We start from the raw sequence: 115343 nt of genomic DNA, 5'->3' as shown, positions 1-115343 counted from the left end.
GTTACTGACAAAGCCGATGCCTCACCGCTGACGGCAGCTGATCTGGCAGCGCACACGCTGATTGTTAATGCCCTGACGGCGCTGACGCCGGATATTCCCATTTTATCGGAAGAAGCCGCCAATATCAGTTGGGATATCCGGCAGCACTGGCAACGTTACTGGCTGGTCGACCCGTTGGATGGCACTAAGGAATTTATCAAACGCAATGGTGAATTTACCGTCAATATCGCGCTGATCGAGCAAGGTGAGCCGGTTCTGGGTGTGGTGCATGCGCCAGTGCTGGCAAAAACCTATTATGCGGCCAGAGGTCAGGGCGCTTGGCTAAAAACCGCAGCCGGTAGCCAGTCAATTCAGGTTAGTCAAACTTCCGATCGGGTTCGGGTGGTTGGTAGTCGTAGCCACCCCAGCCCGGATTTAGCGGGCTATCTAGCACAATTCCCGCAGCATCAGATGGTTGCAGTAGGCAGTTCTTTGAAGTTCTGTCTCGTCGCCGAAGGGGTGGCCGATGTTTATCCACGCTTTGGCCCGACGATGCAGTGGGACACGGCTGCCGGTCATATCGTGGCATTAGAGGCCGGCGCGACCGTGCAATTTGACGGTATCAGCGGCCCGGCTTACCAGCGCGAACAGCTACTGAATCCGAATTTTATAGTCTCGGCGCTAAGAGCGGGCTAAACTACATTCATCAATCAGGGTGAATTATGCGTTTAGATAAGTTTATTTGTGACTGTACCGGCCTGACCCGCACTCAGGCCGGTAAGAGTATCCGCCAGGGCCTAGTCAGTATTAATGGCGAGCTGGTTAAGCAAGCTGCCCGTCAGGTCAGTGTAACGGATCAGGTGGAGCTCGACGGCGAGCCGCTGCAGCTGATCGGCCCACGCTATATTATGCTGCATAAGCCTGCCGGCTATGTCTGTGCCAATGATGATCCTGAACATCCGATAGTGTTTACGCTATTGGACGAGCCTCTAGTAGAGCGGTTACATACTGTTGGCCGGCTGGATCTGGATACCACAGGTTTACTGTTATTGACTGACGATGGCCAGTGGTCACATCGCCTGACCTCGCCGAAACATCATGTTGCTAAAACTTATCGGGTTTGGACTGCGGATCCAATCCCAGCTGACGCCATTGCGCAATTTGCCGCTGGCGTGATGCTTCGCGGCGAAAAAGAGCCGACCAAGCCGGCACAATTAGAGCTGGTGGCAACGCACGAAGCCCTGCTGACGATTCACGAAGGCCGCTACCATCAAGTAAAGCGGATGTTTGCCGCTATCGGCAATAAAGTTGAGCGACTCCATCGCGAGCGGATTGGTGCTTTGCAGCTGCCGGTTGATTTGGCAGAGGGGGAGTATCGTAGTTTAAATGAGGAAGAAATACGGCTTTTGAGTTAATCACTAATTTTACCTTAAGTTACAAATTTGCTATTGCATTCAGATTTCACTTTCAGTAGTTTCTTCGCGCGGGAACACGCAAAATATCAAAAATATGGAGATTCACATGAAACTAGCGTTATTAGCTGCATCCGTTTTAACCCTGTCTTTAGCGACGACTCCTGCTGCACAGGCGCAACAAAAAGTTAACCCTTGGAAGCAATGTGGTATTGGTGCGATGATTTTCGATGACAACGGCACTGCTGCTGCGTTATCAAATATTATCTGGGACTTGGGTACTACTGCCGTGACTTCAAACGTCAGCTCACAAAATACTTGTGAAGGCATCAAAGTTGCTGCTGCTGAATTTATCAACAGCACTATCACCAATATCGAAGAAGAAACGGTTGCTGGTGAAGGTGAACACTTAACGGCTATGCTGAACCTGATGGGCTGTGACGCTACGGCGCACCAGGCCATTATTCAGGATGTTCGTGCAGACTTTAATGTTAACGTTGAAGGCCAGGCTGCCAAAGCAGAAGCTTATTATAATCAACTGGATAACACCATCAACACCAAGTTTGCTGCCCAGTGTCAGGTCATCTGATTTATTGCACTCCATTGAAACCCGCCGTGTTGCGGGTTTTTTCATTTTGAGTCGTAGATGAAGTTTTTACTCTTCGCGGTTTGCTATCTGCTGGCATTTCCTGCTTGGCCAAATGTGGTTGAGCGGCTACAACAACAGGCTGCCTTACAGGATCTGGCCACTGCACCCTATTGGCTGGCGCTGTTGCACCAAGAAGGTGTCAACACCCGCAGCGCGATAGTGGATCCGGATTTTTTCCTGGCGTCAGCGGCTGACGCTGGCGCCGAACTGAATGCCACTCTTGCCGCGCTGTTACTGCCGGTAAGTGGCGATGTTAATGCGCATGCGCAATGTCGTTTTATTGCACGGTCGCATTGGTTACAGCAACAACTGCCAGAGCTAAAGCATCAGCTGGCGACTGTTTCTTGCCCGTTGTTTGATGATTGGAGCGACCAGCAGCAAATCGGCTCGGTTAGTGCTATTTTTGCCAGCGGCTACCTGGGGAACCCGGCCTCGTTTTATGGCCATATTCTGTTAAAGTTTAATAGTGCCTCAGATAAAAGAGCTCTGTTGCAACAGCAAAATATTAACTTTGGTGCTGAAGTACCTACTGCAGAAAACCCATTACTTTATATTGCTAAGGGGCTCGCTGGCGGTTACAACGCGGTTTTTTCCTATGGTGATTTTTACCGCAATATTCATACCTATGGTGAGACCGAACTGCGCGACCAATGGGAGTATCAACTGGCACTCACCGACGCAGAGGTTAAACAGCTGCTCTATCATGCCTGGGAGTTGATTGGCCGGGATTATGTCTATTATTTTCTGAAAGAAAATTGTGCCTTTCGGATGGCGGAGCTATTGGAGCTGGTAGTCGGTCAGCCCTTGATTAGCCGCCGTAAGCCTTATGCGATGCCAATCAGTGTTTTTCATCGCTTGGCAGAGGTTGAACATCATGGTCAGCCGCTGGTCAGCAAGATTACGCAACATCCATCGCGACAAAAGCGATTGCATGCAGGGTATCAACAAAGCTCACCAGACGTACAGAATGCGGTAGCCTGGCTCGTAGCCAATAATTATCAGCTGGCGGGTGCGGCATTTCAGCAACTGACAGTTGCAGAGCGCATTCAGGTGTTAGAGATACTCTTTGATTATATCGAATTTCTTAAAGTTGAAGCTGATACCCCAGAGCTGACGAAAATCAAAAATCTGTTACTGCAGGCCAGATTGCAATTGCCGGCAGCCAAACCAACATCCTTAACGCTTAATGATAATGCACCGCACCGCAACACCTACCCATCTTTAATACAAGTTGCTATTACCGATACTGAAAATAGCGTTGCTTACGATCTGCGGTTTCGGGCGACTTACTATGATTTACTCACCGCCAACCGCGATCCGGGGGTATTTTCGGCACTGGCGATGTTCGATGTGCAAGTGCGACTGCAACAAGGGCGCTTGGCACTGCAGCGTTTTGAGTTATTAAATATTGAAAATATGAACTTGTCACATACGGGATTAGTCGGCGACGGTGGTTTGGCGTGGAAAATCAATCTTGGATATCTGCCCGAAGATCTGGTTTGCGCCGATTGCCAGCAACTTCAGCTGACCGCCGGTGCAGGTAAAGCGGTACCTCTGAGCAGTGGCATTCTCTATCTGATGCAAGACGCCCGGCTGCATCAAGACAAATTCCAAACGGGTTGGCTTTCAGCTGATAGCAGGCTTGGCACTGTGTTTGATGTGCAGCCATACTGGCGGCTGCATGCAGAAATTGGCTATCGTAGTTATCTTAATACAGAGCGCGATAACTTTTTTTGGTATCGACTTCAGCAGCGTTTTGGTACCAGCCAGCGCTGGGATCTGCGCTTAGGCATTGTCCGGCAGCGCGCCACAGAAGTGAGCCTTGCTTTTAGTTACTATTTTTGAGCTCGGCATCGGAGTTGTATGTCAGCAGAGCTGTGTCTTTTTAAATTTTAGGTTAACCAGTCTTGTCTTTTTTCGCCGCTGATTCATAATCGAACCGAGTTTAATAAACCGCATGGATAGCTGGTCGCGCAGTGTTCGTCCTGCCATTCTGCGTAATTGAGGGAATAATGAAGAAATTAGTTCTGCCTTTGGCGTTGGTATCGTTAGCGGCATGCACGTCCGCAACCCGCGAAGTAGTGAACAAACCCGTCACCAGCCAGCCTGCCGTCAGCGCCACTTTGACCCAGCCGCAAGAAAAGAGCCTAAAACGCGTAGTCGCAATAGCTCGTTTCTCTGATGAAACTAAAAGAGGTAATGCGTTCTTAGTCGATAACAACGCTGATCGGCTAGGTAAACAAGCGTCAGATATTTTGGCTGCCCGTCTTACCGAAACCCAGAAATTTATAATGCTGGAGCGTGCTGATCTGGACAAAGTGCTGCGGGAGCAAAGCTTTAGCGGTGCTGAGGTTAAGAGTATCGGTTCAGACTATTTAATCGTAGGTTCGGTATCAGAATTCGGCCGCTCTACCAATAGCGAAGTCGGGGTATTTAGCCGCAACAAAATTCAAACTGCGACAGCGACCGTTAATGTGCGGCTGATCAACACCCGTACCGGACAGGTTGTATACTCTGAAGAGGCGACCGGTGAAGCCAGAGTTGAGGCGAATACCGTGTTAGGCGTCGGTGAGCGCGCTGCTTATGATACGGCGATCAACGATCGTGCCCTGTCCGCTGCCATCTCTAAGTTGGTCAGTAATATTACCGAAAATTTATTGGATGCGCCCTGGCAAGCCTATCTGGTCAGTAAGCAAGGCAATAATTTCCTGATGACCGGCGGTAAGTCGCAGGGGATCCAGCTAAACGATACCTTTGCGGTTGCAACGCAAGGAGAGCAAGTGCGTAACCCGCAAACCGGCTTATTTATTACCTTACCTGGCAACGATGTCGCAGTATTACGGGTAGTCGGTTTTGTGGGTGAGGGCGATAACGAATTATCTGTTTGTCAGTTGGTGTCCGGTTCGCTGGATGGTACAGATTTGCAGCAATTAGTCGTAAAAGAACAAGGGAAGGTTTGAGATGAAATATTTAGTCACAGCGTTATTTGCGCTGCTGCTGAGCGCCTGTAGCAGTCAGTTCCAAACGGTAACCCAAGTCGATGATATCGCCCATCTACAACTTGCAGGCAATTTCAGCGGTGCGACTTTAACTATCAACGAGCAGGCGCCAATTAATCTGGATACTGTTGCAACTTTTACTTTTAAGGATGAAAAGGTTGCTAAATTCCAACTCGCAACCGGCAGTCACAATGTGAAAGTTGAGCGTGCCGGCAAACTGCTGGTAAACCGCAAGATTTATGTTTCAAACGGCAATACTTTTGAGTTGAGAGTGCCATGAAAGCAATAAAAATAATAATGATCAGCGTTTTTGCTCTGATACTGACGGCCTGCGCAGCTAACAATAACAGCATCTATTATTGGGGCAGTTACTCGGCAACGGCCTATAAACTGAAATCTGAGCCCACAGCAGAAACCCGCGCCAAGCATAAAGCGGAATTACAAAATATTATTGCGCAGGCTGACGCGAAGAATAAGCGGATTCCACCTGGCATTTACGCCGAGCTGGCGATGCTGGAAGCTGAAGACAATAATGTCAGCGCCGCGTTGCAATATTTTGAACAAGAAAAGCAGTTATTTCCGGAGTCCAGCAAGATTATTGAGCTGATGCAAAGCTCGCTACGCAAGGAAGTGAAACAATGAAACAGCTGCTAAAACTCTTGTTGGCAAGCCAGATAGTATTGCTGGTGGGTTGCGTGTCACCCATGGTAACTAAGCAAGAAGCTTTCCCGAAGATGTACTCAGAGCCGCCACTGTCGATTCTGGTCGTCCCGGCGATCAACCATTCTACTGCTGCCGATGCGCCTGATTTGTACTCGACAACCATTGCACATCCGATTGCAGAAGCCGGTTACTATGTGATGCCATTGCCGTTAACTAACTTCCTGTTAAACCAGGAAGGGATCACCGATGGTGCCCAGTTGCGTGAAGTGGATGCGACAAAATTTAAGCAGTTGTTTGATGCCGATGCGGTATTGTTTGTCACCATTAATCAATGGGACACCAACTATTACGTCACTGGTGGCAATGTCACTGTAGGGGCAGAGTTTGACCTGGTGTCTACTAAAACGTCTGAAGTGCTTTGGAACTACCATAGTGTGATAGTACACAACACGTCCGGTAATAGCGGCAATCTGATTGCCGATATTATCTCAACGGCCATTACTACCGCATTAACCGACTATGTACCGATTGCCCGCATCGTGAATGCCACTGTGGTGGGAACTATGCCGGTGGGTAAATACCATAAGGCGCATGGTAAAGATGGAGCTATGCAAAGTGTGAATAAACACCAAAGTAGCCAAACAAAGGGTTAAAGCAGAAGCCCAAGTTGCTCGCCAGTAATAGAGGGTAGCGTTTTCTGATTTTTGCGCTACCCTGATAGTGACAATGATAACAAAGGTAATGCTATGAACTTTATCCTGTTTTTAATTATCGGTGCGGTCGCTGGCTGGTTGGCCGGTAATATTATGAAAGGCCGTGGCTTTGGCGTGCTGGGTAATATCGTAGTCGGGATCGTCGGCTCCTTCCTCGGTGGTATGCTATTTGGTGCCCTGGGTTTAAAAGCCTTTGGTTTGATTGGCTCGCTGATTACCGCAACAGTGGGTGCTGTGGTGTTGTTGTATCTGATTAGTCTGGTGAAAAAAGCCTAGAACAAATCCAGTGAACCGGGTTGCGGCTCAGGTTGTGACCCGGCATTAGCCTTCTGCTGTAAGCGCGCCCGGCGCTGCGCCAGCAGTTTTAAAATGCGCGCCCGCTCTGCTGCCGGCTTCAGATGCCAGTTAAAGCGCTCTTCGCGCGAGCGCAGGCAGCCCTTGCAATAACCGCGTTGATTGCTCTCACATACCCCAATGCAGGGGTTCGGTAGCTCAAATAACTCAAGTTGGTCCACGGCCGTGGCGACCTGCTGTTTTACACCTATACAGATACTCTAGCGGCTCACTGCCGGCGACACAAATTTTAATTATTTTCAGAAAAAGTCATTTTTTCCGCAAAAAGCGGTTGACTCCGGACAGATAGACGTCTATTAATATAGCCAATCTGCTTTTTGATTAAAGCAACAACAATTAACCGTAAGAGTTAGTGAGTATTAAATGCGTTTAGCAGCCGTTCTGAACATCATTGTCCTCGTAATCGTGGTGATTATTAATCTCCGCGGGGGCGGTGTATTGGAACGATAGCGCACACTAAGTCGACTTCCAGCAAAACCCCCGCTCCGCAAGGACCGGGGGTTTTGTCGTTTCAGGGCTGGTGAAAATTGATTCGGGCAACAAGTAAAAAGGGCAACAGCAAATGAAAGGCGCAGAATTGGTATTAAAGGTATTACAGCAGCAGGGGGTAGACACCATCTTTGGTTACCCGGGCGGCGCTATTATGCCAATTTACGATGCGATTTATCACAGCACCGTTAAACACTATCTGTGCCGGCATGAGCAAGGTGGCGCCTTTTCGGCCATCGGCTACGCCCGCGCCTCTGGCAAAGTTGGCGTCTGTTTAGCGACATCTGGCCCGGGCGCCACCAACCTGATTACCTCACTGGCTGATGCCCTGCTGGACTCGGTACCGCTGGTCGCCATTACCGGTCAGGTATCACAAGCGGTGATGGGCACCGATGCCTTTCAGGAAGTCGATGTTTTAGGCTTATCGTTGGGCGTAACCAAGCACAGCTTTATGGTCCGCGATGTCAATGAGCTGGCGCATACGTTACAGGAAGCTTTCCGACTGGCAGAAAGTGGTCGCCCCGGCCCGGTATTAGTTGATATTCCGAAGGATATTCAACTGGCTGAGGTCAGTGAACCCGAGTGGCCAACGCTGCCAACTGCCCGCTTAGCGACCTCACTGGCTAACGCGGCCAAAGCGCGGCAGCTGATCGCGCAGGCGAAAAAGCCGATTGCCTATATCGGCGGCGGTGTGCAGATGGCGGATGCGCTGCCGCAGTTACAGGCTTTTCTGGCCGAAAGTGAGATGCCATCAGTCACGACGTTAAAAGGCATGGGCTCGGTGGCCCGCGCTAACCCGCACTATCTGGGCATGCTGGGGATGCACGGCACCCAGGCCGCTAATTTGGCGGTGCAGCAAGCTGACTTACTGATCTGTTTGGGGGCCCGCTTTGATGACCGGGTAACCGGTAAGCTGGATAAGTTTGCACCGCACGCCAAAGTGATTCATGTGGATATCGATCCGGCAGAAATTAATAAGGTGCGCTTTGCAGACTGTGCCTTGCTGGGCGATATGAAGCAAATTCTGCCGGCGATCAGTACCGCCACCCAATGCGCTGACTGGCTGGCGCATTGTCAGCAATTAAAGCAGCAATATGGCTGGCGCTATGATCACCCGGGTGAACGGATTTTTGCTCCTCTTATGCTGAAACAACTGAGTGAACGGATGCCGGATAACAGCGTGGTGTGCTGCGATGTGGGGCAGCATCAGATGTGGGTGGCGCAGCATATGCGTTTTAATAGCCCGCGCAATCATTTATCCAGCGGCGGCTTAGGCACCATGGGCTTTGGTTTACCGGCGGCGATTGGTGCCAAGCTGGCACGGCCACAGGACACGGTGATCGCCGTCAGTGGCGATGGCTCCTTTATGATGAACGTGCAGGAGCTGGGCACCATCAAGCGCTTCCGGCTGCCGGTGAAGATCGTCATTATCGATAACCAACGGCTGGGCATGGTGAAGCAGTGGCAGCAACTGTTCTTTAATGAACGCTATAGCGAAACCGATTTATCGGATAACCCGGATTTTGTGGCGCTGGCAGCGGCCTTCGCCATTCCCGGCCATACCATTACCCGCAAAGATGAAGTGGCAAGCGCGCTGGAAGCGATGTTTAGCTGGCCGGGGCCCTATTTATTACACGTACGGATCGATGAAAAAGACAACGTCTGGCCTTTAGTACCGCCAGGTGCCGCGAACGAAGATATGCTGACGGAGACGAACTGATGCAACATACCCTGAATATCACCACCCGCAATGAAGCCAGCGTGGTAGAGCGTTTACTGCAGGTAACCCGCTATCGTGGTTATCAATTGGCGGGTCTGGCGATGACCCCGCTAACTGACCGGGCCGGTTTACAAATTACCCTGACAGTGCAAAGTGAGAAACCCATTACGCTACTGACCAGTCAGCTGGTGAAGTTATATGACGTACAGCAGCTGGAATTGGCTTCGGCTGATGTTGCTGTGCTGCGTGCCTAATCGTGCTTAATTGACTTACGTTTTTTACAGGATAACAAGATGCCAAAACTCAGATCCGCTACCGTCACCGAAGGCCGTAATATGGCGGGCGCCCGTGCCTTATGGCGGGCCACCGGTGTAAAAGATACCGACTTCGGCAAGCCGATAGTGGCGGTGGTTAACTCCTTTGTCGAATTTGTACCCGGCCATGTGCATTTGCGCGATCTCGGTAAGCTGGTAGCCGCCAGCATTGTCGAAGCCGGCGGTATCGCTAAAGAATTTAATACCATCGCGGTTGATGATGGCATTGCCATGGGGCATGGCGGTATGCTGTACAGCCTGCCGTCACGGGAGCTGATCGCGGACTCGGTAGAATATATGGTGAATGCCCACTGTGCCGATGCCATGGTCTGTATCTCGAACTGTGACAAGATCACCCCGGGTATGCTGATGGCCGCGCTGCGGTTAAATATTCCGGTGATCTTTGTTTCCGGTGGGCCAATGGAAGCCGGTAAAACCAAACTCTCGGATCAAATTATCAAGCTGGATCTGGTTGATGCCATGGTATCGGCGGCCGATCCCAAGGTCAGCGATGCCCAAAGCGAGCAAATTGAAAAAAGTGCCTGCCCAACCTGCGGCAGCTGCTCGGGGATGTTTACCGCCAACTCGATGAACTGTCTGGTGGAAGCATTGGGCCTGGCGCAGCCGGGCAATGGCTCTTTACTGGCAACCCATGCCGATCGCAAAGAATTATTTGTGCAAGCCGGTTTCCGGGTTATGGAGCTGTGTAAGCGTTGGTATCAGGACGATGATGCCAGCGCCTTACCGCGTAGCATTGCCAATAAGGTTGCCTTTGAAAACGCCATGATGCTGGATATCGCGATGGGCGGTTCAACCAATACGGTGTTGCATTTACTGGCTGCCGCTATTGAAGCCGAAGTGGACTTTACTATGGCTGATATCGACCGTTTATCGCGTGTCGTGCCGCACCTGAGTAAGGTGGCGCCCTCTACGCAGAAATATCATATGGAAGATGTGCATCGTGCCGGTGGCGTGATTGCGATCCTGGCGGAGCTGAACCGCGCCGGTTTGCTAAACCCCAATACGCCGCATGTTGCCGGTAGCTCACTGGCTGAGGTGTTGGCGAAGTGGGATATTAAAACCACTACTGATCAGCAGGTAAAACAGTTTTATATGGCCGGTCCGGCCGGGATCCGCACCACTCAGGCGTTTTCGCAGAATTGCCGTTACCCGTCATTAGATGATGATCGGGCCGGAGGTTGTATCCGCGATAAAGCGCATGCCTATTCGCAGGATGGGGGTTTAGCGGTGCTGTTTGGTAACCTGGCGCCAAAGGGGTGTATCGTTAAAACTGCCGGTGTCGAGCCGGAAAACCTGGTATTTAGTGGCCGGGCGCGGGTATTTGAAAGTCAGGATGACGCTGTTGCCGCCATTTTGGGCGGCAAGGTCGTGGCCGGTGATGCCGTTATTATCCGCTACGAGGGGCCCAAGGGTGGCCCGGGGATGCAGGAAATGTTGTATCCAACCAGTTATTTAAAATCGATGGGGCTGGGCAAAGCCTGTGCGCTGATCACTGATGGTCGTTTCTCTGGCGGTACCTCAGGCTTATCAATTGGTCATGTGTCACCGGAAGCCGCCAGCGGCGGTGCTATCGCGCTGGTCGAAGAGGGTGATCGGATAGAGATTGATATTCCCAACCGCAAAATTGCCATTGCCGTCAGTGACGAGGTGCTGGCCAGTCGCCGCGCTGCGATGCAAGCCAAAGGCAGTAAAGCCTGGAAACCGGAAAACCGCCAGCGTGTGGTCAGCGCCGCGTTAAAGGCTTATGCGTTATTAGCCAGCAGTGCCGACCAGGGTGCGGTACGCGATCTGTCAAAACTGGAGCAGTAATGGATAATCTGGCACGGGCAGCAACCGACAGCAGCGATGCCGAGGTGATGCAGCACTATCTGCGGGAAATTCTGTTGTCGCCGGTGTATCAGGCGGCGGTAGAAACGCCGCTGGATGAAATGCATAAGTTAAGCGCCCGCCTTGGGCAGCAGGTGTTGTTAAAGCGTGAGGATAAGCAGCCGGTTTATTCCTTTAAACTGCGCGGCGCCTTTCATAAACTGCATAAAGTGCAGCAACAGCAGCCTGATGCCAAAGTGATTTGCGCGTCGGCCGGTAACCATGCCCAGGGTGTGGCGCTGTCCGCCGCGAAATTAGGTCTGGACGCAACCATAGTGATGCCGATCACTACGCCGGAAATTAAAGTAGCCGCAGTGCGGGCCTTAGGTGGCAAGGTGGTGCTGCATGGTACCGCCTTTGATGAAGCCAACAGCTTTGCGATGCAAAAAGCGCAAACCGAAGGCGCCATCTATATTCCGCCCTTTGACGATGCTGATGTGATTGCTGGCCAGGGCACCGTGGCCAAGGAGCTGCTAAGCCAGCATAACCGCCTGGATGCCGTCTTTATTCCGGTGGGTGGTGGTGGCCTGATGGCGGGGATGGCGGTCTATATCAAAGCCATTCAGCCCCATGTCAAAGTCATTGGTGTAGAGCCGGAAGATGCTGCCTGCTTAAAGGCTGCGCTGGCAGCCGGTGAGCCGGTGACCTTGCCACGGGTGGGATTATTTGCCGATGGGGTGGCAGTAAAGCGGATTGGCAGCGAAAACTTTAATCTGGCCAAACGGTTTTGCGATGAGGTGGTCACAGTAAGCAGCGATGAAATCTGTGCTGCGATCAAAGATATCTTTGATGATTTACGGGCCGTGGCCGAGCCGGCCGGTGCTTTGGCCCTTGCTGGGCTCAAGAAATATAGTCAGCTGTTAAGAAACAGCACCTTACCGCGGCCGCAGCATTATGCCGCTGTGCTTAGTGGCGCCAATCTTAACTTTGATACCCTGCGCTATGTGTCAGAGCGCTGTGAGCTGGGCGAGAAAAAAGAAGCGGTGTTTGCGGTAACCATCCCGGAGGAAAAAGGCAGTTTCCGACGTTTTTGCCAAACTCTGGGTGGCCGTGCCATTACCGAATTTAACTACCGTTATGCCAGCGAGCATAAAGCGCAGATCTTTGTCGGCATTAAATTGCGTCATGGTGAGACTGAACTGAATACGGTAAAAAAGGCGCTGACCGAGGCCGGTTATCAGTATCTGGATCTGTCGGACGACGAGCTGGCCAAACTGCATGTACGGCATATGGTTGGTGGTATGCCACCGCGTAAGCTACAAGAGCAGGTGTATCAGTTTAACTTCCCGGAATACCCGGGAGCACTGATGAATTTTCTGAATACGCTGGGAGAACACTGGAATATTACGTTGTTTCACTATCGTAACCATGGTGCCGCCACCGGCGACGTGCTGGCGGGTTTTGAAGTGGCAGAGCACAGTGCTATCGCCGGCTATCTGGATAATCTCGGTTATGAATACCGGCTGGTAACAGATAATAGTAGCTATCAGGCGTTTTTAACCGCTGCTCAGCCCTAGATCCCTTTAGTACAGCAGAGCGCTGTATATAAATTGAACTAATCACTATTGTGTTAACCTAAGCGTGCAGTTAGACTGCGCGCGTTTTTATACAGGAGAGCAATAATGAGTAAGCAAGCGGCAACCGAGCATGGCCGCGGGGAAATTCGCGACAATGCACTAAAAGCCTTAGTGACCAGTAAGCTGTTTCAACCCCGGGTGGTAAAAGCGAAAAAGGGCAAAGGCTCCTACAACAGAAAAGGGCGTAACTCGAAAGATTACGCCCTTGTTGTTTTTGCGGCCTTTACTTGCAACACAGTATCTAACCAACTCTGCAGAGGTTGAGCTTTTAACCCCAGGTATAACGAAAACTTTGCTGTTCTTTATAGGATTGCGCTGACATAACTGCCCCTGAAAACGCCATATGTTAAGATGCGTTCAAAATTTACCATAAAGGTTAAATGATGACTTGGCAAATATTAGTCGCTTCAGCCAATCCGGCCAAAATCCGGGCGGTTGAGCAGTGTTTTCAGGTGAATTTCCCCGAGCAAGCTATTACGGTGCGCGGTATTAGCGTGCCGTCCGGTGTTGCTGAGCAGCCGCTCAGCAGCGAGGAAACTTATGCCGGAGCGAAAAACCGCTTAATGGCGTTAAAGCAGCAGGGCGCAGCCGATTTTTATGTGGCCATAGAGGCCGGTTTGGATGGTGAGATGACCTTTGCCTGGATGCTAATTGAACATCAGGGCAAGCTCGGCAAGGCGCGTTCGGCCAGTTTAATGTTACCCAAGGCGGCGCTGCAGGCGCTGGAACAGGGCCAGGAGCTGGGCGATGTGATGGATGAGCTATTTGGTACCCGGAATATTAAACAGGCTGGTGGCGCTATCGGCTTATTAACCCAGAACCGGTTAAGTCGCAGTGGTGTTTATCAGCAGGCGTTGACGCTGGCATTAATCCCGTTTTTAAACCCGGACTGGTTTTAAACGAGGAGCGATTAAACCGGATACCGTCAACAGAGGTTGGCGGCATCCGGCTCAGGCATAATCAGACGCTGGTATGCAACCTTACTTCGATATTGCCGCGAGTGGCGTTAGAGTAGGGGCAAACCTGATGTGCGGCCGCGACCAGTTGCTCAGCTGCTTGCTGTGCTAGACCAGGCAAGCTAATAAACAGGTCGACATCCAACCCAAAGCCACCCTCAATTTTGCCAATCCCGACTTCTGCACGGATAGACACATCGGCAGGCAGGCTTTGCTTGTTTTGACCGGCGACAAATTTCAAAGCGCCAATAAAGCAAGCCGAGTAGCCGGCGGCAAACAGTTGTTCCGGATTAGTGGCATCGCCCTTACCGCCCAGTTCTTTTGGGGCCGCCAGTTTTGTTTGCAGTAAGCCATCGTTTGACTGCGCCTGACCATCACGACCACCGGTAGCGGTGACGACGGCTTTATACAGAATATCCATTTTGTTACCTCATTCAGTTAAAGGTTGATTGCCAGAGCATACTAACGGCAATTAATCTTGTGCGCAATATAATTGCGTGAAATATTTTTGCGCGATAGCGCCGGGCTTCAGTTATAATCAGTGCACTCATTACTTTACTCGCCCGAGGCTTGGTTGATGACGGCTAAAACACTCCCGCTACCACAGCAAGTATGCTTTGCACTCTATAGCGCCAATAACGCGATGATGCGGCTGTACCGGCCTTTGCTGCAGCCCTTTGATCTGACCTATCCGCAATATGTGGTGCTGCTGGCATTGTGGCAGCAGGATAAGATCAGCCTGGGTCAGCTTGGTGCGGCGACGTTGTTTGACTCGGGTACCCTAACGCCTTTGGTAAAGAAGCTGGAACAAAAAGGCTGGCTGCAGCGGGTGAGTGATGCCAGTGACGAGCGGGTGAAAAAGGTGCTGTTAACCGCGGCAGGTCGGGCTTTAGAAACTGAGGTCGCAACTGTGATGCCGGCTTTACGTTGCCAGGTGGCACTACCGGAAAGCCAGCTGCTGGCGTTACGTGAGCAGGCGCAGCAGTTGCTGCAACAGCTGCAGCAACTGGAGGCTTGTCGTTAGGGCTTTAGCTGTTCACATTAACCAGTAAGCGGCCCTGAATGTCTCCGGCCAGCAACGCCTGGGCTTGAGGTATGGCTTCTGCCAGGCTGATTTCCCGACTGAGTAAGGTAAAGTCGTCTGCGGTTAATAACTCGGCCAGTTGTGCCCAGGCCGCCAGTCGCGGTGCCATCGGTTGCATCACGCTGTCGATACCACAAAGTGTAATGCCGCGCAGAATAAAGGGTGCTACCGAGGCCGGGAAATCCATCCCCTGTGCCAGACCACAGGCAGCCACCACACCACCATAACGGCTCTGAGCACAGGCATTGGCCAGCGTGTGGCTGCCGACTGAGTCTACGACACCAGCCCATTGTTCTTTAGCCAGAGGTTTGCCCGGAGCGGACAGGCTATCACGACTGATAATCTCAGCAGCACCAAGTTGGCGCAGATAGTCTGCGGCACTGGCTTTGCCCGTCGCGGCCGTAACCTGAAAGCCCAGCCGCGCTAACAGTAATACTGCAAAGCTACCGACGCCGCCGGTCGCTCCGGTGACCAGTACCGGGCCGGCAGCCGGGGTTAACTGATGTTTTAACAAAGCCTGTACGCACAGCATTGCAGTATAGCCGGCAGTTCCGATAATCATCGCTTGCCTGGCAGTCAGCGGTGCAGGTATTGGCTGTAACCAGGCGGCAGGCACAGCAGCACGCTGCGCCAGGCCACCCCAGTGCTTCTCGCCCACGCCCCAGCCGTTTAGCAGCACCTGATCACCGGCTTTAAACGCCGGATTCTGGCTACTCACCACAGTACCGGCCAGATCGATGCCTGGCACCATCGGAAAGTCCCGTACTACCGGCGCTTTGCCGGTAATCGCCAGCGCATCTTTATAATTTAACGTGGAATAGGCGACGTCTACCACGACCTCGGCTGCCGGTAACTGACTGGCGTCGAGTTGCTGTAAACTGGCGCGATAATCAGGCGTTTTATCGATCACTAAAGCATTAAACATCAGACACCTCCGTAAAGTTAGGTGATTAAGACTAGTCCAGACAATGGCTTAGCGCTATGCGGCTTTGGTCGCATGCGCTGTCACCGTTATATTTTGTTACATCTGTAAGGTTTTCATTAATAGCACCAGCTGCTTTAATCATCAGGTATTTAAATATATTCAGGAGCTTATTTTGAAATATTCCGCCCTCTCGCTCGCCCTGTTAGTGGCGCTCGGGGTTGCTGGTTGCAGCAGCCAACAAGCAACAACCTTACCTGCAGGGGTAAAGTTAGTTGCAGTAAACCCGCAACAGGATGACCGCATTAGTCTGCCGTATAAAAAATATCAGCTGGAAAATGGCTTAACGGTCATTATCCATGAAGATGATTCTGATCCACTGGTGCATGTCGATGTTACCTATCATGTTGGCTCAGCACGCGAAGAGTTGGGCAAATCTGGTTTTGCGCATTTCTTTGAACATATGATGTTTCAGGGCTCGGACAACGTGGGCGCTGAGATGCACTTTAAGTATGTTACCGAAGCGGGTGGTACCCTGAATGGTACTACTAACAGTGATCGCACTAACTATTTCCAGACCGTGCCGGTCAATCAGCTGGAAAAAATGTTGTGGTTAGAATCGGATCGTATGGGTTACTTCCTCGATTCCGTCACCCAGGAAAAGTTTGATATCCAGCTCTCGACGGTGAAAAACGAGCGCGGGCAGCGCGTTGATAATCAGCCTTATGGCCGTTACTTTGAACAACTGCAAGGTGCGCTCTACCCCTATGGGCATCCGTATTCCTGGCCGGTGATTGGTCATATGGATGATTTAAACCGCGCCACTATGCCAGATTTAAAACAGTTCTTCCTGCGTTGGTATGGCCCGAATAATGCGACGCTGACTATCGGCGGCGCGGTTAAGGCCGAAGAAATCCTGCCGATGGTGCAGAAATATTTTGGCACTATTCCGGCCGGCCCGGCGGTAGAAAAAATGGCCAAAGCGCCGGCGAAACTGGATGCGGATCGCTATGTATCGATGGAAGATAATGTCCACCTACCGCTGATTAGTATGACTTTTCCAACGGTCTATGCCGGTCACCCGGACGAAGCACCACTGAATATTCTGGCGGATATTTTGGGCAACGGTAATAACTCATTGTTGTATCAGAGCCTGGTGCGTCCGCAAATTGCGGTTAATGCGTCAGCCGGTCACCGTTGTATGGAATTAGCCTGTACCTTTAGTTTGAGCGCCTTGCCTCATCCGGCTTCAGGTAAAAATCTGGCTGATATTGAACAATTATTAAGGCAAAACTTACAGCAAGTGGCTGAGCGTGGTGTTAAGCCCGAGGATTTGGCTCGGGCTAAAACACGGGTTGAAGCACGCAGTATCTTTGGCTTACAGAGCGTTGCCGGTAAAGTCAGTCAATTGGCCTATAACGAAATTTTCTTTGGTGAACCCGATCGGATAGCTTCGTTACTGGCCAGTTACGAAGCAGTTACAGCAGAAGATGTGATGCGGGTTTATCGGCAGTATGTGCAAAACAGCCCAGCGGTAATCAGTAGTGTGGTACCGCGTGGTAAAACTGAGCTGATTGCCGCCGCCGATAATTTTACTGCCCAGAAGTTTGATCCGGCTAATGCGACTACCGCTGAACCGCTACCAATGCGTTATGCCGCCCACACTTTTGATCGCAAAGTGGTGCCACAGGCCGGCGCTAACCCCGCCATTTTATTACCTGACACCTGGACTACGGTGTTGGACAATGGCATTCAGGTGCTGGGTTCGGTGAGTGATGAAACGCCAACGACGTCGATTCTGTTACGGATCCCGGCGGGTAGCTTCCACAACACAGTGGAGCAAGCCGGGTTGGCATCAATGATGGCGGCACTGTTAAACGAAAGCACCGAGAATTACAGCACGGAACAAATGAGTATGGCGTTGGAATTGCTCGGCAGTTCAGTGTCTTTCAGTGCCTCGGATAATGAGCTGAATGTGTTCATCAGCAGCTTAAGCCGCAACTTGCCACAAACCTTGCAACTGGTGCAGGAAAAACTGCTGCGCCCGGCTTTCAATGCCGAAGATTTTAATCGCATCAAACAACAGCGGTTACAATCTTTAGCTCAGGCGCAGAAGAATGCCAGCTATCTGGCTGAACGTGCAGTCAGCAAGTTGATGTTTGGCGACAGCATTGCCGGACAATCCAGTATGGGGTCTGCTGAAAGTTTGCAAGCGATGACACTGGAGCAGGTAAGCGCGTTTTATCAGACACATGTTAAACCGCAGGGTGCGCAGTTAGTTACGGTATCTGATTTGCCGCAGCCGCAGTTACAATCGCTGTTAGCTGATATGGCCCCGCAGTGGCAGGGGAAAGCACCGGAACTGGCGTTAGCTCTACCGGCACCGGCAATCCAACAGGGGGCGATCTATCTGGTACATAAAGATCAGTCGCCACAGTCAGAAATCCGTATTGTGCGTCGCACTATGCCACGCGATCTGACCGGTGACTTCTATCGCGCCGGCCTGATGAACTTTACGCTGGGTGGTAACTTTAATAGCCGCATCAACCTGAACTTACGCGAAGACAAAGGCTATACCTATGGTGCGCGCAGCGGTTTTGGTGGTGATCAACAAGTTGGTTTGTTTACTGCCAGTGCCGCAGTTCGCGCTGATGTGACGCGTGAGTCAATCGAAGAGTTCTTAAAGGAGCTGAACAACTACCAGCAAAATGGTATGACGGCAGCAGAGTTGAACTTTATGCGCAGTGCGGTCAATCAGTCAGAAGCGCTACGCTATGAAACGCCAAATGCCAAGCTGGGTTTTATGGCGCAGATGCTGGAGTTTAATGTCGGTCCGGAGTTTACCCGCGAGCGCAATCAAATTCTGCAGCAGGCATCACTTGAGCAGCTAAATGCGTTAGCCAGCCAATATTTGTCGCCGTCTGAGATGGTGATCGTGGTAGTGGGTGAAGCGGATAAACTGAAGCCGGAGTTGGAAAAGTTGCAATTGCCAATTATTGAGCTAAAGCTGTAATTGCTTATCAAAGTGCGTAAAAACGCCGGCTTCAGTCCGGCGTTTTTTTATGCCTGCAACTTATAAAAAGCGTTGTACGTAAGAGCAACTGGCATGAATTTGCAGCCCACGGCTTTTTGCCCAGCTTAGGGCATGGCGCACCAGCTTTTCGGCCAGGCCCTTGCCGCGAAACTCCGGTGGCACATAGGTATGGCAAAAATCGATGTGTTCGCCGTTTAACTGGTAGTCGAGTAAGGCGCTGGCATTACCCTCGCTCAGAATAAAACGCTGGCCTGCGCTGTCATGTTGGATGTTTAACTCACTCATTATTCCTCCTCCAACCAGGGCGTCTCCGGTAACAAAGCAAGATGTTCGGCATACCGCTCTAGATTAAAGCTCTCCTGACGCTCAATCACTGCATACATTTCCGGTGCTAAGGCACATGCCATAAGCTCTAAAGCTTCGTCACGGCTGTGACCGGTCATCCGCAGTCGCATTAAGGTCGCTGTCACTTCTTTTGGGTAGTTATCGGCTAACTGGTTTTCCAGTACCTCAAAGAGTGTGTTTTGGTCTATCAAATCGTCATCTTGCATTCTGGGCACCATGCGTATGAAACAGAAAAAATAGCAGCACAGCCCTATCGCAGGCTGCTGCTTTCGCCTGTTGCTTAGGCTAAGCTAGCGCTCACTAAATAACAATCAATAATAAGTACTATGCAGCAATCGGGAATGGGGTGGCGCTACTGGGCGCAAAGTTTAGGGCCGGGCATTCTGATGGCGACGGCAGCGATTGGTGGCTCGCATCTGGTGGCCTCAACCCAGGCCGGTGCGCTCTTTGGTTGGCAGTTACTTTGGTTGATCTTACTGGTAAATATTCTGAAATATCCGTTTTTTCGTTTCGGTGTACAGTACACCCTGCAGCAGAACGAGAGTTTGGTTGAAGGCTACTGGCGTAAGGGGCGGGGATATTTTTATAGTTTTGTGCTGCTAAATGTATTGGCGGCGGTGGTGAACACGGCAGGGGTACTGATTCTGACCGCGGCACTACTGCAATATGCCCTGCCCTGGCAGTTATCACTTACCCTGCTGTGTTGGCTGATTTTGGCCAGTTGTTTGCTGATTTTACTGCTGGGGCATTATCGGGCGCTGGACCGGGTGTCGAAAGTGATTATGCTGTTGCTGACACTCACCACCTTAGTGGCAGCAACAATAGCCTTTAATAATGGGCCTACCGCGCCGGCAGGTTTTCAGGGCCCCTCACCCTGGCAATTGGCGATGTTGGGATTTTTGGTGGCACTGATGGGCTGGATGCCGGCACCGATTGAAATTTCGGCCATCAGTTCCCTCTGGCTAAAAGCCAAGCAGCGTCAGCAGCCGGTGAGTCAGCGGCAGGGACTATTCGACTTTAACCTCGGCTACTGGCTGACCACTTTTTTAGCACTGGTGTTTGTGACCTTGGGTGCGTTGGTGCAATACGGTAGCGATCAGCCAATAGCGCTGGCGGGTGCAGCCTTCGCTCAGCAACTGGTGGAAATGTATGGTCAAACTATCGGTAGTTGGGCCAAGCCATTGGTATCACTGATTGCGTTTTTATGTATGTTCGGTACCACCATTACGGTGTTAGACGGTTATGCCCGCACCTTACATGAGTCAGGACGTTTACTGGGCTGGTATCAGGCTGATAACCGCCGGATAGCGGCGTTATGGTTGTTATTGCAAGCGCTGGCAGGTATGGCGTTGATCTTGTTTTTCCGCTCTGCGTTATCGCCGATGCTCACTTTCGCCATGACGCTGGCGTTTTTAACCACTCCGGTCTTTGCCTGGTTAAATTTTAGTTTGTTGCGAGGTCAGCCTAACCAGCCACTGCCATTCTGGCTTAATACCCTAAGCTGGCTGGGTTTGGTCTATCTGTTTGGTTTTGCCCTGTTATATCTGGCCTGGTATCTGGGGTTATTAAATGCCTGATATGGCTGAGCTGCATTGGTGGCAGTTAGTGGGTCTGTTTTTGCTACAGCTGGGGTGTATCCTGTTGGCTGCCCAAGTTTTTGGCCGCCTTGCCCGTTATATTGGTCAGCCCAGAGTCGTGGGTGAAATGATAGCCGGAATCGCGCTGGGGCCGTCTTTATTGGGTTGGTACTTGCCGGAGTTACAACAGGCGATCTTTATTCCAGAAACCCGCAGCTGGCTGTATTTCGGCGCCCAACTTGGCGTTGGGCTCTATATGTTTTTGGTTGGTCTGGAATTTAATACCCGACTGTTCCGGCAGCAGGCGCAGAGTGCGTTAACCGTATCGCTGGCGGGCATGTTAGTGCCCTTTGCCGTCGCGGCTTTGTTAGCGCTGTGGTTATTACCTATGCCTGGTTTGTTTGCGCCCGGCATCAGCTATGCCAATGCGGCACTGTTTCTTGGTGCGGCCATCGCCATTACGGCCTTTCCGATGCTGGCACGGATTATTTATGAGCGGGGCCTCGCCGGTACTAAACTGGGTACTCTGGCGCTGGCGGCCGGCGCTATCGACGATGCGGCAGCCTGGCTGGTGCTGGCGCTGGTATTGGCCAGCTTCGGTGGCGGTAGTGGGCTGCTGATTAAAGCACTGTTGGGCGGTAGCCTCTATGCCTGGTTAATGCTGACCAAAATGCGGCTCTGGTTACAACCGCTGGCGGATCGGGTGGCGCTAACGGAACAGTTGGCGGCCTGGCAGTTTGTGCTGATCCTGCTGTTGTTCGCATTGTCGGCCTGGAGTATGGATTTTGTTGGCTTACATGCCGTCTTTGGTGGCTTTTTGCTGGGCATAGCGATGCCACGCGGTACCCTGGTTAGCTTGCTGCAACGACGGTTGGAGAAACCGGTGTTACTGCTGCTGTTACCGATGTTTTTTACCTATTCCGGCCTGAATACCCGGCTGGATGTGCTGGGCGCCAGTGGTCTTTGGTTGGTGACATTGGCCGTGCTGGCGTGTTCCATTCTGGCCAAATTTGTTGCCTGCTGGGCGGCAGCCCGGCTAAAAGGCGCTGATAATCCAACGGCGCTGGCGATCGGCGCACTGATGAATGCCCGGGGCCTGATGGAGCTGATTATTATCAATATTGCACTAAGCTATGGCGTGATAGAGCAAGGCTTGTTTTCGATGTTAGTGGTTATGGCGATTGTCACAACGCTGATGGCGGCGCCGCTATTTCAGTTGGTCTATGGACGCTTTCAGCAAAAAGTCACGGCGACCTGAGTCGCCGTTAGCAGCTGTATCGAACACGGATGAGGCCTAAAGCGCCAGTGTCTTTTCGCCGCGGGAGATGCCAGAGACGCCGCTGCGCACTACTTCCAGGATCTGAGTACCGCTTAAGGCCTGAATAAAGGCATCCAGTTTGTCACTGGTGCCTACCAGTTGCACAGTGTAGGTGGTGGCAGAGACATCGACGATCTGGCCGCGGAAGATATCAGCACTACGTTTTACTTCATCCCGCTGCTCGCCGACCGCTTTCACCTTAACCAGCATCAGCTCGCGCTCGATATGGGCAGCCTCGCTCAAATCCGTCAGTTTTACCACTTCAATCAGTTTATGCAGTTGCTTGGTAATTTGCTCGATCACCTGATCATTGCCATGGGTCACCAGCGTTAAACGCGACAGCGTCGGATCTTCAGTGGGGGCCACGGTCAGTGAGTCGATATTATAGCCACGCTGGGCAAACAGGCCGACCAAACGTGCCAGGGCGCCGGATTCGTTTTCCAGTAATACAGAAATAATATGCCGCATGCTTAAGTCCTCTCTGTCTTACTTAAAAACATCTCATTGACCGCACCGCCCGGAATTTGCATCGGGTAAACATGCTCTTTCGGATCGATATGGATATCCAGAAACACCAGCTGATCTTTGAGCTCGACAAAGGCGCGCTGCAGCGCCGGTTGCAGCTCTTCCGGTTTGGTGACCCGGATGCCGACGTGGCCATAGGCCTCAGCCAGTTTGATAAAGTCAGGTAACGAGTCCATATAGGAGCTGGCGTAGCGCGACTCATAGTTCATATCCTGCCACTGCTTAACCATGCCCAGATAGCCGTTATTCAGGTTGATAATCTTCACCCCCAAACCATATTGCTTGCAGGTCGACAGCTCCTGAATGTTCATCTGAATTGAGCCTTCGCCGGTGACACAGACCACATCCGCCTGCGGGAAATTCAGCTTGACGCCCATCGCTGCCGGCAAGCCAAAACCCATGGTGCCAAGGCCGCCGGAGTTGATCCAGCGGTTTGGTTTATTAAATTTGTAGTACTGGGCGGCAAACATCTGATGCTGGCCGACATCACTGCAGACAAAGGCCTCGCCCTTGGTGATCTTGCTGACCTGCTCTATCACGTGTTGGGGTTTTAGCAGTGCAGAGGTGGTGTCATAGCGGCCACCATGTACAGCACGCCAGTCATTAATCTGCTGCCACCATTGCTCCAGTGCACTGCTATCCAGCTTTTTCTTTTTCTGCTTCACAGTCGCCAGCATTTCTTCCAGCACTGGCTGTACCAGGCCAACAATCGGGATATGGGCATTGATGGTTTTTGAGATACTGGCCGGGTCAATATCGATATGGATAATGGTGGCATCCGGGCAGAATTTCTTGGTGTTGTTAGTGACCCTGTCGTCAAAGCGGGCGCCGACCGCCAGGATCAGATCAGCATGATGCATGGCCTGATTCGCCTCGTAGCTGCCATGCATCCCCAGCATGCCGATAAACTGCTTGTCCTCACCCGGATAGGCACCCAGCCCCATTAGGGTATTGGTCACCGGCAGGTTCAGGTATTGCGCCAGTTCGGTCAGCTCTGCGGCAGCGCCACCCATAATCACACCGCCGCCCGAGTACAGCACCGGCTTCTTTGCTGCCAACAGGGCGCTAACCGCTTTTTTAATCTGGCCGCTATGGCCTTTTAGTTTTGGCTGATAAGAGCGCAGCTTAATTTCGTCCGGATAATGATACGGAAACTTATTGCTCGGAATCGTCATATCTTTCGGGATATCCAGCACCACCGGGCCCGGCCGGCCGCTTTGCGCAATGTAAAACGCCTTCTTAATCAGGTACGGAATATCCTCGGGGCGACGCACCGACATATTGTGTTTCACAATAGGGCGGGAAATGCCCAGCATATCGGTTTCCTGGAACGCATCTTCACCAATCAGATGGCTCATCACCTGGCCGGTCAGCACCACCATCGGGATTGAGTCCATATAAGCAGTAGCGATACCGGTTACTGCATTAGTAGCACCCGGGCCGGAGGTCACCAGTACCACGCCGGCTTTGCCTGTGGCACGGGCATAGGCATCGGCCATATGGGTCGCGGCCTGTTCGTGGCGCACCAGCACGTGTTTTACTTTATTTTGCTGAAATAACGCATCGTAGATATGCAATACAGCGCCACCGGGATAGCCATAGACGTATTCTACCCCTTCATCGGCCAGCGCACGGATCACCATTGCTGCGCCCGATAACATCTCGGCATGTTTGGATTGGCTTGTCATAGTCAGGTCTCATCATTTTACTGAGGTCAAAGCGCCTGTTTTTCGGGTACAGAACGCTGTTGGCAGCCTAAATGCTACCTTGTGCTACGTGGTTGGCTGAACGGTATTGGCGAACCTTACCGGCGCTTTAGTGGTTAGCTCTGAGGCTTTTATAGTGCGCCTGATTAATTTACGGTAATGGCCGCGGAAAGTCGATGCCTTTTTCATGCTTTTAGACTTCTTTACTGCTTTGAAAAGCGGCAAGTCGCCACCATAGTACAGGGAGTTAAAGCTAAGGAAGTGAAGTATGCAAAACCCTATCGTTGATGTCAGCCTGATCAATGCCCGCGAAGTGCTGGACCGTTCGTTACAGCAGCTGGTGATCTTCCAGTTCTGGTCGGCGCGCAGTGCGCTTTGTCAGCAGTTAAGTCCGGTATTGGAAAAAATTGTGCGCCAGTACCCACAGCAATTGTGTCTGGCCAAAGTAAATTGCGATCAGGAGCAGGACTTGGCGATGCAGTTTGGTGTGCAATCATTGCCTACCGTCATGCTGATTAAAGATGGCCGGCCGGTCGATGGTTTTGCCGGCGCGGAGACCGAGCAGCAGATTCTGACCCGGCTGGCGGCTTATCTGCCAAAACCGGAAGATGAGCTGATTGCCAAAGCGCAGCAATATTTGGCACAGCAGCAACTCGCAGAAGCTTATCCGCTGCTGGCCGAAGCGCTGACGCTGGCGCCAGAGCGGGTGGAAGTTAAACTCTGGTTAGCCGATACCGCTATTGGCCTTGGCCAGTTAACCCAGGCTGAAAAGCTGTTGGCTGAAGTGCGGCTGGCCGATCAGGACGCCTTATATAAAACCGTGCTGGCCAAGCTGGAGTTGGCGCAGCAGGCCAGCAATACCCCGGAGATCCAGGCACTGGAAGCCCGGCTGGCAGCAGCACCGGCAGATAACAGTTTAAAAGAGCAATTAGCTGTGCAGTACCAGGCCGTCTTGCGCTCAGAAGAGGCATTAGCGTTGCTGCTGCAGATTCTGCAGCAGGATCTGAACTTTGGACAAAGCAAAAAGCTGTTTTTAGATATTCTGGCGGCCTTGCCCAAGGGCGATCCGCTGGCCAGCCAGTATCGGCGTAAACTCTATGCACTGCTGTACTAAGGCTGATTTTTGAGTGTCTTTGCCTGCAGTGGCGCTGAGCTGGGTAAGCTGTTTACTCAGGTTGCCGCTGTCCTGCACCGCTATCAGCGCTATTGGCAGTTACAGCCGATGGCGCGCTCGGCCTTACCCTTTGACGCTGCACTGAATAGCCTGCTGCAGAGCTTATCGCTTACTGAGCTGGCGGCACTGGAAGATAATCCTGAGCAGCAACAGCAGCTGTTTGGCGGCTTTTTCCCCGAACGCTTTGCGCTACCGGCGATCAGTCAGGCTGAGCCGGCAGAGGCCTTACCCGAGTGGCCATTTTGGCTCACCAATGGTATTGGCGGGCGTAAACTCTCGCAAATTCAGCATTTTTGTCAGCAGCTCGCCCCATCCGAGCTGCCGCTGTTGGAATGGTGTGCCGGCAAAGGCCATCTGGGGCGGCTACTGGCGGCGCAGGGCCGGCAGGTTACCAGTGTTGAATGGCAGGCCGAACTGTGCCGACAGGGCGAGGCACTGGCAGCACAATTTCAGTTGCCACAGCGCTTTGTCTGTGCCGATGTGCTGACGCCGGCGGGACGGGCAGTGCTGTCGCCACAGCAACAGCTGGTCGCTTTACATGCCTGTGGTGATTTACATTTGCAGTTAATCAAACATGCGGTTGCCGTCGGCACGCACGCCTTACAGCTGGCGCCTTGTTGTTACCATCTGATTGCCGCTGCACATTATCAGCCTTTATCGACGCTGGCGCAGCAGCATAATCTGCAGCTGAGCCGACAGGATCTGAAACTGGCGGTACAGGCTCAGGTTACCGGCGGTGAACGGGTCGCACGGCTGCGGCAAACCGAAGTCAGCTGGCGGCTGGCGTATCAGTTATTGCGCACTGAACTGACGGCAGATGCCAGCTATCAGCCGCTGCCATCTTTACCTAAGCACTGGTTTAGCGGAGACTTTAGCGCCTTTTTGGCCTATGCGGCGCAGCTGCAACAACTGCCGTTACCGGCGGTTATCGATAATAACGCTTTGTTGGCGAGGGCTGACGAGGCGTATCTGCAGCTGCAACGTATTGATGCGGTGCGGCATCTGTTTCGCCGGCCGCTGGAGCTATATCTGGTACTGGATCGGGCGTTGTACCTGCAACAAAAGGGTTATCAGGTACAACTGTCGGTGTTTTGTGCTTATCAGATCACGCCGCGAAACTTTTTAATCCGGGCCTGGCGTGATACGTCAGCTTTGGCTGACCGGTGTAGCCTGTAAGCTGCGTTGGCTCTGCTTCAGATAGCACTCAATTTGCTGATCTTTACGCTGCCAGCGCTGATTCAGCCACTGCTGGAAGTTATCGCGAAATGCCGGATCATTAAAATAATCACCAATGACTGCGGCATCGACCGGCAGGATCTCGGCCTGAATCACCACCCGTTTTAACCGTCCCATTAGCATATCCAGCGCAATATGCTGGGTGTTATCCGGGTAAATCAGCGTGACGTCCAGGATGGCATTAAACTGCTCGCCCATACTGGCCAGCGTAAAGGCAATACCGCCGGCTTTAGGTGGCAGCAAATGGGTAAAAGGGCTGTTTTTAGCGCGCTGTTTTTCCGGTGTACAACGGCTGCCTTCCACAAAGTTGATGATGGTGGTTGGCGTATGCACAAACTTAGCGCAGCTGTTACGGGTGGTTTCGATATCCTTGCCTTTAAGTTCAGGATGTTTGGCCAAAGTCGCGGCGCTATAGCGTTTCATATAGGGCATATCCAGCGCCCAGCAGCCGGTGCCAAGGAAAGGTACCCACTTTAACTCATCTTTTAAAAAGAATTTTGGCTCCGGGATCAGGTGATAAGCAAAGGTACTGACCACCGGAATATCAACCCAGCTCTTATGGTTGGCGATCAGCAAATACCAGCTGTTTTTATCCAACTGCTGCTGACCACTGATTTGCCAGTCGACATTATTAAACAGGTTAATTAAAAAGGTGTTCACCGCCGTCCAGCCCCGGTAGCAGCGCCGGCCCAGGGCGGCAATCAGCCGGTGCGCAGCTTTAAAGGGTAACAGTAGTTTCAGGATGCCAAGCGGGGTGACCACTATGCCCCAGAATGCCAGATTCAAAGCAAACAAACTAAAGCTGATCGGTAACAGTAAAAATCCGGGTAAAAAGCTTAGCATCGCTGACACACTCCTTTATTTGCCTGCGCCTGTCTCTAGCCTGGCCAGTTGCTGGTCTTTCTCCAACCATAACTGGTTAAGCCACTGCTGAAAGCGCTCACGATACGCCTGATCGTGGTAGTCACCTATTAACTCTTTCGCAATAGGCAGTACCTTAATATTGACAGTTATAGCATGAACCTTGCCGGAAATATAATCCCAAAAGGTGGGAATGCCGCCGGGATAGTGAATGGTCACATCCAGCAATTTATGTAATTGTTCGCCCATGGCACCCAGCACAAAGGCGGTGCCGCCAGCCTTGGGTTTTAACAGATGCCGGAACGGCGACTGTTGGCGATCATGCTTATCTTGGGTAAAGCGGGTGCCCTCGACAAAATTCATTATTGATACCGGCTTAAAGCGGAATTTAGCACAGGCTTTACGGGTGGTCTCGATATCTTTGCCTTGCAGCTCAGGGCGCTTTTGCAGCAGTTTTTTGCTGTAGCGCTTCATAAAGGGGAAATCCAGCGCCCACCAGCAAAGTCCCATAAAGGGCACGTACAGCAGCTCTTTTTTCAGAAAGAATTTAATAAAGGGGATCTTACGGTTAAAAATATTCTGCAGAATTAAAATATCGGCCCAGGACTGATGGTTGGCGATAATCAGATACCAGTCTTTACGCGACAGTTTGTCCAGCCCTTCGACCTGCCACTTAATCGAAGTGAAAATACGGGTCGTCAGGTTATTAACGCTAATCCAGGCCACTGCTATCGCATCCAGCAAATAGGTCATCCAGGCTTGCCAGCGCTTAACTGGCAGTAACTTCAGAATCGCCAACAACATGAGGGGTACAAACCAAAACAAGGTATTAACGATATACAGCAGAAAGGAAAGTGACCCCTTTATCGGGTGCGGTAACCAATTTAACATAAGGCACTTATCTCATTTTCAGGTGGCGAAACCACCGGCTAAATGGGGAGGTGTAAGTGGTTACACCTCCGATCAGTGCCTATTCTAGCTTAATCTTCGAAGTAGGTGTAACCATAAACGCCGGCTTTCAGTTCATCCAGCAGCTCATCTTTACGTTCGTCCTGCATGTCCAGTTTAGCCAGTTGCTTGGTGTAAGAGGCAATCAGCTTTTTGGCATCAAACTGCACGTAGCGCAGCACATCGGCTACCGTATCACCCTTGATAATATTGGTCAGCTTGTAACTGCCATCTTCGGTCAGTTCGACATGCACTGAATCGGTATCACCAAACAGGTTGTGCAGATCACCCAGAATTTCCTGATAGGCGCCGACCATAAACATACCGAGCAGATATTGCTGATCGTCTTTGTATTCCGGCAGCGGCAGGCTGGATTCGATACCATTGCCATCAGCATAGCTTTTCAGCATACCGTCTGAGTCACAGGTAATGTCCTGAATAATGGCGCGGTGATTCAGTGGCTCCGTCATCCGCTCCAGTGGCATCACCGGGAACAGCTGATCAATACCCCAGGCATCCGGCATGGACTGGAACAGCGAGAAGTTAACGAACAGCTTATCGGCCAGTTTTTCATTTAACTCATCGTGAATCGCGCGGTGTGAGCGGGCATTCAGATCCAGATTCGCCCGAACCTTATTAATGGTGGCGAAGTACAGCTGCTCTAACAGTGACCAGTCCTGTAAAGTCAGCAGGCCATGCACATACTGGGCATGGGCATCGGTAAAGTAGTGGACAGCATCATGGTAGGACTCGACGGCACTGCGTGGCGTAACATTCTTGTAGGCGTCCCACATCCCTAAAATGACCGTCGGGGCCTCTTCGCTTGGCTCCGGCAGATTCACTAAACCAGGCGCCCGTTCGATATCGATGGCATCGGTTACCAGCACCGCATGGTGTGCGGTCATCGCCCGGCCAGACTCGGTAATAATATTCGGATGTGGTAAGTCGTACTCGTCGCAGACTTCTTTTAAACCATTAACCACGTTACGGGCATATTCGTACATGGTGTAGTTCATCGAACAGGCAGAGCGCGATTTCGAACCTTCGTAATCGACACCTAAACCACCGCCGACGTCTACCGTGGTAATAGGCACGCCGAGGGTACGCAGTTCAGCGTAGTGACGGGCACATTCACGGATCGCATTGTGAATATCGCGAATATTGGCAATTTGCGAGCCGATATGAAAGTGCACCAGCTGCAGTAAATCCAGCTTATCAGCAGCGCGCAGGATGTCGATGGCTTGCAGCACCTGGGTGGCGGTGAGGCCAAATTTGCCTTTCTCGCCACCGGTATTTTGCCATTTGCCTTTACCGACCGAGTTTAAGCGGATACGAATACCAATACGTGGTGCGGCACCCAGATTATCGATTTCGCGTAGCAAGGTTTTCAGCTCTGACAGCTTTTCAACAACCACATAGACCGTATGGCCCATCATCTGACCAATGGTTGCCAGCCGCAGGAATTCGCTATCTTTATAGCCGTTACAGACGATTTGCAGTGGCTGCTCGGTTACGCCAAGGATTGCCATCAGCTCCGGCTTACTGCCGGCTTCCAGGCCAACTTTGCCGCTATCATGGCTAATCAGGCGTTTAACTACTGAGAATTGCTGGTTTACCTTGATCGGATAAACCGCGGTATAGTTACCCTGATACTCTTTTTCAGCTTTGGCGCGTTGGAAAGACTTAATTAAGGTGTCGACCCGGTGTTGCAGAATATCGGTAAACCGCACCAATACCGGCAGCGTCAGGCCCTCTTCCTTAAAGCGTTGCGTCAGCTCCGGAAAGCTAATACCTGGCTTACTGTGATCCTGATCCGGATAGGCAATCAGATCACCAGCCTTGTTCACATCAAAATAGCCTTCACTCCACACGGCTACGTTGTAAATAGAACGCGCCTTCTCAAAACCCCAGTCTGCCATTATCTTTCCTCAAAAAAATTAACTGCTATAGTTTAAAGCCATTAGCCGCAAGGTGCAGCAAAAAAGCCGAAAAATTTGTATGTCAGCGTTGTCGCAGGCAAAATACGCGCCTTATACGTTGCAGGGGGTAAAAATGTCAGTATTTGATGACAAAAAGTGGCTAACCGAGGTGTTTGCCGACAGCGGTAGTGTGTTTGGCCTGGCCATTACCAGAAAACTGGATGAAGTTCAGTCACCCTTTCAGAAAATTACCATGTATGAAACCACTCATTTCGGCAATTTAATGGTGATTGATGATGTGATTATGCTTAGCAGCCGGGATAACTTCCTGTATCACGAAATGCTCAGTCATCCTGTGCTGTTTACCCATCCGAACCCGAAGAATGTGGTGATTATCGGCGGCGGTGATTGCGGTACCCTGCGCGAGGTGTTAAAGCATCCTGGCGTAGAGCGCGTAACGCAAATCGATATCGACGAGCAAGTGACCCGGATGGCAGAAAAGTACTTCCCGGAACTGTGCGCATCAAACAATGACTCGCGCGCAACGCTGAAGTTTGAAGATGGTATTAAATTTATGCGCGAAGCTGCGCCGGGTTCTATCGATGTGATTATTGTCGATTCAACGGATCCGATAGGCCCGGGCGAAGGCCTGTTTAACCGCGCCTTTTATGCCAGCTGTGTGGCAGCCTTAGCCAACGACGGTATTCTGGTGCAGCAGAGTGAATCACCGCTGATCCATATGCCGCTGTTAAAAGCGATGCGTCAGGCAATGAGCGATGCCGGCTTTGCCAGCCTGCAAACACTGAATTTCCCGCAAATGGTGTATCCATCAGGTTGGTGGACCTGTACGCTGGCGAAGAAAAGCGGTGAATTTAACGGTTTCCGCGAAGCCGATGCGGCGGCTGCACCCTTTAGTACCGAGTACTACAATGTTGAGGTGCATCAGGCGGCCGGTGCCCTGCCAAATTTTGTAAAAAAAGCCTTTGCTGAATAGGCAGCTGTGAAATAGACAGCTGTAAAACACAACGCCCGGCTTAGCCGGGCGTTGTGTTTTAAGTACAAGAAATTACTCGACGATCGGCTCGATATGCACTTCTACCCGACGGTTTTTCGCGCGGTTGGCTTCTGAATTGTTCGGGAACGCAGGGCGATCCGGGCCATAACCGATGGTTTCAATACGGATCGGTTGCACACCTTGCGCGACCAGATAACTTTGCACGGATTCGGCACGGGCGCGCGACAGGTTCATATTAAACTGATACGGACCGGTATCATCAGTATGACCGGCGACCACCACCATAGTTTTCGGGTAGTCACGTAAGACCTTGGCGATATCGTTTAACGCCGGATACAGGCTGGGGCGAATGTCCGAGCGGTTAATATCAAAAGTCAGTTGCGCCGGGATATCCAGCACTAAACGGTCACCGTCACGTTGTACGCCTACGCCCGAACCTTTTAGCTCTTCGCGCAGCGCCTTTTCCTGGTTATCCATATAGCTGCCAACGGCCGCACCGGCTAAAGCACCGACAGCGGCACCGATCACCATCCTTTTGTTTTTATGGTTGCCGGTTGCTTTACCGGCAATAGCACCGGCCACTGCACCGATGGCCGCACCGCGGGTGGTATTTTGGTTATCGGTAGTGGCACAACCGGCCAGGACCAGGCTGCCGGACATCACGGCTACTAGTGCAACTTTTGTTTTCATCTTGTTTCTCCATTACGCAATTGGCGCTAAGTATATAGCAGTTTAGGTTAAGGGTATGAATGATTGCTGAATTTGCGGATTCGCTGATAGAAATAGCGTTAGACATATAGACTGCCAAAGATTAAGCTTTGGACCAGCAGAATAACCCAAAGCAGATGTTGGTAAGCAGGTAGCGAAGATGGCGGTATGTGGCTGGAAACGAATCGTTTTAAAAGTAGGCAGTGCGCTGATTGCGCCTAATGCAGCCGGCTGCTCTACCCGGTATTTGTTATCTATCGCCCGCTTTATTGCCGAGTGCCGGGCGGCCGGTACTGAGGTGGTGCTGGTGTCGTCAGGCAGTGTCGCCGCAGGTCGCAATGCCATTAGCTATAAGCAGTTGCCGTTGCCAATTAATGTGAAACAGGCAATGGCGGCGGTGGGGCAGAGCCGGATGATGGCGAGCTGGGCACAATTATTTGATTTTGACTGTGCGCAAATCCTGCTCACTCACGATGATTTAAAGGATCGCCGTCGTTATCTGAATATCGACAATACCCTGCGCACCCTGCTGGCGAATCAGGTGTTACCCATTGTTAATGAGAACGATACCGTTGCCACGGCTGAATTAAAGGTCGGTGATAACGATAATCTGGCGGCGATGGTGGCGATTCTGGCCGATGCTGATGCCTTATTAATCTGCTCGGATATCGATGGTCTCTACACCGCCAACCCGCGTACTGTACCTGACGCTGCGCTGGTGCCACAGGTTACGCAAATTACACCGCAGATTTATGCGATGGCCGGTGGCAGCCACCATGCTATTGGTACCGGCGGTATGCAGACGAAAATTCAGGCCGCCGATAAAGCTACCCGTGCCGGTATTGATACGCTGATTATCAATGGCCAGAAAGCGGCAACCTTTGATGAATTACTGGCCAACCGCCAATGTGGCACGCTGTTCCACAAGCAACAGGAGCGAGTCAGTGCTAAGAAACACTGGTTACGCCACAGTTTAAAGCCGCGCGGTCAACTGGTCATTGATGAAGGTGCCGGGCAGGCGTTACTGAGCCGCGGCGCTTCGTTATTACCGTCTGGGATTACCGCTATTAATGGCGATTTTGAAAAGGGTGATGCAGTACTGGTACAGAGCACTACTGGCCAGACGTTGGCTCAAGGTATTAGCCAGTATAGTAGCCCTGAACTGAACAAAATTCGTGGCGTTCATAGTCAGCAAATAGCCAACATCCTGGGATATTGCCCCAGTGAAGTGGCTATTCACCGCGATGATTTAGTACTGTTTCGGGACTAGTCCTATACTGGTCCCGCTGGTGTCGATTTTTTAAACTATATAGCGCTCTAGGGGTCAAGTTGTGCGAGTAGTTGACTCTCGCGACCCAGGATACTGCGCTGCTCATGGATCCGTCGTTGCAGTTGGTCGATACGCTGGCGTAATTCGTTGAGCTGGCGATTATTATCGGCTAGCAACGCTTGGTGTTTGTTGCGAGCGCTTTGTAATTCGCTTTGCTGATCGCTGCCGGCCTGTTGTTGTTGCTGCGAAGCTTCGCTGCGAGCAGCTGTTAGCTGTTCATTTTGCTCAGCTGATAGCGCATCCACTTGTTGGCGATAGGTCGTAGCGATCGCAGCAAGGTCTGCGCGACGTTTATCGGTGACAACTTTTTCAGCCGCGGCAATTTCCTGTACCCTGGTGTTATGGGTCTGGTCGATCTGCTGATATTCAGCCCGCAGCTTTTCGTCAGCTTGAGCTTTAAAGAGGGTATAGTCTGCTCTTTGCATAGTACTTCTGGCGCTCTGAGTTTCAGCCGCATGTGCTTTGCGGGCAGCGTTACGTTGTTCGGTACGAAGATCCTGAGCTTTGGTGCGAGCCGCTTTAAACTCGGCAGACTGCAGGCGATACGCACTTTCAATTTCAGCAGCCTGCTTATCATGTATTTGCCTGAATTCCGCCGCTTTAGCTTGTCGTTGCTGTTGCAACTGATTGCGTAACTCGACGTTCTGACTACTTAGCTGTTGTGCCAGTTGGTCCCTTTGCTGATAGCTTTGTTGCTGCAGGGTATTTAGTTGCTCGCTGGATTGTTGCGCTTTAGTTTGCAGCTCCTGCTGTAGTTTGTTGTACTCAAGCAGCAGTTGCTGAAATTGTTGCTCGTCGGTGGCAATCTGCTGCTCAATTTTTTGTTGCGCTTCTTTGGCTGTTTTCAGCAGCTTTTTATAATCACTGCTGCCAGCTATCACATGTTTGTCGGGAAAGCGACTCAGAGGCATGCCGAAAGAGATGGCTTGCACCAGATTCAGATCCATACCAACCTGCCATTCACCGTTATAAAGCGCAGAATTTGCCAAACCGTTCAGTTTGAACTTCTCATTTTTCTTCTGCGTCACCTCCAGAATATCCACTTCCTGTAAACGACCAATTCGGTGGTGCATTGCTTCTTTTGGGGCAATTTCCGCATTAAAGCGGTATTGCCAAACAGGGCTGACTTTAGTCCCGGTTTCTTCCTCAGCCTCTACGTTAAAGCTGGTGACTTGCCATTGCTCGGGTATTTCTGCTTGCAGTTGTTGTTTGACGGCTGCCAGCTGTGGTGCATCACTGCAGGCAGTAAGCCACAGCATCGGTAGCAAGATTAGGATTAATGAATACTTCATTTGTATGACTCCGGTTAGTAACCGGGCGGCAGCTTAGCCGGTCGCCGGTTGGTTATTGAAATCAACCCGAAGTCGCGTGCACGGCGTTGCGACCCACAACAGAGTTATAGCTGTTATAGTGTAGTTGGTAGCGAGAGAGAGTGGTAAACTTTTAGTGTAAAAAACAGGCAAAAAGCGCTCTGGGAGACAAGATGCAAATTGCGGTTGTAGGGGGTGGCATTAATGGCCTGTGCAGTGCCTGGCAGCTGGCCCTGGCTGGTCATCAGGTTACTTTGTTTGAACGCGACCAGTTAATGCAAGCCACCAGTGCGGCCTCATCTAAATTGTTACACGGTGGCTTACGTTATCTGGAGCAAGGTGAGTTCCGGCTGGTACGCGAGGCGTTACAGGAGCGGCGCTGGTGGTTGAAAAAAGCGCCGCAGCTGACCCGCCGTTTACCCATTCTTTACCCAATATATCTTGATTCACAACGAGCGCGCTGGCAGCTGAAAATCGGACTCTGGCTTTACGATAGCTTTGCCGGTAAAAAACGTATAGGCCGGCATCGCTGGTTAACGGCGGCGCAGACGCTACGCTGCTCACCGCAGCTAAAAGCCGACGGTTTATTGGGTGCCTATCTGTTTTTTGATGGCCAGATGGATGATCAAAAGCTTGGCCTCTGGATGGCAGAGCAGTGCCGCAAGGCCGGCGTCAATATTGTAGAGCACAGCCCGGTATTAAAAATTCAGCCAGATGGTGAACTACAGCTCGCCACTGGCAAATTGAAATTCGCCAGCATTATTAATGTCGCTGGCCCCTGGAGCAGTGCTCTGTTACAGCAATCCGGCCTGTCCGCGCCGCCCCTGGATCTGGTGCGGGGTAGTCATTTGTTGCTGCCAGCGATTAGCCGCTATGGCCATATGCTGGAAGTGCCGGGCGAGCGGCGTATCGTCTTTGCTTTACCTTATCAACAGCAGTGTCTGCTGGGTACGACCGAAGTCAGGCAGCAACTGGATGAACCTGTACAGTGCTCACCAGCTGAACGCGACTATTTACTCGATGTTTACGCACATTACTTTACGCCAGCCGTTGCGCCAGCGCAGCTGTTAGGCAGCTTTGCCGGCGTCAGACCGTTATTGTCGGGAAGTGCGGATGCCAGTCGCGCCAGCCGCGAATATCAGTTTCACTGGCAGGGCAACATTCTGACGGTCAGTGGTGGCAAATGGACCACAGCGCGGGCTTTGGGGCAACAGCTGGCGGCTGAGGTCAACCGCCGCTGATAGCCTGGGCTCCGGACTTACAGATCCAAAGCCAGGATTTTTGAGCGGCGCTGATAGTTATACAGCTGCTTTTTCTGGGCCGGCAGATCATCGACGGTCACCAGTTCAAAACCCTGCTCTAAAAACCAATGAATGCTGCGGGTCGTTAACGCAAACAGCCGGTCATACTTACGCTGCCGGGCTTGCTGGATCACACTTTTTAGCAGGGTGGTACCACGATCGGCATCACGGTAATCCGGATGTACCGCTAAGCAGGCAAACTCACCGACATTTTCTTCCGGAAACGGATAAAGCGCGGCACAACCTATTACCAGACCATCACGCTCAATCAGCGTAAAGTAGTCGATTTCCATTTCCAGTTGTTCCCGTGAGCGGCGCACCAACAGCCCTTGCTGCTCCAGCGGCCGGATCAGATCCAGAATACCACCGATATCGCTGATTACCGCGCGGCGTAGTTTTTCTGCCGATTCAGTAACGATCTGGGTACCGATACCATCGCGTGAGAACAGCTCCTGCAGTAATGAGCCATCTTCGGCATAGCTGACTAAGTGACAGCGTGGCACGCCGGCGCGACAGGCGGTAACAGCGGCACGTAAAAATGCCGCCGTGCCGACGCAGTGATCTTCCTGCTGCTCCAATTCATACAGAATATGTTCTGCCATATTCGGCATCAACTCTGCAGTGATTTCGCCATTTTCGCCGACAATACCGCCAACATCGTTAAAACCAATCATCTTGTCGGCTTTCAGCCGAATCGCGACCTGGGTGGCAATTTCTTCCGCCGTTAAATTAAAGCTCTCCCCAGTGACCGACGCGGCTATCGGCCCCATTAGCACGATACCGTTATTATCAAGCTGCCGGCGGATACCAGCAGTATCGATACGGCGCACCTTACCGCTATGGAAATAATCCACGCCTTCATCGACGCCGAGCGGTTGGGCGATAACAAAATTACCGCTGACCACGTTAATTTGCGCGCCCTGCATCGGTGTATTGCTTAAGCTCATCGATAAGCGGGCGGTAATATCCAGCTGTAACGCCCCGGCAACCTGTTTGATCAGCCGGAACGAATCATCATCAGTGACCCGGATCCGGTTATGGTACTGTGGCTCCAGCCCGGCATTGCGCAGCGCCTGATTGATTTGTGGCCTGGCGCCATACACCAGTACGACTTTGATCCCCAGACTGTTCAGCAGCGCAACATCATTAATAATGCTGCGAATGCCGGGTTGCATAATGGCTTCGCCCCCCAGCATCACCACAAAGGTTTTGCCACGGTGGGCGTTAACATAGGGGGCAGATTGGCGGAAACCGCTGACGAGTTCAGTTGTACGCACGGGCGAATGTTTTCCTTGCACGGTATACAGATAAGATAAGTCTGGCAGTTTTCCGGGAAAACTGCCAGACCAGCGCAAAAAGTTGCGGGATTTTAGCAATAAAGTGGTTTTATATCCAATATTGCTGCATAAATATTCCTGCTTAATCCAGAATAATATGCGGTAAGAAACGCGAACTGTCCTTAGTGATCAGACTGTTATCTTCACGAATGCCGATCCCTGCCGCTAAATCACCGACCACCCAGCTGCCAATCAGCGTATAGCTGTCACCAAAGCGTGGCAACGGCGCAAAGGCCTGCCGGATATAACCGCTATCGGTATAGGGTCCACCTTGTTGCAGCTTTTCACCTTGTGGTGTAATCAGTTCTACATTGGCCCCTTCACGCGAGAACAGAGGTTTACGCACCCAGCCAGGGTTCAACGCTGTTTTGCCGTCATCAAAAAACGCCGGCAACAGATTAGGATGGCCCTGATACTTTTGCCACAATAACGGCAGAATCCCTTTATTGGAGAGCAGTAACTTCCATAACGGCTCTAAAAAGCGAGTGTCGGAGCTTAAAATGGTGCCGGCGAATTCTTCCTGCAGCATAAACTCCCAGGGATAGAGTTTAAACAGGCCCTGGATCGGATAACCTTCCAGATCGACCAATTGACCGTCGATATCACCAATCTGCTCCAGTTGGATATAGCGGCTGTCCAGGCCACTTTGCAGCGCAATATCCATCAGATAATCAACAGTGCCCTTGTCTTCCTGACTTTCGGTGACGCTACTGAAATAGAATGGCCGCGGTAACGGCAGCTCGGCGAAGGCCTGCTCCAGTTTATCCTGCAGCGAGTTAAATTGATCGGCACCTGCAGGCAACAAGCCACGCATTTGCTGATCTTCCAGCCATACCCACTGAAAAAAACCGGTTTCGTATAATGAGGTTGGGGTATCGTAGTTCAGCTCCAGCAATTTTGCCGGGCCCTTGCCATCATAAGCAAAATCCATCCGGCCATAAAGATGTGGCTCGGCGCGCTGCCAGCTGTCTTTTACCGCATCCCAGAACGGCTCCGGGATGCCTAGTTGGCTCAGTTGCTGTTCGCTGCGGATAATATCCGGGATCAGATCCAAGGCCATTTGATGCAGCTGCTCGGTCGGTGCTTCCAAATCGTCTTCAATCTGTGCCAGACTAAATTGGTAATAGGCAGACTCGTCCCAGTATGGCTCGTTATCAATAGTATGGAACTGAAAACCAACGCTTTCAGCAAACGCCTGCCAACCCGGGCGAGGGGCAATCGGAACCTTCTTCATCGCTTAGCCGCCATAAGTCGCCTGCCGTGGTGCTGCGGCCGCACGTTGTTGCGCCTGGGCACCAAAGCCGCCACGGCGGGCCAGGGTTGCTGGTTTTGGCTGTACGGCGGAAGGGCGAACCTGAGTTGGCCCAGGCTGACTGGCCACCGGGGTATTGGTTGCGGTGCGGAAGGTACTCTGATCATCGCGCGCTTTGTACAACGGCTGGTTTGGCACCGTATTGCGGCCAGCCGCTGCGGCTGCAGTTTGCTGCTGTTGTTGTGGTGCCATGCCACCGCGATTGAGCATTTGTCCGGCTAAAAATCCCATCATCATCGGCATAAAAAAGCTGCCCTGTGCATGTTGTTGCGGGGCCGTTTCACATTGGCCAGTACCAAAGTCAGCTTCGCATTCCTGCTTATTGGCGTATTTGGGGGCGACCTGTGGATGTAGCGCCTGTGCCTCGGCAAAAGCCGCCTGGCATTGCGCCGGTGGATTGTAGAAAGCAGCACATTCATCCGGGGTATTAAATACCTGGGCTTCAACCGCTTTTTCAGCACCGCAGCCCTGTAATGCCAGCGTAGCGGCGGGCACCATAAAGATCAGCGCCGCTTTGCGGCTACGCTTAAAGGGTTTTTTTTGCATCTTAAGCTCCTTGGGACATAGCTTAGTAGGTCATACAGGCAGCATTGAGCATACCCACGCTAACTGAGCAACCGGCGGAGAAAATACCGGCGGCGATATCACCCTGGGTAATACGTTGCGATAGATTTTTTAGTGCCAGTTGGCTGATAAAAAAGGTCAGTACTTGCACCAATAACGCCACCAGGCCCCAAATGGCACAATCAAGCAGGGACATGGAATGCGTTATAGCGCTGGAAAGTGGTAGGGCAAAACCAATTAGCGCACCGGCAAAGGCCACTGCTGCGGCCGGGTTATTGTCACGGATTAAGCCAAATTCATCATGCGGCGTAACCCAGCTATACAAACGGACAAAGATCAGCACTGACAGCACAGCTACGGCAAAGTACGCCAGAAAAGACGGTAAGCCGGCCAGTGAGGTTAAAGCAGTATCAAGCATGGTGAACTCCCGATAACGAAACTACGCAGATCCTGCGGAAATTTATGGCTAATTACAAGTAAAACCGCACGCGGTTGCTTGCAGCAAAACCGCAGTCTGACATTTATCGCATCTGACAGGGTTAATATCCTGTTTGCAAAGCAGCAAGCAGGCAGATTTTCTAAACTCGAGCCGATTATAAAAACAACTGAGGTACCAATATATGACCAAGATCTCTGCTCTGGCGCTGGGTGTGGCGCTGGCGCTTGGTGTGGCAGGCTGTAGCAGCCCGTCTGGCACTGAGCAAACCGTCGTCAGCCAAGCCGCAACTAGCCAACAAGCGGGTTTTGACCTGAATAACTTTGATAAAAGCGTTGCACCGCAACAGGACTTCTTCCGTTTTGTAAACGGTAACTGGTTAGGCAGTACCGAAATTCCAGCCGATAAAGCGCGCTGGGGTAGTTTTGACGAACTACGTGAAAACGCTGAGAAGCAAGTGTTGGAAATTATTCAGGAGCTGGCAGCCACTGAGCATCCGAAAAACTCCGATGCGCAGAAGATGGCCGATTTATACAAATCATTTTTAAATGAGCCGCTGATTAATACGCTGGGCCTGAATCCACTGCGTGGCGATATTGCCCGTATTGAGCAGGTGCGCAACCATCAACAGCTGGCAGTGCTATGGGGTGAATTACAACGCTACCGTTTCGGTACCCCGGTAGCGGTGTTTGTCGGTCAGGATCAACGGCAGTCTGATCAATATATTACCGGCGCCAGTCAGGGCGGCTTAGGCTTACCTGATCGCGACTATTACCTGAAAGATGACGAGCGTTCGCTGCAATTGCTTGGTCAATATCGTGATTTTATTGCCAAAATCTGGCAACTGGCCGGCTGGGATAATCCAGAGCAGGCTGCGGAACAGGTGATTGCGCTGGAAACTCAACTGGCCAAGGTGCAGTGGAGTCGGATCCAAAACCGCGATCGTAATGCGACCTATAACAAGCTGAACCGTGCCGAGCTGGCTAAACTGGCCCCCGGCTTTGACTGGCCGGCGTTTTTACAAGCCGCTGAGCTGGGGCAGGTACAAGAACTGGTGATCCGTCAACCGTCATACTTTACCGAGTTTGCCAAGCTGCAGGCCCAGGTGCCGGTTAGCCAGTGGCAGACGTATCTGAAGTTTCACCTGCTGCGCGCTAATGCCGCTAACCTGAGCGAGCCTTTTGCGCAGGCCAGTTTTGATTTCTACGGTAAAACCTTAAGCGGCCTGCAAGAGCAGCGCAGCCGGGAAAAACGCGCGGTAAATCTGGTTGATAGCAATCTGGGCTTTATGGTGGGTAAAGAGTATGTTGCCCGCCATTTCAAACCCGAAGCCAAGGCGCGGATGGATGAGATGATTGAAAATCTGCGTGGCGCCTTTAAAGAAGCCATTAACGAGCTGGAGTGGATGAGCGAGGCGACCAAGGTCGAGGCTCAGGCCAAGCTGGCGAAGTTTAATACCAAAATTGGTTACCCGGATGTTTGGCGTGACTACGATTGTTTAACCATCGATGCTAACGACTTAATCGGCAACCTGCGTCGCAGCAGTGAGTGTGAGTATCAAAGGATGGTTAACCGCTTAGGTCAGCCGGTAAACCGCGACGAATGGGGCATGACGCCACAGACGGTTAACGCTTACTACAGCTCCACCATGAATGAAATCGTGTTCCCGGCTGCGATTCTGCAACCACCGTTCTTTAACGTCGATGCTGATGATGCGGTAAACTACGGCGCGATCGGTGGTGTCATCGGTCATGAATTTACCCATGGTTTTGATGACCAGGGCCGACGTTCTGATGGTAACGGTAACCTGCGCGACTGGTGGACGCCTGAAGATGAGCGGCAGTTCCGTGAGCGTGCGCAGCGCATGATCGATCAATACAATGCCTTTAATCCAATCGACAACCTGCATCTGCAGGGGGCTTTGGGTCTGGGTGAAAATATTGCCGATCTGGGTGGTTTAACGGTGGCGTTCCGTGCCTATCAAAACTCGATTAAAGATCAACCGCGGCAGACTATCGCTGGCTTTACCCCGGAGCAGCGTTTCTTTATCGGCTGGGCTCAGGTCTGGCGCATCAAGTTCCGCGATGAAGCCTTGCGACAGCAGGTCATTACCGGGCCACACTCACCAGGCATGTACCGGGTGTTAGGTGTACTGTCGAATATGCCAGAGTTCTATGAAGCCTTTGAGGTAAAACAGGGCGATGGTATGTATCGCGAAGAAGATGTGCGGGTAAAAATCTGGTAATACGCACGGCTTGCCAACCACAAACCCCGATCAGCCGATCGGGGTTTGTTTTTTCAGCAGCTGATCAGAACTGGTAGTTGACACCCAGTGTCAGATTGTTGGTTTTCAGTTTGAAGTTATATGGGCCATCAGAGAATTTCTCATCGGGCAGCTGCAGGTATTCCAGTGTTGCAGTTAAGCGTGGTGTGACACGGAATCCGGCGCCCACTCCCCAGGCTAAACCGTTAATGGTTTCCGTTTCTGAGAACGAGAAGCCAGTCGACCGCTCCTGATATTTAAACTTAGTTGAACCATAACCGGCGACGCCATACAGCGAGAACATATCGTTGATAGGTACCGTACCCTTTAGCAACAGCAAAGTTTGCAGATCAACACTAAGTTTCTCGGAGTAATCGAGCTCACGAAAGCTTTCCCCTTTTACTCCCGTACCCAGCCGCAATTCAGCAGCAATGTAGGGCGTAAAGTGATAGCCAGCCAGTGCCGACAGCGTAGTAAAATCAAAACTATCAGAATTACCCGCTTCTGATTCTTTTAATTCGGTCGCGCTAATCTGGGCTCCGACATAAAACGGTGAATCAGCAGCCGTAACAGCCGTTGAACAGGCAGCAATAACCAGCACAGAGAGATATTTTTTTAACATGTCGCATTCCTTTTACGATGAGAGACAATCCAATCATCAGCCAGCTAAGCTGAATTCGGCCTTAATAGCTGAAGGCGGCGCGAGTGTGCCAAAAAATACAGTAAGATTAAATGTTAATTTTGTAATAAAAAGTTAGCGTTATACTGGAACTTATCTCAGTTTTTGCCGAAATGGTCGCTTTGCTACAGGCGAGCGGCTTAAAACGTGTTACAAAAATCTGTTACATAACACAACAGGGAACCTGAGAATGAAATTGATCCTCCGTGCCGCGCTGCTCGGAAGCCTGATTTGCTGTAGCCCGCTAACGCTAGCGACTGCAGTTGATATTGGCTATCAACAGCCGGTAAAAGAAATTGTCGATATCGTGGATGCGGCTCCGGCACCTGGTGCCATGTTAAGTCCGGATGGGAAGCTCATGCTGAGTACCGGCTTTGCCGCTTTGCCAGGCATCGCTGATTTAGCCGCACCGGAATACCGGCTGGCCGGGGTGCGCTTTAATCCGGCGAATAATGGCCCGGCACAACCGCGTTATGTGTCATCGTTACAGCTGATTGCATTGGATAGCCAACAAACTCAAACGATCAGTGGCTTGCCGAAAAATCTGAAAGCCGTCAATCTGAACTTCTCACCCGACAGTCGTCATTTAGCCTTTATTCAGTTGGAAGACAATGAAGCCCAGCTGTGGAAAGTGGATCTGGAAAAGCTGCGCGCCAGTCGCTGGAGTAAACTGAGCTTAAATGCGATTTGGGGCGGTTCATTACAGTGGTCAGCGGATAGCAAAGCCATTTTTGCGGCGACCGTGCCGGCAAAACGCGGCGCTGAGCCAGCCGAGAGTAAGGTACCAACCGGCCCGGTCATTACCGAAGCGCGCGGTCGTACAGCACCGGCCCGTACCTATCAGGATTTGCTGAAAAATAAGCATGATGAAGCGCTGTTCAGCTATTACTTTACCAGTCAGCTGGTAAAAATTGGCTTAAATAACAAAGTGACGACTTTGGGTAAACCACAGTTATTACGTGGCGTCGAAGTATCACCGGATAATAATTTTATTCTGGTTAACCGGATTGAACAGCCATTCTCCTATGCGGTACCGGTGTTCCGTTTTGCTTATACCACTGAGGTGTGGGATGCCAGCGGCAAGCTGCAATATCAGGTAGTGCAGCAACCGGTGGCCGATAATTTACCGATAGCCTTTGATGCGGTGGTGACCGGCCGGCGCAGTGTTGGCTGGCGCCCGGATCAGGCTGCAACCCTATATTGGGCGGAAGCTGCGGATGGTGGCGACCCGGCGAATAAAGTCGCGGTACGGGATCAATTATTCCAGCTGGCAGCGCCTTTTAATGCTGAGCCGGAAAAGCTGCTGGATTTAAGTTTCCGCTTCTCTTATCTGCTTGCTGCAGCCGACGGTAGTTTGCTGGTGTGGGAGCGTTGGTGGCAGGATCGCAATGAAAAAGTCTGGTATCTGGACCCGGCCAAACAAGCGCGGCTATTCTGGGAACGCTCGTCTGAAGACCGTTATAATGATCCGGGCAGTCCGTTATTAACCACTGCTGCTAACGGTCAACGCTTATTACGGGTAGAAGATGGCGCGATTTATTTAACCGGCGTTGGCGCCTCACCAGAGGGTAACAGACCTTTCATCGATAAACGCCCACTGGCAAGCGGTGAAACCAGCCGGTTATGGCGTTCCGAAGCGCCATTCTATGAGTTTCCTTATACGGTGTTACCATCAGGTAAGTTGTTAACTCAGCGTGAAGCGCCGGATCTGCCGCCGGATTTTTACCTGCGCGATTTAACTAGCGGTGAATTAACGGCTCTGACGAAAACACCACACCCAATGCCGCACACTCAGGGTATTAGCCGTGAGCTGATTAATTATCAGCGTGCTGATGGTATTCCGATGTCAGCGACACTATTGCTGCCAGCCGGCTATGATAAAGCCCGCGATGGCGCACTGCCGACGGTGATCTGGGCTTATCCGCGTGAGTTCCGCAGCGCTGGCGCCGCTGGTCAGGTCAGTGATTCGCCGTACCGTTTTAACCGCATTAGTTACTGGACACCGCAATTCCTGGCAACTCAGGGCTATGCGGTATTGGATAATGCCACCATGCCAATTGTTGGTGAAGGTGAGCAGGAACCGAACGATACCTTTATTGAGCAACTGATCCTCAATGCAGAGGCAGCGATTGGTGCGGGCGTCGAGCGCGGCGTAACAGACCCGAACCGGGTGGCGATTGGCGGCCATTCTTATGGTGCCTTTATGACGGCAAACCTGCTGGCGCACTCTAACTTATTTAAAGCGGGTATTGCCCGCAGTGGCGCTTATAACCGCAGCTTGACGCCGTTCGGCTTCCAGATGGAACAACGCACCCTGTGGGATGATCCGGAGCTGTATAGCCGGATGTCACCGTTCTTCCATGCCGAAAAAATCAAAACACCATTGTTGTTAATTCACGGTACCGATGATAACAACTCAGGTACCTTCCCGATGCAGAGCGAGCGCTTATATCAGGCGATTAAAGGCAATGGCGGTACCACCCGCTTAGTGATGTTGCCACTGGAGTCACACGGCTACCGCGCCCGTGAGTCTGTGCTGCATATGCTATGGGAAACTACGGCCTGGCTGGATGAGTTTGTGAAAAACGCCAAGGCCGATAACGCCGAGTAAGTTGTGTTGCAATAAAGTTAATCTATAATAAAAAGCGCTGCTAAACCCAGCGCTTTTTCTTTTTCGGAGGTAAGCATGACATGGAGTAAGAAATTTGCTTTAGCTTTGCTGAGTTTGCTGGCGATAGTGGTGGCTTATCAACTTGGTAAGCAAATTGGTGCCTGGATAATCCGTTCTGGAACGATGATTGGCTAGCTCACCACATGTTCATCGAATTTCTGCTTAAAGTGACAGTGACATCGATAGGCGCTGGTTTTGGTCATAAGCTATGCTGTCGTTTAGTCAATGGAACCAAAAAACCTGATGAAAACAGGCAGTCAGTTTATTGCGCTCTGGTTACGGCTCTGTCTTACCTGTTTTTTTCAGTGTTATTCTGCTTCATGAAGCTGGACGTGGCCGGATTTGCCACGCCTTTTTGTTTGTCGGATTAATGCGCTTTACGTCACTTTGCAACCAGTACAGCGCCCCATTTGGCCGGAATCGTGAGTTGTATGGTGTCGCCGTTTTGGCTGATTGCCAGTTGGCTTAGCACATCCTGCCAGTTGGTCTGATCTTGTGGTAGTGTGATCTGCTGTGGCTGCTCGCTATTATTTAACAGCACCCGTACCCGTTGCTGTTGGTGACGGCGTTCAAAGCCGTACAGCTCACGCTGGTCATCAACTAACAGGGTCTGATAATCCCCCAGCCGCAACGCCGGCAGTTGCTGGCGCAGTTGAATCAATAGCCGGTAATGCTGCTGTAACTGACGATTTACCGCAACCTTGTCAGCTGGCCGTAAACTACCATCCGGGTTAGTGACTTCGTCTTCGTAACGAATATCGTCCCAGATCATTGGCTTACGATCATCAGGGTCGTTAGCGCCCCACATCCCGACTTCATCGCCATAGTAGACCATTGGCGCCCCGACATAGGTCATTTGAAAAATAACAAACAACTTTTGTAACCGCAGTTCCTCAGCGTTAGGTTTGCGCACCTGATACGCTGGATTCTGGCTGACTTGTGACAACTGAAAATAGGCGCCCCAGTCGCGGAAGTTACCGATGCCACGGTTCACAATATGTGAGCCAATACGGTTCGAATCGTGACTACCAAATAAATTCTGGGTGACATAAGCCACGCCCTTGGGGTACAGCGCGCGCATCTCGGCCAGTCTGGCGTCAAATTCGCTGGCCTTAATCCGTTGTGGCGCCGGGTTAAACATAAACTCAGCGGCGGTGAAGGCAAAGTTATAGTTCATTTCACCGTCAAACTCATCGCCTTGAAAATAAGGTTTTACCAACTCCGGCGGCATCACCAGTTCGGCAGTGATGTAGGCGTCAGGGTTCAGTGTTTTGACATGCTGCCGCCAGTCTTTCCAAAAGCCATGGGCGACACAGAAAGCGACATCTAATCGCCAGCCATCAATACCGAACTCGCGGCCCTGACCTTTCGGATTCATCCAGCGCTCAGTGGCAGCAAATACATAATCCCGTGGCCCGGCAACCAGACCCTGGGCATCCTCTTTAAACTCGGGTAATGACGCGACACCAAACCAGCCCTCATACCGGAATTCACTACCGGTTTTTTCATCACGAAAGCTGTGTACGGTAAACCAGTCTTTGTAGGGCGATTGCTGCTGATGCTGTTGCAGATGCTGAAAGGCAAAACTGTTAATGCCCATATGGTTAAACACACCATCAAAAATAACCCGGATACCACGTTGCTTCGCTTGTTTGATCAGTTCCAGCGCCAGTTCATCGGCTTTGGTCCAGACCCAGGTGCTGGGGTCTAATGGATTCTCGGTGGCAATCAGTGCCCGGTCACCCGCCGGATCCGGACCGAAATTTGGGTCGATATGGTGAAAGCTGGCCGCATCGTATTTATGCAGTGAGGGAGCAGTAAAAACCGGGTTTAAATAGATCGCATTGAAACCCATATCTTGAATATAGTCGAGCTTGTCAATCACCCCCTGCAGATCGCCACCGTAGCGGCGGCGTAACAGATGCTGCCACAATTCGGGTTCACCGTTGGCCACTTCGTAGGGCTGGCGTTTGTACCAGTCGCTGCCCCATGGATGGATCTGCCAGACTTTAGGTGGCTCAGCCGGATCGGCACCGGCAATATCCCGTACCGTCGGGTTATTGCTGGGATCACCATCGCGAAAGCGCTCTGGAAACACCTGATACCAAACCGCACTTTTTGCCCAGTCTGGCACGAATTCACCTTGTTCGTTTAACGCGATCGGGCCTCTGGGAGTAGCATCGGATGTTTGCGGGCAGTAAGCCTGAGCGGGTTGCGGATAACACAAGATAATGCCAGTGACGGCGCTTGCCAGCATTAGAGCCAGGGATTTTCTTAACATCATGTTCTCTCATTTATTGTTAGAAAAACGCCACCGTTTTGGGTGGCGTGGCGTTCTGCTGGCCGCTGCACGTTAGCATTAAGGCCCGCGTTTAATTTCAACCTGCTGTCAGCGCTTAACTGCGCGCCTGCTTAATTTCTTGCATCAGCTGCAGTACCTTGTTATCGCTTAGAATCGTCTCGATATTCTGCGGTAATTTGCGCTGCCAGTTCGCATATTCAGTACTGGTGCCCGGTATATTGACCGGAGTTTCCAGCAATACCAGGTCTTCCAACTGATAGGCGAATAAACGCGCCGGCGTCGCTGCGGTATACAGATGACAGGCACGAACCAGCGTTGCCGCATCCGGCTGCGCAATGCCGAGCTGCTGTTGCAGGATCTGCTTTTCGCTCTCTCTTAGCTGGTGCAGGCTGTCGGCCACGGCTGGGCTGGGGAATAAATCCAATTGATGACGTAGCGCTAAGTCCAGCTCCTGCCAGAAGCCGACCAGCGTAGGCATATCGTGTGTGGTAACTGTTGCCAGTGCCTGCGGTGGATAGGTCAGATCCCGGTGTTGATAGCTGCCAGCCTTTTGCTCCAGCATAAATACCCGGTAAGACAGTACCTGATAATGCTGCATCAGTTCACTGATTTCCGCTGGTACCGTGCCCAAATCTTCCCCAATCACGACGCAGTGATTACGCTGGCTTTCCAGTGCCAAAATGGCAAACAACTCCTGCGCCGGCATCCGCAAATAACAGCCGGCTGTGGCATCGGCGCCGAGCGGGCAACACCAAAGCCGCAATAATGCCATCACATGGTCCAGCCGTAAGGCGCCGGCATAGCGCATATTAGCGCGGATCAGTTCAATAAAGGGCTGATAGGCTTTTTGCCGCAGCGTCACCGGGTTGTAAGCTAATAGCCCCCAGTTCTGGCCTTTTGGCGCCATAATATCCGGCGGTGCACCGACACTTAAATCCAGCAAGAAGTCATCCGGCGCACCCCAGCTCTCGGCGCTGCTACGGCTGGTGCCTACAGCGACATCACAGTATAAACCAATGGCCATACCTTGTTTGCGGCACTCGGCTTTCACCTCTGCCAGCTGCAGCTGTGCTAACCACTGTAAATACAGCTGCTGTTCGATAGCGCTGGCATGTTGTTTGGCAAAGGCCGCAACGGCGGGGCTATGCGGGTTTTGCAGTTCTGGCGGAAATTGCTGCCAGGCGGCGGTTTGCAGATCTTGCCAGAACAATTGGCCCTGTAGTACCGAGAATACGGCCCACTGATACAGACTCACGCCGGCCTCTGCTACGAAAACCTGAAACGCCTTGGCCCTTTCACTTTGCTGCGCCAGTTCATGTTGCTGAAAATGCTGAAACAGTAAGGTCGCGACCTGCTGCTTTAAGGCGGCAACGGCCGGATAATCAACATTCGCCGTGGCGCGACAGGCAGCTAGCTGCTGCTGAAAATCGGCACTGGCGACTAGCTGTTGTGCTGCGGTACAGGATTGATAATCCGGGGTTTCATCCAGCGCGACATAAAGCGTGTTTAACCATAAACGGCTGCTGGGGCTGTACGGGCTGCAATCCTGTGGCAGCATCGGATAGAGCGCATGCAAGGGGTTTAAACCGATAAAATCGTTACCGGCTGCTGCTAATGGGGCAACCATTGCTTTCAGATCGGCAAAGTCACCCATACCCCAGTTGCGGGCCGAGCGTACGGCATAAAGCTGGACCGCCGGCCCCATGGTCTTATGTAAAATGGCGCTGTCGTGCAGCTGAAAACAGCGCGCTGGAGTAATGATCAGCTGCTGTTTCAGAACCTGCTTGCCATCGCTTAACGTTAGCTGGTGGTAACCAAGCGGCAAATCCAGCTCGAACGACAGATTAAAGGCCAACATAGCTGTGTCGTCTATCTGTCCTTGCTCAATAATATCCTTGGCCTGTAGCAAAAAGTCGCCATTTAAAGTCTGACCGTCTTCCAGCAGAATCTGCCATTGCCAGTGGCTGCTTGCTGTAGCCGCGGCCAGCTGCAATCTGACTGCAAATACTTGCTGTTGCTCTGCCACAGTGACTGCTGCAATATTGTTTTGCCACTGAGCTTGCTGCTGTCGCCGAATCTGGTCGGCGATAGTTTGTTCGGTAGTTAAGTCAAAGCCCATGGCCTGTAAAATGGCAGCCTGCACATCGGGGCTAATATATTCGAGTTGGCCGTTAGCGTGCACGTAACTGTGTTGCAAACCGGCAAGGCTGGCCAGCTGTTTAAGTTGTTCCATATACCACCTGTAATAAGGGTGTGGTGTTTACGACAAGCATAAACAGGGCTGTCTGAATAAGAAATATGCTGCATACGTATGCAGTTGTTCATAGCGCCACACTTTTTCGTCCCCGAACGCTTTTCGCAATATTATCTTGCTCGTCCGCAACGAATCAGCGGTTTAGCAAGTTGTCTGGTGCACAACAATAGTGCAGCTTTCGGTCGCTTGCACTGTGCTTGTGCGTCTTTTGCACTATGAATACGTATTCATATTGAGCTCCCGCCCGAATAAGTTTAATAAATGACCATGGCAAAACTGCTGCTGACGGATTTCAGCATGACTTTCAGTTTCGCAGCTATAAAATAACAACACACCGGGGTAGGTAGGATTATGAATAAGTTCAAACTCAGTATGCTGACACTGGCGCTGGCAGCAGCTGGTAGTAGTGCAGCGGTCTTCGCCCAAGAAGCGGATACACAAACTCAACAAGCGCAGGAAGAGGCAGTAGAAGTTATTGCTGTCAGGGGCTTCCGCCGCAGCTTACAGGAATCGCAGAACATTAAAATGTTCAATAGTTCGATTGTCGAAGCGGTTTCGGCAGAAGATATTGGTAAACTGCCTGACGTCAGTATCGCTGAATCATTAGCCCGTTTACCAGGTTTAACGGCACAGCGTCTGAATGGTCGTAGTCAGGTCATCAGTATCCGCGGTCTGGCGCCGGATTTCTCAACTGCACTGTTAAATGGTCGCGAGCAGGTTAGCTCCGGTGATAACCGTGGCGTAGAGTTTGACCAATATCCGTCTGAACTACTGAGTGGTGTGGTTGTTTATAAAACGCCGGACGCTGGTTTAATTGGCCAGGGCCTGGCCGGTACTGCCGATATGCGTTTGGTTAGCCCGCTGGCACACGGTGAACGCACTGTAGCGGTGAATGCCCGTTACGAGTGGAGCCAAATTAGTGCGTTAAATGCTGGTGCGGATGATAAGGGCAATCGTTTTAGCATTTCGTACATTGACCAATTCGCCGACAACACCATTGGTGTAGCTTTAGGTTACGCCACTATGTCTAACCCAATGCAAATTGAACGTTTTGAAGCCTGGGGTTATGCCGACACAGCTGATGGCAATAAAGTGATTGGCGGTGCTAAAGTCTTTGCGAACTCTAACTTGCTGGAACGTGATGGCTTTATTGGTGTATTTGAATACAAACCAACCGATAGCTTTAGCAGCACAGTAGATTTCTATTACTCAGAGTTTGATGAAACCCAGCGCACCAGCTTTATCGAATTACCGCTGTTCTGGGGTGGGGCTCCGCTGGTAAACCCAACAGTAGAAAATGGTTTAGTGACCTCTGGTGGTTACACTGGTGTTAAGGGTATCGTCCGTAACCATGGTAACTTCCGCGAGGCTGATTTGTTCTCTGTCGGTTGGAAAACCGAATTTAAATTATCAGATAGCTGGGATGCCACTTTGGATCTGAGCCACTCTTCGCTGGATCGTACTGACCTGATTCTGGAATCTGATGCAGGTACCGGCCCTGCTGGTTCGGGTGCTTTAGACAATCTGTCGTTTGCAATGAGCGATCGTGGTCCAATTTTCAACTCCACGCTAAATTATGCTGATCCAAGTTTAATCCTGTTAACCAGCCCGCAAGGTTGGGGTGGCGATATCATTCCTGGTGGTCAGCTGGGTTATTACAACTCGCCGTCGATTACCGATGATTTAAATCAGGTACGTTTAAGTGCCAAAACCATGCTGGAAAACGACAACTTCGATTCACTGGAAGTGGGTTTAAACTACAGCAACCGCGAAAAAGACAAGAAAGCCGATGAATTCTTCCTGGCGCTGCCAAATGGCGCCTTGTCTGCACCTATTCCAAACGTCGCCGGTACCACCAGCCTGGCTGCTTTCGGTATTCCGGGTATGGTTAGCTATGACCCACGTCAGCTAATCGACACCGGCGCCCTGGTGCGGGTACGTAACCCTAACGCTGATGTGCTGATCAAAGACTGGAATGTGGCGGAAGATGTGGTAACCGGTTATGTAAAACTGGGTATTAACAGCCGCGTTGGTGAAATCCCGGTGACGGGTAATATCGGTACGCAGATCGTCCATACTGATCAGTCGTCTTATGCTTTAGCGGCTTCAGGTACCGGTATTAATGTGTCGTCATTCCGGATTGATGGTGGTGATAAGTACTGGGAAGTGTTACCCAGCCTGAACCTGAACTTTGAAGTCGGTACCGGTAAATACGTACGCGTTGGTTTAGCCCGTACTATGGCCCGTGCCCGGATGGATCAGCTGCGAGCCAGTCAGGATTATAGCTTCAACCCGGCACTGAACAACTCGCAGGCAACACCAGAGCAGAACTCGCCATGGAGCGCGTCTGGCGGTAACCCGGCGCTGCGGCCGTGGATTGCGAATGCACTGGATGTCTCTTACGAGCAGTACTTTGAAGACAGCAAAGGCTATGTGGCGATTGCGGCTTTCTATAAAGACCTGGAAAGCTATATCTACGACCAGCAAGTGATTCAGGACTTTACCGGCTTCCCATCTGGTGGTGAAGTACCAGTGATTAACCAGGGTGTCGCAACCACACCACAAAATGGTAAGGGTGGCCGCATCAATGGCGTGGAATTTACCCTGTCTGCCAGTGGCGCGATGATTATGCCTGAACTGGAAAGCTTCGGCGCCATTCTGACCGGCTCCTGGACCGACAGCAGCATTCAGTCTAACCCGAACGATCCTTCTACCCCGTTACCAGGTTTATCTGAGCGGGTAGCTAACCTGACGTTCTATTACGAGAACGATGGTTTCTCTGCCCGGGTCAGCAGCCGTTACCGTTCTGATTTCCTAGGTGAAATTTCAGGCTTTGGTAATGGCCGTGACCTGCGGATGATTGAAGCTGAGACCGTTGTTGATGCACAAATCAGCTACAGCTTCTCGGGTCGTTATGAAGGCTTAACCCTGTTACTGCAAGCAAACAACGTAACGGATGAGCCTTTTGTGCGGGTTGAAGGTGATGACAGCCGCCGCGTGATTGAGTATCAGCGCTATGGCCGTACTTATATGGCAGGTTTATCCTATAAGTTCTAATCACACCTGACGTGAGTAAAGGCCCCTGTTACTATCGAGCATAGACAGGGGCCTTTTTGTTGGAGGCAAGGTGAAGAATACAGATTTAAATCAGGTGCGCCGGGTATTGATAGTCGGCGGAGGTACTGCCGGTTGGATGACCGCAGCGATGCTGGCGCGCATTCTCGGCGAACAAATTGACTTACAGTTAGTCGAGTCCGATACGATAGGCACAGTCGGTGTTGGCGAGGCGACTATTCCGGCGATTCAGCATTTTAATGCTGCCTTGGGGATTAACGAGGCCGAGTTTTTACGCGAAACCAAAGGCAGTATTAAGCTGGGTATTCAGTTTGAAAACTGGGGCCGGCAGGGTGATAGTTATATGCATGCCTTTGGTCCGGTTGGCCGCCAGCTTGGCATGGCATCCTTTCATCATTTCTGGCTGGCCGCGCAGGCCAAAGGTGATAACAGTAGCTTTTGGGATTATTCCCTGAACTATCAGGCGGCGAAAGCCGGTAAATTCAGCCCGCAGTCGCAGCTGCCGAATTCCCCTTTACCTGGCTTACAATATGCCTATCATTTTGACGCCGGGCTCTATGCCGCATTTTTACGTCGTTATAGCGAGCAGCGCCGGGTAAAGCGGATTGAAGGCTTAATTGCCAAAGTTGAGCAAAAACCATCTGGTGACATCGCTGCAGTGGTACTGACCGATGGCCAGGTATTGAGTGCTGATCTCTTTATTGACTGTTCCGGCTTAAGGGCTTTGCTGATTGAACAAACCCTGGCTGCCGGTTATGACAACTGGCAACACTGGCTACCCTGTGACAGTGCGCTGGCGGTACCTTCAGAAGCCCGTTATCCGATAGTGCCATACACCCGCGCTATTGCGCATGGCGGTGGCTGGCAATGGCGGATACCATTGCAACATCGCACCGGTAATGGCCTGGTCTATAGCAGCCGTTTTCTTGACGATGAGCAGGCGAAACAAACCCTGCTCAGCAACCTCGATGCCCCTGCGCTGGCCGAGCCGCGCAAAATCAGTTTTGTTACCGGGCGGCGCAAGCAGCAATGGCGGCGTAACTGTGTGGCCATTGGCTTATCCAGTGGTTTTCTGGAGCCGCTGGAGTCAACCAGTATTCATCTGATTCAAAGTGCGGTGGTGCGGTTGGTGCAATGCTTCCCGGCAACACAGGATATGACAGCGCTCAGCAACGAATTTAATCGTCAGTCGCAGCAGGAATTTGAAGCGATCCGTGATTTTATTATTTTGCACTACCACTTAAATCAGCGTACTGATCATCCGCTTTGGCAATATTGCCGGGAGATGGCTTTGCCTGACGCTCTGGCGCAGCGGCTGGAGTTATTCCGTCACAGCGCGCAAATCTTCCGGCAACAGGATGAGCTGTTTACCGAAGTGGCCTGGCAACAGGTGCTGCTAGGACAAAATCTGTTGCCTGCCAGCTATCATCCGCTGGCGGATAGCCTTACTAAGGCGCAACTCACAGGCTTTTTTGCTGACCTTAAGCAGGTCATTAGCAAAACGGTCGCGGCCTTGCCAAGCCTCCAAAGCTTTTTACAAAGTCAGAGTTAACAGGATGACGGGCGATGTCCGTCATCCTGCTGTTTAACAGTGGCTAATTCTGCCGCTGCTGTGCGCTGTGCCACAGATTTTGATGCTCCGGAACACTGAAAAAGTTCTCCGGCTGCCAGCATTTAGGTACTAAGCGGCTCAGGTATTTCGCTTCGCCATCCTGATACAACATATTGAGCAGTTCTTTCAAGCGTTGCTCTGGCAGCGTTTTTAAGCGATCTCGAGCTGGTTTAAAATACAGGTTGAGTTCGGTACTCAAGCTAATGTTATAACCGGTATTTCGATACTGCTGATTGCGGCTGACTACCCGGCACAGCGGTTGTTCGGGTTTTTCCGGATACAAAGAATTGACGATCGCAAATTCATATTTTAATTGCGGTTTACCATCATCGCCCAGCGGGGTAAAGACCATGCCATAGCCCTGTGGAAACAGACCGACAATGCGGAATAAGCAATCCACCAGCAAGCCATTGTAGTCGCCCCTTGCCGCAGCTTCACGCATCAGCAGGGCAGCTCTGGGTAGGGCATCGTAGTTATACCGGCTGCGCCCCGGTAAGACGATTGACGTATATGCCTGCGGGACTTTAAACAGACTACCCAGCGGTGTATCTGCTTTGGCGGTAATAAAGCGCTGCAATTGCTGCTGTAAGAACTGTTGCTGCTGCACATGGTATTCGCGCTGCTCTTTATTGCCGCGGCTAAATGGCAGCTGCCCTAAACCTTGCTGCAACAGTTGCAAACTGCCTTGTAACGTTAACGCCAAAAAATGTTCGCGCTCCTGTGCGCTAAAGGCTTTTTCCGGTACGTTGTCCGATGCTGCTGTTAACAGGAACTGAGCATCAGGATCAAGCTGTCCAAAATGCTGCAAAAAGGTGGCCATTACCAGGGGCAGTTGTAATTTCTGCCGATACTCACATTCTGCTGGTTGCGTTATATCACGATGCAGGTACCAGGCCTGCCACTGCGGATCTTTCAGTATTTGCTGTTCCAGCAAGTGTTCCAGCAAGCGTAGACTTAAAAGCGCCCGGTACAGGGGTTTGTAAGCATATTCGAGCAGTAGGAGTTTGCGTTTATTGCTGGCAGAGGTGATCAATAACCCGCCTAACAACCGGGCGCTAAGCATCTGACTATCGCTGGCCTGACTACCTTCGCTTAACTGTAACAGCGCTTCTGCCGCCTGCAATAAACTTTGCCAGCGGGCAATGCGTTGCTTTTCATCCACAAACTGCAAATCTGTAAAGGTTTTTCGCGTTTGCTTCAGTACGTCAGCATTAGTACCTTGCTGCGCCTGTTGCCAGCGCTGCTCTGCTAGGTGTAATTCTTGTTGCCGGGCCTGTCGCTGTTGGAAAAAGTCTAGTGCTTCCCGGTAAAAACAGGCGTGATTCGGACTATACAAAAACCCCAGCAATTGCTCCAGATTACGTACAAATACCGATTTTTTGACAAAGGCCAGATTCAATCCTTGGCTCCGTAGTCCACTTAACTGCGCACAACATAGCACTGCTGCAGTCGCCAGCAAAGAATTGCTACAGGTTTTTTTGAATTGAAAAGCTTGCGCTATCAGTGAAGTTAATTTTTTGTGTTAGTAACCGCTTTATGAATACGTATTCATCTTGCGGAAATCGCTAAACCGGTCAATAACTAAACAGGAAAAAGTTAGCAGCATCAGCCCATTTTGCGGTTAAGGCTGACTGATAAAAAACAACAAAGACGGGGAAATAAGGTATGGCAAGGTACAGGCTTAGCCTGCTGTCAGCAGCGATGATGACAGCGGGTGTCAGCTCGTTTGTGCTGGCGCAGGAAACAGCGCCGCAACCAGCGGAGCAGACAACAGAAGAACAGGTTGAAGTAATACAGGTGCGTGGTTTTGCACAAAGTTTATTTCGTTCGCTCGACAGTAAACGCTTTGGTGATGTGGTATCTGAAACCATTTCTGCCGACGATCTCGGGGCCTTACCCGACGTCTCGATCGCTGACGCCTTAACCCGTCTGCCTGGTATTTCTGCAGTGCGAACCGGCGGCCAGGCGGCTGAAATCAACATTCGCGGTATGTCGGGTGGCTTTGTGTTCTCCACGCTGAATGGACGAGAACAGGTCTCTACCAGTGGTAAGCGTAATATTGAATTTGATCAGTACCCGTCTGAATTAATCTCCTCTGCTGCGGTGTATAAATCGCCGAAAGCTTCACTGATTGAAGGGGGTGTTGCTGGTACCGTTGAGCTACAAACGGCGCGAGTACTGGGTAACGATAAAACCCATACTTTTACTGCCAACTTGCGTGGCATGCAAAATGACCGTGCCAACGAGGTTCCGGATGGTGAAGAGTTTGGTCATCGTTTTAGCCTGTCCTATCAGGGCAAGTTTCTGGATGATACCCTGGGCTTGGCACTGGGCTATGCGCGCTTGTATCAACCCAGCGTGGCGACACAGTTCATTGGCTTAGCTTACAACGTGAGCCGGGATTTGAATCAGGATGACACGCCGGAATATATCAGCGAAGGTTTTGAGATCCAGCATCTGGGTGGTGAGGAAACCCGTAACGGCTATCTGGGTTCGTTACAGTGGCAACCCAATGAGGCCTTTAGTCTGACCGGCGATGTGTTTATTTCGCAGTTTGACCGCGAAGCCTTTGCCCGTGGTTTCCGGGTTAAATTTGAAGGCGCGACAGCTAATATCAGCAACCCGATTTATAATGGCTCATCGCTGGTGGGCGGTAATATCAGTCGTACCCGCAATGGCTTTACCCGGGTAGAAGTGGTGAATGATGACAACCGCGACGCTGATGAAGTCCATAGCTATGGCATGAAGGCTGACTGGGATATTAACGACCGGGTTAATCTGGTGTTTGACCTGTCGCACTCCAGAGCCAGCAGCGATTTCCGTAACGGCTTACTCTGGTCGTTAGTGGCACAGGACGCTACCGTGGCCAATCCGGTGCTGGACCCGAATGTCTCTATTAACTATCAACTCAATGGCCTGAATTTACCGGCGATCGGCCTGAGTCAGGCGGATGCTTTTAGTGATATTAACCGTCTGATGGTCAGTAAGTACGGTATTTATCCGTTTGTAAATACTGATGAAGTTAATGCTGCCCGGTTGGATTTGAGTTTTGATCTGGAACTGCCGGTTATCCGCTCTGTGGAATTTGGTGTGCGCTACTCAGCCCGTCGTTACTCAAATGACCGCTCGGTATTTGAATACGGTAGTGATGGTATGTTCTTAACCGGCCAGCCACCATTACGTCTAACCGCTGATATGGTAAAGCAAGTTGATTTTAAAGGTAAATTTGCAAGCTACCCCAGCTATCTGGCTATTGATCTGGATAAAGCCCTGGCGGCCTGGTTCCCGCAGGGTATTCCGCAGCCGGTGCAAACCTGGGGTGCGGGTAACCCAGATGTGATTAACCGCGATCCTAACGCTACAGCTAATACTGCCTGGTCGGTATTAGAGAGTGGCCGGGTGTATGAAGATGTGCTCGCCAGTTATCTGATGGCGAATCTGGATACCGAATTATTTGGCTTACCGTTAACCGGTAATATCGGGGTACGGCGGGTAACCACCGACCAAAGTGCCACTAACCTGTCAGATGTCGGTGGCGACCCTTTGCGTGGTGCACAGAATATCGCCGATGAAGTCGGGTTAATCAATACCCGTTATGCCGCAGGTATCGTAGGTGACAAGTACACCAAGCATCTACCCAGCTTAAACCTGAATCTGGCGCTGACCGATGAGTGGCAATTACGTTTTGCCAGTGCCAAAGTGATCTCCCGCCCACCGATTAACCGTTTGGCGTCGGTCACATCCTTTAATATCAGTGATACCGGTGAAATTACCGGTAACAGTTCCAACAGTCCTTTCCTGCGGCCGTTTGAAGCTAATCAGTATGATCTGTCACTGGAATATTATTTTGGCAGTGGTGCCTTAGCGGCAGCGCTTTTCTACAAGGATATCCAATCTTTTATTCAGGATGATGTATTACCGGAATTTGATTTTAAAGCGGCCGGTTTCCCGGTACCGGATTTTATTATCCCGGATCCGGAATCGGGTGTACCGGTGGCAACCCGAAATGGCTCGCTATTTACCGCAGTAAACAACAGTAATGGCGGTTATATCCGTGGTGCTGAAATTGCGTGGACTCAGGTATTTAAAGCCCTGCCAGGCGCCTTATCTGGCCTGGGAGCGCAACTGAGTTACTCCTACACCGAGAGTGAAGTATCACTGATCAATAGCCTGGGTGGCGAACCGATTGAAACGACTTTTGAGGGGCTGTCGAAAAATGTCGTGAATGCCACGCTGTTTTGGGAATACGAAGGTATCGATACCCGGATTAACGCCCGTTATCGCTCACCCTTTGTCTCATCACAAGTCGGGATTAACGAGCAGATCACCAACTTTGATAGCGAAATGGTGGTGGACTTTCAGTTTGGCTACCAGTTTAACGACAATCTGAAGATGCTGTTCCAGGTGAATAACCTGACGGATGAGCCAACCAAGAGCTATTTTGGCCAGCAAGCGATGACCGGTACCTTGCAATTCTTCGGTCGTCAGTACTTCCTGGGCGCAGTGTACTCATTTTAATGCCGCGGGCATTCGTGCCCGCAGCTGGTAACACAGAATTGGAGTAAGTAAACCATGTTTAATCTGTTCAAAATGCTAAAACTGAGCAGTCTTGCGCTGTGCGCTTTACTGCTATACGGTTGTGGTGGTGGCGGAGACTCCACCAGTCCCGGCAGCGCTTTGCTGACCTGTACCCTGCCACAGATCCCAAACCCAACCAATACTGCCTGTATTGATCCACCGCCGTTCTCCTGTCCCAAAGGTCAGTTCCCGAACGATACCAATGATGGTTGCCGGGTCGGTAAAGATCCTAACGCACCAGCCCCGGTAGTAACAGCCGGGCCTGATCAGGCGGTATTGTTCTACAAACGGCCACAAGATGGCGCCTATGAAGGTTTCCGGTTACATACCTGGAATAACGAGACCTGTGACGCTTACCAGCCGTCTTCCATTGCTCCGTCCTGGGATAATGGCTTGCAGTATAACGGTATTGATCCAAACTATGGCGCCTACTGGATCCTGAATCTGAAGCCAGGCTATGCCGGTACCGAAGGGGCTTGCGGTAACTTTATTATCCATATCGGTACCGATGATGCTGGTAAAGACCCCGGTCCGGATATGCAGATGCCACTGTCACAGGATGATCCGGATTTTGCCCGCATGAACTGGGTATTTTCAGGTAATGCCAACGTTTATGAGTTTCCGATTGTTTCACTGGGTGTCAGTATCCAGGGCGCTGCTGCCCATTGGTTAACAGCCAATACCTTTGTCTGGAATACGCCGGTAGCCGATACCGCGCCAGTGGTGAAGTTGTTCTACTCTACCGATGCCAGTTTAACCGTGAATAATAGCGATGAAATCGAAGGTGGCAGCAGTATTGAACTGACGCCGGTGGCGGCTGATGACAGCCTGACTCAGTTAGTGCCACACCTGGCCAATGCAGCGGTATTTAGTGCAAACTTTACCGCAGAACAGGCAAAAGCCATGGCCAAGAATCAGCTGGCACTGGCGGCTTACAATAGCGATAACGAGCTGATTAGCGCCAGCTATGTGCAGGTTGCCAAAGTGCTGGATGACCTCTATGCCTCTGGTGACAACAGTGCCCTGGATGCGCAACTGGGCGTGCGGTACAACGGCAATGATGTTAGCGTCGCAGTCTGGGCACCTACTGCCCGTAGCGTGAAGTTAAAACTTTATAATGCCAGTAAAGCCGCAACTGCAACGCATAATATGACGGCGGATGCCACGACCGGTGTTTGGCGTTACAACGGCAGTCGTAGTGCCCTGGATCGCCAGTTCTATCGCTTTGAAGTTGAGGTGTATCATCCGTTAACCCGCAAAGTCGAAATGATTGAAGCGACCGACCCCTACTCTGTTAACGTCTCAACCAATGGCCGTTACAGTCAGTTTGTTGACTTAAATGATGCCGAGACCAAGCCAGAGGGCTGGGATAGCCGTGAAGTACCGGTAGTAGCCAACCCGACCGATATCGTGATCTATGAAGGTCATGTGCGTGATTTCAGTATTCGTGATCAGAGCACACCGGCAGCCCACCGCGGTAAATATCTGGCCTTTGCCGAGGCCGATTCTGCGCCGGTACGTCATCTGCGTAAGCTGGCAGAAAATGGCTTAACCCATTTTCACGTGCTGCCGCTGAATGATCAGGCGAATATTAATGAAGATGCCAATCGCCGGATCAATCTGACCGATACCATCGGTCGGTTATGCCAGTTAAACGCACAGGCGCCGGTGTGCGGGGTAGAAAATGCCAATGCCACTATTGAGTCTGTGTTGCAAAGCTATTTGCCATACGAATCGAAAGCCCAGGAGTTAGTGCAGTCTATGCGTGCCATTGACGGCTTTAACTGGGGTTATGATCCGCATCATTTTATCGCCGTCGAAGGCAGCTACGCCTCTAACCCGGAAGGCATCGCGCGGATTAAAGAAGTGCGGGCGATGAACAAGGCACTGAACGACTTAGGGCTGCGGGTGGCGCTGGATGTGGTATACAACCATACCAGCAGCTCAGGCCTGTTTGATAATTCAGTGTTTGATAAAATTGTCCCTGGCTACTATCACCGCTACAACGAGACCACCGGTAATATCGAGCGTTCGACCTGCTGCGAAAATACCGCCACTGAACACAAGATGTTCGATAAGTTTATCAAAGACTCGCTGGTGATCTTATCGCGCGACTTTGGTTTTAACGATTTCCGCTTCGATATTATGGGCCACCATCCAAAAGAAGGTATTTTGGCAGCTCGCGAAGCGGTACGTGCCATTGACCCGGATGTTTACTTCTACGGTGAAGGCTGGAACTTTGGTGAGGTTGCCAATAACCGCTTATTTACCCAAGCCAAGCAGCAGGATATGGCGGGTACTGAAGTAGGCACCTTTAACGACCGGATCCGCGAAGCCGTGCGCAGTGCTGCCTTGTTTAGCGGAGTAAATAACGATGGTAACCTGGCACAACAGGATTTTGTGCGCATTAGCTTAGCCGGTACCTTAAAAGACTTCGTGTTTAAAAACTACCGCGATATCACCGGCCCGGCCAGCAGTGCCAATTGGAATGGTCAGGCGGCAGGTTATGCGGATAGCCCGGCTGATATTATCAACTATGTATCGAAACACGATAACGAAACCTTGTGGGATAATCTGCAGGCTAAGTTACCGGAGTCGATGGCACTGACCGAACGGGTGCGGGCGCAGAATGTGGCAATTGCCATCCCGTTAATGAGTCAGGGTATTCCGTTCCTGCAACTGGGCGGTGATTTCCTGCGCTCCAAATCCATGGACCGCGACAGCTATGATTCCGGCGACTGGTTTAACTTTGTCGACTTCACCTATCAGACTAACAACTGGGCTGTAGGTTTACCGCTGGCAGAGAAAAACGAAGCGAGCTGGGAAAATATTGCCCGCTTATTCCTGAATCGTGAAACCAAAGCAGAAAGCGAAGATATTCAGTTTGCTGCAGCCGTGTTTGCCGAATTCCTGAGTATCCGTAGTGGTAGTCCGTTATTCCGCTTGCGCACTGCGGACGACATTACCGCTCGTTTAGGCTTCCACAATATTGGCCGTAACCAGCAGCAAGGTCTGATCGTGATGAGTCTGGATGATGGACTTGGTGTACCGGATCTGGACCCGATGTACGATGCGATGGTGGTCGTCATTAACGGTACTTCGGGTGAATTATCCCACACTGTACCCACAGCTGCCGGTTTTGAGCTACATCCAATTCAGCAAGCGTCTGTGGATCAGCGGGTGCATAGTGCCAGTTTCACTCAGCAAGCTGATGCGGGTACCTTTACTGTGCCGGCAAATACTATTGCCGTCTTTGTTAAGCCACAGATGGGTGCGCAGGGCGCAGGTTTAGCTGCAGATGCGACACTGGGCGCGCCGGATATTCCACCTTATGCCGCAACCGATGTCTTTGTGCGTGGTGGTTTTAATGGTTGGGGTGAAGCCGATGCCTTTAGCTATGACGGTGCCGGTATCTATACTGCCAGTATCAATATTGACCAGGGTAGCTACGAGTTTAAAGTCGCCTCAAGTGATTGGTCGACTGTAAATCTGGGTGCAGGCGCCGCCGGTAATCAGGTTGTAGTTGGCACGCCGCTGGTGATCCAAACCAGTAACGACAACTTACGGATTGATATCGCTAAGAGCTCAACCTATGTATTTACGTTAAATGCCAATGATGCTGCTGCACCAACCTTAACCGTATCTGAGTATGTGCCTTATGGCCCAACCACCATTTTCCTGCGTGGTGGTATGAACGGTTGGGGAGAGACAAATGCATTTAATTATGTTGGCGCCAATAAGTACAGCGTAGATATTAATATTACTGCCGGTAACTATGAGTTTAAAGTGGCATCCAGTGACTGGGCTACGGTGAACATGGGGGCCGGAGCAGCGGGTAATACCTTGACGTTGGGAACACCGAAGATTATCGAGACCAGTAACGATAACCTGCGGATGGACTTTGCAGAAACCGCGACCTATAACTTCCTGTTGGATGCGACCTTTACTGCAGAGCCGGAGCTAACGGTGACGAAGAAGGAATAAACAATACCAAGTATCAGAGCCTGCGGCTCTGATACGGTACCTTGACCGTCGGGAATGAGCGCCCGAATGAGATAACATCTAAAAGCTGCAGCTGGTCTGCAGCTTTTTTATTGCTAATAGCTGCCAACGAATAAGAGGCATCATGTCAAATAAGTCCGGCAAACGATGCCCGTTGTTGTGGCCTGCAGCTAGCGACATACTCCAGGCTCAACCAGACTATGTCACGGGTAAAGGTTAATCGGTTCAATTTAGCTGCTGCATCAGCTTTTGTGCTAACTCCGGTATCGGGTCGGTAAGCAGTGCCCGCTGCAGATAATGTTTCGCTGCTGCTTTTCGCCCCGCCTGCAGCAGAATTTGTGCCGCCTGCAGGTTGGCCTTGCCATCATGCGGCAGGGCATCGGCAATAATCAGCAGAGTTTTTAACAGCATATCGCCGTTACGTTGCTGATGATAATGTTCGGCCAGGCGGTTTTGCATACTTAACCAATCCAGCTTACCCTGCACATGTAACAGCGCCAGCTGCTGACTAAGATCATTGGGTGTTGGGAAAGTCACCGCTGTGGTAGTGGCTTTAAACGGATAGTCGGACGTTAATTGCAGAATACGTAAGTAACCAGCATATTCTTCGGCCGGGGTGAGCGGGCGCTCTTGCCAGGCGAGCTCTGCCGGTACCGGCCGTGGCCATACGCCAAAAGCACTGCGCTGATAGAGTGCGCGGTAAAAGCTGTCAGCCAATAAAAAATAGCCCTGCACATTCGGATGCAGATGCTCCAGCATCAGGTTGCTACCTATTAAGCCACCCGACGAGTTGGCAACAAAGGCGGCCTCGGTATCCACTAATACCGCACCATAGTCCTGAGCCAATACTTTAATCTGTTCATTAATGGCCAGCGGCGCCCGAAAACGCAGCAAATCGTGCTCGCGCGCCTGAATAAACTGTACTTTAGCCTCGGCAAATTGCTGTTGCTGCCGGTACCATTGCCCAAGTTGATAGTGCAGCAGGGCATGGCCGGTTGTGGCTGCAGTCTGCTGCAGCTCTGCTGCCAGCGCCTGTTGTGCCGCAGGCTCGCGCAGTTGGCTAAGTTGCAGTAACTGTTGCTGTTGTTGTGCAGTTAAAGGCTCGCTTTGAAAAGGTGGCTGATCTGCCAGATTGCTGGCTATTGTACTGAGATAAACCGGGATCCCCGCCGCACGATAGCGCGCCAGTAAGCGGCTCATATTGGCCTGAAATTGCGTTAGCCCGGCTTGGTAAGTCGGCGAATCCAGAGCGATGGCTTTGTCGCGCGCGACCTGTGCCATAAAAGTACGGCTGTTGCCGTTTAGTTGTGCTGGCGGTCGCAGCTGCAGATAGCCCTGTTCCAGCAATTGAAAGCTGCGCAGTTGCCGTAAGCTGAGTAGCCAGCGGCTGAGTCGCGGCGAGCGTGCCGCCAGATAATTAGAGCCAACACCTAACAAGCCCAGGTACTCGTTATGACCGGCGTAAATCAGCACCGCATCGGGCTTAAGTGCAATAATTTCGTCGGCAAAATCCAGTAGGGTGTAGCTGTTTACCGCCGATAAGGCGGTATTGACTACCTCTACCGGCCGCTCCGGAAAGGTGCGCCTTAAACGTTGTTCCAGCATTCCGGCCAGGGCCGCACCCATACCATAAGGATAACCCGCTGCGGTCGAGCCACCCTGTACCACTAAGCGGATACCATTAGCTGGCTTTTGTGCCAACACAAAGCTGGGTTCCAGCTCAACCCTTGGTACAGCAGCGCCAGCTGGAAAGTAGCGTTTGACGATCTGGGTTTCGGTTACCAGATAGGCCGGGTTTGCCGGGTAGGGCTTAAACAAGGGTAAAGGCTGGGCCGGAAACAACAGCCGTACCGCGCCTTCCAGTAACAGAAACAGCAGTAGCGGTAAGCTGAGGGCAATAAGCCAGAACAGGGTACGTTGCATGTTAAGGGCGTCCGGGTGCTTGAGTTGGCGCTAACTGCTGCCGCAATTGGGCTTGTTGGCGCAACGCCAGCGCATGAGTCGGGTCGAGGGTCAGAATGTGTTCTACTTGCTGCAGCGCTGCGGTTAGCTCACCAGCATAATAGTAACTACGCGCCAGCATTAGGCGATAGGATATATTTTCTGGCGCCAGATTGACGGCGCGCTGCTGATAATACATCGCGAGTACCAGATCCTGACTATCAAAATACAACTGACCAGCGACATAGGCTGCCTGATGCTGGTTAGGCAAGGCGTCAAATAATAAGGCGGCCACCTTCGCCGCTTTCGCGGGTTGTTGCTGTTGTTGGTAGTAATCCAACAGCTGCTGGTTGCTTTGTAGCCAGCTGAGTCCCTGTGCCCTTTGCCAGGCGAGCTGCTGCTCCGGGTTTTGTCGTGGGCCAAAACTGATCTGCTGTGGCTCGGTAGTAAAGGGGTAATCGGCAGTCAGCTGGCGGATCTTGTAATCGGCCAGTTGCAAATCCACCGCAGTCAGTGGCATATCCGCCCAGGCCTGGGCCAGGCTAACCGCGACAGCCGGCGGCCCCAAATAGCGCTCCAATAGTGGTAACCAGGTTTCGGCAATCAGAAAATAACCACGGGCATTCGGATGCAGATGCTCCAGCATCAGCTGATAATCGATAATGCCATTGTTGCTGGCCTGGCGTAGCTGCGCTTCAGCATCTGCCAGGGGCAGTTTAAAGTCTGTGGCCAGCTGTTGCAGCTGCTGATTGATCGCCAGCGGTGCCCGAAAACGCAATAGATCATGCTCCCGCGCCAGTTGAAAATGTTGCAGCGCTAAGCGCTGCTCACCGGTGTCGAGCAGCAGCTCGGCCAGCTGAAAATGCCAGCTGGCAACATCGGGGTTCTGTTGTAACGCTTGTTGTAATTGCTGGCGTGCTTGCTGCGGCTCCGGCGCCAGGGTTAATGCCGGCTGGCTGGAGCTAAAGGGGGGCTGGCGTTCATTACTGGCGATACTGCTTAAAATCACTGGTACCCCGGCTTGCTGGTAGCGGTGTAGCAGCGCCTTGAGATTAGCCTGAAATTGCTGTAATCCGGCCTGATACAGTGAGCTATTTAGCGGGATCTGCTGTTCGGCGGCAATCTGCGCCATCATGGTGCGCTCCGCCAACGCTGGCGCGGGTGTTGTTCTAAGCGCACTATATAAGCGTTGTCCGGCCTGAAATAAGGCCAGTTGCCGTAATTGTAAATACAGCAGCTTACTCAGGTGGTGGCCGTCTCCCAGTAGCGCTGAGCCGACACCCATCAGGCCCAGATATTCATTATGGCCGGCATAAATCAGGATCAGATCCGGCTCAATCGCCAGAATTTCGGCGCTCAGATCCCGCAACGTATAGGAATTTACCGCTGACAGGGCGGTGTTAAGCACCAGAATATCCCGCTGCGGATACAGCCGCTTTAACCGCTGCTGTAACATTGCCGCCGGTGAGCCAAAACGGCCATAGGGGAAACCGGCAGCGCTGGAGCCACCTTGCAGCACGATGCGAAACTGGCCGGCTGGTTTCACTGCCGGAAAATACTGGGTATCAATGGCCAGATCCGGCGCCTGCTTGGGATCGGCAAAATAACGTTTTATTAAATCCGGATTGGTTTGCAGATAGCCCGGTAAGGATTCAGAGGCGATAAACAGCGGATAGCGCTGATACCAGGGACTGACACGCAACAGCATTTCCAGTACCAGTAACAGCAATACCGGTAGTAGCAGCGCGATCAAATAAAAGACTTTGCGTGGGGGCTGTGGTGTTGCCAACTTTGCTGCAACCTGATTCAAAAAGCATCAGCTTACGTTACCTTAAGCCCTTGTTAGCAGCAAGTTTTCTGATACCAGCTCTATCGGCTTTTTAAAAATCAGGTTAAGTTAAGGCAATAAGTTTTCAGTTAATGGATTTATGCGTTATATCCTCGGTATTTCCTGCTATTACCATGATAGTGCCGCCTGTGTGCTGCGCGATGGCGTGATAGTGGCGGCGGCACAGCAAGAACGCTTTAGCCGCCTGAAACATGACGCCGGCTTCCCAGCTGACGCCATTCGCTATTGTTTGCGCGAAGCAGGGATAGATCTCAGTGAGCTAAGTGCCGTAGTGTTTTACGACAAGCCGTTACTGAAATTTGAACGCTTGCTGGAAACCTATCTGGCACATGCGCCGCGCGGTTTTCGCTCGTTTTTAATGGCGATGCCGGTTTGGCTGAAAGAAAAACTGTATTTAAAAACCTTATTACGGCGTGAGCTTCGGGCGTTAGCCGGGCTGGATCGCAAGGCGCCACTACCCAAATTGTTGTTTAGCCAACATCATCAGGCGCATGCTGCCTCGGCGTTTTATGCCAGCCCCTATCAGGAAGCGGCAGTGATCTGTCTGGATGGGGTTGGCGAGTGGGCGACATCGACTATCTGGCATGGCCAGGGTAATCAGCTAAGGCCTTTAGCGGAACTGCATTTTCCGCATTCATTAGGTTTACTGTATTCGGCCTTTACCTATTACTGCGGCTTTAAGGTGAATTCCGGCGAATACAAGTTAATGGGGCTGGCGCCTTATGGCGAGCCTAAGTATGTTGAGCTGATTTATCGCGAATTAATTAGCGTGCGCGAGGATGGCAGCTTTGCACTGAATATGCGCTATTTTGCTTATCCGGTTGGCTCACGCATGATTAATCAGCGTTTTGCTGCCTTGTTTGGCGCACCACCGTTAACAGCAGACGCCGAACCCGGCCAGCTCTATCTCGACTTAGCCGCTTCCATTCAGCAAGTGACCGAAGAGATCGTACTGAAAATTGCCCGTCATGCCCAACAACTGACCGGCGCCAGCAAGCTTTGTCTGGCGGGTGGTGTCGCCTTAAATTGTGTCGCCAATGGTCGCTTATTGCGCGAGGGGCCTTTTCAGGAGCTTTGGATCCAACCGGCTGCCGGCGATGCCGGTGGTGCCCTGGGCGCGGCCTTACTAGCCTGGTATCAGTATTTTCAGCAGCCGCGGCACAGCGATGAGCAGCAGGACCAGATGCAGGGGAGCTATCTGGGGCCAGCCTATAGCGACAGCGAAATCCAGGCGCTGTTACAGGCAGAGCAGGCACCCTATCAGTACTTGAGCGAGCCGCAGCTGTATTCGGAGGTGGCACGGTTACTGGCGGCGGGTAAGGTGGTCGGGTGGTTTCAAGGGCGGATGGAATTTGGACCGCGGGCATTGGGGAATCGCTCCATTCTTGGTGATGCGCGCAGCCCGGTGATGCAAAGTATCCTGAACCTGAAAATTAAACAGCGCGAATCTTTTCGCCCTTTTGCACCGGCGGTGCTGGCCGAGGATTTGCAGCAGTATTTTCAACTTAACTGCCCCAGCCCCTATATGTTGTTAGTGGCCAGGTTGGCCGCTGAATTACAACTTGAGGTGGCGCCGGGGTTAAGTGGTTTAGCCCGGCTGGCGCAACAGCGCTCCAGTCTGCCGGCCATTACGCATATTGATTACAGTGCCAGAGTGCAGACGGTCAGTGCCGATACTAACCTACGTTTTTATCAGCTGTTGCAGCACTTTAAAGCTCAGACCGGCACCTCAGTGCTGATTAATACTTCGTTTAATGTCCGGGGCGAGCCGCCGGTCTGCAGCCCGGCTGATGCCTTGCAGGGCTTCTATGCGACCGATATGGATGTACTGGTGCTGGGCAACTGCCTGCTACATAAAGCTGACCAGCCTGCTTTAAAACTACAGGCGGCGCGCCAGCGCGTCTTTGCCGCAGATTAGTGCCGGGGAGCAGATAACAGATGAGTGCGCTGTTACTAAAAAAAACTGACCACAAGGGGCTGCGCCAATTTGGCTTGCAAATGGCGCTGGTGATCCCGATGCTGTTTGGTCTCTTGCTACCCTGGCTTTTTGGCTGGTTTTGGCCTCTCTGGCCTTGGATGGTCGCTGCAGGATTTTTATTGCTGGCGCTGGTTTATGCGCCAGGCTTATATTATCCGTATCGGGCCTGGATGGCTTTTGCAGCAGGGATGGGCTGGCTGAATACCCGGCTGCTGCTCGGCGTGGTGTTTTATCTGTTGATAATGCCACTGGGCTTATTGCTGCGGTTATGCGGTAAATTGCAGTATCAGGCGCACCCGAAAGGGGACAGTTTCTGGCGCCAACCCGATAAAGAGCCGCTTGCTAAAGATTTGGAGGATCCATTCTAATGCAGGAATTTTTAACTGATTTATGGGCCTTTTTGCGGGTGCGCAAAAAAATCTGGTTGCTACCCATTATTTTAGTGCTGGCGTTGTTGGGCGGGCTGGTCGTTGTCAGTCAGCAGTCTGCGCTGGCGGGCTTTATCTATACCCTATTCTGAGCGCCTAATTAGCTAAAGCTGAGCAAATGCTGTATGCTGCGCGCCCTTCCTTTTGAAGGGCACTGCAGCTGCGGGCAGAGATTTTCGCAGCACCACTGCGGGAATACGCATGCAATTTACTGATTTACCTTTAGCGGCTGAGCTGCTCAAAGCGGTAGCTGAAAAAGGCTACACCACACCTTCCCCTATTCAACAACAAGCTATCCCGGCGGTACTGGCGGGGCGTGATCTGATGGCCGCCGCCCAAACCGGTACCGGCAAAACGGCTGGCTTTACCTTACCTTTGCTGCAGCGGTTAAATGACAGTCGCGAGCAAGGCCGTAAAGTACAGTCAAATCAAGTACGGGCACTGATTTTAACCCCAACCCGTGAACTGGCCGCGCAAGTGGCCGAAAGTGTGCAGCTGTATGGTAAGCATTTACCGCTACGCAGTACGCTGGTATTTGGTGGCGTTAAAATTAACCCGCAGATGATGGCGCTGCGTAAAGGTGTCGATATTCTGATTGCTACGCCGGGCCGGTTGCTGGATTTATATCAGCAAAACGCGGTGCGCTTTAATCAGCTGGAAATTCTGGTGCTGGATGAAGCCGACCGGATGCTGGATATGGGCTTTATCCGCGATATTAAGAAAATTCTGGCACTGTTACCACCAAAGCGGCAAAACCTGTTATTTTCGGCCACCTTTTCTGAAGAGATCCGCACCCTGGCCAAAGGCTTACTGCATGAACCGCTGGAAGTCACGGTAACGCCGCCAAATAGCACGGTAGAGCGGATTGAGCAGTGGTTATACCCGGTTGATAAAGGCCAGAAAGCCAATTTATTGATCCAGCAAATTAAAGCGCACAACTGGCAGCAGGTGCTGGTGTTTACCAAAACCAAACATGGCGCCAATAAGCTAACCTTGTTATTAGAAAAAGCCGGCATCAGCGCCATGGCTATCCATGGCAATAAAAGCCAGAATGCCCGCACCAAAGCTCTGGCTGAGTTTAAAGCCGGCGGCATTCGGGTGTTAGTGGCAACGGATATTGCTGCTCGTGGTCTGGATATCCAGCAATTACCGCAGGTCGTCAATTATGAGCTGCCAAATGTTGCTGAAGATTATGTGCACCGTATTGGCCGCACCGGTCGCGCCGGTGCCGCTGGTTTGGCGGTATCGCTGGTCTGTGCTGAAGAGTTAAAAGAACTGAAAGGCATTGAAAAGCTAATCAAGCTGCAGTTGCCGCGCAAAGAAATAGCCGGCTTTTTTCCGCAGCAGCCGTTAGCCGAGACAGTGCTAAGTAGTGCAGCGGTGAAACCCAAGAAGCCGAAAAAGCCCAGAGTGTTCACCCAAGCTAAAACGACTAACCGGGCGCCTGCCTAGTCTCAGAACGACGTGCGCGGCAGCTGAGATAATTGCTGTCGCGCTCTTGTATCCCCGCTATATCGGCATATACTGAACTTCAGGCGTCGTACTTTGGAGTTAGCCGGGATGTATGGGTATATAGCGCGTCAGCCAATCTTTAACAAAGCTAAAGAAACCATCGGTTATGAACTGCTTTTCCGCGATGGTGAAGCAAACGCCTTTCCAAAAATAGATGCAGACGAAGCAACCTCGAAGCTGATTATGCAGCATCACCTGCTGATGGGGGTGGAGAAGGTCACCTCAAATAAACTGGCCTTTATCAACTTTTCTGAAGAAACCCTACTGCATCATTTCCCGACCTCGATTAAACCGGAATCGATGGTGATCGAGGTGTTAGAAACGGTACCACCAACACCTGAGCTGTTAGCTACCCTGAAGTATCTTAAGGAGCTTGGCTACCAGCTGGCACTGGACGATCATGACTTTGACCCAAAATGGGACCCGTTCTTACCTTTTATCAGCTATCTGAAGGTCGATGTGCAGCAATTTAACTTGTTGCAGATTAGCCGTCACCTGCGCCGGGTAGCGGATTATCCTTTTACACTGCTGGCCGAACGGGTGGAAACAGCCGAGCAGTTTGAAAAATTAAAATTGATGGGCTTTCAGTTATTTCAAGGCTACTTTTTTGCTCGCCCGGAAATGCTAAAGCATAAGCAACTGAGCTCCAATAAAGCGAACTTGCTGGCCTTAATGGCAGAAGCCTCCGCCTGTACACTCGACTTCGAGCGGCTAGCTGATATTTGCCAGCGTGACCTGGGGCTGTCTTATAAACTATTACGCTTTATTAATCACAGCGGTCAGAACCAGGCAATAACCTCAGTTAAACATGCGATGGTCTATATGGGCGAGGCCGAGCTGAAAAAATTTATTGCGCTGTTAGCGCTGGCCAATCTGCAGGACGGTTCACCAGATGAGTTACTGCGGCAGTCCTTGGTCAGAGCGCGCTTTTGCGATGCTTTGGCTAACCATGTTAAGTTAACTAAGAATCCACCTAGCAGCTTTTTAACCGGGCTATTCTCCAATGTACACTTGATAGTTGAGCAGCCGCAGGATGAGTTACTTGCTCAGCTGCCATTATTGACGGAAGTTAAGCTGGCGCTACTAAAACGTGAAGGGCAGTTTGGGCACTTTTTGAAACTCACCGAAGCGCTGGAACAAGCCGACTGGCCACTGACTGATGATTTACTGCAGTCGTTGCCTGAAGGCGCAGATCTGGCACCGATGTATCTGGAAGCCGTCGCTTGGGCAGAAAGTCTTTTGCGGCAGGTTTAACTGCAAACGGCGTTACGGCCACTGGCTTTAGCGCGATACATCGCCTGATCAGCTTGTTCCAGCAATTCAGGTATGCTTTGACCGCTATGGTGCTCGGCGACCCCAATACTGAGGGTCAGCGCCCTGGAAATAGGTGCAGGCATTGCTGTTTCTGCCAGCGTAAGACGCAGCCGTTCGGCGATCTCCAGCGCTTGCGCCTGTAATGTGTCGGGTAGAATTACTACAAACTCTTCACCACCGAAACGCCCCAGCCATAAATCGCTGCTTTGCATACGTATGCACCAAAAAAAGGCATAACCCAACGCAGGATCTGCGGTAATTTAATCACCATAACCAGATCAACAGACAAGGTAATCGCTGATGCAAATAAAACACGCCACCCTAAGCGCTCTGGCGCTGTCGATGTTGCTTGCTTGTGGTAAAGCACCTGCGCCGGAACAGGCTACGCCGGCAGCCGCCGCAAATCCTAAAACAGACGCCGCTGCAGAGTCTGCCGGTAAGCCCGTGGTGTATCAGGTATTTACCCGCCTATTTGGTAATACGAATACCACTAACAAGCCTTGGGGCACACTGGAAGAAAATGGTGTCGGTAAGTTTAGTGACTTTAACGATGCTGCGCTCAAAGGTATTAAAGCCTTAGGTACAACCCATATCTGGTATACCGGGGTGCCACACCATGCGGTGATCCGCGACTATACCGCCTATGGCATCAGCAACGATGACCCTGATGTGGTAAAGGGTCGTGCCGGTTCACCCTATGCCGTGAAAGACTATTACAGTGTGAATCCGGATCTGGCCGACGACCCGGCCAAGCGGCTGGAAGAATTCCAGGCGCTGATCGCCCGTACCCATCAACATGGCATGAAAGTGTTGATCGATATCGTCCCTAATCACGTGGCGCGGCGTTATGAGTCACTGGCTAAGCCGGACAGCGTGCGTGATTTTGGTGCGGATGACGATACCAGTGTGGAATATGCCCGTGATAATAATTTTTACTATGTGCCGGGTTCCGCCTTCCAAGTTCCGATCTGGCCGGCGGATTATCAGGTACTAGGTGGTGACGCTCACCCGTTGGCCGATGGCAAATTTGCCGAAGTGCCGGCGAAATGGACCGGTAATGGCGCCCGTTCGGTGCAGCCGGCTTTTGACGACTGGTATGAAACGGTAAAAATCAACTTTGGTGTGCGTCCGGATGGTAGTTACGACTTTGACAAACTACCGGCCGACTACGCTGAGAAAGATTGGCAAGCGCATTATCAGTTCTGGCAAGGCAAAGAAGTGCCCAACACCTGGATTAAATTCCGTGACATCGTGTTGTATTGGACTGCGATGGGCGTTGATGGCTTCCGCTACGATATGGCCGAGATGGTACCGGTGGAATTCTGGAGCTATTTAAACGCCCATATTAAACAACAAAACCCGGACGCCTTTTTATTGGCCGAGGTGTATCAACCACATTTATACCGCGACTATATCAAGCTTGGTTTGATGGATTACCTGTACGATAAAGTCGAGTTTTACGACAGCCTGAAGCTGGTGATGCAGGGTAAAGGCCCGACGTCTGAATTAGTTACTATTCAACAGCGGATGGCCGATATTGAACAGCATATGCTGCACTTTTTGGAAAACCATGACGAGCAGCGTATTGCCGCTCCGGAATTTGCTGGCGATGCCCGCAAAGGGATGCCGGCGATGGTGGTGTCAGCCTTGATCAGTAAATCCCCGACCATGCTTTATTTTGGCCAGGATGTCGGCGAACCGGGTGCAGCTGACGCTGGTTTTGGTAAGGCCAGCCGCACCACCATCTTTGATTACTGGGGGGTACCACATCACCAACGCTGGATGAATGGTGGCAAATTTGATGGCGGTGCGCTAAGCCCGGCAGAGCGTGAGCTGCGGCAATTCTATGAAACCTTAATGCAGTTTAGTGCCAGGGCGCCGGCGTTAAACGGTGCCTACCGCGAACTGCACACCGACAACCTGGCTGCCGGCAGTGCTTATTCAGAGCAGCAATTAGCATTCGCCCGTTATAACCAACAGCAGCAATTGTTAGTTGTTAGCCATTTTAACCCGCAACAGGGCATTGAATTCAGTCTGCAACTACCGGCAGATTTAATCACCACCTGGCAATTAAGTGATGGCAAATATTTACTGCAAGATCAACTGACGGGTAAAACTAATGAATTAGTGGTCACCGCTGGCAAGGGTGAGGTGCAAGTCAAGCTGGCTGCGCTGGGCTCTGTGGTGTATCAACTTAATCGCCAGGGGGAGTAATGAGCAAAGTGTTTAGTTGGGTCCTGACCACTGCGAGTGCCCTAACCTTATCGCTGGCGCCGTTATTTGCGTTGGCAGTTGAGCATTATCAAAGTCACCGCATTACGCCGCAAGGGGTGGTATTAACCACCGATCAGGGCGAAGTGAGCGTTGAGTTCTATAACCCGCACAGTGTCGCAGTTTGGTATCAGCCTGCCGGGGTAACTCAGTTACCCTCGCTGCTGATCGGTAATCCGGCGCAGCCGGTTGAGCTGGCGCTAGCCAGCTCCGAGCAGCAATTAACACTGCAAAGTGATGCCTTGCAACTGGTGATCAACAAAAGCCCGTTAAGTATTGCTTTTTACCGCGATGGCGAGCTGTTAACCCGGGATCAGGCCGGCCTGATTCAGGCGGACGGTCAGCTGGGTTTTGATTTTAGTCTTGCCGAGCAGGAAAAATTAGCTGGTGCCGGGCAACGGGTACTGGGCATGGATCGCCGCGGTCATAAATTACCGCTCTATAACAAGGCGCATTATGGCTACAGTACCGAGTCGAGCCAGATGTACTTTAGCCTGGCCGGTATTTTATCTGATAAAAACTATATGCTGCTGTTTGATAATGGCGCCACTGGTGAGCTGGATCTGGGCCATAGCCAGACAGATCAGTTACGTTTTCGTGCTCAGGGCGGCCGCAGCAGCTATTTGCTGGTCGCTGCCGATACGACCCCTGAGCTGATCCAGCAGTATCTGGCGGTCAGTGGCAAACCGCCATTACCGGCGCGCTGGACCTTAGGCAACTATGCCTCGCGCTTTGGTTATCGCACTGAGGCAGAGGCGCGGGCGGTGGTGCAAAAATTCCGCGATCTTAAGCTGCCATTAGATGCCATTGTGATCGATCTGTACTGGTTCGGGCCGGATATTCAGGGCCATATGGGTAATCTGGACTGGGATCGTGAAGCTTTCCCAAGTCCAGAGCAGATGCTGGCTGATTTTGCCGCCGATGGCGTTAAAACGATCCTGGTGACTGAGCCCTTTATCCTGACCAGCTCCAAGCGCTGGGATGAGTCGGTTACGGCGGGGGCTATCGCACCGGGGCCGGATGGGCAGCCAAAGACCTTTGATTTTTACTTTGGTAATACCGGTCTGGTTGATGTGTTTAATCCCAAAGCCGCCGATTGGTTCTGGCAGCGTTACCATGAGTTACTGACGCAAGGTGTTGGTGGTATTTGGGGCGATCTGGGCGAGCCTGAAGTGCACCCGGCCGATACCTATCATTATCTGCCGGGCATTGGCTTACAGCCTGCCGATGCAGTGCATAATGCCTATGGCCATCGCTGGGCTGAGTTGGTGCATCAGGGCTATCGTCGCGATTTCCCGGCACAGCGGCCCTTTATAATGATGCGCGCCGGTAGCTTAGGTTCGCAGCGCTTTGGTATGGTGCCCTGGACCGGTGATGTCGACCGCAGCTGGGGCGGGCTAAAGCCGCAGGTTGAACTGGCGCTGCAAATGGGCCTGTTTGGCTTTGGTTGGATCCACTCTGACTTAGGTGGTTTTGCCGGTGGTGAGGTTTTTGATCCTGAGCTTTATATCCGCTGGCTGCAATATGGCGTATTTCAGCCGGTGTACCGGCCACATGCCCAGGAGCATATTGCCCCTGAGCCGGTATTCCATAGCCAGGACGTGATTAACACCCTGCGCCCCTGGCTGGAGTTACGTTACCGCTTATTGCCGTACAACTATACGCTGGCCTATCAGCATAGCCAAAGTGGTATACCGCTGATGCGGCCGCTGTTTTTCCTGGATGAGCAAAACCCGGCGCTACGCGATGAAGCCAACAGCTATTTATGGGGTGATGCCTTTTTAGTGGCGCCGGTAACGGAACCAGGCGTAACAAGCTGGCCGGTAAATCTGCCGCAAGGCATCTGGTTTGATTTCTTTAGCGGCGAGCGGCTGGAAGGTGGTCAGGTACTACAGCGCCCGGTAACGATCGATACCATTCCGGTGCTGGTAAAAGCCGGTAGCTTTATTCCGATGACCGACAGCTTGCAACGCACCGCGGATTATCAGGGCAAGGCGTTAACGCTGCACTATTACGCCGATCAGAGTGTCGCTACCAGCCAGTACAGCCTGTTTGAAGATGATGGCGTAACGCCGGATTCGGTTGCCAAGGGCCAGTATGAGCTGCTGCATTTCGCGGCCACGACGGAAGACAACAGGCTAACGCTGAACTTTAGCCGCGAAGGCGGGGAGTATCAGGGCAAGCCGGCCAGCCGCGATTTAACGCTGGTGCTGCATAACCAACGTGGCAAGGCGCGTAAAATCTATCTGGATGGCCGTTATATCCCGATTGTTGCCCAGCCGCAGCGCTTTGCCCGGGGTGACTATATGGCCTGGTACGATAAAGCCAATAAGCAGTTAAAGATTAAGCTGCCACTTACGGCTGACAGTAAAATGCTACAGGTACGCTACTAGCCAAGGGAGCGGATTATGCGAAGCATCAAACAATACGGCCGGCAGGCCTGGTTGATCCTCAGTTTAGCAGCCAGCAGTCCGCTGCTGGCGGCGGATAACAATACGCCGCCTTTACCAGAGGTAAGTGCCGGGCAGTTGCTGCGCTTACCGCAGATCGCGTCGGCCTATGTGCCCAGCCGCCCGATCGATGTCTGGTTACCGGAGGGCTATAGCAGTGCACAGCGCTATGCGGTGCTCTATATGCACGATGGTCAGATGTTATTTGATGCCCGTACCACCTGGAATGGCCAAAGCTGGCAGGTAGCCGAAACGGCGCAGCAGTTACAGCAACAGGGTCAGGTGCGGCCCTTTATTGTGGTGGGCATTCACAATATTGGTGCGGCGCGGCACAGCGAGTATTTTCCGCAGCAGCCCTTTTTAAGTTTACCTGAAGCGGTGCAGCAACAGCTGTATCAACTGGAGCGCGCGCCCGGTGTACCGTTATTTGCCGGTGCCGTTTACAGCGATAACTATTTGCGCTTTTTAGTAACAGAACTAAAACCCTATATCGATCAGCATTTTGCTACTGATCCGGCGCGTGAAGCGACCTTTATTATGGGCTCCAGTATGGGCGGTCTGATTTCCTGGTATGCGCAAAGCCGCTATCCGCAGGTATTTGGCGGTGCCGCTGCCTTATCCACCCACTGGCCCGGCACCTTTAGCGTAGAGAATAACCCGATCCCGCAGGCCTTTCTAAGCTATCTGGAGCAACAGCTCCCCGCTGCCGGCCAGCATAAGTGGTACTTTGATTATGGTGACCAAACGTTGGATGCGCTCTATCCGCCGTTACAGCAGGAGGTCGATCGCTTATTCCGGCGCAAAGGTTTTAGCGCGCCCTTGTGGCACAGCGAGCTGTTTGCCGGTACCGATCACAGTGAACAGGCCTGGGCGGCCCGGTTAGCAACACCACTGCGCTTTTTACTGGCTAAGCCAACGCAGGAGCAAAACTAATGCGTAATTTTTTGCAATTAAAGTTATTTGGCTTATTAGCTATCTATGGCCTGAGTTTTGGTTTGCAGGCGGCTAGTGAATACGCGTCTAGGGTAAAGCGGGTTGAGCCACTGAACTGGTGGGTTGGTATGCAGCATCCGACTGTTGAGCTGATGTTGTACGGGGATAAGTTAGCAGAGCTGACACCTAAGCTCAGCTATCCCGGGGTTAGCATCAGCGCGGTACATCGTACCGATAACCCGAATTATCTGTTTGTTGAGCTGACACTGTCTGCTGATGCGGCAGCGGGCACCTTGCCACTGCAGCTTTGGCGCGGTGCAAAAGCCGTACAGCAAGTCGATTACCCGTTATTGGCGCGAAGTGAAGGTTCGGCACAGCGTCAGGGCTTCTCGCCCGCTGATGCGATTTATCTGATTACGCCGGATCGCTTTGTAAATGGCGACCCCAGTAACGACAGCGTACCCGGGATGCTGGAGCAGGCGAACCGGCAGGATGATAATGGCCGTCATGGCGGCGATCTGGCCGGGATGCAACAAGCGCTGCCGTATTTGCAACAGCTGGGCGTGACTGCGGTTTGGCCAACGCCGCTAACCGAAAATAATCAACCGGCTTTCTCTTATCATGGCTATTCCGCCACCGACTTTTACCGGGTGGATCCCCGCTTTGGCAGCAATGCGCAGTTCCGCGACTTTGTTGCGGCCGCCAATTCGCTCGGTATTAAGGTGATTCAGGATATTATCGTTAATCATATTGGCAGTAATCACTGGTGGCTGCCGGACTTACCGGCTAAAGACTGGCTGAACTTCCCGAGCGGCGATGGCAATGGCAACTTTGTGCCAACCAATCATAACCGCAGCACCATTCAGGACCCTTATGCGGCCGATATTGATCGCGAGCTATTTACCGATGGCTGGTTTGTCGACACCATGCTGGATCTGAATCAGCGTAACCCCAGATTAGCGACCTATCTTATTCAGAATAGTATCTGGTGGGTGGAATACGCCGGGCTGTCCGGTATTCGGGAAGATACCTATTCTTACGCCGATAAAGCCTTTTTAAGCGAGTGGGGCCGGCGCATTATGCAGGAATATCCTCAGTTTAATATTGTGGGTGAAGAATGGAGCCCGAATCCGCTTATCGTCTCGTACTGGCAGGCCGGCAAGCAGAATAAAGATGGCTATGTCTCGCATACTCCGGCGATGCTCGACTTCCCGCTGTATGACGCCCTGCTAAAATCACTGGCAGAGCCAGAGAGCTGGAATAGCGGCTGGATCCGCCTGTATGAAATGCTGAGTAACGATCATGTCTATGCCGATCCCTTTAATCTGGTGATCTTTGAGGGTAACCATGACACTGCCCGTTTATTTTCAGTGCTGGGCGAAGATCAAGACTTGTTCCGGATGGCGCTGAGCTATCTCTTTACCATGCGCGGTATTCCACAGCTGTTTTATGGCACTGAGCTGGCGCTGACCAGCCCGCCACAGCGCGATGATGGCAAGGTACGGGCTGATTTTCCCGGCGGTTGGGCGGGTGACAAGGTCAATGCCTTTACCGGCGTGGGGTTAACGGATACCCAGCGTATGGCGCAGCAACTGGTCAGCCGGCTGCTAAACTGGCGTAAAACTGCCAGCGCAATCCATCAGGGTAAGCTACTGCACTTTGCCCCGGATCGCGGCACCTATACCTATTTCCGCTATAACGAGCAACAAACTGTGATGGTGGTGATGAATAAGCAACCGCATCCGGTAACACTGGAGCTGGCACGTTTTAGGCAGGTGCTGCCAGCCAAGGTGCAGGCCACAGAGGTGCTAACCGGTGCAAAATTGCAGCTGCAACAACAGCTAACCGTGCCGGCGCGGGGCGTATTGGTATTAGATATTCGCTAAACTGCGACTGTTCTGCCATAGTTAGCAGTGATTTTTTCATTGTTTAACAGGGACTTTCCAATGCGAATTAAAAAACTGCTTGCTGTGACTTGTCTGACTGCAATGCTGCCTGTGGCAGTAAGCGATGCCTGTACCCGGGCTGTCTATAAGGGCCCGGAGCAAACCATTATTACCGCCCGCTCCATGGACTGGAAAGATGAAATTCCGGCGAATCTTTGGTTATTTCCGCGCGGTATCGAGCGCCAGGGCGAGGTCGGCCCCAACTCGGTACGCTGGACCGCCAAATATGGCAGTGTAGTCGCCAGCGCCTTCGATATTGCCAGCGCTGATGGCATGAATGAAAAAGGTCTGGTGGCGAATTTATTGTGGTTGGTCGAGTCACGCTATGCCGATTACGACGGCAAGGCGCCGGGGTTGTCTATCGCCGCCTGGGTGCAGTATATGCTGGATAATTTTGCCAGCGTGGCCGAAGCGGTGGCCTTTATGCGGCAGGAACCTTTTGTTATTGTGTCGGCTGATATTCCGGGCACCAGTAAGTTTGCGACCCTCCATCTGTCGCTGTCGGATGCCAGTGGGGATAATGCGGTATTTGAGTATCTGGATGGCAAACTGGTGATCCACCATAGCCCTGACTATACCGTGATGACCAATTCACCGATTTTTGAAAAGCAGCTGGCGATTAATGAATACTGGCAGCAAATTGGTGGCACCGTGATGTTACCCGGTACTAACCGGGCCGCTGACCGCTTTGTCCGGGCATCGTTTTACTTAAATGCGATACCGCAAACCAGCGATGCGAAACTGGCGGTGGCCAGCGTCTTTAGTGTGATTCGCAATGCCTCGGTGCCCTTTGGTATTTCTTCCGAAGCCGAACCCAATATTTCCTCTACCCGCTGGCGCAGTCTGGCGGATCATAAAAACCTGACCTACTACTTTGAAACGGCGCTAACGCCTAACGTATTCTGGGTTGATATCCGCCAGGTCAACTTTAGTGCCGGACAACCGGTGCGCAAGTTGCGGCTGGCAGAGCATCAGGTGTATGCCGGCGATGCGCTGGCCCAGTTTAAGCCGGCCCAGCCGTTTGTGTTTGCCGGACTCTAAAACCTCACAGCACCGGCGCCGCAGTAGTACCGGTGCTTGCTGAATACGTATTCATCTTGTCCTTGCCGGTAAATGCAGGTATCAAACAGCCTGACAGGTAAATAATTATAAAACCGCAAAAGAGAACAGCATTATGCAAACCAAACCAAACCTCAGCTTTTGGCAGATTTGGAATATGTGCTTTGGGTTTTTTGGTATTCAGTTTGGCTTTGCCCTGCAAAATGGCAACGTCAGCCGGATCTTCCAAACCCTGGGCGCCGACATGGAGCAAATTCCGATCCTGTGGATCGCCGCCCCGCTAACCGGCTTACTGGTTCAGCCGATCATCGGCCACTTTAGTGACAAAACCTGGACTAGGCTGGGCCGCCGCCGGCCGTTCTTTTTATACGGCGCTTTAGCCACTACCGCGGCGCTGGTGATTATGCCAAACTCGCCGACCTTGTGGATCGCCGCCGGTATGCTGTGGATTTTAGACGCCGCCATTAACGTGACGATGGAGCCGTTTCGCGCCTTTGTCGGTGATAACCTGAACAAACAGCAGCGGCCAACCGGCTTTGCCATGCAATCGTTCTTTATCGGTGTCGGTGCCGTGGTCGCGTCTGCCTTACCCTGGATTATGACCAACTGGTTTGGTGTAGCCAATACTGCTGCCGAAGGCATGATCCCGGATTCGGTGGTGTACTCTTTCTATGCCGGTGGTGTGGTACTGTTTTTAGCGGTGGGTTGGACCATTATTTCCAGTAAAGAATATAGCCCGGAGCAATTGGCTGCTTTTGATGCCGCGGAGCAGGCAGAACACCCCAGTGCGCCTATGGCAACCCCGGCTCAGGATTACTGGCGCAGTGGTGCTGCAGCCGTAGTAATTGGTGTAGCAGCCTTTGCTGCGGTTGGGTTCTGGCAGCTGGATAAGCAACTGTATTTACTTGGCGCCTTAATTGCCGCCTTTGGTTTACTGCAATGGGCGGCCAGCTGGTTTAAGCAACAGCAAAACCGCAATATGCTGGTGCAGCTGACAGATGATTTATTTACCATGCCGAAAACCATGCGCCAACTGGCCGTGGTGCAGTTTTTTTCCTGGTTTCCGTTATTCGCGATGTGGATCTACACCACCGCCGCCGTCACCAGCTACCACTATGGCACCACCGATACGACTTCGGTAGCCTATAACAATGGCGCTGACTGGGTTGGGGTATTGTTTGCGGTGTATAACGGTTTCGCCGCCATTGCTGCCTTGCTGATCCCGCTACTGGTTAAAGCCACCAGTACGCAAAAAGCGCACTGCATTAACCTGCTATTCGGCGCTCTGGGTTTATTCTCCTTCTTCCTGATTAAAGATCCGGCGCTGCTGTGGTTACCGATGATTGCCATTGGTATTGCCTGGGCCTCGATTTTGTCACTGCCTTACGCGCTGTTATCTAACTGTTTACCCGCCCATAAAATGGGGGTGTATATGGGCATGTTTAATATCTTTATCGTACTGCCGCAGCTGCTGGCGGCAGCCATTCTGGGTAGCCTGGTGGGTTATCTGTTCCAGGGGCAGGCGATTTATGCGCTGGCGATTGGTGGCGTCAGTTATGTGATAGCGGCACTTTATGTGTTGCGGGTAAAAACCGAAACAGTAAAGGGATAAACCATGTTAAAAACCTCATTAACCGCGCTGACGCTGGCGCTGGCACTTAGTGCCTGCAAGCCGGCGCCACAGCAAACTGAAACTGTTGCCGCACCACTGGCGGCGAGCGCAGCAGCCGAGTCTGGCCCCTGGTGGCAGGATGCGGTGTTTTATCAGATTTGGCCGCGTAGCTTTTACGATACTAGCGGCGATGGCCATGGCGATTTCAATGGTATGACCGCCAAGCTGCCGTATTTACAGGAGCTGGGTATTAACGCCATCTGGTTAACGCCGATGTTTGAAGCGCCCTCCTATCACGGTTACGACTTTACTGAGTTTTATCAGGTGGAGCGTGACTACGGCAGCATGGCAGAATTTGAAGCCTTTATTCAGGCGGCCGATGCCAAAGGCATTAAGGTGATTCTGGATTTAGTGATTAACCATATCTCGCGTGAACACGAGTGGTTTCAAAAGTCAGCCGAAGGCATCGCGCCCTATAAAGATTATTTTGTCTGGCGCAAGGACTTACCAGCCAAAGGCGAAGGCTGGGGCCACGCCTGGGCTGATAATGATCAGCCGGACGCAGTTTGGCACTTTGATGAGCGGCGCGGTGAGTATTATTACGCTGCCTTTGGTGCGACCCAACCGGATCTGAATTTAGAACACCCGGATGTGGTGGCCGAAATGAAGAAGATGGCGAAATTCTGGCTGGACAAGGGTGTGGCCGGTTTCCGCTTAGATGCGGTGCGTTTTGTGATGGAAAGTGGCCCGGATGGTCAGGCCGATTTGCCGGCGACCATTGATTACTGGCGCGATTTTAATGCCTTTGTAAAAAGCGTGAACCCGGAAGCCTATTTAGTTGGCGAAGCCTGGGTAGATATCCCGATTGCCGCCAAATATTGGGGCAACGGTGAAGGGCTGGATCAGGGCTTTGACTTTGAAGTGGGTTATAAAATTATTGGTCAGCTGCAGCAAAATGCCGGCAATGCCGCGCAGTTTGGTACTATTAGCGGTACGCAAAGTGGCGAATTACACCCGCTACAGGAAAACCTGCAACGCCGTCTGGACTCGTCCGCGCCACTGGCGTTCTTCACGCCGTTTTTAACTAACCATGATCAGGATCGCGTCGCTTTTCAGTTAAGCGGTGATCGTGCGACGGTACTGCAAAAATCCAAACTGGCCGCCGCCATGCTGTTTAGCTCGCCCGGTACTAAGTATCTTTACTACGGTGAAGAGATTGGCTTAACGCAGGCGCAAAGTGGCCACGATGTATACAAACGCGCACCTATGCTGTGGAACACTGAGACCCAGGCTGGCTTTACCGCAGCGCCGCTTAGCTGGGTAGAGCAAAAAGAGCAGTTTACCGTGCAGTTTGCCGATTGGTGGCCGGGCTTTTTACAGCAGCAGTTAAGCGCCGGTGGTAATACCGTAGCAGAGCAGCAAGCCCAGCCAGACTCACTGTGGCGGCTGTATCAGTTCTTAATCGCGCAGAAAAAGCAGCGGCCCGAGCTAAAACTGGCAGGCAGCTATCAGGTGACAGAACCTGCTGCCGGCCTGCTGCAGATTGACCGCGAGCTAAATGGCAGCCATACCCGCTTCGTACTAAACCTGAGCGAGCAGCCGTTAGATATCAGTGCCACCCTGGATAGCAAGCTCAATGCCAGCTGGGGTTTTGATCTTAATGCCAGTCAGCTGGCTCCCTATGGTTTAGTGGTGCTGCAAAGCCAATAAGGTCTCTCCCTGTTCCCGACTACAGCACCTCGTCGTAGTCGGGAATTCCTGCCTTAATTAATCGAAGAATAAGCTGCTGCGTTCTACTGCAACCCGGCCATCTGACCAGAGCCAGCGGCCTTTGGCCATTACAGCCCTTAACTGTAAGGAAGCCTTGTCGATTAACAGGATATCGGCATCAGCTTTGACAGCCAACCGACCTTTATGTGGTAGTTTCAGCACAGTCGCCGGGTTTAGGGTGACAGCCCGTAACGCATGTTCCAGTGGTACGCCTAATCTGACCGCATCAACCATCTCCTGGTATAAGCTCTGAATTTTCCCTTCGCCCAGACCGATAAAATCACCTGCTGCGTTGAAGAACGGCAGCGAAGCATTAGCGTCTGAGGAGAATGTCAGGCGCGATAAATCCAAGCCACGTTGCCAGGCTTGCTGTAGGGCGGCGGCACACTTAATTTCGCCCTGGGCTAAATCCTCAGGTGTACAACTGGTGGTCAGGTCAATCCAGCCCCCCTGTTGCAGCCATTGCCAGCCTTGTTCTAACAAGGATTGATTGCGGTTGATATGAGTAGGGTAAAATTGGGTCCGCGGAATATCACTCTGCGCTACGACCTGCCATAACAGCTCTAATCCGGCAGCTGCCGGCCCGACGTGCACACTGACAATTCCCGCTTTGCCAGATAGCATTCCACCCACCCGGGCTTGTGAGGCGAGGCGGGCGAGCTCCTGGTAAGTGGGTTGCGATGAGCGATGATCGGCAATAGCGACTTCTCCCACGCCGATAAACTTATCAATTAGTACCAGGTCATCCATCGTATCAGCAAACAGGGTTTTTGCCGGGATCTGGTAAGAACCGGTATGGCAGTAACAGGTTAACCCCTCTTCATTTATGGCCTGGGCTTTCGCCAGCAGATTGGTCAGGGTGCGGGTAATGGCATCGGTACCGAGCACGCCAACCAGAGTTGTCACACCAGCTGCAATCGCATCTGCGGTTTTTAACTCGGTAGTTCGGGTACGGAAACCGCCTTCGCCACCGCCGCCGATAATATGCGCCAGGGAATCAACCAGGCCGGGGACGACATAACAGTCAGAAGCATCCACTTGTTGCACCAGGCTACCGCGCAAATCCTGGTTGCCTAATGCCATCACAGATTGTCCGGCTACCCAGACATCCTGTTGGCCTAAGGGTTCAGGGCTGTAACAGATTCCACCAATAATTTGAGTCAGCATGTATCACCTGTTTGTTAAAAGCCGATCAGCACGGCTAGCGTTACGGTAGCAATGCTCATTGCGGTTAATAAGAGCCATAACGACCACATAGAACGCAGCCAGTCGGCAAAGCCAACGCCGGCAATAGCCAATGTGCCCATTAGCGACGCTGAAGTGGGATAAAATAAGTTAGATAAACCATCACCCAGCTGAAAAGCCAGTACCGCCGTTTGCCGGCTCACCCCAACCAGATCCGATAGGGGGGCCATTAAAGGCATAGTCATCGCAGCCTGCCCCGAGCCTGAGGTGACAAAGAAATTGAAGCCACTTTGAAAAACCAGCATCGACTGCGCGGCCAGCCATTGCGGCAGCTCTGCAATAGCCGAGGCGGTATGATGCAATAAGGTATTAATAACAGTCGGCTGCGTTGGATCGGTGCCGCCGAGCAGCAGGATCACGCCCTGTGCAATGCCGACAACCAGGGCCGCGGGGAGTAGCTGGGCGGCACCTTGTTTAAAGGCCTCAACATAACTATTTAAATTAGCCGTTTTATTGAGTTTAAAAATTAGTCCCAATGAACAGCTAATGACGCCGATAACAAAAAACTGGGTGGCAATTTCCCGCAGGTAATAACTCTGGCTCACAACGCCCCAAACCACCCAGGCCAGGCCTGTAAATAATGTTAGCAGCACCAGCAGGTGACCAAAGTTGAAGCTATGCGTTAAGCTAAATATTTCTGACTGGCCGGAACGCGTTTTATGTCGCTCTGCCCGCCACACCATCCAGAGAATATACACGCCGGTAAAGATCAGCCACATCCCGATCCGAAAGCCGGTACCCGATAATGGCGCGACGCCGGCAATGCTTTGGGCAATCGCAACGGAAAACGGGTTCATCCATGAGGTGGCAAAGCCAAGCTGTGTGGCACCATAAGTTAGCAGCACAGTGGTAATGGCATCGTAACCCATTAAGCGGATTAACGGCGCTAACAGAATGGCGAAGGCCATAGCTTCTTCACCCATCCCAAAAATGGCGCCACCGAGGGAGAATAATGTAGCAAGCACCGGCAGTAATAATAACGCCCGGTGCTGTAATTTAGCTATTAGCCAGCGCAGAGCCTGTTCTACGGCGCCGGTATGCAGGACTAAGCCAAAACTGCCACCTACCATCAGAATAAAGACCACCACCGCGATAGCGGCATTATGGCGCGAACCTGAGGTCATGCCGTCATAAAACGCCGTTAAGATGCTGGTTTTCTCGCCGCTGGCAAACCAGGCTAATGCGGCACCGTCGGTAACAGCACGATAGCTGTCGGCCTGAATAATTTGCCGTCCTGTGGCGTGATCCGTCAGAGTCTGATAAACCCCGGGGGGCAACCACCAGGCCAATAACGCAGCAAATAACAAAACGGCGAATACGATAAGTAGCGTATCTGGCATCTGCCAGCCACGGTGATCAAGGTTATGAGTTTGCATTATTCACTTCCAGTATCAGCGGTAATTGCTGATAACGCCATTGCTGATCCTCACGTTGGCAAGCCTGCACCTTGCCGCCCTGCTGTAACCAGCGCCATTGTGCCTTTTCAGCAAAAGCGGAGACATCGATCTGTTGCGCCGGATAGTGGCTGGTTTCAGGACAATGTAATCTGACCTGAATGGTTGTGCTGCTTAACGTTGCGCTATCGCCGGCCAGTAAACGGCTGGCCTGCATCCCGCTAAGCCGCCAACCTTGTGCGTTAGGGGCTGAATGTAATGAGGGGGTTGTCTGGACGATCCACACGCCACCCGGCCCCATTACGCTAAGCTCAGCCTGTTCCGCCGTCACAAAATTCACCCGCAATAGTGTGGCTTCATCAATGCCGACGCCGGTGTTGGCGCCACTATCAAGCAGCAGTTTCATCAGCCGGCCTTCCCGTGCCCGCTCGCGAAAGTGCGTATCTAATACGCCCAGGGTAAAGCTTTGCAGGCCGCCATCGGCTTTATAAGTTAACACGGGCTCACCTAATAAAGGATTACACTGCTGAAACAGCTGGCAGAGCGGACGGTCGGCATCGGTGGCCAGGGTGCCATTTAGCAGCGCACTGGCGGTACTGCCGCCGCTGAGCATCGGAATGTTGCTTCCCGGGCGACCTGATTGCACGGCGGTGCCGGCACTGGATCCACCCAGTGGTATTCCTTCGGCTAGTTTTTGCTGCAACATAACCGCAACTTCAGTCCAGTTGCCGTTGAAATCTTGCAAACTGCGCATGGTTAACGATTGATCGCCACCATTGATAAAAAACAAATCGGCACTGGCAACCAATTCAGTCAGCTTTTCCTGTTGCTGACAAAATTGTTGCTGGTAAGCTGCCAGCTCCGGGTATCGGGCTTGCCGCTGTAATTGTCCATTCCAGAATAGGCGTTGCTGGTCCAGCTCAGCACAAGGGCTCCCCTGAATTATCGCCGGTTCGATCGGTAGCCAGACCACTTCCGCCCCTGCTGCTGTAAATAACTGCTGATAGTAGTCTACCCATTCAAACACGTTGTAAGAGGAGGCAGTAATCAGCACCAGCCGCGGCCGGAGCACTACCTTACCGGTTCTGGCCGTTGCCCGTTCGCGACCGGAGGCAACGAATGCCTCAAACATGGCTCTGACATAATCCGGTGTACCGGCATAATACACTTGCATGGTCCGGGTGGCGCCGTTTTGCGTCAGTGGCCGTATTTCAAACCAGTCATCCAGCAGGCTTTGTTCATCGCCCGTCAGTTCCAGATGGTTAAAGTGGTGATGCCAGTCAGGTTCGGCCAGTGGCTGGCCCAGTACAGCGGTTAACAGTGGCAATAAGGCTGACTGCAGGTGCTGCCGCCGTTGTGTGCTGTCTGGCCAAAGTTCAGATTGCTGCCAGCGCTGTAACGTTGCGGCATCAACCTGAAACACTTTATGACGGATAGCTTCGGTTTGGGCGAAGAATTCTGCAGCTTGCTGGTTGAATTCAGGCAGGCATTTTTGCGGTTCCACACTGGAACAGATGGGTTCACCGCCACCGAACAGCCAAAGCTCTTTACCGGGAGCGGGCTTGCTACCGGTTGCGCTTGCCTCCGTGCCACTCAGAGCGAAGAGCAAACTCCCAAGGAGCAGGGTAGGTAAGGATAATGTGGGCATAATACTTTCCGGGGCAGTGTCCGGGTGTTAACCCGGACACATCAGACACTTAGAAACTGTAGCGGGCGGTCAGCCTGACAGAGCGCGGTGTCTGGAAGTTAAGGTCATTCAGGAAGTTCGGGTTTTGTCCGCTGTCTTCCAGCGTCAAATCACCTTTTTCATCATACTCGGTAACTTGCTGCGTGTTCAGCAAATTGAAAATGCTGGCCTGCAACGTTAAGCCGGGTAACCAGCCCGGATGGTAGTTAACACCAATGTCTACTGTAAAGGTCCACGGAGTACGGCCGAATTGTCCGCGGTTGGTCAACTCCTGTACGCCATTGGCATTCCGGCAGTACAGGGTAGAAGCCGCATAACGTTCAAATACTTCATACTCCGGATCATCCACGCTGAAAGGGGCATAACCAAAACAGCTGACCGGTCTGCCAGATTGCACCAGCAAGTTGGCATTTAACTCCAGCTGCTCAGTGATATCGTAGCCGCCAAATAATTTCAGAGTATGGCGCCGGTCATTGGATAAATCACCGTCAGTACCATCGACATAGACTTTATGGTCAAAGTCATTGGTCAGACCCGGTGATTCCGATTCCAGCCAGCTGTTGACCAAACCTTCGCTGTTACCTGAGCTTTTCGCCAGCACATAACTGAGTCTGGCATACCAGCCATCGGTTTTGGCACGTTCAACCGAGAACTCCAGCGCTTTGTAGGTTCTTTTATACTCTTCCAATTGCAGATAGCTATTGGGTACGGTAACGCGCTGCAAGTTACCGTCTCCGGCCAGATCCATATCCATTTGCAGGTCGCGGCCCGGATTCAGAATAATACAGGTAGACAGTGTGTCCGGGTCAAAGTCGGCATAACCCTGATCGGCGGCAAAATCGATAAAAGCCTGTCTGCCACAGTAGTCATCTACGCCGTTTTTGACTTCACGCAGGATCAGGCTGACGCCGGCGCTCCAGTCCGCATTCAGCTCGCGCTGATAACCGACAATCAGTTCATCCTGCAACATAGGCTCCAGATCTGCAGAGGCAACGGTCGCCGGATCCGGCGAGGTATTGCGGCCGCTGGTCAGAGTGCTGCCTAATTTCTGGCCTAACTGCACGGGTGCCCGGGTGACCGGATCAACTTCACCGTTATACAGATAATATTCCGTTGTTACATACTGCCAGTTTGACGCGCGGACGTTGGTGTTGGCGGCGATTGGAATAAAGTAACGACCAGCGTTGGCGTAGAACTTGGCAGTGGCATCACCGTTGACATCCCACACCAGCCCCAGCCGTGGAGCTAACATATCGCTGGCATCGACAAAGGATTGACCATCCGCATTCAGGTTGTCAAAGGACTCGTTGCGTAAGCCGGCATAGACCATCAAGTTATCAGTCAGATAAACACTATCTTCCAAATAAAAGGCCCGGTTTTTCACTTCGTATTTGCCAGACGGGGAAGTCCGGGTGCGCTTACGTACGACATGGGCACCTGGCTCAATGTTTACCCCATTCCAGCGATCAGCGAAGTCCACTGGGGTATACAGGCGGTAAAACACACCACCGGAATATTCGGCACCGGCAATGCGGGATCTGAAGGTTTCGTCATCAAAACCAAAACGGATGGTATGGTTGTTCAGGCGCCATTCGGCATTAATCCGAAACGCGGTACGCTGGTCATTATCCGGGCCAAAATCCAGGGTTCTGACGTTGATATTGTTCCAGCAACCGACATCAATCACGTCGTCAGTATCCTGATCATAGATATCGACCAGCGGACATTCGTCACCCGGTAACGGATCGGGTGTCACATAAGCCGAGTCCTGATCTAATTTGCCGTACAGTAAGCCAACGCTAAAATTGTCGGTAAGGTGTCCGGTATATTTACCAATCAGGATAGTACCACCATCATGTTGGGTAAAGGCTGTGCGGGGGTTACCATGACGCCCGGTGTAATACTGGTCGTCCGGGTTTAAAAAAAGTTGATAGTCGGTTTCTTCTTTGTTCGAAATGCCCGTAAATTCAACAATATGGTTATCTGTGATATACCAGTCCAGTTTCGCCAGATAATTCGGCGAGGTGTTGCGGCTGGTACTGCTGCGATCGACGGAGTAAATATCGGTGGTATCGCGTTTGCCTTCCACCAGGCCGTAAATAAACAGCTTGTCCTGGATCAGGGCACCGCCGCCGCCAACACTCACGGAGACCTGGTTCGATTGATCAGCAGAGCGGTATGCAGAGTAATAGCCATAATCGCCAGCAATGCCAGTACGGCTGACTACATCTTTTCCTGAAGCACTGAGTGCGGACGGAGTCCAGACCGCGGTAGTGTCAAACTGCCAGTCATTGGTCCCTTTTTTGGTAGCGATATTGATTACACCGCCCAGTGCCCGGCCATATTCCGCCCCAAAGCCACCGGTTTTCACTTCCTGTTCACCAATAGCGTCGAACGGCAGCCTGGCATAGCTTAAAAATGTTCTGGCATTAGTCACGTCAAAGCCGTTGATATAATAGCCGTTCTCTGCAACCGAGGCACCACCAAAGGAGGCGAGTTTACCAAAGCCGCTGTCGCCACGCACGGTACCGGGTGCTAACAGGGCAACGTCTGACACATCACGGCCGATTGGCAGGCTAGCCAGTTGTTCTGCACTGAAAACGGTACTGGATTCTACCGAGGAGGTATCGATACGACTTATCCGGTTACCAACGACCGCAATACGTTCTGGTTGTGTCTGATTCAGGTCAACCGGGGTACCGGTACCAATCACAACGTTCAGCTCCAGTGTTTTACCGTTAGCAATTAACTGGTAGCGGCCGGTTGGTAGCTGTGAGAAAACAAAACGGCCCTGAGCATCAGCTGTTAACTCTCGTTTAAGCCCGGTATCCAGGTTTCTAATGGTAATAGTACTGCCAGTAGGCGCCTGACCATACACCGAGCCGACAGAGAGATCTGCTCTGGCTTCAGGGTGACTTAATGCGAGTAACACCGCAACAGCGGTATATTTTAAGACAGCAGTACGTTTTGCTTTCATGATGCGCTCCGGCTTATTGCGGTCGTCTTATTGGATGTTAGGGTCAAAGCTGAGCTGGGGTTGCTCAAACTTTATTCTGATATCGATTCATCATAGACAGTCGTGCAAAATGAGAACATATCCAGTTAGGAATAAAAAATACCAACCTCGTCGTGGGAGAGGTGCTTTGACTATTCCTTAAGCGATAGGCGATTTTTGGTTCTGGTATAACAGTAATGGGTCTGAGTCTTCGTCTGGACGGGCGTAGGGAATACAACTGATAAAGAGAGAAAATAATTCTGCCTGAGAGCCGATTTCCAGTTTGCGATAAATATTCTTGCGGTGAATTTTCACTGTGCCATCAGAGGTATGCAGCTTCTCAGCGGTGAGCGCTGAAGAGTAACCCCGTAGTAGATAGAGCAAGACATCACGTTCGCGCTTGGTGAGCAAAGAGCTGGCAAAATGGGCCAGGGTGCATTGAACCTGTTGATGCGTTTTATCTTCAGATGGCAGCGGGATTACTGGCTGGTGCAGCTGATAATGTCGGGTTAGCGCAGCAGATAAAATCGGCAGTACCATGCGCAAGGCAATTAAATCTTCGGGCGTAAATTCTGAGCTATGAATATTCCGCTGCATAAAAAATACCAGTGCGGTATCGTTATCCAGACGCCACAGCACATCAATTGAATCTGCGACGCCGGTTTTAGAATAAAAAGTCTGATAATACTCACTGCTGTAGAAATCATCAGGGGCAATATCTCGTAACCAGTACGCGCCGGTGTCACAGCCGGATAAAAATAACAAATATTGCGGATCCAGTGCATAAGGCCCGGTCGAGTAGATATTTGCCGGAACCTGACGTTCTACCGGATTAAAACGATGCAGCAAGCTAAGCGGTTTACGTTCACGGTAATAAACCAGAATGCCGCAGGAGTCTGTCGGGCAAACTGCTTCCAACACATCCATTACTGCCACCGGGAACTCTGCACTTCCCAGTTGCTGCCAGAGTTGGCAAAAGGCAGTAATCACCCGTTGATCAAAATTAAGACCTAATAAGGGCCGATAGTGTTTTAACTGCTGCATTATGATGCCGACTCCGGTATGGCCGAAAAAGCACGACTGATAACTTGGTGTCAACCGATGTTACAGTTAAAACAATTACTTGTGCAAGCAGCGACAAGATAGAGAATTGTTCTGACAGTACCGACTAAAAGCCGATAGTCCCCTGCCTAAGTCCGCGCTACACTTACACTATTATCTTTAGCTAAGGGAATGCCGGATGTCGCATCGCGCCCATTTATTTTCGTTACGGATTTGCCATGCTTTGCGTGAGAGTCTGGCCGAGGGTTATAACCGGCACAAGCTGGTCAAAGACTTACTGGCCGGTGTTACGGTCGGTATTATTGCAATACCACTGGCGATGGCGCTGGCGATTGCATCCGGTGTACCGCCGCAGTATGGGCTTTATACGGCTATTATCGCCGGCTTTGTGATTGCCCTTACCGGCGGCTCACGTTTTAGCATCTCCGGGCCGACCGCGGCCTTTGTGGTGATCCTGTATCCGATAGCGTTAAAGTACGGTTTAAGTGGTTTACTGCTCGCCTCAGTGCTGGCCGGGGTGATGCTGGTGGCGATGGCGCTGTTTCGCTTGGGCCGCTTAATTGAATATATCCCGGAGTCAGTAACCCTCGGCTTTACCTCAGGTATTGCGATTGTGATCGTTATTTTGCAAATCAAAGACTTCTTTGGTTTGCCATTGGCGGCGTTACCCGAGCATTTTGGCGATAAAATCTGGTTACTTGGCCAGCAATTACCACACTTTGCCTGGCCAAGCCTGTTGGTCGCAGCTGTCACACTGGCAGTAATGATTGGCTGGCGTCGCTTAAATACTGCTATTCCGCCGCATCTGCCGGCGCTCTTGGTCGGTACCTTACTGGGGTTGCTATTACTGCAATTTGGTATTGATTTACCGACGGTGGCCTCGCGTTTTAGTTATACCGCTGCTGATGGCAGCCTGGCTGCCGGGGTGCCACCTTACTTACCTTATTTTGACTGGCCCTGGAACCGGCCCGGCCCCGCAGGTGAGTCACTGAGTTTTAGCTGGCAGCTGGCGAAAGATTTATTGGCTGCCGCCTTTGCCATTGCCATGCTAGGGGCCATTGAATCGCTACTCTGTGCGGTGGTGCTGGATAATGCCAGTGGTCGGCGCCATAGTGCGAATAGCGAATTATTGGGGCAGGGCCTCGGTAATATTATTACGCCGTTCTTTGGCGGCATTACTGCCACTGCGGCGCTGGCGCGCTCTTCGGCTAATCTGAGGGCTGGTGCGCAATCACCGATTGCCGGCATGGTGCATGCGCTGGTGGTATTATTGGCATTATTACTGCTAACACCGGTATTGGCGTATATGCCAATGGCAGCTTTAGCTGCGCTGTTGGTGATGGTGGCCTGGGGCATGAGTGAAGCGCCGAAAGCCTGGCACTTACTCAAAACCGCGCCACGTGGCGATGTGCTGGTGTTTTTAGTCTGCCTGTTACTGACCGTAGTATTTGATATGGTGATCGCCATTACCGCCGGTATTTTGCTGGCAACCATGCTGTTTATGAAAGATATTGCTGCGATGACTAAGGTCACCGATATCAGCAGCAACCGCAAGCAAGTTGAACAGGTATTACCCGAAGGCTGGAAGGTATTAAAAATCAGCGGCCCGCTGTTTTTTGCCGCTGCCGATCGGATTTTCGCCGAAGTAGCACTGCTCAGCCAGCAGCAGCGGGGGCTGGTACTCTATATGGATGGGGTACCACTGTTAGATGCTGGTGGTTTGGCGGCGTTAGACAAACTATTACACAGCTGTCGTAAGCAAGGGGTGGAATTACTGATCGCTGACTTGCAGTTTCAGCCGCTAAAAACTCTGGCTAAGGCCGGCGTTAAACCAGAGCCGGGGCAGCTGACGTTTTACCCAACCTTACGCGAGGCGCTGGAGCAGCTGGCCGGCCGGCAAGCTGTGCCAACTTCGTCTGAGACTGCGGTATTACCGGCAAGTTAACGGCCTAGCTAGCGCTATTGCCGGCAGCACCACAGGATTGCCGTACCACCAGCTTAGGTTCGATTAGTGTATCGGTAATCGGCTGGTTGTTGATCAGTTTCAGCAGGTTATTCACTAATAGCTCACCGGCTTTGCTGGTATCCTGCTGAATAGTACTTAAGCCCGGTGAGGCAAAAGAGGCGGCGGGGATATCATCAAAGCCCATCACAGCGATCTGCTCTGGCACGTTAATGCCACGACGTTTCAGGCAGCGCATTACGCCAATCGCAATCAAGTCACTGGCACAGAAAATCGCATCAATACTGACACCACTGTCCAGCAAGGCGGCGGTGGCTTGATCACCGGCACTTTCGGTTGAGATCGCATCAAAATGCGGTACCTGTTGTGGTGTAATGCCGGCTTTGGCCAGCGCATCAATAAAGCCCTGATAGCGGGCACTGAATTCCGGGCTGCCCTCTGAGGCATTACCAATAAAGGCAAAATGGCGGTGGCCGGTATGCAGTAAATGCTCACCGGCCAGATAACCACCCTGCCAGTTATTGCTGCGAATGGTAAATTCCGGATGGCCTAATACTTCGGCCCCCCAGCAGACAAAGTGGGTTTGCTGCGCCAGTAATTTGGCCAGCTTTTCTTCGTAGTCAACATAGTCGCCATAGCCGAGCAGGATAATGCCATCAGCTTTTTTACTGTCTTCATAGTCGGCATGCCAGTCGTCACTGAGTTGCTGAAACGACACCAGCAGATCCTGGCCGTTACGGGCGCAGGCGCGGGTAATGCTGCCAAGCATCGATAAGAAGAACGGATTGATCAGCGACTCGTCGGTAGTGGGATCTTCAAACAGCAGTAACGCCAGCGTGCTGCTACGCTGTTTGCGCAGGTTACTGGCATTTTTATCCACCTTATAGTTCAGCTGGCGGGCAATCGCCTGCACCTTTTCGCGGGTTTCTTTGTTTACCTGCGGGCTGTCGCGCAGTGCACGGGACACCGTGGATTGCGACACTCCGGCCAGATAGGCGATATCAAAAGAGGTGGCTTTATCTTTCATGCTGTACTCTTAGCGGCGATACCTGCTTGTACGTTAACACGGCGTCACAGGTTTAGTCTGGTTATCATAGAGTGAATCGGTGTCAGATTCAACGCACAGCAGCGGCGGTAACCATTCGGCATTTTGCAGCCAAAGGCCGCTTTTCTAACGAAATTTCGCTCTGGTTGTCGCAGGGCTGAGCCGTTATGATGCGCCCTCCCGGAGGTTTGTCATGAAATTCGTCTCACCCTCACTCTGGCAAGTGATGTTACTGGCTGCAGTGATTGCTATCACCCCACTGGCAATAGATATGTATTTGCCAGCCTTACCGCTGATGGCCTCAGCCTTAGCTACTACTAATGCTCTGGTACAACAATCGTTAAGTATTTATCTCGCAGCCTATGCGCTGGGAATGCTGTTATTTGGTCCCTTGGCTGATATGTTGGGGCGCCGCCCACTGGCATTATTTGGCTTAGCCGGCTTTCTGGTAGCCAGTGTGGCGTTGAGTCTGGTAAGCAGTATCGAAGGTTTCCTGCTCTGGCGTGCGCTGCAGGCATTTTGTGGTGCGGCGGCGACCGTAGTGATCCCCGGTATAGTGCGGCATCTTTACCAACAGCATACGGCTAAGGGCATGTCGTATGTGTCGATGATTATGATGTTGGCACCGTTAATCGCCCCGGCGATTGGCAGCGGTGTGATGTATGTCACCCACTGGCAGCATATCTTTTCGTTGCTGGCGTTGTATGCCGCCATTATGCTGCTATTGTGCTGGCACTTTTTACCAGAGATTAAACAACAAAGTGGCAATAGCGCCCGGCCGGCATTTTTTAGCGGCTATCAGCAGGTGTTTGCCAACCGCTCAGCCTGGCCTTTTATCGCCATTTCAATGTTTGCGTCCTTTAGCTTTTTTACCTTTCTCACGGCCGTATCTTTTGTCTATATCAGCTATTTCGGCGTTAGCGAGCAGCTATTTGCGCTGCTATTTGGTTTAAACGTCTCTGCTTTGATGCTGGCAAACTTTACTAACAGTCGCCTGGTAACCCGGCTGGGGCCAATGCGAATGCTGAGTATTGGCCTGGTGCTGGCTTTATTGGCGGCAACCAGCCTGACGGCGGTGAATGCAGCCGGGTTGGGGTTATGGTTTACGGTATTAAGTATTGCGCCGCTGATGGCCAGCTTAGGGCTGATGGCGACGAATGCTGATGCGCTGATCCTGATGCAGTTTCCACAACACAGTGGCACCGCAACGGCAGTAATTGGTACCTTACGCTTTGGTAGTGGCGCTTTGGCCGGTCCGTTGTTGGGCTTACTTTATACCGGCACGGCATTACCGTTCTCGTTGCTGATGCTGGCCGGTACTTTGTGTATTTTAGGTTCAGTGATCTGGGCTAAAGCCCTCGGTCACTAGACGATTACTAAATCTTGCAGGCGCCGCCGCTACACTCGTCATCGTCATCGCCAAACTGCGGTTCGGCGGCAGCGCTGTTGGCAGCAGCCAGCTGGGCAGCGACGGAATCTTCGGCGGCGTCAAAATCTAAATGGTCTAAGTCGAGGTCAAAGTCTGACATGGCAAGGTTTCCTGGTTGGTGTAGCAGCAGAATCGCTGCCATGTAAGCAAGTGTAGCAGAGCTGGTGGCGACTGAAAAAGCCTGAGCAGTAATTTCGTCAGCGGGCTATCCCTGCTATCATAGCGCAACTTTTCCAGCCGGCCGGAGCTTACCGATGACGACTTTAACGCTGCAAACCCCCGATGATTGGCACCTGCATTTTCGTGATGGCGATATGTTACTGGAAACCGTACCGGCCACGGCGCGGGTGTTTCAGCGGGCTATCGTGATGCCTAATTTAGTACCGCCGGTTACCACCGCCGAGATGGCAGTTGCCTACCGCGATCGTATTCTGGCAGCACGGCCGGCCGGTAGCCGCTTTCAGCCGCTGGTCACCTTATATTTAACCGATAAAACCAGCAAAGCTGATATTCAGCAAGCCAAAGCGGCAGGGGTCGTGGCGGCTAAGTTATATCCGGCCGGTGCCACGACAAACTCCAGCTCAGGTGTCGCGGCACTGGATGCCTTATACCCGGTGTTTGAGGCAATGGCCGAAGCGGGTATGTTGCTGCTGATCCATGGCGAAGTGACCGATCACGAGATTGATATTTTTGACCGTGAGAAAGTATTTATTGATCGCTATTTGCAGCATATCGTTGCCCGCTTGCCGTCACTAAAGGTGGTGTTTGAGCATATTACTACTGCTGACGCCGCCAGCTTTGTCGCCGAAGCCTCAGCTAATGTGGCGGCGACCATTACACCACAGCATTTACTGTTGAACCGTAATGATATGTTAGTCGGTGGTATCCGGCCGCATAACTACTGCTTGCCGGTATTAAAACGCCGCACTCATCAGGAAGCACTGCGTGCCGCGGTGGCCAGCGGCTCAGCCAAGTTTTTCCTCGGCACCGACTCGGCGCCGCATGAAAAACACCGCAAAGAATCGGTCTGCGGCTGTGCCGGCTGCTACAGCGCGCACAGTGCTATCGAGTTATATGCGCAGGTGTTTGATGAGCTGGGCTGCCTCGATAAGCTGGAAGCCTTTGCCAGCCACTATGGTGCTGATTTCTATGGTTTACCGCGCAACAGCGGCACCATTACGCTGGTACAACAGGAATGGCAGGTGCCGGCGGAAATTATTCTGCCAAACGGTCATCCGATAGTGCCATTTTTCGGTGGTCAGACCCTGAAATGGAAATTACAGCAGGGTATTCAGTAAGTACTGAGTGGTCTATTGCCGCAGATATTGAATTAACCGATCTAAGGCTCGATAACTGAGCGCTTCCAGCAAGTGGGGGCGCTCAATTTGCGGGCTCTGCTGCAGATCGGCAATAGTACGGCTGACTTTTAGTAGCTTGTGATAGGTCCGGGCTGATAATTTAAATTTCTGTAGGGTGTTTTCTAAAAACGTCGCATCGCTGCTACTCAGTGGGCAGTAGCGATTCAGCTCCCGCCCCAGTAAACGGGCATTGGCTTTGCCCTGACGCGCTAATTGCAATTGCCTTGCGGCCAGCACCCGTTGCTGCACCTGCTGGCTGCTTTCTTCCGCTTGCTGACTGCTCAGGCTACCCGCCGGCAACAACGGCACTTCGATTTGTAATTCAATCCGTTCCAGAAAAGGCCCGGACAAGCGGTTCAGGTAACGCAGAATTTCACCATGATTGGCGCGGCCGTCCTCATGATGGCCGGTGGGGCTGGGGTTTAACGCCGCCACAAGCTGAAATTGTGCCGGAAACTCGGCCTGCCTTGCGGCCCGGGAAACGTGAATCGTCCCGGTTTCCAGGGGTTCCCGTAATACATCCAATACTTTACGCGGAAACTCAGTAACCTCGTCTAAAAATAGCACCCCGTGATGCGCCAGTGAAATTTCACCCGGCCTGGGTACTGAGCCGCCGCCAACCAGCGCGACAGCAGAAGCAGTATGATGTGGCGAGCGGAATGGGCGTTGTTGCCAATCTTGCTGATCCCTGGCGATACCGGCAATCGAGTAAATAGCGGCGGTTGCCAGTGCTTCGCTTTCTGTTAACGGCGGTAAGATCCCCGGTAAGCGTTGTGCCAGCATCGATTTGCCAGTACCCGGCGGGCCGAATAACAACAAATTATGTTCACCGGCAGCGGCCAGCTCCAGCACCCGCTTGGCTTGCGGCTGGCCTTTTACATCCGCCAGATCCAGCGGGTTGCCTGGTGGTTTGTCAGGCAGAGATGGAATGGCGGGCAGGGCTTGCTGTGCCAGTAAGAAACTGTGTACTTGCAGTAAATGGGTGGCGCCATGCACGGCCGCGTCAGGGATCAGCTGCGCTTGTTGGGCATTAGTCATCGGTAAAATGGCGGCGCGTCCGGCATCGCGGCAAGCAATCGCCAGCGGGATTTCGCCTAGAATCGGCCGGATTTCGCCAGATAGCGCCAGTTCGCCGCAAAATTCAAAGGGATCAGTGCATTTTTCCGGTAGCTGGCCAGAGGCGACAATAATCCCCAGGGCAATCGCCAGATCAAAACGGCCACCTTCTTTCGGTAAGTCGGCAGGGGCTAAATTAACAGTAATGCGCCGGTCCGGGAATTGAAAACCGCTATTTAACAGCGCACTACGCACCCGATCCCGGGCTTCTTTTACCGAGGTTTCCGGTAAGCCCACCAGTTGAAAAGCCGGTAAGCCGTTACTCAGGTGTACCTCGACGGTAACCAGCGGGGCCGCCAGACCATAGCGGGCGCGGCTAAAAATAATGGCCAGTGACATTATTGCTCCCTGCAAGCTGAGTTAGATTAAAGTTTATTTTATTGTTAAATAAATGCAAGTTTTTGGGTTTTTTGTTATCGCTTCAAAGCAAGCTATTCAACAAACAGAAATTTTGTAGTTTTTCAGCGGCAGGCCGATAATTCCGATATACACTTTAACCACAGTCTAAAAGATGGAGTAAGCGGTAATGGAGTACGCCCTATGGCTTCAGTTCAGCCTCTGATCCTGCGCGGCCGCTGGTTAATTCTGGCGCTATCGCTTTGTTTTATCGTGTTAAGTAGCATCGGGCTGGGCCAGTTGTATTTCCGCGGTGATTACCGGATCTTCTTTGCTAAAGATAATCCACAGCTGCAAGCCTTTGAGCAGATGCAGCTGGAATTTAACAAAAGCGACAATATTCTGATTGGTATAGCACCGCGCAGCGGTGACGTCTTTCAACCGGAAATGTTGCAATTAATCCGCGAATATACCGAGGCCGCTTGGCAGACACCCTATTCAATCCGCGTTGATTCGCTGAGTAATTTTCAGCACACCACAGCCGAGGTCGACGACCTGGTGGTTGCCGATCTGGTGCCGAACTCGCAGCTCTCTGCTGCGGAGCGTCTGGTTATCCGTGACATTGCCATTGCTGAACCGGCTCTGGTGAACCGCTTGGTGGCAGCCAATGGTAAGGTGACGGCGATCAACATCACGGTGCAATTGCCTGAACCAACACAGCAACAGCAGGTTACTGAAATTTGGTCATTTGTCAGTGACTTATCAGCACAATTTGCAGCGCGTTATCCTAACGTCGAATTCCACCATACCGGTATCATCGCGCTGAATTATGCCTTTGCCTCTGAGGCAGAACAGGATGTCCGTGCACTGGTTCCGATAATGCTGGCGGCTATTATGTTGATGCTGGCAGTGTTACTGCGCTCGATCGCCGGTGCGCTGGCGACCTTGTTGATAATAGTGGTAACTGTAACTTCAACCCTGGGTATCGCAGGCTGGCTAGGGCTGTTTATGAGTACTGCGACCGTCAACGTGCCGACCATTCTGATGACGTTGGCCGTTGCGGACTCCGTGCATTTGCTGGCATCTATGCAATTTGCTTTGGCCGATGGCAAGACAAAATCACAAGCTATTCAATACAGTTTGCAGCGTAATTGGCAACCGGTAGTGATTACCAGTGTAACCACTGCTATCGGCTTTCTGACGCTAAATTTCTCTGAAGTGCCAATTTTACGGGATCTGGGTAATCTGACCGCACTGGGCGTGATGCTGGCCTGCGTCTTTAGTCTGACTTTGTTACCGGTGCTGATGCAATTTCTGCCGTTACGGGCCGCTACCATACAGCAAAGTTCTGGCACTATGGCGCGTTTATCTGAATGGGTTATTCAGCGTCAGCGGCTCTTACTTTGGGGGTTCGTGCTGGTGACACTGCTTTGTACAGCGCTGCTGCCGTTAAATCGCGTCAATGACGAACCGAATAAATACTTTGCCAGCAGCACCAGTTTCCGCCAGGCGAATGACTTTATGGAACAAAACCTCAGTGGCTTTACCAGTATTGATTTTGCGCTTAATGGTGGCGTTGCCGGCGCGGTTAATCAGCCGGAATTATTGCAGGCACTGGAAAGCTTCAGCAACTGGTTAGCAGAGCAGCCGGAAGTGATGCATGTCAATACGCTCAGTGATGTGCTGAAGCGGCTGAATAAAAATATGCACCAGGATGATCTGGCCTTCTACCGCCTGCCGGAAACAGCAGCAGAGGCGGCGCAGTACTTACTGTTATATGAAATGTCCTTGCCGTTTGGCCTGGATCTGAACAATCAGTTGAATATCGATAAAAGCGCTACCCGTTTAACCGCAACACTGTATAACCTTGGCAGCAAAGAATTAATTGCGCTGGAGCAGCGGGCGCTGGCTTATTTTGCCGCTAACTGGCCGGACTATCAGCTGTCCGCTGCCAGTGCCGCTCTGATGTTTGCCTATATCGGCGAGCGTAATATGGCCTCGATGCTGACCACTTTGCCATTGGCCTTACTGCTAATCTCAATTTTATTGGTAGTCAGTTTGCGTTCCTGGCGTCTCGGCCTGATCAGTATTATTCCAAATCTGGTACCGGCATTAATTGGCTTTGGCCTGTGGGGGCTGCTGGTCGGTGAAATTAACCTAGCATTGTCGGTTGTGGCCAGCATGAGTCTGGGGATCATTGTCGATGATACCGTACATTTTCTCAGTAAGTACCGCCATGCGCGGGAAGAGGGGCGGGACAGCGAGCAGGCGGTGCGCTATGCTTTTCATAGTGTTGGCCGGGCGCTCTGCATTACCACGCTGGTACTGGTAGCCGGTTTTGCGGTACTGATGTTTTCCGGCTTCCGGCTTAACTCCGATATGGGCCTGCTGACCTCAGGGATTATTTTGATCGCCCTGCTGGTTGATTTACTTTTTTTACCCGCTTGTTTACTCAAGCTCGACAAAACAGGGAGAACTGCCGATGTTAGTCCGGCAACAACAAAACACAGCTGACACCCCCCGCCAATCTGATCGTTTCGGTATCGCCTCTGGCTGGTTGTTAGTGGCAAGCCTGCTGTGCATGCCGCTGGCGCAGGCAGATGCTGAAAAAGGCCTGGCGATTGCCACCGAGCAAAAGGTGCGTGACCGCGGTTGGGGTGACAGTGAAAGCGAACTGCAGATGGTGCTGCGCACTGCTCAGGGCCGGGAAAGTGTGCGCCGGATGCGCACCCTGGCGTTGGAAGTGCAGGGCGATGGTGATAAAAGCCTGACTATTTTTGATGAGCCGCTGGATGTGCGCGGTTCGGCTTTTCTAACCCATTCCCATCCCACTGCTGAAGATGACCAATGGTTATACTTGCCCAGTGTAAAACGGACACGGCGGATTGCCAGCCGCAATAAATCCGGGCCCTTTATGGCCAGTGAGTTTGCTTATGAAGATATGACGTCCTTTGAGCTGGAGAAATTCAGTTTTAACTATTTGCGGGATGAGCCTTGCGCTGAGCTGACCTGCTATGTGGTTGAACAAACACCAACCGATAGTTTTTCTGGCTACAGCAAAATTCTGGTCTGGGTAGATCAGCAACATTACCGCGTGATGCGTGCAGAGTATTACGACAAGAAACAAAGCTTGCTGAAAATTCTGGAGCTGAGTGATTACCGGCAGTATCTGGATAAGTTCTGGCGGGCGCACAAGCTGAGTATGCAAAACCAGCAAACCGGCAAAAGTACCGACTTGTTGCTGGAGAGCATCCGCTTTAATACTGGACGCAGTGCCGCAGACTTTGATGTCGCAGCCTTAGAGCGGGCGCGCTAAGAGATGCAGATATTAGGTCGCGTTAGCGTTATCGGTTTACTGTTGCTGGCATTACAACAGCCGGCCCAGGCTGCCACCTTGGGGCCGGTCGATGCCAATACGACACTCTGGCGGCTGGCGCTGGCGGCGCGCCCCGATGAGCAGGTAACAATGCCGCAGGTGATTTATGCACTGTGGCAGCATAACCCGGCCGCGTTTCGCGACCAGAATTTGCATTATTTATTAAAAGGCGCCCGGTTAGAGGTGCCAAGCCGCGAGCAAATGTTGACCACTCCGGCGGAACAGGCGCATCAATGGTATTACGGCGAACTGGCGAAGCAACCATTACCAACCCGCATAGCCGCTGCCCAACCGGCTAAGCCTGAACCCGGTGCCACCGCGCCGGAGCCTGAGGCAGCCGTGGCAGTACTGCAGCCAATCCGCCCTGCGGCACAACCGGCTAAACCTGTGGCAACAGCACCCCGTCCTGCACCATCTCCTGCAGTAACACCCGCTCAGGCACCACAAGTTGCCAGCAGCACCAGCCGTTTGCAGCAGGAGTTGGGTTTTGAACAGCGTTTTTTTGCCAGCCGGGGCCTGGCAGCAGCCGAGCGCTCACAGCAGCTGTTAAGTTATCGCGCGCTGTGGTCGTATGAGGATGCCAGTCGCAAGCATCAGCTTAATCTGGAGCCGTATTTGCGCTGGCACAGAGCTGACAGTGACAGCAATCTGGTCGATCTGCAGCAGGCTTACTGGCGCTATATCGGTGATGGCTGGGAATTTAAGGCCGGTATCGATACGCTATTCTGGGGGGTAACCGAATCACAACATCTGGTGGATGTACTGAATCAAAGCGATCTAGTCGCCGGCGTTGAGCTGGAAGCCAAACTGGGGCAGCCGATGCTGCAACTCAGACGCAGTGGTACTGCCGGCACCCTGGATCTGTTTGTACTGCCGTATTTTCGCGAACGCTTATTCCCCTCACCACAGGGCCGGCTTAGTCCGCCGCTGCCGGTAAACCATGACCTGGCCTGGTATGAATCCAGCTCCGGTAAACATAATCTGGACTTTGCCCTGCGCTATAGCCAGCGCTTTGCCGGTTTGGATCTGGGGCTGAGTTTTTTTAGTGGTAATAACCGCGAGCCGGTTTTAGTACCTACCGCAAATGCCGGGTTACAACCACTTTATTACCAGATGGAGCAGTACGGGCTGGATTTGTCATGGGTGCAGGGCGACTGGCTCTGGAAGCTGGAGTCGATTTACCGACGTAGCGGGCCTTTTGACTATGTTGCCGCTACCGGTGGTTTTGAATACACCCGGGTCGGCGTCTTTGGGCAAAGCTGGGATCTGGGCTGGATTGCCGAATATCAGTACGATAGCCGCGGCAAGGCCGCGACCCTGCCGGGGCAGAATGATCTGTTCTTCGGTTGGCGGCTGGCGCTGAATGATATTGCCGGCACCGAGTTTTTATTTGGTGTGCTGCAGGATCTGGATCAGCGACAAAGCCGCAGCATCAAGCTGGAGGGCGCCCTGCGCCTGACTGACAGCCTGCGGTTAAGCCTGAACGGTTGGCTATTTCAGAGTAATAACCCGCAAGATGCGCTGTTCTGGCTGCGTCGTGATGATTATCTTGCGCTGCAACTGACCTACTTTTTCTGATTTCTGGTTATTTAGGCTTTGGTCTGTGCTGCCTTTACGGTAGCATAGGTCTTTTGCCTGTTGTGTAACGCCGAGAAAAACGTGTCTGAGCAAGATCCTGTTGATACCAATTTCCCATTGTCGGATGCCAAGCTGCTGCAGTGGTTTGATCCGGCGACGGTCCATCGTGCCCGCGCTTATTTGCAGGCCGGTAAAGTGCTGAAACTGGAATACAACGACGATCTGAGTCAAATCAGCGCCCAGGTGTGGGGCGCCGGTTTTGCCCCTTACCGGCAAAAAATCAGTCTGCGTGAACAACAAGGGCAGTGGCAGTTAGAAGATAGCTGCAGTTGCCCGGTCGGCGGCCGCTGTAAGCATGTGCTGGCCGTACTGCTGCGCTTAAAGCGCGATTATGCACAGCAGCAACTGCGGATCAAACAAATGCCACTGTTACAGCTGGACAATTGGTTTGCCGAAGTAGCCAGAGTACGTGAACCTGATGCTGCCAGTAGCGAAGAAAGTGTCCTGTATTTACTGAGTTATGGCCAAAGTGGTTTGCAGCTTTATCCGCGACGGGTCAAGGTGCTGAAAAAAGGCGGCTACAGTAAAGGCCAGCCTTTGGGTAAGTACGATCTGGTCGCGCCGCAGCCGCCAAGCTGGCTGGCCGAAGAAGACTACCGCCTGTTGACGTTATTCCGCTCCCACAATCAACAGGACCAGCATTTGCTTGAGGGCCGCTGGGGTTATGAGTTGTTACAGGCATTTCTGGCAACCGGCCGCTGCTATTTTGGCGAAGCCCGGCAACCCTTAAGTTGGCAGGAGGCGCGACCGCTGCAACTGAGCTGGCAGGCCAGCAGTGGCGGACAACGGCTACAGTGTCAGATCGCAGAAGATGAGGCGAACCAGCCAATCTTTACCGAACCGCCCTGTTTTATCAATACCGATCATTATGAACTGGGCCCGCTGGATACGGCATTAACGGGGCGCGAGTTAAAACTGCTGAGTAAGATGCCACTGATCCCGCCGGCACAGCTAACCCAGCGGCTGGGCCAGCTGCAAAAGCTATTCCCGGCAGTCACCTTACCGCTGCCGGAGGGCGCTGCCGCCAGTCAACTGGATGTGGCACCGGTACCGGTGCTGGCACTGCAAATGCGGGTGCAGCAACCGAAAATGCCGGCCAGACCCGTCGCTATTCTGGCCTTTGATTATGGCGCCCACCGGCTGCCGCTGAATTTACAGCAGCGGCAAACCGAGATCGTAACGGCAGCGCAGAGTATCTTTGTGCTGCGCCAGCGTGGCGTGGAAGTGGCCGCTTTAGAGCAATTGCTGGCACTGGGGCTGGTCAGTTGTGAACTGCCGGCACCGGCGAATACGCTCAGCGCCTTCTCAATAGGGGATGGGCCGGATAATCCAGAGCTATGGCAACCGTTGCTGGAAGCTTTGCCCGAACTGCGGCAGCAAGGCTGGCGCATAGAGCAGGACAGTGACTTTAATCTGCAAATTCTGGATGCCAAGCCCTATTTACAGGTCAGTGACGGTAAACAAAGCGGTTTTGAGCTGGCGATCCAGGTCGATGTCAGTGGTCAGCAGGTGCCGTTATTACCGTTAATTAGTCAGTATCTGCGGCATTATGGCCTGCCCACCGCCGGTGAAACCATCTGGCTGAGTCTGCCGCAGGGCAAACTGGCGATCCCGATGGCATTAATTCAGCCGCTGATTGATACCATCGTTGAGCTGCTGAACTTACAGAAATCGCCGCTAACGCTGGAGTTACCAGACTATAAAGCCGCGATCCTGCCGCCACCCGGCGCGGCGGAAATTCAGTATCTGAATGCCAACCGCCTGCAGCGTCTGAACGAGCAGTTACACAATTTTCAGGGTATTAGTGAGGTGCCGCTGCCAACAGGTTTGCAGGCGACACTGCGCAGCTATCAGCAGCAGGGTTTAAACTGGCTGGTGTTTTTACGCCACTTTGGCCTGGGCGGCATTCTGGCCGATGATATGGGCTTGGGTAAAACCCTGCAAACCTTAAGTTTCTTGTTGCACGAAAAGCAGCAGGGGCGTTTAACCCAGCCGGCGCTGATTGTTTGCCCGACCTCACTCCTTGGCAACTGGCAGAATGAAGCGGCGCGTTTTACCCCAGCGCTGCGGGTCCTGCAAATTTACGGTGCCAAACGCCGGCCTTTGTTTGAGCAACTGGCAGAGTTCGATGTGCTGGTGACCAGCTATCCGCTGCTGGTGCGGGATCTGCCGCTGTACCGGCAGCACGCTTTTAGTGTGGTGGTGCTGGATGAAGCCCAGCATATTAAAAATGCCGGCAGTCAGGCCGCGCAGAGCGTGCGGGCGTTAAAACGCGACTTTAGCCTGGCCTTGTCGGGCACGCCGCTGGAGAATCACCTGGGTGAATTAAAGTCATTGTTTGACTTTGTATTGCCGGGGCTGCTTGGCACCGAAGCCCACTTTACTCAGGTGTATCGCAAACCGATTGAGAAACATGCCGATACCGAGCGGGCACAGGCATTAAAACAAAAAGTGGCTCCCTTTATGCTGCGCCGCACCAAACGTCAGGTGGCCGCAGAGTTGCCCGAGAAAACCGAAATTGTCCAGCTGCTGGAGCTGGAAGCCGATCAGCGCAACCTGTATGAAAGTATCCGCTTGATTATGGAAACCAAGGTGCGGGAGCTATTTTTGCGTAAAGGCGTTGCCGCCAGCCAGATCGAGTTTCTGGATGCCTTGCTGAAACTGCGTCAGGCCTGCTGTGATGCCCGCCTGGTACCGATCGAGCAGGCGCAGCTGGTGCGGCATAACGCCAAGCTCAGTTGGTTGCGGGAGAATCTGCCGGAAATGATTGAAGAAGGCCGGCGGGTACTGTTATTCAGCCAGTTTGCCAGCATGCTGTACCTGATTGAGCAAGAGCTGCAATTTCTCGGCATCAGTTACAGTAAGTTAACCGGCCAGACCAAAAACCGGCAGCAACAAATTGATGCCTTTCAACAGGGTGAAACAGAAGTCTTTTTAATCAGTTTAAAAGCCGGTGGTACCGGCCTGAACCTGACGGCTGCCGACACCGTGATCCATTATGATCCCTGGTGGAACCCGGCGGCAGAAAATCAGGCCACTGACCGCGCCCACCGCATCGGCCAGGATAAAGCGGTCTTTGTGTACAAACTGATTGCCCGCAATACGGTAGAAGAAAAAGTCCAACAACTGCAGCAATACAAGCAGGGACTGGCCGATCAACTGCTGAGCAGCGGTAAGGGCCAGCTATGGCAGGGGAATGCCGAGGATCTGCTGGCGCTGTTTATGGCTGACTAGGGCCGGGCAACAGCGCATAATAAGCGGCGAGCAGCGTAATATCGTCATCGGTCAGGCCGCGCGCCTGCGGGCTCATTAACGCATGTTTGCGACTGCCATCGCGATATTGCTGCAATGCCTCAGCCAGCTGTGCTTCTGGCAAGCCTGCCAGACTAGGGTATAACGCCTGGCGCGAGATACCATTAGCGCCATGGCACGCTGCGCAACTGCGTGCACGCAGGCTGCCCTGCTGCAGTAACTGCTGCTGTTCCGGCGTAAAACGTGCCGTTAACTCCGGCTCAGGGGCGGGCTTACCGCAGGCCGCTAAACCCAATACTGCTCCTAATAACAAACCACAGCGCATTACTCCGTTCCTTTTTTAAGCTGAATCAGCAAACATCAATATGCCCTAGCCTGCCATAAAATTTTACTATTGCCCAGTTAGCCAAAACGGGTAGTGACACACTCTGCACCTCGACTAAAGTTGCAGCAGCAAGCGCCAACAAGCCCTGCTATTTTTCTGTTATGGTTAATGCAGCTTAACTTAACGGATGCCCTATGTCAGACGCTACCCCAGAGCTGCATCAACAACCCTTTGCAGACCGGCTAAGCTGGCTGGAGCAGTTAGCCAGCCGGCATAGTGCGGCTTTTATTGCCGGCACCGCTGCCCGCGAGGCTTATCTGGCGCAGCATCCAACCAAAATTATTGCGCTAAAATGCATGGATGGCCGGATCCACCTGCCGCATGCTACCCAAACGCCGCTGGGGATTATTCAGCCCTACCGCAATTTGGGTGGCATTTTTAACCTTGGCTGGCCGTATCTGGGCGATTTGCTGTGTGATGATATCAATCAAGCGCTGGCGCAGGGCCGACCGGTGCTGGTACTGATTAGCTATCATTTCTCAGCCGGTGCCAGAGAGCGCGGCTGTGCCGGCTTTCAACATGATCGTGATGCCGCACTGGCGCAGGCGCTGCAGATCCGCGATCAGCTACAGAGCATTTTTGCCGCCAGTGAGCAGTGTTATGCGCTGGTGGTTGGTTTTGAAACCGATAGCGACGCGCTGGTATTGCATGGCAGTACTGGCCGGATGCTGGATTTAAGCCAGTACAGTCCGGACCTGAGCCCGCAGTTACCGGCCTTGTTGCAACAGCTCTGCCCGTTATTGCCAGCGGCGATGCAGCGTGATTTACTGCCTCTGCTGCTCGGTAATTTGCGGCACAGCGCCTTGCAGCGGCAACAACGGCGGCAGCTGGATATTGAGCATCGGGAGTGGATGCTCTGTCTGGGGCGTGGCTTTGATTTTCTGCATGTGCCTAATATTGCCCTCATTATCGGCCCCTTTAGCCCGGACCTGTCGCAGCCGGTGAAAAAGGCCGCCGCGATCATCCTCAATAATATCAAGCAGCAGCGGATCCCGGCAGATGGCGTCTTACTGCTGGCCTCAGTACCTTATCAACAGGCCGGCATTGACCGACGCCGCGCTGAGTTAAAGGCTGCGTTTTTCTGTCAGTTTGCTAAAACGGTGATTGCCGAACAGGAACCGGCATTATTGCCGCTGCTGCAAAGCCGCAGTGCCGTGATGTATTGGCCAGAGCGGCGGCTGGAGTGGTTATAAGCTGGCTAAAACTTGGTGATTTTTACTAAATAGTGGTTTTGGCCTGGCGGCTTGCTGAATTGGTGCAGTATAAGTATCTGTTTTTATTTGCTATAAATTTTGGCCGTAAATTTGCATTAACCGGTCGATAGCAATCAATCAGGTTAAAACAGAGGCGAATAATAAAATGCATAACGTAAAAAATAAAAAACTATGGTTAGTGCCGGTATTAGTGTTTAGCGGCCTGTTAAGCGGCTGCATTGTCGTGGTTGACGCCGCGGAAAAGACCAATGGGAGTTATCAGGGCACGGCGCAGCAAGGCGATGTCTCGCGGGTAAATGGTAGTATCAGCCTGAATGAACAAAGCCGGGCGGGCAAGGTCTCCACCGTTAATGGCAGCATCCGTCTGGCGGAGCAGGTACAGATTGACAGTGCCGAAACGGTGAATGGCAGTATTAAAGCGGCACAAAATTTAACGGTACAAGGTGGTTTAAGCACAGTGAATGGCAGTATTGAAACGGCGGCGGGCTCGACCATTAAAGCCGATATCAGTACGGTCAATGGCAGTATCCGTTTAAGCGGCAGCGAAGTCGGCGGCAAGCTGGAAACTGTAAACGGCAATATCAGTCTGTTGGCGGGGACAGTGGTAAAGGGCGATCTGATTTATGCTGAGCGCAAACGTCAAAGCGGTTGGTTTGGTAAAGATGACAGCAACCAGCCGACTCTGACCATCAGTGCCGACTCGCGTGTGGAAGGGAAAATTATCCTGCGTCAGCCGGTACAGCTAAAGCTGGAAAATGCCAGTCTGGTTGCCCGGGTGGTGCGTGAGTACTAGGTATCTAGTAGCTAAAGTGTTGCTGCAGGCGGCTAAATTCGTTCTGATAGACGATGATAGCCGCCGCCAGCTCATCTCTCACCAGATTGGCCTGTCCCAGACTTTCATTTAGTTTGGCTAACTCATCGCGGATCGTAATTCGTTGTTCGCGAGTCAGGCCGTCTGCGACCAGCTGCTCATTGAGCTTGGCGATACTGCTCTCCAGTTCATAGATTTCCTGTTGTATGTCGCGTAACTCGTTATGCGCACCGTCAAGTTGAGTTTTGGCCTGATACAGCGTTTGGCCATCCCGATAACCTGCCATAAAAGCACTGGCGAATTCAGGTGGGCAGCTATTCTGATAGCGATGATTGTTGCGACCCTGGGCAAAGCCATTTTTGGCGGTACAAAACTGTGCTGAACCCTCATAGTGGCCAGCTCGATAAGCGGCCAGATCCGGTGTGACCCCATGTTTGGCACAGTCTTGACGATAGTTGCTGATCTGGCTCTCGTTGCGGCCTTTAATGCCATCTTCAAAGCCGAGCGTACGCCAATCGGCATTTAGGCAACCCGCCTGGTCCAGGCTACTACAGCCAGCCAGTAGCAGACTGATTAAGCATAGTGGTAATAAAATTTGTTTCAACATCTCGGGTTGTCCCTTATAAAGTCGCAAAATCGTCTGCTGCTATGATTTCAATCCGGTTTCGACCACGTTGTTTCGCCTGTAGCAGTGTTTTATCTGCCCGGGCAAACAACTGATTAAAACTCTCATTTGGTTGTTGTTCGCAAATACCAAAACTTGCGGTCACTTGTTGGTCAATTACTTTAATCTGCAGCTTTTCAATGCTTTGTCGTAAACGTTCACACAACAGCGCAGCTTCCACAGCATTGGTTTCCGGCAAGAGTAACATTAGCTCGTCACCACCAAAACGACCGAGTAAATCTTGTTGTCGCAATTGCGTTTGTAGTTTTCGACACACCTGCTGTAGCACCTGGTCACCAACCTGATGACCGAGTACGTCATTAACGCGCTTAAAATGATCAAGATCCAGCACCGTCAGGCAAAGCTTGGTATTACGTCGTCCGGCACGGCCCATTACCAGCTCGGCTTGTTCAATAAAGGCTTGCCGGCTGAGTATGCCGGTAAGAGGATCAATAGTCAGGCTCTGTTTCAGTTGTTGATTGGTCGCATGCAGCAACGGCACTGCCGAGCCATACAACATGCTGGCGGAAATCATGGCAATCGTGAACTGATAAACGGCGGCATAATCAGTAACCTGTAGTACCCGCATCAGTACCACAATAGCGAGGCTGATAAGTGCCAGGCCACTGAAACTTCGCCAGACCGATTCGGTATAAACCAGCCACATGGCGGGTAAAATCAGGAAGAAAATTAAAAAGGTGATTTCCAGCTGACGAATTTGTTGCGCTAACAACATCGAGCAGCAGATCGCGATAAGTGCCAGGGAGAGCTTAAAGGCATAGTCTCGCCACTTACCCGGAATAGCAGGTACCAAACGGCCAATCCGCACGACACTTTGTGCACCATTTAGCTTATCCAGCAACAGAAACAGCAGCGGTGTCAGCGACAGGATTGCGACCAGATCGCCGAGCCACCATCCCAACCAGATAGCGGAGCGCTCGCTATCGCTGAGTAAGCCGGCCCACTGCAATGACCAAACACCACTTAGTGCTGCTGCTAAAGCCGCCAACGCGGCCAGAATTAAAAAGCTGACCACGATACCTGTGTAGCGCAGGTGTTGTCTGATGACTAATGTACGCAGCCCCAGCGCGCCGCAAAGATAACTTAAACTGTGAGCCAGAGAAGGATACAACGCCTGTAAATAAGGCACCGAGTCCGCAGGATGATAAAGCTCAATATGACGCAGGCTGATCAGGACACAGGCAATAAAAATTGCTGGCAAAGCGCGCCATCCGAATAACGTTAGTGCTGCGAAGCTTAGCGCTGCCGGGGGATACCACAAGCTGGCATGAGGACTGTAAGCGAGAATATCTGCCGCTTCATATAACAAAATCCACGTCAGAATAATCGTCAGTTGCAACAAAAATGCGCGAGCATTGGGAGCTATCACGGTAACAGGCATATCCTTTAGCCTACTTTTTGTTCCAGTGTATACGGTATTTCTGTTGTCGACTATAGGCTGCTTTTTATTTGCCGGTAGCTGATTATTTACTGACCTGCATGGTGATTAATTCATTCACAGTAACAAAGCGATAACCTTTCGCCTGCAGCCCCTCGATAATGAGCGGCAGCGCCTCGCGCGAACTTTGCCGGCTTTGGTACATCACATGTAACAGGATAATACTACCGGGGCGGGCGTTGGCAATCACCGCCGCCGCCATCGCCTCTGGATCCGCTGCCAGCTTTGGCTCGGACTCTGGCTCTAAATCCCACATTATGGTTTTGCGCTGCTGCTGGCTAAGATACCAGGGCAGGGTGAACAGTTTTTTGCCGTAAGGTGGCCGAAACAGGATCTCGTCGGTAAATCCGGCCTGCCGGATTTGCTGATCAGTGCGCTCCACTTCTGACGCCACTATTGCCGGTGATACCAGTAACATACGCTTATGGGTATAGCTATGATTGCCCAACTGATGCCCGGCCTGCACCAACAAGCGGCCTTGCTCCGGATGGCGCGCGAGTTCATGGCCGGTGACAAAAAATGTGGCCGGCACTTGATAGCGTGCCAGCAGTTCAACCACCTCGGCGGTATAGCGCTCAGAGGGGCCATCGTCAAAGGTAAGAGCAATTAACGGCTGTTCTGTTTCCACCCGGGCGATCAGCTCGCCAAACAGCTGATACTGCCGTGAGGACGCCAGTTGATACAAGCCGAGCAACAGCAGTAAGAACAGTGAGACAGTTGTAACAGCAGCGGTGCGTTTTTGCATTGAACGTCCTTGTGCAAACCAGATTAATATCCAGTTTGGTATATCGGAGCTGAACTGCCAATTAATGTTGAAAATTTATTCTGCCAGTACCGGGTGCGGCTCGATAAAGTGTGCCGGATAGTGGCTGCTGGGCCAGAAGTAATAAGCGAGCACCAGGATAGCGCCCAGCAAACTTAGCCATACTTTTCGCCGCATGTCAGCAATCTCTCCCGCGAGCTTTGTCGTACATGCTAGGGCGTGTTGACGTTTGCTACTTAGATTTTGTGAACCCTCCGGGCAGCGTTTGGCTGGCGTTTCTACTGCGTTATCGCTTGTTCATGTAGAATAACTACACATCACAAGCTCTGCCTTGTATAAACACCAGCCAAACAGCTGCAAAAACAAGCCGCAAACGTGAACACGCCCTAGATAATTTATAGCGGGATTTTGCGATGCGATCATTATTCTGTTGTTGGTTATTACTGATCTCGGCCGCTGCCGTGGCCGATGATGCAGCCTGGCAGGCCTGGCGTGAGGGCAAGGCGGTATTAATGTTACGGCATGCCCTCGCGCCGGGTACCGGTGATCCGGCCGGTTTTCAGTTACAGGACTGTCAGACACAGCGCAATTTGAATCAACAGGGGCGGCAGCAAGCTAAAGCCTGGGGGCAAAAATTACGCCAGCACTACAGTGGTGACATCCGGCTTTATAGCAGCCAGTGGTGCCGTTGCCTGGAAACGGCGCAGTTGATGGCGATAGCGCCGGTGCAACCGCTGCCGGCGCTGAATTCATTTTTTGCCGGGCGCGGTGATGGCCAACAGCAAACTCAGGCCCTGCTGGACTACTTTGCCAAACCCGGCGAGATGCCGCTGGTACTGGTCAGCCATCAGGTCAATTTTACTGCGCTGACCGGTATTTTCCCACAATCGGCAGCCGGTGCCATTTTAGCCTTACCGCTAACCCAGCCGGCGAAGGTACTCGCCAGCGTCAGTTTGGATGAGCGCTAGTATCTTGCAATGCCTATTCGCTGTTGTATAGTGGTTAACAGCTTTTCAACATTCAGAGGCGCGCTATGGGTAAAGCTGTGGTACTGGCCTTGTTAAGTGCCGGGCTATTCTGTGCTGTGGGTAAGGCGCAGGCTGTTTCGGCAGAGTTACAATGTCAATTACAGGTGCCGGCGGCAGTGCACGGTACTTCTGTGTGGTATCAAATGGGTTATCCGTTTAACCTGACGGCCAATAATCTGGGCTTACTGCCGGGTAGCACCCTGTATCAAATGGCGGAGCAGGCTTTTGGCTTATGGCAACAAGGTGTCAGCGAAACCACCGTTATGGCGCAGGTAAGTCAGCGCTGTGCCAGCTTTAGTGCGGCTGAGCTGAATCGCGAGTATTCGTTTTTCGAAGAGGAAGGCAATACCCCAACGCACCTTACCGCCTGTGGTGATATGACTACCACCGTAGTGCAAAGCTTTGCGCTGTTGGATGGCCAACCGCTGACCCTGAGTAACTTTAAAGCGGTGATTATAGGTGAGGAACAAAAGCCGGCAATTACCCGGTTAATTGTGCAGGCCTTTAATTTAAAACAGCAAGGCCAGCTGGAAACCGCCATTCTGGAGCAAACCTTTGCCTATTGTCAGCAACAAAGCGCCGAATTTAAACAACAACTGGCAGCAGAGTTCTATGCTGAATAACCTCTACTTTGCGGGAGCCGCGAAATTATGATTACAGCAGTCTATGCCGCCTTACTGGCGGTGCTGTTTGTGGTGTTAAGTGTGGCGGTGATCCGGCAGCGCCGTCGCTTACAGGTGGCATTAGGCTCGGGAGGCCATAGTGCACTGCAACGGGCGATGCGGGTGCAGGCCAATTTTGCCGAGTACACGCCTTTTGCGCTGTTGCTGTTGTTTCTGGCCGAATATAGCGGTTTGACCGGGTTTTGGTTGCACCTGCTGGGCGCATTATTACTGCTCGGGCGCTTAAGCCATGCTTATGGGGTGAGTCAGGATCCTGAACCGCTTAAA

89 protein-coding genes (1 of these 89 running past the window's edge) are annotated in these 115343 nt (G+C 52.0%); 54 read left to right on the top strand and 35 right to left on the bottom strand.

Going from position 1 to position 115343, the window contains the following annotated elements:
- The 9 genes from cysQ to AGRI_RS10335 form a co-directional block, all read left to right on the top strand.
- Nucleotides 1-675, top strand: the 3' portion of a protein-coding gene (gene cysQ, locus AGRI_RS10375; protein WP_008984893.1) for a 3'(2'),5'-bisphosphate nucleotidase CysQ. It extends 90 nt beyond the left edge of the window; only the last 675 of its 765 coding nucleotides appear in the window; its start codon lies beyond the left edge, outside the window; the stop codon is at nucleotides 673-675.
- 26 nt (nucleotides 676-701) lie between these two features.
- On the top strand, nucleotides 702-1394 hold the full coding sequence (gene rsuA, locus AGRI_RS10370; RefSeq protein WP_008984892.1) for a 16S rRNA pseudouridine(516) synthase RsuA: 693 nt from the start codon (nucleotides 702-704) through the stop codon (nucleotides 1392-1394).
- A gap of 106 nt (nucleotides 1395-1500) precedes the next feature.
- A complete protein-coding gene (locus AGRI_RS10365; RefSeq protein ID WP_008984891.1) occupies nucleotides 1501-1980 on the top strand; it encodes a DUF3015 family protein in 480 nt (159 codons plus the stop codon).
- 57 nt (nucleotides 1981-2037) lie between these two features.
- The gene (locus AGRI_RS10360; protein WP_008984890.1) at nucleotides 2038-3885 is read left to right on the top strand and encodes an Lnb N-terminal periplasmic domain-containing protein; all 1848 of its coding nucleotides are present in this window, start codon (nucleotides 2038-2040) and stop codon (nucleotides 3883-3885) included.
- Between the two features lie 167 nt (nucleotides 3886-4052).
- On the top strand, nucleotides 4053-5000 hold the full coding sequence (locus AGRI_RS10355) for a CsgG/HfaB family protein (RefSeq protein WP_008984889.1): 948 nt from the start codon (nucleotides 4053-4055) through the stop codon (nucleotides 4998-5000).
- A 1-nt stretch (nucleotide 5001) separates the two neighbouring features.
- Complete coding sequence (locus AGRI_RS10350) at nucleotides 5002-5319, top strand: hypothetical protein (RefSeq protein WP_008984888.1); 318 nt, start codon at nucleotides 5002-5004, stop codon at nucleotides 5317-5319.
- Between the two features lie 17 nt (nucleotides 5320-5336).
- Nucleotides 5337-5681, top strand: coding sequence for a DUF4810 domain-containing protein (locus AGRI_RS10345; RefSeq protein WP_008984887.1), 345 nt, complete (start codon nucleotides 5337-5339; stop codon nucleotides 5679-5681).
- Nucleotides 5678-6355 (top strand): GNA1162 family protein, encoded by a 678-nt coding sequence (locus AGRI_RS10340; RefSeq protein WP_008984886.1) that lies wholly within the window; start codon nucleotides 5678-5680, stop codon nucleotides 6353-6355. The genes AGRI_RS10345 and AGRI_RS10340 overlap by 4 nt, the downstream gene beginning before the upstream one ends.
- Before the next feature lie 93 nt (nucleotides 6356-6448).
- Nucleotides 6449-6691 carry a GlsB/YeaQ/YmgE family stress response membrane protein gene (locus AGRI_RS10335; RefSeq protein ID WP_008606402.1) on the top strand — a complete coding sequence of 81 codons (243 nt, stop codon included), beginning with the start codon at nucleotides 6449-6451 and terminating at the stop codon, nucleotides 6689-6691.
- On the opposite strand, the gene AGRI_RS10330 is transcribed toward AGRI_RS10335, so the two are convergent.
- Nucleotides 6688-6930: a DUF1289 domain-containing protein gene (locus tag AGRI_RS10330; protein ID WP_008984885.1), complete on the bottom strand. Its 243-nt coding sequence runs from the start codon at nucleotides 6928-6930 to the stop codon at nucleotides 6688-6690. The genes AGRI_RS10335 and AGRI_RS10330 overlap by 4 nt on opposite strands.
- Before the next feature lie 401 nt (nucleotides 6931-7331).
- On the opposite strand from AGRI_RS10330, the gene ilvG reads away from it, so the two are divergent.
- The 6 genes from ilvG to yjjX all read left to right on the top strand — a co-directional run bounded on the left by ilvG (nucleotide 7332) and on the right by yjjX (nucleotide 13655).
- Nucleotides 7332-8978, top strand: coding sequence for an acetolactate synthase 2 catalytic subunit (ilvG, locus tag AGRI_RS10325; protein ID WP_008984884.1), 1647 nt, complete (start codon nucleotides 7332-7334; stop codon nucleotides 8976-8978).
- Nucleotides 8978-9232 (top strand): acetolactate synthase 2 small subunit, encoded by a 255-nt coding sequence (gene ilvM / locus AGRI_RS10320; protein WP_008606405.1) that lies wholly within the window; start codon nucleotides 8978-8980, stop codon nucleotides 9230-9232. The genes ilvG and ilvM overlap by 1 nt, the downstream gene beginning before the upstream one ends.
- A 39-nt stretch (nucleotides 9233-9271) precedes the next feature.
- The gene (gene ilvD / locus AGRI_RS10315; protein WP_008984883.1) at nucleotides 9272-11122 is read left to right on the top strand and encodes a dihydroxy-acid dehydratase; all 1851 of its coding nucleotides are present in this window, start codon (nucleotides 9272-9274) and stop codon (nucleotides 11120-11122) included.
- Nucleotides 11122-12696 (top strand): threonine ammonia-lyase, biosynthetic, encoded by a 1575-nt coding sequence (gene ilvA / locus AGRI_RS10310; RefSeq protein ID WP_008984882.1) that lies wholly within the window; start codon nucleotides 11122-11124, stop codon nucleotides 12694-12696. Before ilvD ends, ilvA begins: the two co-directional genes overlap by 1 nt.
- Before the next feature lie 105 nt (nucleotides 12697-12801).
- On the top strand, nucleotides 12802-13020 hold the full coding sequence (locus AGRI_RS10305; RefSeq protein ID WP_008984881.1) for a ribosome alternative rescue factor ArfA: 219 nt from the start codon (nucleotides 12802-12804) through the stop codon (nucleotides 13018-13020).
- Nucleotides 13021-13139: 119 nt separating this feature from the next.
- Complete coding sequence (gene yjjX, locus AGRI_RS10300) at nucleotides 13140-13655, top strand: inosine/xanthosine triphosphatase (protein WP_008984880.1); 516 nt, start codon at nucleotides 13140-13142, stop codon at nucleotides 13653-13655.
- A gap of 61 nt (nucleotides 13656-13716) precedes the next feature.
- On the opposite strand, the gene AGRI_RS10295 is transcribed toward yjjX, so the two are convergent.
- Nucleotides 13717-14133 carry an organic hydroperoxide resistance protein gene (locus tag AGRI_RS10295; RefSeq protein WP_008984879.1) on the bottom strand — a complete coding sequence of 139 codons (417 nt, stop codon included), beginning with the start codon at nucleotides 14131-14133 and terminating at the stop codon, nucleotides 13717-13719.
- A 156-nt stretch (nucleotides 14134-14289) separates the two neighbouring features.
- Here AGRI_RS10295 and AGRI_RS10290 point away from each other — a divergent pair, with 156 nt between their 5' ends.
- Complete coding sequence (locus tag AGRI_RS10290; RefSeq protein WP_008984878.1) at nucleotides 14290-14736, top strand: MarR family winged helix-turn-helix transcriptional regulator; 447 nt, start codon at nucleotides 14290-14292, stop codon at nucleotides 14734-14736.
- Between the two features lie 4 nt (nucleotides 14737-14740).
- On the opposite strand, the gene acuI is transcribed toward AGRI_RS10290, so the two are convergent.
- Complete coding sequence (gene acuI, locus AGRI_RS10285; protein ID WP_008984877.1) at nucleotides 14741-15721, bottom strand: acrylyl-CoA reductase (NADPH); 981 nt, start codon at nucleotides 15719-15721, stop codon at nucleotides 14741-14743.
- Between the two features lie 172 nt (nucleotides 15722-15893).
- Between acuI and AGRI_RS10280 the strand changes: the two genes are divergently transcribed.
- The gene (locus AGRI_RS10280; RefSeq protein WP_008984876.1) at nucleotides 15894-18731 is read left to right on the top strand and encodes a M16 family metallopeptidase; all 2838 of its coding nucleotides are present in this window, start codon (nucleotides 15894-15896) and stop codon (nucleotides 18729-18731) included.
- Nucleotides 18732-18791: 60 nt separating this feature from the next.
- On the opposite strand, the gene AGRI_RS10275 is transcribed toward AGRI_RS10280, so the two are convergent.
- Both AGRI_RS10275 and AGRI_RS10270 read right to left on the bottom strand, forming a co-directional pair.
- Nucleotides 18792-19037: a GNAT family N-acetyltransferase gene (locus AGRI_RS10275; protein ID WP_008984875.1), complete on the bottom strand. Its 246-nt coding sequence runs from the start codon at nucleotides 19035-19037 to the stop codon at nucleotides 18792-18794.
- Complete coding sequence (locus AGRI_RS10270) at nucleotides 19037-19303, bottom strand: hypothetical protein (protein ID WP_008950513.1); 267 nt, start codon at nucleotides 19301-19303, stop codon at nucleotides 19037-19039. Before AGRI_RS10270 ends, AGRI_RS10275 begins: the two co-directional genes overlap by 1 nt.
- A 120-nt stretch (nucleotides 19304-19423) precedes the next feature.
- Here AGRI_RS10270 and AGRI_RS10265 point away from each other — a divergent pair, with 120 nt between their 5' ends.
- Both AGRI_RS10265 and AGRI_RS10260 read left to right on the top strand, forming a co-directional pair.
- Nucleotides 19424-20674 carry an NRAMP family divalent metal transporter gene (locus tag AGRI_RS10265; RefSeq protein WP_420167172.1) on the top strand — a complete coding sequence of 417 codons (1251 nt, stop codon included), beginning with the start codon at nucleotides 19424-19426 and terminating at the stop codon, nucleotides 20672-20674.
- Entirely contained in the window at nucleotides 20667-21932 is a 1266-nt protein-coding gene (locus AGRI_RS10260; RefSeq protein WP_008984874.1) for a cation:proton antiporter, read from the top strand. The genes AGRI_RS10265 and AGRI_RS10260 overlap by 8 nt, the downstream gene beginning before the upstream one ends.
- Nucleotides 21933-21968: 36 nt before the next feature.
- On the opposite strand, the gene ilvN is transcribed toward AGRI_RS10260, so the two are convergent.
- Nucleotides 21969-22460, bottom strand: a complete 492-nt coding sequence (ilvN, locus tag AGRI_RS10255) for an acetolactate synthase small subunit (protein ID WP_008606421.1) — start codon at nucleotides 22458-22460, stop codon at nucleotides 21969-21971.
- A gap of 2 nt (nucleotides 22461-22462) precedes the next feature.
- Nucleotides 22463-24205 carry an acetolactate synthase 3 large subunit gene (locus AGRI_RS10250; RefSeq protein WP_008606422.1) on the bottom strand — a complete coding sequence of 581 codons (1743 nt, stop codon included), beginning with the start codon at nucleotides 24203-24205 and terminating at the stop codon, nucleotides 22463-22465.
- Nucleotides 24206-24491: 286 nt separating this feature from the next.
- Here AGRI_RS10250 and AGRI_RS10245 point away from each other — a divergent pair, with 286 nt between their 5' ends.
- A complete protein-coding gene (locus AGRI_RS10245; RefSeq protein WP_008984873.1) occupies nucleotides 24492-25337 on the top strand; it encodes a co-chaperone YbbN in 846 nt (281 codons plus the stop codon).
- A gap of 9 nt (nucleotides 25338-25346) precedes the next feature.
- Nucleotides 25347-26573 (top strand): class I SAM-dependent methyltransferase, encoded by a 1227-nt coding sequence (locus tag AGRI_RS10240; RefSeq protein WP_008984872.1) that lies wholly within the window; start codon nucleotides 25347-25349, stop codon nucleotides 26571-26573.
- On the opposite strand, the gene AGRI_RS10235 is transcribed toward AGRI_RS10240, so the two are convergent.
- The 3 genes from AGRI_RS10235 to speA form a co-directional block, all read right to left on the bottom strand.
- Nucleotides 26544-27476, bottom strand: a complete 933-nt coding sequence (locus AGRI_RS10235) for an acyltransferase (RefSeq protein WP_008984871.1) — start codon at nucleotides 27474-27476, stop codon at nucleotides 26544-26546. The two genes, AGRI_RS10240 and AGRI_RS10235, sit on opposite strands and share 30 nt — an antisense overlap.
- A gap of 15 nt (nucleotides 27477-27491) precedes the next feature.
- Nucleotides 27492-28385 (bottom strand): acyltransferase, encoded by an 894-nt coding sequence (locus AGRI_RS10230; RefSeq protein ID WP_008984870.1) that lies wholly within the window; start codon nucleotides 28383-28385, stop codon nucleotides 27492-27494.
- A gap of 89 nt (nucleotides 28386-28474) precedes the next feature.
- The gene (gene speA, locus AGRI_RS10225) at nucleotides 28475-30361 is read right to left on the bottom strand and encodes a biosynthetic arginine decarboxylase (protein WP_008984869.1); all 1887 of its coding nucleotides are present in this window, start codon (nucleotides 30359-30361) and stop codon (nucleotides 28475-28477) included.
- 133 nt (nucleotides 30362-30494) lie between these two features.
- Here speA and speE point away from each other — a divergent pair, with 133 nt between their 5' ends.
- Nucleotides 30495-31355: a polyamine aminopropyltransferase gene (gene speE, locus AGRI_RS10220; protein WP_008984868.1), complete on the top strand. Its 861-nt coding sequence runs from the start codon at nucleotides 30495-30497 to the stop codon at nucleotides 31353-31355.
- 72 nt (nucleotides 31356-31427) lie between these two features.
- Here speE and AGRI_RS10215 read toward each other — a convergent pair whose 3' ends face one another.
- Complete coding sequence (locus AGRI_RS10215) at nucleotides 31428-32066, bottom strand: YiaD family glycine zipper/OmpA-like lipoprotein (RefSeq protein ID WP_008984867.1); 639 nt, start codon at nucleotides 32064-32066, stop codon at nucleotides 31428-31430.
- A gap of 178 nt (nucleotides 32067-32244) precedes the next feature.
- On the opposite strand from AGRI_RS10215, the gene proB reads away from it, so the two are divergent.
- Complete coding sequence (proB, locus tag AGRI_RS10210; RefSeq protein ID WP_008984866.1) at nucleotides 32245-33354, top strand: glutamate 5-kinase; 1110 nt, start codon at nucleotides 32245-32247, stop codon at nucleotides 33352-33354.
- A gap of 47 nt (nucleotides 33355-33401) precedes the next feature.
- On the opposite strand, the gene AGRI_RS10205 is transcribed toward proB, so the two are convergent.
- A complete protein-coding gene (locus AGRI_RS10205; protein WP_008984865.1) occupies nucleotides 33402-34706 on the bottom strand; it encodes a coiled-coil domain-containing protein in 1305 nt (434 codons plus the stop codon).
- Between the two features lie 191 nt (nucleotides 34707-34897).
- Between AGRI_RS10205 and AGRI_RS10200 the strand changes: the two genes are divergently transcribed.
- Nucleotides 34898-35965 (top strand): glycerol-3-phosphate dehydrogenase/oxidase, encoded by a 1068-nt coding sequence (locus AGRI_RS10200; protein WP_008984864.1) that lies wholly within the window; start codon nucleotides 34898-34900, stop codon nucleotides 35963-35965.
- A gap of 17 nt (nucleotides 35966-35982) precedes the next feature.
- Here the strand turns inward: AGRI_RS10200 and argA are convergent, their stop codons facing one another.
- The 4 genes from argA to AGRI_RS10180 all read right to left on the bottom strand — a co-directional run bounded on the left by argA (nucleotide 35983) and on the right by AGRI_RS10180 (nucleotide 39656).
- A complete protein-coding gene (gene argA, locus AGRI_RS10195; RefSeq protein ID WP_008984863.1) occupies nucleotides 35983-37302 on the bottom strand; it encodes an amino-acid N-acetyltransferase in 1320 nt (439 codons plus the stop codon).
- Nucleotides 37303-37444: 142 nt separating this feature from the next.
- Entirely contained in the window at nucleotides 37445-38596 is a 1152-nt protein-coding gene (locus AGRI_RS10190; protein ID WP_008984862.1) for a glutathionylspermidine synthase family protein, read from the bottom strand.
- Between the two features lie 3 nt (nucleotides 38597-38599).
- Nucleotides 38600-39220, bottom strand: a complete 621-nt coding sequence (locus AGRI_RS10185; RefSeq protein ID WP_008984861.1) for a DUF1190 domain-containing protein — start codon at nucleotides 39218-39220, stop codon at nucleotides 38600-38602.
- A gap of 22 nt (nucleotides 39221-39242) precedes the next feature.
- Complete coding sequence (locus AGRI_RS10180) at nucleotides 39243-39656, bottom strand: DUF350 domain-containing protein (RefSeq protein WP_008984860.1); 414 nt, start codon at nucleotides 39654-39656, stop codon at nucleotides 39243-39245.
- Between the two features lie 202 nt (nucleotides 39657-39858).
- On the opposite strand from AGRI_RS10180, the gene AGRI_RS10175 reads away from it, so the two are divergent.
- Nucleotides 39859-41919 carry a M13 family metallopeptidase gene (locus tag AGRI_RS10175; RefSeq protein ID WP_008984859.1) on the top strand — a complete coding sequence of 687 codons (2061 nt, stop codon included), beginning with the start codon at nucleotides 39859-39861 and terminating at the stop codon, nucleotides 41917-41919.
- A 64-nt stretch (nucleotides 41920-41983) separates the two neighbouring features.
- On the opposite strand, the gene AGRI_RS10170 is transcribed toward AGRI_RS10175, so the two are convergent.
- Nucleotides 41984-42559 (bottom strand): porin family protein, encoded by a 576-nt coding sequence (locus tag AGRI_RS10170; RefSeq protein ID WP_008984858.1) that lies wholly within the window; start codon nucleotides 42557-42559, stop codon nucleotides 41984-41986.
- A 247-nt stretch (nucleotides 42560-42806) separates the two neighbouring features.
- On the opposite strand from AGRI_RS10170, the gene AGRI_RS10165 reads away from it, so the two are divergent.
- On the top strand, nucleotides 42807-45227 hold the full coding sequence (locus AGRI_RS10165; RefSeq protein WP_008984857.1) for a S9 family peptidase: 2421 nt from the start codon (nucleotides 42807-42809) through the stop codon (nucleotides 45225-45227).
- Between the two features lie 442 nt (nucleotides 45228-45669).
- Here AGRI_RS10165 and AGRI_RS10160 read toward each other — a convergent pair whose 3' ends face one another.
- A complete protein-coding gene (locus AGRI_RS10160) occupies nucleotides 45670-47571 on the bottom strand; it encodes a glycoside hydrolase family 13 protein (protein ID WP_237713064.1) in 1902 nt (633 codons plus the stop codon).
- Between the two features lie 112 nt (nucleotides 47572-47683).
- Entirely contained in the window at nucleotides 47684-49822 is a 2139-nt protein-coding gene (gene malQ / locus AGRI_RS10155; protein ID WP_008984855.1) for a 4-alpha-glucanotransferase, read from the bottom strand.
- 372 nt (nucleotides 49823-50194) lie between these two features.
- Here malQ and AGRI_RS10150 point away from each other — a divergent pair, with 372 nt between their 5' ends.
- Together AGRI_RS10150 and AGRI_RS10145 are read left to right on the top strand one after the other, a co-directional pair.
- Complete coding sequence (locus AGRI_RS10150; protein ID WP_008984854.1) at nucleotides 50195-52900, top strand: TonB-dependent receptor; 2706 nt, start codon at nucleotides 50195-50197, stop codon at nucleotides 52898-52900.
- Nucleotides 52901-52970: 70 nt separating this feature from the next.
- A complete protein-coding gene (locus AGRI_RS10145; RefSeq protein WP_008984853.1) occupies nucleotides 52971-54470 on the top strand; it encodes a tryptophan halogenase family protein in 1500 nt (499 codons plus the stop codon).
- Nucleotides 54471-54513: 43 nt separating this feature from the next.
- Here the strand turns inward: AGRI_RS10145 and AGRI_RS10140 are convergent, their stop codons facing one another.
- Nucleotides 54514-55929, bottom strand: coding sequence for a hypothetical protein (locus AGRI_RS10140; RefSeq protein ID WP_008984852.1), 1416 nt, complete (start codon nucleotides 55927-55929; stop codon nucleotides 54514-54516).
- Nucleotides 55930-56195: 266 nt separating this feature from the next.
- Here AGRI_RS10140 and AGRI_RS10135 point away from each other — a divergent pair, with 266 nt between their 5' ends.
- Complete coding sequence (locus AGRI_RS10135; protein WP_050979294.1) at nucleotides 56196-59048, top strand: TonB-dependent receptor; 2853 nt, start codon at nucleotides 56196-56198, stop codon at nucleotides 59046-59048.
- A 54-nt stretch (nucleotides 59049-59102) separates the two neighbouring features.
- The gene (gene pulA, locus AGRI_RS10130; RefSeq protein WP_008984850.1) at nucleotides 59103-63092 is read left to right on the top strand and encodes a pullulanase-type alpha-1,6-glucosidase; all 3990 of its coding nucleotides are present in this window, start codon (nucleotides 59103-59105) and stop codon (nucleotides 63090-63092) included.
- A 243-nt stretch (nucleotides 63093-63335) separates the two neighbouring features.
- On the opposite strand, the gene AGRI_RS10125 is transcribed toward pulA, so the two are convergent.
- Nucleotides 63336-65033 (bottom strand): SGNH/GDSL hydrolase family protein, encoded by a 1698-nt coding sequence (locus AGRI_RS10125; RefSeq protein WP_008984849.1) that lies wholly within the window; start codon nucleotides 65031-65033, stop codon nucleotides 63336-63338.
- A gap of 1 nt (nucleotide 65034) precedes the next feature.
- Complete coding sequence (locus AGRI_RS10120; protein ID WP_237713062.1) at nucleotides 65035-66840, bottom strand: SGNH/GDSL hydrolase family protein; 1806 nt, start codon at nucleotides 66838-66840, stop codon at nucleotides 65035-65037.
- A 139-nt stretch (nucleotides 66841-66979) separates the two neighbouring features.
- On the opposite strand from AGRI_RS10120, the gene AGRI_RS10115 reads away from it, so the two are divergent.
- The 5 genes from AGRI_RS10115 to AGRI_RS10100 all read left to right on the top strand — a co-directional run bounded on the left by AGRI_RS10115 (nucleotide 66980) and on the right by AGRI_RS10100 (nucleotide 72072).
- A complete protein-coding gene (locus AGRI_RS10115) occupies nucleotides 66980-68818 on the top strand; it encodes a carbamoyltransferase family protein (protein WP_008984847.1) in 1839 nt (612 codons plus the stop codon).
- A gap of 20 nt (nucleotides 68819-68838) precedes the next feature.
- Nucleotides 68839-69246, top strand: a complete 408-nt coding sequence (locus AGRI_RS10110; protein ID WP_008984846.1) for an SxtJ family membrane protein — start codon at nucleotides 68839-68841, stop codon at nucleotides 69244-69246.
- Nucleotides 69246-69398, top strand: a complete 153-nt coding sequence (locus AGRI_RS16600) for a DUF5989 family protein (RefSeq protein ID WP_008984845.1) — start codon at nucleotides 69246-69248, stop codon at nucleotides 69396-69398. The genes AGRI_RS10110 and AGRI_RS16600 overlap by 1 nt, the downstream gene beginning before the upstream one ends.
- A gap of 109 nt (nucleotides 69399-69507) precedes the next feature.
- Nucleotides 69508-70758 carry a DEAD/DEAH box helicase gene (locus AGRI_RS10105; protein WP_008984844.1) on the top strand — a complete coding sequence of 417 codons (1251 nt, stop codon included), beginning with the start codon at nucleotides 69508-69510 and terminating at the stop codon, nucleotides 70756-70758.
- A 108-nt stretch (nucleotides 70759-70866) separates the two neighbouring features.
- Entirely contained in the window at nucleotides 70867-72072 is a 1206-nt protein-coding gene (locus tag AGRI_RS10100) for an EAL and HDOD domain-containing protein (protein ID WP_008984843.1), read from the top strand.
- Here the strand turns inward: AGRI_RS10100 and AGRI_RS10095 are convergent.
- Entirely contained in the window at nucleotides 72069-72344 is a 276-nt protein-coding gene (locus AGRI_RS10095) for a GGDEF domain-containing protein (protein ID WP_008984842.1), read from the bottom strand. The two genes, AGRI_RS10100 and AGRI_RS10095, sit on opposite strands and share 4 nt — an antisense overlap.
- 88 nt (nucleotides 72345-72432) lie before the next feature.
- Between AGRI_RS10095 and AGRI_RS10090 the strand changes: the two genes are divergently transcribed.
- The 7 genes from AGRI_RS10090 to AGRI_RS10060 all read left to right on the top strand — a co-directional run bounded on the left by AGRI_RS10090 (nucleotide 72433) and on the right by AGRI_RS10060 (nucleotide 84113).
- On the top strand, nucleotides 72433-74346 hold the full coding sequence (locus tag AGRI_RS10090) for an alpha-amylase family protein (protein WP_008984841.1): 1914 nt from the start codon (nucleotides 72433-72435) through the stop codon (nucleotides 74344-74346).
- On the top strand, nucleotides 74346-76796 hold the full coding sequence (locus tag AGRI_RS10085; RefSeq protein WP_008984840.1) for a glycoside hydrolase family 31 protein: 2451 nt from the start codon (nucleotides 74346-74348) through the stop codon (nucleotides 76794-76796). Before AGRI_RS10090 ends, AGRI_RS10085 begins: the two co-directional genes overlap by 1 nt.
- Nucleotides 76797-76811: 15 nt before the next feature.
- Nucleotides 76812-77786, top strand: coding sequence for an alpha/beta hydrolase (locus AGRI_RS10080; RefSeq protein ID WP_008984839.1), 975 nt, complete (start codon nucleotides 76812-76814; stop codon nucleotides 77784-77786).
- Nucleotides 77786-79672, top strand: a complete 1887-nt coding sequence (locus AGRI_RS10075; protein WP_008984838.1) for a glycoside hydrolase family 13 protein — start codon at nucleotides 77786-77788, stop codon at nucleotides 79670-79672. Before AGRI_RS10080 ends, AGRI_RS10075 begins: the two co-directional genes overlap by 1 nt.
- Nucleotides 79673-79732: 60 nt before the next feature.
- Nucleotides 79733-80773, top strand: a complete 1041-nt coding sequence (locus tag AGRI_RS10070) for a linear amide C-N hydrolase (RefSeq protein WP_008984837.1) — start codon at nucleotides 79733-79735, stop codon at nucleotides 80771-80773.
- A 133-nt stretch (nucleotides 80774-80906) separates the two neighbouring features.
- Nucleotides 80907-82403, top strand: a complete 1497-nt coding sequence (locus tag AGRI_RS10065; RefSeq protein WP_008984836.1) for an MFS transporter — start codon at nucleotides 80907-80909, stop codon at nucleotides 82401-82403.
- A gap of 3 nt (nucleotides 82404-82406) precedes the next feature.
- Entirely contained in the window at nucleotides 82407-84113 is a 1707-nt protein-coding gene (locus AGRI_RS10060) for an alpha-amylase family glycosyl hydrolase (RefSeq protein ID WP_008984835.1), read from the top strand.
- A gap of 57 nt (nucleotides 84114-84170) precedes the next feature.
- Here the strand turns inward: AGRI_RS10060 and iadA are convergent, their stop codons facing one another.
- The 5 genes from iadA to AGRI_RS16190 all read right to left on the bottom strand — a co-directional run bounded on the left by iadA (nucleotide 84171) and on the right by AGRI_RS16190 (nucleotide 92538).
- A complete protein-coding gene (gene iadA, locus AGRI_RS10055) occupies nucleotides 84171-85340 on the bottom strand; it encodes a beta-aspartyl-peptidase (RefSeq protein WP_008984834.1) in 1170 nt (389 codons plus the stop codon).
- Nucleotides 85341-85354: 14 nt separating this feature from the next.
- A complete protein-coding gene (gene yfcC, locus AGRI_RS10050; RefSeq protein ID WP_008984833.1) occupies nucleotides 85355-86794 on the bottom strand; it encodes a putative basic amino acid antiporter YfcC in 1440 nt (479 codons plus the stop codon).
- Nucleotides 86781-88460 carry a cyanophycinase gene (locus tag AGRI_RS16195; RefSeq protein ID WP_008984832.1) on the bottom strand — a complete coding sequence of 560 codons (1680 nt, stop codon included), beginning with the start codon at nucleotides 88458-88460 and terminating at the stop codon, nucleotides 86781-86783. The genes yfcC and AGRI_RS16195 overlap by 14 nt, the downstream gene beginning before the upstream one ends.
- A 49-nt stretch (nucleotides 88461-88509) precedes the next feature.
- Complete coding sequence (locus AGRI_RS10040; protein ID WP_008984831.1) at nucleotides 88510-91476, bottom strand: TonB-dependent receptor; 2967 nt, start codon at nucleotides 91474-91476, stop codon at nucleotides 88510-88512.
- Between the two features lie 177 nt (nucleotides 91477-91653).
- Entirely contained in the window at nucleotides 91654-92538 is an 885-nt protein-coding gene (locus AGRI_RS16190; RefSeq protein ID WP_008984830.1) for a LuxR C-terminal-related transcriptional regulator, read from the bottom strand.
- A gap of 196 nt (nucleotides 92539-92734) precedes the next feature.
- On the opposite strand from AGRI_RS16190, the gene dauA reads away from it, so the two are divergent.
- Nucleotides 92735-94501 (top strand): C4-dicarboxylic acid transporter DauA, encoded by a 1767-nt coding sequence (gene dauA / locus AGRI_RS10030; protein WP_008984829.1) that lies wholly within the window; start codon nucleotides 92735-92737, stop codon nucleotides 94499-94501.
- A 4-nt stretch (nucleotides 94502-94505) separates the two neighbouring features.
- On the opposite strand, the gene AGRI_RS10025 is transcribed toward dauA, so the two are convergent.
- Complete coding sequence (locus tag AGRI_RS10025) at nucleotides 94506-95546, bottom strand: LacI family DNA-binding transcriptional regulator (RefSeq protein ID WP_008984828.1); 1041 nt, start codon at nucleotides 95544-95546, stop codon at nucleotides 94506-94508.
- 211 nt (nucleotides 95547-95757) lie between these two features.
- Here AGRI_RS10025 and AGRI_RS10020 point away from each other — a divergent pair, with 211 nt between their 5' ends.
- Entirely contained in the window at nucleotides 95758-96933 is a 1176-nt protein-coding gene (locus tag AGRI_RS10020; protein ID WP_008984827.1) for a multidrug effflux MFS transporter, read from the top strand.
- A gap of 7 nt (nucleotides 96934-96940) precedes the next feature.
- On the opposite strand, the gene AGRI_RS16595 is transcribed toward AGRI_RS10020, so the two are convergent.
- Entirely contained in the window at nucleotides 96941-97093 is a 153-nt protein-coding gene (locus tag AGRI_RS16595; RefSeq protein WP_169313479.1) for a hypothetical protein, read from the bottom strand.
- A 154-nt stretch (nucleotides 97094-97247) separates the two neighbouring features.
- Here AGRI_RS16595 and pyrC point away from each other — a divergent pair, with 154 nt between their 5' ends.
- On the top strand, nucleotides 97248-98291 hold the full coding sequence (pyrC, locus tag AGRI_RS10015; RefSeq protein ID WP_008984826.1) for a dihydroorotase: 1044 nt from the start codon (nucleotides 97248-97250) through the stop codon (nucleotides 98289-98291).
- 12 nt (nucleotides 98292-98303) lie between these two features.
- Here pyrC and AGRI_RS10010 read toward each other — a convergent pair whose 3' ends face one another.
- Nucleotides 98304-99806, bottom strand: a complete 1503-nt coding sequence (locus tag AGRI_RS10010) for a YifB family Mg chelatase-like AAA ATPase (protein WP_008984825.1) — start codon at nucleotides 99804-99806, stop codon at nucleotides 98304-98306.
- Between the two features lie 201 nt (nucleotides 99807-100007).
- Here AGRI_RS10010 and AGRI_RS10005 point away from each other — a divergent pair, with 201 nt between their 5' ends.
- The 4 genes from AGRI_RS10005 (at nucleotide 100008) to AGRI_RS09990 (ending at nucleotide 108051) form a co-directional block, all read left to right on the top strand.
- On the top strand, nucleotides 100008-102317 hold the full coding sequence (locus tag AGRI_RS10005) for an efflux RND transporter permease subunit (RefSeq protein ID WP_008984824.1): 2310 nt from the start codon (nucleotides 100008-100010) through the stop codon (nucleotides 102315-102317).
- A complete protein-coding gene (locus AGRI_RS10000; protein WP_008984823.1) occupies nucleotides 102286-103119 on the top strand; it encodes an outer membrane lipoprotein-sorting protein in 834 nt (277 codons plus the stop codon). The genes AGRI_RS10005 and AGRI_RS10000 overlap by 32 nt, the downstream gene beginning before the upstream one ends.
- A gap of 3 nt (nucleotides 103120-103122) precedes the next feature.
- Nucleotides 103123-104757, top strand: coding sequence for a type IV pilus assembly protein FimV (locus tag AGRI_RS09995; RefSeq protein ID WP_008984822.1), 1635 nt, complete (start codon nucleotides 103123-103125; stop codon nucleotides 104755-104757).
- Nucleotides 104758-104838: 81 nt separating this feature from the next.
- The gene (locus AGRI_RS09990) at nucleotides 104839-108051 is read left to right on the top strand and encodes a DEAD/DEAH box helicase (protein WP_008984821.1); all 3213 of its coding nucleotides are present in this window, start codon (nucleotides 104839-104841) and stop codon (nucleotides 108049-108051) included.
- Here the strand turns inward: AGRI_RS09990 and AGRI_RS09985 are convergent.
- The gene (locus AGRI_RS09985; protein ID WP_008984820.1) at nucleotides 108038-108394 is read right to left on the bottom strand and encodes a c-type cytochrome; all 357 of its coding nucleotides are present in this window, start codon (nucleotides 108392-108394) and stop codon (nucleotides 108038-108040) included. The genes AGRI_RS09990 and AGRI_RS09985 overlap by 14 nt on opposite strands.
- A 194-nt stretch (nucleotides 108395-108588) precedes the next feature.
- Here AGRI_RS09985 and AGRI_RS09980 point away from each other — a divergent pair, with 194 nt between their 5' ends.
- Both AGRI_RS09980 and AGRI_RS09975 read left to right on the top strand, forming a co-directional pair.
- Nucleotides 108589-109647 (top strand): carboxysome shell carbonic anhydrase, encoded by a 1059-nt coding sequence (locus tag AGRI_RS09980; RefSeq protein ID WP_008606521.1) that lies wholly within the window; start codon nucleotides 108589-108591, stop codon nucleotides 109645-109647.
- A 166-nt stretch (nucleotides 109648-109813) separates the two neighbouring features.
- Nucleotides 109814-110461, top strand: coding sequence for a DUF4097 family beta strand repeat-containing protein (locus AGRI_RS09975; protein ID WP_008984819.1), 648 nt, complete (start codon nucleotides 109814-109816; stop codon nucleotides 110459-110461).
- Between the two features lie 4 nt (nucleotides 110462-110465).
- Here AGRI_RS09975 and AGRI_RS09970 read toward each other — a convergent pair whose 3' ends face one another.
- From AGRI_RS09970 to AGRI_RS09960, 3 genes are all read right to left on the bottom strand, one after another.
- Nucleotides 110466-111086, bottom strand: coding sequence for a DUF2799 domain-containing protein (locus AGRI_RS09970; protein WP_008984818.1), 621 nt, complete (start codon nucleotides 111084-111086; stop codon nucleotides 110466-110468).
- A 13-nt stretch (nucleotides 111087-111099) separates the two neighbouring features.
- The gene (locus tag AGRI_RS09965) at nucleotides 111100-112545 is read right to left on the bottom strand and encodes a sensor domain-containing diguanylate cyclase (protein WP_008984817.1); all 1446 of its coding nucleotides are present in this window, start codon (nucleotides 112543-112545) and stop codon (nucleotides 111100-111102) included.
- Between the two features lie 82 nt (nucleotides 112546-112627).
- Nucleotides 112628-113347, bottom strand: a complete 720-nt coding sequence (locus tag AGRI_RS09960; protein WP_008984816.1) for a polysaccharide deacetylase family protein — start codon at nucleotides 113345-113347, stop codon at nucleotides 112628-112630.
- A gap of 431 nt (nucleotides 113348-113778) precedes the next feature.
- Between AGRI_RS09960 and AGRI_RS09955 the strand changes: the two genes are divergently transcribed.
- The 3 genes from AGRI_RS09955 to AGRI_RS09945 form a co-directional block, all read left to right on the top strand.
- Nucleotides 113779-114333 (top strand): histidine phosphatase family protein, encoded by a 555-nt coding sequence (locus AGRI_RS09955; protein WP_008984814.1) that lies wholly within the window; start codon nucleotides 113779-113781, stop codon nucleotides 114331-114333.
- 65 nt (nucleotides 114334-114398) lie between these two features.
- A complete protein-coding gene (locus AGRI_RS09950; protein WP_008984813.1) occupies nucleotides 114399-115016 on the top strand; it encodes a hypothetical protein in 618 nt (205 codons plus the stop codon).
- A gap of 27 nt (nucleotides 115017-115043) precedes the next feature.
- The coding region (locus AGRI_RS09945) for an MAPEG family protein (RefSeq protein WP_008984812.1) at nucleotides 115044-115343 on the top strand (300 nt) is incomplete at its 3' end.

The sequence above is a fragment of the Alishewanella agri BL06 genome (genome assembly GCF_000272005.1).
GTDB lineage: Bacteria > Pseudomonadota > Gammaproteobacteria > Enterobacterales > Alteromonadaceae > Alishewanella > Alishewanella agri.
The sequence above is the reverse complement of the archived record's forward strand: the minus strand, read 5'-3'. Positions and strand labels throughout refer to the sequence as shown.

Excerpts from the sequence above, each read along its gene's own strand:
- AGRI_RS10115 (WP_008984847.1), top strand. The coding sequence starts at position 66,980 with ATGCGTTATATCCTCGGTATTTCCTGCTATTACCATGATAGTGCCGCC.
- AGRI_RS10205 (WP_008984865.1), bottom strand. The coding sequence starts at position 34,706 with ATGAAGTATTCATTAATCCTAATCTTGCTACCGATGCTGTGGCTTACT.
- AGRI_RS09960 (WP_008984816.1), bottom strand. The coding sequence starts at position 113,347 with ATGCAAAAACGCACCGCTGCTGTTACAACTGTCTCACTGTTCTTACTG.
- AGRI_RS09970 (WP_008984818.1), bottom strand. The coding sequence starts at position 111,086 with ATGTTGAAACAAATTTTATTACCACTATGCTTAATCAGTCTGCTACTG.
- AGRI_RS16600 (WP_008984845.1), top strand. The coding sequence starts at position 69,246 with ATGCAGGAATTTTTAACTGATTTATGGGCCTTTTTGCGGGTGCGCAAA.
- AGRI_RS09985 (WP_008984820.1), bottom strand. The coding sequence starts at position 108,394 with ATGCGCTGTGGTTTGTTATTAGGAGCAGTATTGGGTTTAGCGGCCTGC.
- AGRI_RS10185 (WP_008984861.1), bottom strand. The coding sequence starts at position 39,220 with ATGCAAAAAAAACCCTTTAAGCGTAGCCGCAAAGCGGCGCTGATCTTT.
- iadA (WP_008984834.1), bottom strand. The coding sequence starts at position 85,340 with ATGCTGACTCAAATTATTGGTGGAATCTGTTACAGCCCTGAACCCTTA.
- AGRI_RS16595 (WP_169313479.1), bottom strand. The coding sequence starts at position 97,093 with ATGTCAGACTTTGACCTCGACTTAGACCATTTAGATTTTGACGCCGCC.
- AGRI_RS10005 (WP_008984824.1), top strand. The coding sequence starts at position 100,008 with ATGGCTTCAGTTCAGCCTCTGATCCTGCGCGGCCGCTGGTTAATTCTG.
- AGRI_RS10080 (WP_008984839.1), top strand. The coding sequence starts at position 76,812 with ATGCGAAGCATCAAACAATACGGCCGGCAGGCCTGGTTGATCCTCAGT.
- AGRI_RS10170 (WP_008984858.1), bottom strand. The coding sequence starts at position 42,559 with ATGTTAAAAAAATATCTCTCTGTGCTGGTTATTGCTGCCTGTTCAACG.
- AGRI_RS10095 (WP_008984842.1), bottom strand. The coding sequence starts at position 72,344 with ATGCAAAGCAGCGATTTATGGCTGGGGCGTTTCGGTGGTGAAGAGTTT.
- AGRI_RS10160 (WP_237713064.1), bottom strand. The coding sequence starts at position 47,571 with ATGATGTTAAGAAAATCCCTGGCTCTAATGCTGGCAAGCGCCGTCACT.
- AGRI_RS10190 (WP_008984862.1), bottom strand. The coding sequence starts at position 38,596 with ATGAAGAAGGTTCCGATTGCCCCTCGCCCGGGTTGGCAGGCGTTTGCT.
- AGRI_RS10135 (WP_050979294.1), top strand. The coding sequence starts at position 56,196 with ATGGCAAGGTACAGGCTTAGCCTGCTGTCAGCAGCGATGATGACAGCG.
- AGRI_RS10180 (WP_008984860.1), bottom strand. The coding sequence starts at position 39,656 with ATGCTTGATACTGCTTTAACCTCACTGGCCGGCTTACCGTCTTTTCTG.
- AGRI_RS10010 (WP_008984825.1), bottom strand. The coding sequence starts at position 99,806 with ATGTCACTGGCCATTATTTTTAGCCGCGCCCGCTATGGTCTGGCGGCC.
- AGRI_RS10215 (WP_008984867.1), bottom strand. The coding sequence starts at position 32,066 with ATGAAAACAAAAGTTGCACTAGTAGCCGTGATGTCCGGCAGCCTGGTC.
- AGRI_RS10295 (WP_008984879.1), bottom strand. The coding sequence starts at position 14,133 with ATGGATATTCTGTATAAAGCCGTCGTCACCGCTACCGGTGGTCGTGAT.
- AGRI_RS10365 (WP_008984891.1), top strand. The coding sequence starts at position 1,501 with ATGAAACTAGCGTTATTAGCTGCATCCGTTTTAACCCTGTCTTTAGCG.
- AGRI_RS10260 (WP_008984874.1), top strand. The coding sequence starts at position 20,667 with ATGCCTGATATGGCTGAGCTGCATTGGTGGCAGTTAGTGGGTCTGTTT.
- AGRI_RS10340 (WP_008984886.1), top strand. The coding sequence starts at position 5,678 with ATGAAACAGCTGCTAAAACTCTTGTTGGCAAGCCAGATAGTATTGCTG.
- AGRI_RS10070 (WP_008984837.1), top strand. The coding sequence starts at position 79,733 with ATGCGAATTAAAAAACTGCTTGCTGTGACTTGTCTGACTGCAATGCTG.
- AGRI_RS10020 (WP_008984827.1), top strand. The coding sequence starts at position 95,758 with ATGAAATTCGTCTCACCCTCACTCTGGCAAGTGATGTTACTGGCTGCA.
- AGRI_RS09965 (WP_008984817.1), bottom strand. The coding sequence starts at position 112,545 with ATGCCTGTTACCGTGATAGCTCCCAATGCTCGCGCATTTTTGTTGCAA.
- malQ (WP_008984855.1), bottom strand. The coding sequence starts at position 49,822 with ATGGAACAACTTAAACAGCTGGCCAGCCTTGCCGGTTTGCAACACAGT.
- AGRI_RS10000 (WP_008984823.1), top strand. The coding sequence starts at position 102,286 with ATGTTAGTCCGGCAACAACAAAACACAGCTGACACCCCCCGCCAATCT.
- AGRI_RS10245 (WP_008984873.1), top strand. The coding sequence starts at position 24,492 with ATGCAAAACCCTATCGTTGATGTCAGCCTGATCAATGCCCGCGAAGTG.
- AGRI_RS10200 (WP_008984864.1), top strand. The coding sequence starts at position 34,898 with ATGCAAATTGCGGTTGTAGGGGGTGGCATTAATGGCCTGTGCAGTGCC.
- yjjX (WP_008984880.1), top strand. The coding sequence starts at position 13,140 with ATGACTTGGCAAATATTAGTCGCTTCAGCCAATCCGGCCAAAATCCGG.
- rsuA (WP_008984892.1), top strand. The coding sequence starts at position 702 with ATGCGTTTAGATAAGTTTATTTGTGACTGTACCGGCCTGACCCGCACT.
- AGRI_RS10105 (WP_008984844.1), top strand. The coding sequence starts at position 69,508 with ATGCAATTTACTGATTTACCTTTAGCGGCTGAGCTGCTCAAAGCGGTA.
- AGRI_RS10250 (WP_008606422.1), bottom strand. The coding sequence starts at position 24,205 with ATGACAAGCCAATCCAAACATGCCGAGATGTTATCGGGCGCAGCAATG.
- AGRI_RS09950 (WP_008984813.1), top strand. The coding sequence starts at position 114,399 with ATGGGTAAAGCTGTGGTACTGGCCTTGTTAAGTGCCGGGCTATTCTGT.
- AGRI_RS16190 (WP_008984830.1), bottom strand. The coding sequence starts at position 92,538 with ATGCAGCAGTTAAAACACTATCGGCCCTTATTAGGTCTTAATTTTGAT.
- AGRI_RS10125 (WP_008984849.1), bottom strand. The coding sequence starts at position 65,033 with ATGCAACGTACCCTGTTCTGGCTTATTGCCCTCAGCTTACCGCTACTG.
- AGRI_RS10065 (WP_008984836.1), top strand. The coding sequence starts at position 80,907 with ATGCAAACCAAACCAAACCTCAGCTTTTGGCAGATTTGGAATATGTGC.
- AGRI_RS10290 (WP_008984878.1), top strand. The coding sequence starts at position 14,290 with ATGACGGCTAAAACACTCCCGCTACCACAGCAAGTATGCTTTGCACTC.
- AGRI_RS10090 (WP_008984841.1), top strand. The coding sequence starts at position 72,433 with ATGCAAATAAAACACGCCACCCTAAGCGCTCTGGCGCTGTCGATGTTG.
- speA (WP_008984869.1), bottom strand. The coding sequence starts at position 30,361 with ATGGCAGACTGGGGTTTTGAGAAGGCGCGTTCTATTTACAACGTAGCC.
- AGRI_RS10350 (WP_008984888.1), top strand. The coding sequence starts at position 5,002 with ATGAAATATTTAGTCACAGCGTTATTTGCGCTGCTGCTGAGCGCCTGT.
- AGRI_RS10270 (WP_008950513.1), bottom strand. The coding sequence starts at position 19,303 with ATGCAAGATGACGATTTGATAGACCAAAACACACTCTTTGAGGTACTG.
- AGRI_RS10025 (WP_008984828.1), bottom strand. The coding sequence starts at position 95,546 with ATGAAAGATAAAGCCACCTCTTTTGATATCGCCTATCTGGCCGGAGTG.
- AGRI_RS10360 (WP_008984890.1), top strand. The coding sequence starts at position 2,038 with ATGAAGTTTTTACTCTTCGCGGTTTGCTATCTGCTGGCATTTCCTGCT.
- speE (WP_008984868.1), top strand. The coding sequence starts at position 30,495 with ATGTCAGTATTTGATGACAAAAAGTGGCTAACCGAGGTGTTTGCCGAC.
- ilvD (WP_008984883.1), top strand. The coding sequence starts at position 9,272 with ATGCCAAAACTCAGATCCGCTACCGTCACCGAAGGCCGTAATATGGCG.
- ilvG (WP_008984884.1), top strand. The coding sequence starts at position 7,332 with ATGAAAGGCGCAGAATTGGTATTAAAGGTATTACAGCAGCAGGGGGTA.
- ilvA (WP_008984882.1), top strand. The coding sequence starts at position 11,122 with ATGGATAATCTGGCACGGGCAGCAACCGACAGCAGCGATGCCGAGGTG.
- ilvM (WP_008606405.1), top strand. The coding sequence starts at position 8,978 with ATGCAACATACCCTGAATATCACCACCCGCAATGAAGCCAGCGTGGTA.
- AGRI_RS10165 (WP_008984857.1), top strand. The coding sequence starts at position 42,807 with ATGAAATTGATCCTCCGTGCCGCGCTGCTCGGAAGCCTGATTTGCTGT.
- AGRI_RS10100 (WP_008984843.1), top strand. The coding sequence starts at position 70,867 with ATGTATGGGTATATAGCGCGTCAGCCAATCTTTAACAAAGCTAAAGAA.
- AGRI_RS10110 (WP_008984846.1), top strand. The coding sequence starts at position 68,839 with ATGAGTGCGCTGTTACTAAAAAAAACTGACCACAAGGGGCTGCGCCAA.
- AGRI_RS10060 (WP_008984835.1), top strand. The coding sequence starts at position 82,407 with ATGTTAAAAACCTCATTAACCGCGCTGACGCTGGCGCTGGCACTTAGT.
- AGRI_RS10235 (WP_008984871.1), bottom strand. The coding sequence starts at position 27,476 with ATGCTAAGCTTTTTACCCGGATTTTTACTGTTACCGATCAGCTTTAGT.
- AGRI_RS10040 (WP_008984831.1), bottom strand. The coding sequence starts at position 91,476 with ATGAAAGCAAAACGTACTGCTGTCTTAAAATATACCGCTGTTGCGGTG.
- AGRI_RS10175 (WP_008984859.1), top strand. The coding sequence starts at position 39,859 with ATGACCAAGATCTCTGCTCTGGCGCTGGGTGTGGCGCTGGCGCTTGGT.
- AGRI_RS10075 (WP_008984838.1), top strand. The coding sequence starts at position 77,786 with ATGCGTAATTTTTTGCAATTAAAGTTATTTGGCTTATTAGCTATCTAT.
- AGRI_RS10335 (WP_008606402.1), top strand. The coding sequence starts at position 6,449 with ATGAACTTTATCCTGTTTTTAATTATCGGTGCGGTCGCTGGCTGGTTG.
- AGRI_RS09995 (WP_008984822.1), top strand. The coding sequence starts at position 103,123 with ATGCAGATATTAGGTCGCGTTAGCGTTATCGGTTTACTGTTGCTGGCA.
- AGRI_RS10265 (WP_420167172.1), top strand. The coding sequence starts at position 19,424 with ATGCAGCAATCGGGAATGGGGTGGCGCTACTGGGCGCAAAGTTTAGGG.
- AGRI_RS09975 (WP_008984819.1), top strand. The coding sequence starts at position 109,814 with ATGCATAACGTAAAAAATAAAAAACTATGGTTAGTGCCGGTATTAGTG.
- AGRI_RS10150 (WP_008984854.1), top strand. The coding sequence starts at position 50,195 with ATGAATAAGTTCAAACTCAGTATGCTGACACTGGCGCTGGCAGCAGCT.
- pyrC (WP_008984826.1), top strand. The coding sequence starts at position 97,248 with ATGACGACTTTAACGCTGCAAACCCCCGATGATTGGCACCTGCATTTT.
- AGRI_RS10355 (WP_008984889.1), top strand. The coding sequence starts at position 4,053 with ATGAAGAAATTAGTTCTGCCTTTGGCGTTGGTATCGTTAGCGGCATGC.
- AGRI_RS10345 (WP_008984887.1), top strand. The coding sequence starts at position 5,337 with ATGATCAGCGTTTTTGCTCTGATACTGACGGCCTGCGCAGCTAACAAT.
- pulA (WP_008984850.1), top strand. The coding sequence starts at position 59,103 with ATGTTTAATCTGTTCAAAATGCTAAAACTGAGCAGTCTTGCGCTGTGC.
- AGRI_RS10085 (WP_008984840.1), top strand. The coding sequence starts at position 74,346 with ATGAGCAAAGTGTTTAGTTGGGTCCTGACCACTGCGAGTGCCCTAACC.
- dauA (WP_008984829.1), top strand. The coding sequence starts at position 92,735 with ATGTCGCATCGCGCCCATTTATTTTCGTTACGGATTTGCCATGCTTTG.
- yfcC (WP_008984833.1), bottom strand. The coding sequence starts at position 86,794 with ATGCAAACTCATAACCTTGATCACCGTGGCTGGCAGATGCCAGATACG.
- AGRI_RS09980 (WP_008606521.1), top strand. The coding sequence starts at position 108,589 with ATGTCAGACGCTACCCCAGAGCTGCATCAACAACCCTTTGCAGACCGG.
- ilvN (WP_008606421.1), bottom strand. The coding sequence starts at position 22,460 with ATGCGGCATATTATTTCTGTATTACTGGAAAACGAATCCGGCGCCCTG.
- AGRI_RS10230 (WP_008984870.1), bottom strand. The coding sequence starts at position 28,385 with ATGTTAAATTGGTTACCGCACCCGATAAAGGGGTCACTTTCCTTTCTG.
- AGRI_RS10275 (WP_008984875.1), bottom strand. The coding sequence starts at position 19,037 with ATGAGTGAGTTAAACATCCAACATGACAGCGCAGGCCAGCGTTTTATT.
- proB (WP_008984866.1), top strand. The coding sequence starts at position 32,245 with ATGGCGGTATGTGGCTGGAAACGAATCGTTTTAAAAGTAGGCAGTGCG.
- AGRI_RS16195 (WP_008984832.1), bottom strand. The coding sequence starts at position 88,460 with ATGCCCACATTATCCTTACCTACCCTGCTCCTTGGGAGTTTGCTCTTC.
- AGRI_RS09955 (WP_008984814.1), top strand. The coding sequence starts at position 113,779 with ATGCGATCATTATTCTGTTGTTGGTTATTACTGATCTCGGCCGCTGCC.
- acuI (WP_008984877.1), bottom strand. The coding sequence starts at position 15,721 with ATGTTTAATGCTTTAGTGATCGATAAAACGCCTGATTATCGCGCCAGT.
- AGRI_RS10305 (WP_008984881.1), top strand. The coding sequence starts at position 12,802 with ATGAGTAAGCAAGCGGCAACCGAGCATGGCCGCGGGGAAATTCGCGAC.